At 44.5% G+C, this 95673-nt stretch carries 83 protein-coding genes, 3 tRNA genes and 1 other annotated feature (1 of these 87 cut by a window edge); of the genes, 62 read left to right on the forward strand and 24 right to left on the reverse strand.

Annotation, left to right across the window (positions count from 1 at the left end; all coding sequences use genetic code 11):
• Together FFM77_RS02390 and FFM77_RS02395 are read left to right on the forward strand one after the other, a co-directional pair.
• On the forward strand, positions 1-1546 hold the 3' portion of the coding sequence (locus FFM77_RS02390; protein ID WP_137634148.1) for a S53 family peptidase. The gene continues 350 nt to the left of window position 1, outside the view; 1546 of the gene's 1896 nt are visible here — the last part of the coding sequence; the start codon falls outside the window, past its left edge; it ends in the stop codon at positions 1544-1546.
• 441 nt (positions 1547-1987) lie between these two features.
• Positions 1988-2683, forward strand: coding sequence for a CPBP family intramembrane glutamic endopeptidase (locus FFM77_RS02395; RefSeq protein WP_137634149.1), 696 nt, complete (start codon positions 1988-1990; stop codon positions 2681-2683).
• A 42-nt stretch (positions 2684-2725) separates the two neighbouring features.
• On the opposite strand, the gene FFM77_RS02400 is transcribed toward FFM77_RS02395, so the two are convergent.
• Positions 2726-3202, reverse strand: coding sequence for a MarR family winged helix-turn-helix transcriptional regulator (locus tag FFM77_RS02400; RefSeq protein ID WP_137634150.1), 477 nt, complete (start codon positions 3200-3202; stop codon positions 2726-2728).
• Positions 3203-3318: 116 nt separating this feature from the next.
• Entirely contained in the window at positions 3319-3825 is a 507-nt protein-coding gene (locus tag FFM77_RS02405; RefSeq protein WP_137634151.1) for a hypothetical protein, read from the reverse strand.
• A 138-nt stretch (positions 3826-3963) separates the two neighbouring features.
• On the opposite strand from FFM77_RS02405, the gene FFM77_RS02410 reads away from it, so the two are divergent.
• Positions 3964-4242: a hypothetical protein gene (locus FFM77_RS02410; protein WP_137634152.1), complete on the forward strand. Its 279-nt coding sequence runs from the start codon at positions 3964-3966 to the stop codon at positions 4240-4242.
• Positions 4243-4336: 94 nt separating this feature from the next.
• Here the strand turns inward: FFM77_RS02410 and FFM77_RS02415 are convergent, their stop codons facing one another.
• Positions 4337-4858, reverse strand: coding sequence for a hypothetical protein (locus FFM77_RS02415; RefSeq protein WP_137634153.1), 522 nt, complete (start codon positions 4856-4858; stop codon positions 4337-4339).
• A 100-nt stretch (positions 4859-4958) separates the two neighbouring features.
• On the opposite strand from FFM77_RS02415, the gene FFM77_RS02420 reads away from it, so the two are divergent.
• The 3 genes from FFM77_RS02420 to FFM77_RS02430 all read left to right on the forward strand — a co-directional run bounded on the left by FFM77_RS02420 (position 4959) and on the right by FFM77_RS02430 (position 10059).
• Positions 4959-5042: transfer RNA gene (locus tag FFM77_RS02420), tRNA-Leu, on the forward strand.
• Between the two features lie 408 nt (positions 5043-5450).
• Positions 5451-9809 carry a BspA family leucine-rich repeat surface protein gene (locus FFM77_RS02425; protein ID WP_137634154.1) on the forward strand — a complete coding sequence of 1453 codons (4359 nt, stop codon included), beginning with the start codon at positions 5451-5453 and terminating at the stop codon, positions 9807-9809.
• Between the two features lie 177 nt (positions 9810-9986).
• A tRNA-His gene (locus FFM77_RS02430) sits at positions 9987-10059 on the forward strand.
• 47 nt (positions 10060-10106) lie between these two features.
• Here FFM77_RS02430 and FFM77_RS02435 read toward each other — a convergent pair.
• The 3 genes from FFM77_RS02435 to FFM77_RS02445 form a co-directional block, all read right to left on the reverse strand.
• Complete coding sequence (locus FFM77_RS02435) at positions 10107-10532, reverse strand: hypothetical protein (RefSeq protein ID WP_137634155.1); 426 nt, start codon at positions 10530-10532, stop codon at positions 10107-10109.
• 69 nt (positions 10533-10601) lie between these two features.
• Positions 10602-11033: a hypothetical protein gene (locus FFM77_RS02440; RefSeq protein WP_137634156.1), complete on the reverse strand. Its 432-nt coding sequence runs from the start codon at positions 11031-11033 to the stop codon at positions 10602-10604.
• A 132-nt stretch (positions 11034-11165) separates the two neighbouring features.
• Entirely contained in the window at positions 11166-12176 is a 1011-nt protein-coding gene (locus FFM77_RS02445; RefSeq protein ID WP_137634157.1) for a hypothetical protein, read from the reverse strand.
• Between the two features lie 136 nt (positions 12177-12312).
• Between FFM77_RS02445 and FFM77_RS02450 the strand changes: the two genes are divergently transcribed.
• Positions 12313-12765, forward strand: a complete 453-nt coding sequence (locus tag FFM77_RS02450; protein ID WP_137634225.1) for a GtrA family protein — start codon at positions 12313-12315, stop codon at positions 12763-12765.
• Between the two features lie 39 nt (positions 12766-12804).
• Here FFM77_RS02450 and FFM77_RS02455 read toward each other — a convergent pair whose 3' ends face one another.
• The 4 genes from FFM77_RS02455 to FFM77_RS02470 all read right to left on the reverse strand — a co-directional run bounded on the left by FFM77_RS02455 (position 12805) and on the right by FFM77_RS02470 (position 19182).
• Positions 12805-13164: a DUF1516 family protein gene (locus FFM77_RS02455; protein ID WP_137634158.1), complete on the reverse strand. Its 360-nt coding sequence runs from the start codon at positions 13162-13164 to the stop codon at positions 12805-12807.
• A gap of 72 nt (positions 13165-13236) precedes the next feature.
• Positions 13237-15093: a bifunctional homocysteine S-methyltransferase/methylenetetrahydrofolate reductase gene (locus FFM77_RS02460; RefSeq protein WP_137634159.1), complete on the reverse strand. Its 1857-nt coding sequence runs from the start codon at positions 15091-15093 to the stop codon at positions 13237-13239.
• 13 nt (positions 15094-15106) lie between these two features.
• Positions 15107-17413, reverse strand: a complete 2307-nt coding sequence (gene metE, locus FFM77_RS02465; protein WP_137634160.1) for a 5-methyltetrahydropteroyltriglutamate--homocysteine S-methyltransferase — start codon at positions 17411-17413, stop codon at positions 15107-15109.
• Between the two features lie 440 nt (positions 17414-17853).
• A complete protein-coding gene (locus FFM77_RS02470) occupies positions 17854-19182 on the reverse strand; it encodes a peptidoglycan recognition protein family protein (RefSeq protein WP_223876758.1) in 1329 nt (442 codons plus the stop codon).
• A 532-nt stretch (positions 19183-19714) separates the two neighbouring features.
• On the opposite strand from FFM77_RS02470, the gene FFM77_RS02475 reads away from it, so the two are divergent.
• The 11 genes from FFM77_RS02475 to FFM77_RS02520 all read left to right on the forward strand — a co-directional run bounded on the left by FFM77_RS02475 (position 19715) and on the right by FFM77_RS02520 (position 29205).
• Positions 19715-21103 (forward strand): MATE family efflux transporter, encoded by a 1389-nt coding sequence (locus FFM77_RS02475; RefSeq protein ID WP_137634161.1) that lies wholly within the window; start codon positions 19715-19717, stop codon positions 21101-21103.
• Between the two features lie 64 nt (positions 21104-21167).
• Positions 21168-21413: a DUF2187 domain-containing protein gene (locus tag FFM77_RS02480; protein WP_137634162.1), complete on the forward strand. Its 246-nt coding sequence runs from the start codon at positions 21168-21170 to the stop codon at positions 21411-21413.
• A 77-nt stretch (positions 21414-21490) separates the two neighbouring features.
• A tRNA-Gly gene (locus tag FFM77_RS02485) sits at positions 21491-21561 on the forward strand.
• A gap of 104 nt (positions 21562-21665) precedes the next feature.
• Entirely contained in the window at positions 21666-22109 is a 444-nt protein-coding gene (locus FFM77_RS02490; RefSeq protein WP_137634163.1) for a GNAT family N-acetyltransferase, read from the forward strand.
• Positions 22110-22191: 82 nt separating this feature from the next.
• Entirely contained in the window at positions 22192-23277 is a 1086-nt protein-coding gene (locus FFM77_RS02495; RefSeq protein WP_137634164.1) for a hypothetical protein, read from the forward strand.
• 401 nt (positions 23278-23678) lie between these two features.
• The gene (gene argS, locus FFM77_RS02500; protein WP_137634165.1) at positions 23679-25367 is read left to right on the forward strand and encodes an arginine--tRNA ligase; all 1689 of its coding nucleotides are present in this window, start codon (positions 23679-23681) and stop codon (positions 25365-25367) included.
• A 169-nt stretch (positions 25368-25536) separates the two neighbouring features.
• Positions 25537-26505 (forward strand): helix-turn-helix transcriptional regulator, encoded by a 969-nt coding sequence (locus FFM77_RS02505; RefSeq protein ID WP_137634166.1) that lies wholly within the window; start codon positions 25537-25539, stop codon positions 26503-26505.
• A gap of 592 nt (positions 26506-27097) precedes the next feature.
• Positions 27098-27514 carry a hypothetical protein gene (locus tag FFM77_RS14130; RefSeq protein WP_223876759.1) on the forward strand — a complete coding sequence of 139 codons (417 nt, stop codon included), beginning with the start codon at positions 27098-27100 and terminating at the stop codon, positions 27512-27514.
• A gap of 30 nt (positions 27515-27544) precedes the next feature.
• On the forward strand, positions 27545-28168 hold the full coding sequence (locus FFM77_RS14135; protein WP_223876760.1) for a hypothetical protein: 624 nt from the start codon (positions 27545-27547) through the stop codon (positions 28166-28168).
• Positions 28169-28298: 130 nt separating this feature from the next.
• Complete coding sequence (locus FFM77_RS02515; protein ID WP_137634167.1) at positions 28299-28997, forward strand: hypothetical protein; 699 nt, start codon at positions 28299-28301, stop codon at positions 28995-28997.
• A complete protein-coding gene (locus FFM77_RS02520) occupies positions 28987-29205 on the forward strand; it encodes a hypothetical protein (protein WP_137634168.1) in 219 nt (72 codons plus the stop codon). Before FFM77_RS02515 ends, FFM77_RS02520 begins: the two co-directional genes overlap by 11 nt.
• Before the next feature lie 93 nt (positions 29206-29298).
• Here the strand turns inward: FFM77_RS02520 and FFM77_RS02525 are convergent, their stop codons facing one another.
• From FFM77_RS02525 to FFM77_RS02535, 3 genes are read right to left on the reverse strand one after another with little or no spacing between them, the layout of a single operon-like run.
• The gene (locus tag FFM77_RS02525; RefSeq protein WP_137634169.1) at positions 29299-30018 is read right to left on the reverse strand and encodes a response regulator transcription factor; all 720 of its coding nucleotides are present in this window, start codon (positions 30016-30018) and stop codon (positions 29299-29301) included.
• Entirely contained in the window at positions 29996-30331 is a 336-nt protein-coding gene (locus FFM77_RS02530; RefSeq protein WP_137634170.1) for a sensor histidine kinase, read from the reverse strand. The genes FFM77_RS02525 and FFM77_RS02530 overlap by 23 nt, the downstream gene beginning before the upstream one ends.
• Entirely contained in the window at positions 30294-31601 is a 1308-nt protein-coding gene (locus FFM77_RS02535; RefSeq protein WP_137634171.1) for a sensor histidine kinase, read from the reverse strand. Before FFM77_RS02535 ends, FFM77_RS02530 begins: the two co-directional genes overlap by 38 nt.
• A 136-nt stretch (positions 31602-31737) precedes the next feature.
• On the opposite strand from FFM77_RS02535, the gene FFM77_RS02540 reads away from it, so the two are divergent.
• The 5 genes from FFM77_RS02540 to FFM77_RS02560 all read left to right on the forward strand — a co-directional run bounded on the left by FFM77_RS02540 (position 31738) and on the right by FFM77_RS02560 (position 38259).
• On the forward strand, positions 31738-33498 hold the full coding sequence (locus FFM77_RS02540; RefSeq protein ID WP_137634172.1) for a flavocytochrome c: 1761 nt from the start codon (positions 31738-31740) through the stop codon (positions 33496-33498).
• A gap of 181 nt (positions 33499-33679) precedes the next feature.
• A complete protein-coding gene (locus FFM77_RS02545) occupies positions 33680-34615 on the forward strand; it encodes a DMT family transporter (protein WP_137634173.1) in 936 nt (311 codons plus the stop codon).
• Positions 34616-34773: 158 nt separating this feature from the next.
• Complete coding sequence (locus FFM77_RS02550; protein ID WP_137634174.1) at positions 34774-35679, forward strand: ROK family protein; 906 nt, start codon at positions 34774-34776, stop codon at positions 35677-35679.
• Complete coding sequence (locus FFM77_RS02555) at positions 35672-37096, forward strand: 6-phospho-beta-glucosidase (protein WP_137634175.1); 1425 nt, start codon at positions 35672-35674, stop codon at positions 37094-37096. The genes FFM77_RS02550 and FFM77_RS02555 overlap by 8 nt, the downstream gene beginning before the upstream one ends.
• Before the next feature lie 14 nt (positions 37097-37110).
• On the forward strand, positions 37111-38259 hold the full coding sequence (locus FFM77_RS02560; protein WP_137634176.1) for an MFS transporter: 1149 nt from the start codon (positions 37111-37113) through the stop codon (positions 38257-38259).
• A gap of 57 nt (positions 38260-38316) precedes the next feature.
• On the opposite strand, the gene FFM77_RS02565 is transcribed toward FFM77_RS02560, so the two are convergent.
• Entirely contained in the window at positions 38317-39444 is a 1128-nt protein-coding gene (locus FFM77_RS02565) for a helix-turn-helix domain-containing protein (RefSeq protein WP_137634177.1), read from the reverse strand.
• A 148-nt stretch (positions 39445-39592) separates the two neighbouring features.
• Between FFM77_RS02565 and FFM77_RS02570 the strand changes: the two genes are divergently transcribed.
• The 9 genes from FFM77_RS02570 to FFM77_RS02610 all read left to right on the forward strand — a co-directional run bounded on the left by FFM77_RS02570 (position 39593) and on the right by FFM77_RS02610 (position 50202).
• Complete coding sequence (locus FFM77_RS02570; RefSeq protein WP_137634178.1) at positions 39593-42418, forward strand: family 78 glycoside hydrolase catalytic domain; 2826 nt, start codon at positions 39593-39595, stop codon at positions 42416-42418.
• Positions 42411-43622 (forward strand): MFS transporter, encoded by a 1212-nt coding sequence (locus tag FFM77_RS02575; RefSeq protein ID WP_137634179.1) that lies wholly within the window; start codon positions 42411-42413, stop codon positions 43620-43622. Before FFM77_RS02570 ends, FFM77_RS02575 begins: the two co-directional genes overlap by 8 nt.
• Complete coding sequence (locus FFM77_RS02580) at positions 43622-44512, forward strand: alpha/beta hydrolase (RefSeq protein WP_137634180.1); 891 nt, start codon at positions 43622-43624, stop codon at positions 44510-44512. Before FFM77_RS02575 ends, FFM77_RS02580 begins: the two co-directional genes overlap by 1 nt.
• A gap of 533 nt (positions 44513-45045) precedes the next feature.
• Entirely contained in the window at positions 45046-45849 is an 804-nt protein-coding gene (locus FFM77_RS02585; RefSeq protein ID WP_137634181.1) for an SDR family oxidoreductase, read from the forward strand.
• 15 nt (positions 45850-45864) lie between these two features.
• Positions 45865-47721 carry a BglG family transcription antiterminator gene (locus tag FFM77_RS02590; protein ID WP_137634182.1) on the forward strand — a complete coding sequence of 619 codons (1857 nt, stop codon included), beginning with the start codon at positions 45865-45867 and terminating at the stop codon, positions 47719-47721.
• Position 47722: 1 nt separating this feature from the next.
• Positions 47723-48226, forward strand: coding sequence for a transcriptional regulator GutM (locus FFM77_RS02595; protein WP_223876762.1), 504 nt, complete (start codon positions 47723-47725; stop codon positions 48224-48226).
• Between the two features lie 15 nt (positions 48227-48241).
• On the forward strand, positions 48242-48808 hold the full coding sequence (srlA, locus tag FFM77_RS02600; protein ID WP_137634183.1) for a PTS glucitol/sorbitol transporter subunit IIC: 567 nt from the start codon (positions 48242-48244) through the stop codon (positions 48806-48808).
• Between the two features lie 13 nt (positions 48809-48821).
• Complete coding sequence (srlE, locus tag FFM77_RS02605; RefSeq protein WP_137634184.1) at positions 48822-49805, forward strand: PTS glucitol/sorbitol transporter subunit IIB; 984 nt, start codon at positions 48822-48824, stop codon at positions 49803-49805.
• Positions 49806-49827: 22 nt separating this feature from the next.
• Positions 49828-50202 (forward strand): PTS glucitol/sorbitol transporter subunit IIA, encoded by a 375-nt coding sequence (locus FFM77_RS02610; protein ID WP_137634228.1) that lies wholly within the window; start codon positions 49828-49830, stop codon positions 50200-50202.
• 52 nt (positions 50203-50254) lie between these two features.
• On the opposite strand, the gene FFM77_RS02615 is transcribed toward FFM77_RS02610, so the two are convergent.
• The 4 genes from FFM77_RS02615 to FFM77_RS02630 all read right to left on the reverse strand — a co-directional run bounded on the left by FFM77_RS02615 (position 50255) and on the right by FFM77_RS02630 (position 54743).
• Positions 50255-50548, reverse strand: coding sequence for a hypothetical protein (locus tag FFM77_RS02615; protein WP_137634185.1), 294 nt, complete (start codon positions 50546-50548; stop codon positions 50255-50257).
• 80 nt (positions 50549-50628) lie between these two features.
• Positions 50629-51777 (reverse strand): MFS transporter, encoded by a 1149-nt coding sequence (locus FFM77_RS02620; protein WP_137634186.1) that lies wholly within the window; start codon positions 51775-51777, stop codon positions 50629-50631.
• 212 nt (positions 51778-51989) lie between these two features.
• A complete protein-coding gene (locus tag FFM77_RS02625) occupies positions 51990-53168 on the reverse strand; it encodes an MFS transporter (protein WP_137634187.1) in 1179 nt (392 codons plus the stop codon).
• Positions 53169-53297: 129 nt separating this feature from the next.
• Positions 53298-54743 (reverse strand): aminotransferase-like domain-containing protein, encoded by a 1446-nt coding sequence (locus FFM77_RS02630; protein WP_137634188.1) that lies wholly within the window; start codon positions 54741-54743, stop codon positions 53298-53300.
• Positions 54744-54895: 152 nt separating this feature from the next.
• On the opposite strand from FFM77_RS02630, the gene FFM77_RS02635 reads away from it, so the two are divergent.
• From FFM77_RS02635 to FFM77_RS02675, 9 genes are all read left to right on the forward strand, one after another.
• On the forward strand, positions 54896-55504 hold the full coding sequence (locus FFM77_RS02635; RefSeq protein ID WP_137634189.1) for a LysE/ArgO family amino acid transporter: 609 nt from the start codon (positions 54896-54898) through the stop codon (positions 55502-55504).
• A gap of 221 nt (positions 55505-55725) precedes the next feature.
• Positions 55726-56847, forward strand: a complete 1122-nt coding sequence (locus FFM77_RS02640) for an aminotransferase (RefSeq protein ID WP_137634190.1) — start codon at positions 55726-55728, stop codon at positions 56845-56847.
• 550 nt (positions 56848-57397) lie between these two features.
• Positions 57398-57865 (forward strand): arginine repressor, encoded by a 468-nt coding sequence (gene argR, locus FFM77_RS02645; protein ID WP_137634191.1) that lies wholly within the window; start codon positions 57398-57400, stop codon positions 57863-57865.
• A gap of 103 nt (positions 57866-57968) precedes the next feature.
• On the forward strand, positions 57969-58091 hold the full coding sequence (locus FFM77_RS14210; protein ID WP_137634192.1) for a hypothetical protein: 123 nt from the start codon (positions 57969-57971) through the stop codon (positions 58089-58091).
• A gap of 733 nt (positions 58092-58824) precedes the next feature.
• Positions 58825-60957: a PBP1A family penicillin-binding protein gene (locus FFM77_RS02655; RefSeq protein ID WP_137634193.1), complete on the forward strand. Its 2133-nt coding sequence runs from the start codon at positions 58825-58827 to the stop codon at positions 60955-60957.
• 73 nt (positions 60958-61030) lie between these two features.
• Positions 61031-61375 (forward strand): YlbF/YmcA family competence regulator, encoded by a 345-nt coding sequence (locus tag FFM77_RS02660; RefSeq protein WP_137634194.1) that lies wholly within the window; start codon positions 61031-61033, stop codon positions 61373-61375.
• A 482-nt stretch (positions 61376-61857) separates the two neighbouring features.
• Positions 61858-63078, forward strand: coding sequence for a metallophosphoesterase family protein (locus FFM77_RS02665; RefSeq protein WP_137634195.1), 1221 nt, complete (start codon positions 61858-61860; stop codon positions 63076-63078).
• Positions 63068-65569 (forward strand): ATP-binding protein, encoded by a 2502-nt coding sequence (locus tag FFM77_RS02670; RefSeq protein WP_137634196.1) that lies wholly within the window; start codon positions 63068-63070, stop codon positions 65567-65569. Before FFM77_RS02665 ends, FFM77_RS02670 begins: the two co-directional genes overlap by 11 nt.
• 15 nt (positions 65570-65584) lie before the next feature.
• Positions 65585-66568 carry a 3'-5' exoribonuclease YhaM family protein gene (locus tag FFM77_RS02675; RefSeq protein ID WP_137634197.1) on the forward strand — a complete coding sequence of 328 codons (984 nt, stop codon included), beginning with the start codon at positions 65585-65587 and terminating at the stop codon, positions 66566-66568.
• Positions 66569-66964: 396 nt separating this feature from the next.
• On the opposite strand, the gene FFM77_RS02680 is transcribed toward FFM77_RS02675, so the two are convergent.
• The 3 genes from FFM77_RS02680 to FFM77_RS02690 form a co-directional block, all read right to left on the reverse strand.
• Entirely contained in the window at positions 66965-67864 is a 900-nt protein-coding gene (locus FFM77_RS02680) for a peptidylprolyl isomerase PrsA (RefSeq protein WP_137634198.1), read from the reverse strand.
• 233 nt (positions 67865-68097) lie between these two features.
• On the reverse strand, positions 68098-68424 hold the full coding sequence (locus FFM77_RS02685) for a hypothetical protein (RefSeq protein ID WP_223876763.1): 327 nt from the start codon (positions 68422-68424) through the stop codon (positions 68098-68100).
• Positions 68425-68442: 18 nt separating this feature from the next.
• Positions 68443-68895 (reverse strand): HIT family protein, encoded by a 453-nt coding sequence (locus FFM77_RS02690; RefSeq protein WP_137634200.1) that lies wholly within the window; start codon positions 68893-68895, stop codon positions 68443-68445.
• Positions 68896-69601: 706 nt separating this feature from the next.
• Between FFM77_RS02690 and FFM77_RS02695 the strand changes: the two genes are divergently transcribed.
• From FFM77_RS02695 to FFM77_RS13955, 7 genes are all read left to right on the forward strand, one after another.
• Positions 69602-70339, forward strand: a complete 738-nt coding sequence (locus FFM77_RS02695) for an ABC transporter ATP-binding protein (RefSeq protein WP_137634201.1) — start codon at positions 69602-69604, stop codon at positions 70337-70339.
• Positions 70332-71537: an ABC transporter permease gene (locus tag FFM77_RS02700; protein ID WP_137634202.1), complete on the forward strand. Its 1206-nt coding sequence runs from the start codon at positions 70332-70334 to the stop codon at positions 71535-71537. The genes FFM77_RS02695 and FFM77_RS02700 overlap by 8 nt, the downstream gene beginning before the upstream one ends.
• 124 nt (positions 71538-71661) lie before the next feature.
• Positions 71662-72447, forward strand: coding sequence for a phosphotransferase family protein (locus FFM77_RS02705; protein ID WP_137634203.1), 786 nt, complete (start codon positions 71662-71664; stop codon positions 72445-72447).
• Between the two features lie 94 nt (positions 72448-72541).
• Positions 72542-73186: a tRNA (guanosine(46)-N7)-methyltransferase TrmB gene (gene trmB, locus FFM77_RS02710; protein WP_137634204.1), complete on the forward strand. Its 645-nt coding sequence runs from the start codon at positions 72542-72544 to the stop codon at positions 73184-73186.
• A gap of 340 nt (positions 73187-73526) precedes the next feature.
• On the forward strand, positions 73527-74783 hold the full coding sequence (locus FFM77_RS02715; RefSeq protein WP_137634205.1) for a GHKL domain-containing protein: 1257 nt from the start codon (positions 73527-73529) through the stop codon (positions 74781-74783).
• A complete protein-coding gene (locus tag FFM77_RS02720; RefSeq protein WP_137634206.1) occupies positions 74780-75523 on the forward strand; it encodes a LytR/AlgR family response regulator transcription factor in 744 nt (247 codons plus the stop codon). Before FFM77_RS02715 ends, FFM77_RS02720 begins: the two co-directional genes overlap by 4 nt.
• A gap of 87 nt (positions 75524-75610) precedes the next feature.
• Complete coding sequence (locus FFM77_RS13955; RefSeq protein ID WP_171001539.1) at positions 75611-75754, forward strand: hypothetical protein; 144 nt, start codon at positions 75611-75613, stop codon at positions 75752-75754.
• Between the two features lie 245 nt (positions 75755-75999).
• Here FFM77_RS13955 and FFM77_RS02725 read toward each other — a convergent pair whose 3' ends face one another.
• A complete protein-coding gene (locus FFM77_RS02725; protein WP_137629016.1) occupies positions 76000-76323 on the reverse strand; it encodes a PepSY domain-containing protein in 324 nt (107 codons plus the stop codon).
• 163 nt (positions 76324-76486) lie between these two features.
• On the opposite strand from FFM77_RS02725, the gene ytpR reads away from it, so the two are divergent.
• The 14 genes from ytpR (at position 76487) to rplT (ending at position 93676) form a co-directional block, all read left to right on the forward strand.
• Positions 76487-77128, forward strand: a complete 642-nt coding sequence (gene ytpR, locus FFM77_RS02730; RefSeq protein WP_137634207.1) for a YtpR family tRNA-binding protein — start codon at positions 76487-76489, stop codon at positions 77126-77128.
• Between the two features lie 33 nt (positions 77129-77161).
• Positions 77162-79783 (forward strand): DNA translocase FtsK, encoded by a 2622-nt coding sequence (locus FFM77_RS02735; RefSeq protein WP_137634208.1) that lies wholly within the window; start codon positions 77162-77164, stop codon positions 79781-79783.
• Positions 79784-79844: 61 nt separating this feature from the next.
• A complete protein-coding gene (murC, locus tag FFM77_RS02740) occupies positions 79845-81161 on the forward strand; it encodes a UDP-N-acetylmuramate--L-alanine ligase (RefSeq protein ID WP_137634209.1) in 1317 nt (438 codons plus the stop codon).
• Between the two features lie 507 nt (positions 81162-81668).
• Positions 81669-82388: a Bax inhibitor-1/YccA family protein gene (locus FFM77_RS02745; protein ID WP_137634210.1), complete on the forward strand. Its 720-nt coding sequence runs from the start codon at positions 81669-81671 to the stop codon at positions 82386-82388.
• A 130-nt stretch (positions 82389-82518) separates the two neighbouring features.
• Positions 82519-85167, forward strand: a complete 2649-nt coding sequence (polA, locus tag FFM77_RS02750; protein ID WP_137634211.1) for a DNA polymerase I — start codon at positions 82519-82521, stop codon at positions 85165-85167.
• Between the two features lie 11 nt (positions 85168-85178).
• On the forward strand, positions 85179-86003 hold the full coding sequence (gene mutM / locus FFM77_RS02755; protein ID WP_137634212.1) for a bifunctional DNA-formamidopyrimidine glycosylase/DNA-(apurinic or apyrimidinic site) lyase: 825 nt from the start codon (positions 85179-85181) through the stop codon (positions 86001-86003).
• A 9-nt stretch (positions 86004-86012) separates the two neighbouring features.
• Positions 86013-86606 (forward strand): dephospho-CoA kinase, encoded by a 594-nt coding sequence (coaE, locus tag FFM77_RS02760; protein WP_137634213.1) that lies wholly within the window; start codon positions 86013-86015, stop codon positions 86604-86606.
• A gap of 568 nt (positions 86607-87174) precedes the next feature.
• Positions 87175-87690, forward strand: a complete 516-nt coding sequence (gene nrdR / locus FFM77_RS02765; protein ID WP_137634214.1) for a transcriptional regulator NrdR — start codon at positions 87175-87177, stop codon at positions 87688-87690.
• Positions 87691-87712: 22 nt separating this feature from the next.
• Positions 87713-89128, forward strand: a complete 1416-nt coding sequence (locus FFM77_RS02770) for a replication initiation and membrane attachment family protein (RefSeq protein ID WP_137634215.1) — start codon at positions 87713-87715, stop codon at positions 89126-89128.
• Between the two features lie 2 nt (positions 89129-89130).
• Complete coding sequence (dnaI, locus tag FFM77_RS02775) at positions 89131-90066, forward strand: primosomal protein DnaI (protein ID WP_137634216.1); 936 nt, start codon at positions 89131-89133, stop codon at positions 90064-90066.
• 323 nt (positions 90067-90389) lie between these two features.
• Complete coding sequence (gene thrS, locus FFM77_RS02780; protein ID WP_137634217.1) at positions 90390-92354, forward strand: threonine--tRNA ligase; 1965 nt, start codon at positions 90390-90392, stop codon at positions 92352-92354.
• 43 nt (positions 92355-92397) lie between these two features.
• Positions 92398-92520 (forward strand) — a sequence feature (ribosomal protein L20 leader region).
• A 44-nt stretch (positions 92521-92564) separates the two neighbouring features.
• The gene (gene infC, locus FFM77_RS02785; protein WP_171001121.1) at positions 92565-93065 is read left to right on the forward strand and encodes a translation initiation factor IF-3; all 501 of its coding nucleotides are present in this window, start codon (positions 92565-92567) and stop codon (positions 93063-93065) included.
• 21 nt (positions 93066-93086) lie between these two features.
• Positions 93087-93281 (forward strand): 50S ribosomal protein L35, encoded by a 195-nt coding sequence (gene rpmI, locus FFM77_RS02790; RefSeq protein WP_024623797.1) that lies wholly within the window; start codon positions 93087-93089, stop codon positions 93279-93281.
• Between the two features lie 35 nt (positions 93282-93316).
• Positions 93317-93676, forward strand: a complete 360-nt coding sequence (rplT, locus tag FFM77_RS02795) for a 50S ribosomal protein L20 (protein WP_137634219.1) — start codon at positions 93317-93319, stop codon at positions 93674-93676.
• A gap of 214 nt (positions 93677-93890) precedes the next feature.
• Here rplT and FFM77_RS02800 read toward each other — a convergent pair whose 3' ends face one another.
• A complete protein-coding gene (locus FFM77_RS02800; RefSeq protein WP_137634220.1) occupies positions 93891-95201 on the reverse strand; it encodes a glycosyltransferase family 2 protein in 1311 nt (436 codons plus the stop codon).
• A gap of 3 nt (positions 95202-95204) precedes the next feature.
• A complete protein-coding gene (locus FFM77_RS02805; protein WP_137634221.1) occupies positions 95205-95621 on the reverse strand; it encodes a hypothetical protein in 417 nt (138 codons plus the stop codon).
• Positions 95622-95673 lie beyond the last annotated feature (52 nt).

Below are 95673 nucleotides of genomic sequence, written 5' to 3' on the forward strand. Positions count from 1 at the left end.
TTTGAGCTACAAAGTTTACGGTGGTAACTTAGTCATTCGTGCTACTGGGACCGTTAATAACATTAATAAAGCATTTGGTGTCACCTTAGTTAAAGTGAAAGTTAAGGGTAAGACCTACCAAACCCATACTCAAAAAGCTAAGTTGCCTAGCAGTTTTAAGAGTAAGATTAATGCGGTGCTTGGACTTTCCAGTTATGGAAAATACAAGACGAATTTGACGACGACAGCCCATGCCACAAAAGGGCAGTTAAACGTCAATCAAACCACGCAACCGCAAAAGTTTGCTAATGCCTATCATCTAGATAAATTATATGAAAAAGGGTTAACTGGTAAAGGTCAACGCATTGCCATCTTATCGTTTGCAAACTTTCATCCAGCCGATGCTGCTTACTATTGGAAGCAAGAAGGTATTCCGGCGGCCAAAAGTAATATCACGCGGTATAACATCGATGGTGGCGCTAGTTGGACTGGATACAACGAAACCACTTTAGACGTAGAGCAAGCTGGTGCGGTCGCTCCCGATGCGGCACTCGATATTTATCTAGCCCCACAGACGGACACCGGAATGATCAACGCCTTAGCCACGATCATTGGTAAGAACAATGCTTCACAATTGACTACGAGTTGGGGACAAAGTGAAGGGGCCTTGTTGTCGGCGATGAGTCAAGGTGCTGAAACGAGTGCTTATGCCAAGGCCTTCAACACCTTGTTCCAACAAGCTGCGGTCCAAGGCATTTCGACCTTTGCAGCCACCGGTGATAATGGGGCTTACGACAGTATTCTAGACAACGCTGGTAGCTATCGTACCGATAAAACGGTGGATTTTCCTGCTAACTCAGCCTATGTCACTGCGTTAGGTGGGACCACGTTGCCATTTAGTGCTAGCTATACTGATGGCGGTAGCAAGGTTAAAGTCGATGTTAAGACGGAACGAGCTTGGGGTTCAGATTACCTCTACGGTCGCTTCGATAAGAGTTACTATTCGAATTATCAAGATCGTCTCGATGACTACTTCGCAGGTGGCGGTGGTGGCTTTAGCCGTTTGAATAAGACAACACCAGCGTTCCAGCGCGCATTGATCGGTAATGGGGTCAATACTTATGCCGCAGTCAACTTGTGGAAAGTCAGCAATGGTACCTTGAATCGAACTAGTTCAACAACTTATACGACCGGGACCGGTACCGGCCGGAATGTCCCAGACTTGTCGTTTAACGCTGATCCGAACACTGGCTATGACTTATACATGAGTTCCGCCAAGACGGTCGGTAAATCACCAAAATGGTACGTTTCCGGTGGGACGAGCGTGGTATCACCACAAGTGGCCGCGGCTAATGCGGTCATGAATAGTGGTTGCAGCAGTCGAATTGGCTACTGGAACCCGCAGATTTATCGCTTAGCGCAGACGAAGCAGTCACCATTCACACCGCTAACGGCTAAGACTAATAATACGAACTTGTATTATACTGGCCAACCAGGCAAGCTGTATAACCAAGCAACCGGGCTTGGTACGGCGAACTTTGAAACACTGTTTAATCAATTGAAATAAGAATTTAGGTAAGCAGCTCGGCCAGATTGGTCGAGCTGCTTTTTGCGTATGCGAACGCGTGTAACTCGGTGAGGGCTGCGGTAAACTTAATCTAAGTAAGGTGCTAGTTGGCTTAAATTGCCACTCTGGTTAGGCCAGAATTGGCTGGAACGGTGGTGGCTGCGTTTTCGAGCCAAAGTGCGGTCTCGAAAGGCCGGGCTTTATCTAAGTCGGAAAATTACCGACCAAGATAAACGACACCATTGAGCCAATTCTGGCCCGCCCGGCGTTAATTAACGGGAATTAATGACTATTTATTGACGACCACAAATTTGGCCGAGAGGGTTGGTTCCTAAAATACTCAGCCGTGTCGTTCCAGCGTTTTAAGACTCAACCGGCAGGCGGCAATCTCAACTAGTACCAAGCGTTAAGTAAGCGGAATCTTTTTCGAGGTGAGGGTAGATGCAAGCAGTTGATCGGGGATTAAGTTGGCTTTGGCGGTTAACGATTATTTTGGGGTTGGCGATTGGGGTGATGATGCCACCACTGTTACTTCAGTTAGTGAACGAATTAACGGGTGTTAAGGCGTTGACTGGTTGGCGAGTGACTGCGGTGATTTTGTATTTTGGTCTATTCTTAGGCATTAGTGGCATTGCCTGTGCGGTCTATCGGCATTATACGGGGGAGATGACCCTTAAAAAGTTAACGTGGTCAGACTTGTGGCTCATCGGCGGCGGTTACTTAGTGATTATTGGCGGTGAAGGGCTGTTTCAATTCATAAACCAAGTCATCTATCATCAAAGTGAGACTCAAAATAATGCGGCAATTGAAGATCTAATGAGTGGTAGTTCGATGGCGCTGATCATGATGGCGGTCAGTGCCGTCTTTTTGACGCCGATTATGGAAGAGTTGGTCTTTCGAGCCGTGTTGACGAATCTTTTTTTACGACAAGAACCATTAAAAGTCTTGTTGAGTGCCATCGTTTTTGGGAGTATGCATGCCAGTACAACGCTGCCCAGCTTCTTGATCTATTTTACGATGGGCCTAATCTTAGCCAGCGTGTATCGGATTTCCGGGAAGATTCAGGATTCGATTATTTTACACTTTTTGATTAATGCCGGGGCGATGAGCTTAATGTTGTTAAGTTGGCAGGCGTGAATATGCAGACAAAAAAGGCGCTCAACGGAGAGCGTCTTATAATTAAAACTGTGGACCATCGTAATCGATTTTCTTAGGCTTCGCATTCTTAATCCGTTCCGAGGCAAAGTTGACCGTGTCACGAGTCGCGGCATAAGTCTTTTCGTCCATCCCCAGTAAGTCCATGCACGTATTAACGTGGGCAAAGATTTCTGGTTTGGCATCGAGTGCTTTTTGTGATAACGAAATGTTGACTTGGCGTTCATCATTTTCATCACGTTTGCGTTCAACCCAGCCTTGCGTCTGCATCCGTTTTAAAAGCGGGGTTAACGTGCCACTGTCTAAATTAACGTGTGAGCCGAGTTCACGAACGGTCATGGGATTATTTTCCCAAAGCGCTAACAACGTGATATATTGCGGATAGGTTAGCTTGAAAGGTGCCAACGCTTCTGCGTAAAAATGATTAAACCGTTTGCTAGCGGTGTATAAGGCGAAACACAATTGTTCGTCGAGTAAGATATTCTTGGTTGGGGTTGCCATCGAAACCAGCTCCTTTTCATATTCTAGTATATTGTACGCAATTAATTAGATATTTGCAATAATTATTATCGCTAGTTATATAAAAAGTCATCATTAATTATGAAAAAACAGAATAATTAGGCAGCTGGGCCTAAATCTGCCGCCAAAAATAGTTTAGTCAAGGCAGTTTGGTTGATTGCTAGCTGTTTGCTGTCTTTAAACGCGTAGACGGGAACTGTTGTTGGTAAAGCTGTGGCTTGATGATTCGTAACTGGAACCGCCGCCGCAGCTTGGGACCGGCGTTGCTTAGGTGCTTGGACGTCCGCCGGTGCATGCTTGATCTTTAAAGTCGTCATCACTTTAAAGTCAGCTGGCTTGGTAGGATGCTTGGCGTGACGGACCTTAACGCCATGTAGTCGTGGCTTAAGTGCTAAGCCACTGTGGTTAGTCGTTAAGGTGAGCTGCTGATGCAACGTTAAATCGTAGTAATGTTGATCGTTGATATTTTTTAAGCGAACTTTGAAGTGCCCCAGTGGAATTAACCGACTATCATTTTCAATAATCAGACTGTGATCGTCGAAGGTTTCCTTAGTGGTTACGGGTTCAAACGTATATTGTGCTAGAAATTTGTTAACTTGGTTCAAAATATCACTCCCTACTGTCTAACCTAGTCGTCTGACGACAAAAGTCAATTAATTTGCAAAGCTAAAGTGGATGATTGCGCTTCCGTGACGCTTCGATTAAACTTAGGGGTAATGAGTAAAAATGAGGGGGATTTTGAGATGTTTATGACAACGGGTGATCTTCAACGATCACATATGATTAAGACAGTCGTTTCGGCGACCGAACATAGTATGTTTCAGTCGGAAAAAATTGATCAATTTGAAGATTTTGATGGTTTGATTGAAAAGGTAAAGGCTGACCTCATGCAAAAGGCCGCTGACAATGATGGAGATGGCCTGATTTATGTCTCGTTTAATACTGAAGTCGTGCGGATGAGTGTGGCGCCACGGTTTTTAGTGGTGACGGGGTATGGGACTGTTGTGAAGTTGGCGGAATAAGAAAATCTTATTAGATGAAAATCAAATAAACGAGGGTTATCCAGCTTAAATTTAAGCGTGGATAGTCCTCGTTTATTTGAATAGTGTTGAAGAATTATTTACCGATTTTACTTGGATAATTTGATCTCGAATAAGTGTAGGAAGCCACTTTTGCAATCTTTTTATGACTAGCAATGTGAAAATAGAACATATTGAGATAACTTTTTAAGACTCTATAATTATGACCATTGATTTTGCGGTGACCGATCCACATAAACGGGATTGATTCTGCTTCATTCATACCTTGATTAAGTTGATAATAAGATCCGCCAGTTTTTGTGCCCCATACTTTTTTGCTATTTTTATTAATCTTTTCGACATGAAGTTTTAAAGAGCCCTTCTTTTTTGCAGTATAATTTCTGTAATAGCTTCTCTTACCATTATTTGAAATATTGTATGTAACGACAGCATGTCTTTTGATTTTTGTCACGCTGTATCCGGAGGAATGTCCTAGGTATTCATACCAAGTTCCTCTTAAGCTCTTTGGTGTTGTTGTAGAATTAGCCTGAACGACCAAATTTGGGAGTAAGATAATGCTGATTCCTAATGTCGTTAAAATTTTTAGTGAGCTTTTCAAAATAATCTCCTCCAAATGAATGCATGCTGTATAAATATAAAAAAAGGTTTATTTTTTGGACCTTTTTCGCTATAATTGAGTTTGTTGCTAAAGAAACAATGCCCCAGTGGCGGAACTGGCAGACGCGCAGCGTTCAGGTCGCTGTATTGGCAACAATGTACAGGTTCGAATCCTGCCTGGGGCATCATAATACGTTATAGAGTTACCTTACTAATTAAGGTGGCTCTTTTTTTTGCGATGTTTTGCTTTTGACAGTAATTATTGAGGCTGACATCGATGAATATAGTTCGTTTGATTAATATGTTGGTTGATTTTACCTCCTCCAAAATTATAAAACTAATCTAATTATAACATATCAAACTGGTCTGGTAATGCTTATTGAAAAGATTAAATATAATCTGATTTAGCCTGGATAAAATAAAACGACCCTCGTTTTAAATCGTAATGGTCATAATAAGTATTAGATGACTATTAATATAAAGTGGATTGTAAGGATTCGATATCGCTTTCATCTATACAACTAATAGCGTACACTATTAACGGGGTTATATTAAACTAAAATACTAATTATATTACTGGAGGAGTGAAGACTTTGAATGCAATCGAAACTGGTCAATTGACCAATCCTCACCCGGAAAAAATGGCTGGTCGTTTTTGGCTAATGGCGGGGGCAGCTTTACTGACCTGGCAAATTAATAACCAAGTTGTACAAGCCGACACAACTATTGTACCGACAACTAACACGACTGTTAATATTGATACATCTAAATCTAGTACAGAAATGCAGACCAAGGAACAAAAAGTGACAGTGCAATCCGGCACGTCAGCTGAAAAGGTGACACCAGGTTCAGGTGATATAGATACAAGCCATACTGAGAAATCACAACAACCAGCACCTGAAACTGCACCTGACGCGAATAGTGTAGTTGAAAGTGGTGGTCCGGAATCGCAACAATCAGCATCGGAAACACCGGTGTATCAGCCTAGTTCTGGAGAACCAGTTGCACCGACTGAAACAATACCAGCACAGTCGACAGTGCCACCAAAGAAAGTTAAGGCGGCAGCACCAGCACCGACTCAAGCTGCAAGTGGTGCTGGTCGTAGTGCTAGAGTTGCCAGACCGATGCTTAAAACTGTTGCACCAGTTAATGAACATACTTCTGGGATGTTAGGGACTAGTGCTTGGACGATTGGCCCCGGGGACTCTAATCAGCAGAAAGTGTTACATATTGGAGCAGGGACATTAGCTAATACTGACGTAAAGACCGATGCGGATGGTAAAGTCATAGATTGGGGCGCCCTTGGTTGGAATAACTATGAGATTGATGGTCAACACCCATCTTTAACTTTGAGCTTAGATGGTGATATTACTACGGGAGCAGATGCCAGTTATTTGTTTTCAGGGTTAAATTACATGAATAGTGATCTTAAAAAAGTACACACCGAAAACACGACTAATATGGCTGGAATGTTTGCTGGTGCAACTTCAACCGAGGGACGCGACGCGAATAATGTTGATGTAATTGGGTTTGATACCAGCAAAGTGACGAATATGTCACATATGTTTGATGGTTACCGTTTTAACGGCACATTTGATCTTTCCAGTTTTGATACTAGTCAAGTACAAGATATGTCTTACATGTTTACACGTTTATCTGATACACCAAGTTTGAATTTGAAAAATTTTGATACCAGTCAAGTGACAAATATGTCACATATGTTTGCATCTGATGGTAGTCTTGGAAGTTTAGATTTGTCAGGATTCAACACGAGTAAAGTCACATCGATGGCTTCAATGTTTGATATAGAACCAGACTTGCTATCACTTAATATTTCTAATTTTGATACGAGTTCCGTTACTGATATGTCACGGATGTTTGAGGGGACATCTTTGTCAGGGCTAGATATTTCTTCATTTAATACTAGCCAAGTGACAAATATGTCATATATGTTTGCTGATATCGGATATGACAAATTTATTAAGCCAATCAAGGGATTGACTAATTTGGATACTAGCAAAGTCACTGATATGTCAGGGATGTTTTATAGAATAAATTTACCGGTAAGTGCGCAACTGGATTTAAGTCACTTTAATACAAGTGCAGTTACCGACATGTCATCGATGTTTAAAAATGCTAAACACTTTGTCGATGATTATATTGCTAAGTTTGACACTAGCCATGTGACAAATATGCAATCCATGTTTGAAGGCATCAGTAGAGATGCAACGGATCCGGGTGGTGAACTGACAACATTGAAATTCGCTAACCTAGATACTAGTTCTGTGGTTAATATGTCACGGATGTTTGCTAATATTACGCAATTGACTGATTTAGACCTTTCCAAACTTTCAAATTTTGAGACGCATGATGTGGATGATATGAGTTATATGTTTTGGGGTGATACCGCATTAACTAGTCTAAAACTTGCTAATTTTGATACTCGTAACGTGACCGACATGCAGTATATGTTTTCTGGTGACGCTACATTAGCCGATTTGAAGCTCACTAATTTTGATACTCGTAATGTGACCAATATGACGGGAATGTTTGTAAATGATGGTGCCCTTCAAAATTTGGACATCTCTTCATTTGATATGCGTGACTTAGTACTGGATTATCAACCACTTGGTACTCTTAATATAAAAAACTATTCGCTTCTTAACTTACCAGCAATGTATACGGAGGGTTTTCAATATTTGAATACTAATCCACGAGTGCTAGTTTTAGGTGCACATACGAGATTGAATTTTGATTATCCGGTAGAAAAAGCTAGTGATATTATTGAACTACCATCAGGATCAGAAGGTAGTATTAGCTTGGAGGATGTTGCTCAGGTAGTAGGCTATAGTAGTATAAACGAACTAAAGCAACTGTTTTCAGCCAATTTACAACCTGCTGCCAATAGATCTACGGGATTATGGATTAACGTCGACACTGGTGAACGGTTAACCGCACCGGCATTGATGGAACGTTATAGTGGCGACCAAGCGACTGCTGGTACGTGGACTTGGCAAAGCGTGGTTGGAAAAGATGTCCAGATCATTGCCAGTCCTAAGGCAAAGTGGTCACCAGCAGATAACTACGATGGAGAATTGAGTGTTGATGAAGCGGGTAATAAATTAGCACTTGATAAGTTGACCGTCATCGTGCGCGATGCTAAAACCAACGCCATTATCCCGGTTGCTGACGTTGATCCAACCAAGGTTGGGAGTTACACCGTGACTTACAGTTATCTGGGTAAAGATAATGTTAACCAAACTTCAGGGCCAGTTAAACTAGAGATTGTTGCAACTCAAAACATGATAAATGCGCATGATTCGGTCGTTCAGTTAAATGAGCCATGGCCGGCTGATAATTTTGACACTGCCTTTAATGCTGACGGGAGTCCGGTCACGAATATCACGACTAAAGGGACGGTCAATAGCCAAGTACCCGGAGTCTATACGATTACGTATCAATTTGTCGACCAATTTGGGGTGCCAGTCACTAAAGACGTACACGTTATCGTGAATGGACTGACACTTAAGCAAACTACTGGTAATTTTTCAACCGACGATCGCTGGGATCCACTAACTAATGTTGTGACTGCCATCGATGATCATGGTCATGAAGTTGCGCCAAGTTCGTTGTCATTGCAGATGACAGATACTACGGGTCGAGCGGTGACCTCACTTAAGCGACCGGGTAGTTACCAGTTGATTTATAGCTTCAAAGATGGTCATGGCGACCATACTCAAATGGCGCTGGTGACCATCCTCACCGGTGAGAATCATGCGGACTTACAATTAAAAGCTGACGAAGTGACATTATATGAACACGACACGTGGAATCCGATGAGTAATGTCCAAAATTTGGTTGATTCGGATAGTGAACAAATTAATGTTACTGAATGGCCACAATACTTGAAAGTTGATAGCCAAGTGAATGTAGCTCAGCCAGGCGAGTATCAAGTTACGTATCAATTTACCGATACATTTGGTATCGTACATGAGAAGACAGCAGTTGTGACGGTCAAACCTAGTCAGGCACAGTTAACATTAACTCACGAGACCGTGCTACTTTACGTTGGTAGCAAATGGTCGCCAATTGACAACCTTGCGGCGGTTAAAGATGTTGATGGTCGTGATGTTACTGCTGACCGGGTGACCATTAGTAATCCAGTTGATTTAACGCAGCCGGGTCATTATTTAGTTGTCTATCGGTTTACGGATAGTCAAAATAGCTTGCATACCGCGACTAGTGTGGTACAAGTGTTAGCTAACCTTGCTAAGCTGACAGTTAAGCAGCCGGTTATTCATTTGACGGTAGGGGATCAATGGGTCGCACTTAGCAATCTAGATCAGGCAACGGATGTTGATGGAACTGATGTCGTACCCGAAAAAATACAGATTAATAATCCGGTTGAGTTGACGACGCCTGGAAGCTATACAGTCACCTATCAATTTACAGATCAGCTAGGAGTGGCTCATAAGGCTACGGTGCAAGTTATGATTGAGGCGGCATCGGTGGTCATACCTGGTGGCAATGGTAATCAGCCAACTACGGACGATAACGGGAATCATGGCACTAATGAAGCACCGGGGACACAACCAGTTAATAAGTTACCAGCAACGAAGCCGATTGTTCAGCCACAGCGGCCAGCCCAAAAGCCGATACCTAAGCAACAATCGGTCAAACAGGATCAAAAAGTCGTTAAAACGGGATCTGAGTCGATGGCGGGTGCTATGATGTTAGCTAGTTCATCAAAATCGAATCGTTCAACTGTAGCACAACCCCAGCTACAACTAGTCAAAATAACTCAGTCACAAGAGGATGGGTTAGCAGCAACAGCTAAATTACCACAAACTGATGATGTAGTGACGCAATCGACCTCAATTTGGGGTTGGGTATTATTAGCTTTGGCTGGGATTATGCGGCCATGGTTGATTAGTAAGAAGAACAAGTCGTAACAGTGGCAATGACTTGTTTATCAGTAAAAGGCATCTCGCTTAAAGTAAAAGTGGGGTGCCTTTCTTAAAAATAGGGTGAATTAAAGCCAATATCAAACTTTTTTAAATAATCCCTAACCACTTTGGCCGAACAAGTGTATACTATTACATGTTGGTTCAAACGAACTAAACGTGATGGCGGTATTGGCGAAGTGGTTAACGCACCGGATTGTGGCTCCGGCACGCGTGGGTTCGATTCCCACATACCGCCCTAAAGTAAAACGTCCTGACTAGTTATTTAGTCGGGACGTTTTTTTGTTACCGATATCGGTAAGCGACTGATTTGGTTTGATAGTAGTTAGCTTGGTAGCCGTCACTGTGAACGTCAAGTCGAGCATGACCAGCTTTGCGACCACGTGTCAATTTAATCGGTTGGCTAGCCAGTTGGTAACCACCAGTGGTTTTGTAAATATTAAGTTTATTTTTCCCATGCGACCAGACGCCAAGCTTATTCCCCTTAGCATTGGCCCAGATCTGACGGGAACCGTCTTCATAGCGCATAATGCCCTTTAGGGAATGCTTGGTTAGGGTTAACCGATCGTAAGTCCCATGATCATAAGCATACCAGGTATGGCGAAAGGTTGTCGGAATCGTGTGGCTACGTTTAGCCGCTTGAGCCGGCTGAGCGAGGCCAACTAACCCGAGACCGAGTGCAACGGTCAGAACTGATTTTGCTAGTTTCAAAATAATCTCCTCCAAATTAAGCATGGTTTAATTATACCATGCAAAAACCGGTCAGCCTGCGCTAACCGGTTAATCAGCTTGTTTAGTGGTGATGGTGCCATTAGGATAAACAAAGTAAGTCTTCAATAAATGTCCCCGTTGGCCATTCGCTTTACGTTGAAAAGCATCGACTTGATAATAATGATGACCGCGCGCATCGCTGTTAACGGTTGGAATGGGCTGAAATAGTTGTCCCGCCGGAGCTTTCAAGACTTGTTTGACCGCCGCAGCTGCCATTGTGGGACTAGTCAGGTGGTCATTAGTTGCCTGCAATTGGGTGCCAGTGGCTTTTTTGGCGCTGGCATCTTGTGCTTTGGCGGCAGCATTGGCGTTACTTTGGCGATTCGCCGCTGCAATTTCTTGCGTTTTCTTTGGGGTGATTCTAGGTTGGCTACTGGCCGCACAGCCAGCGAGTAACAAGCTCAGACTTAGTCCAACCTCAATTAGCCAGCGCGCCTTCATTGAGGTTGCTCCTGGGCTAGCGTTGGATAGGGCGCCCGATTGATAATTTGCAGATCAATGTAAGCCATCCCACCAATCGATAAGATTAATAGGGCAGCGATAATTAAATTCTTCATAAATTCAGGACCTCGTTTATTTCCAGTTTGGGACCCAGATCACTCGCGCGATGTCATTCGGTGTCACCGCAATGCGTTCACCAGTTTGGGGACCAGCTTCGACCTCAACTTGATAGGTGGTCGGTTGGGCTTCAATCGTCACGATTGACCCGCGTTGACCCGCTGTGGTATCGATTAAACTATATAGCGGAATCTGGTTGGTCGCAATTTCAAGTTCGTACAAGGTAAATTGTAGAAAATAGGATTTGCGGCCGGTTTTAATTTGTAACGGTGTATCGGTCGAACCGTAGTCTGGCAAAGCCCGTTGTTGGGCATTGGGATCGTTCATAAATTGCATATCGTTGACGGCATCGATGGCCATCTTCCATTGACCACCCGTAATCCGGGTCTTGGAGGATAAGGTCATGACGGAGTTAGCGTATATATCAATGACATTAAAGGCTTCGTTAACTTGTTTCTTTGGTAGATAGCCGATAACATAGCCATGATCGGCGACTTTCAGTTCGATTCGCACTGCTCGTTTGGCGCCATCGACTTCTTCGACTAATTGGATCTCGCCAATATTAGCATCAGCGTCGACTTGATATTTCTTTGCGTATAAGTAATCGGCTTTTAGTCCAGATTCGTTGTAATTATCGTATGGTTTAAAATAACCACGTTTAATGGCATCGGCCAGGGCAGCATCGAATTCTTTTTGATAGTAGTCTAAACCGACGACATACGAGCGAAAGATAGCGCGTGAGTTGGCGTCAATCCGGTGATGTTGCGGCGCTGTGACTGGATGGGGGACTGATTTGCGCAATTTGGTTTTAAAACTGTCATTTTGCGTTTGCAGATCCGTTAAGGTCGCAGCTTGGTCTTGATTGACTAGCGTTTGCTTAACGAGCCGGCTACGAATGGTTTTCAATAACTCCCCTTGGTCAGTCGCGGCCCGTTTTAACCGATGCACGGTCACGCGACTGACGATTAAAATGATAAACAGGATTAAACTGATGAGGGCTAATCCTAAGACGATATAAGCAGTCATAAGTATTCACTCCAAGGCTAAGACGATTAATTTATTTGATGAAACTTGTCAGGTTACCTAAAAATAAGGTATGATAAGTCGTAAATGACTTCACGTTATTAGATTATATAAGAAACGGCGGCGAACGGTAGTGCAGATGTTAAAGCGGCTTTATCGTCGGTATCAATACTTCTGGAAATATGCCATTTTTGGGTTCCTAGCAGCGGCTGTGAATGTCTTGGCTTTTTGGGTCTTACATTCGGTCATGCTGGAACATTATTTATTCTCAAATACCATTGCTTGGATCTTAGCCACGCTGTTCAGCTTCATCACGAACAAAGCGGTGGTCTTTCAATCCCGGTCTTCAAGTCTCAGTCACAGCATTCGTGAGTTTATCGGCTTCATGTTAACGCGAGGACTCTCGTACTTTTTTGATACATTTTTAATGTTCGTCGGGATTTCCGTCTTGTTCTGGATGCCACTACTAGTTAAAATTCTGGACCAAGTGTTAGTCGGCCTGTTTAACTACGGTACATCGCGACTAATCTTTATGGAACATAATCAAAAGATGCGGATGCGACGACAAATTATGAAACGATTTAGTAAATAGGCGTTGCCAGCGATTAGCTGGGCGCCTTTTTTGCGGTCTTTAAAGCCAATGACCGGTGAGCATAACATGTAAGCCAAAGCCAATGATCACGGTCAGGACGACGCCACCGATCAGTAAACTAATCAGCTTGCCAGTTAAGTGGCTTTCCTGCCAGCGGGCAAAGGCGATTTCAATCAGACCAATAGTTCCGACGCCACACACCGCTTTGACGATTGTTAACAAGGGTGCGGCCTGAAACGTTTTGGTACTGAGATACACGCCAGTGATAATCAAGGCTAAATAGCCGAGCCGACTTAAAATCAAGTAGCGATTGGCGGCTTTGATGGATTGCCGGGTCAGCCCGCAACTCACCATGATGATGAGCCAGACCCAGCTAATTAAATGAATCGTTAATAGCATAAAAAAATAACGCCTCCAAACAACCTGTCATGTCTAATTTTAGCATGAAAGTCTCGTTTGGCGACGTTATTTTTATACAGTTGGGGTTAAATTTTTCTGTTGGACATATTCGGCTAATTCAATCACGGTTTTGAAGCGATTGAATGGGGTGACAAGATGGACACCGTTAAAGTACTCGCAAATGCCATCAATCAATTCTTTGGCAATTTGGATTCCTACGGCGCGTTCATTACCATCCTGTTCAGCTTGCGCCATCCGGTCTAAAACGGCTTCTGGCAACCGAATGCCATGGACTTCATGATGTAGGAATTCAGCGTTACGCCGAGAAACGAGGGGCATCACGCCAATGAAGACCGGCACCTGTAAGTCGCTAGCTTTGAGTGCCTCCGCGAGCGCTACCACATTTTGAATGTCGAAGACTGGTTGTGTAATTAGGTAGTCACAGCCGTAACTGAGCTTGCGAGCGATTGATTTGGTCGAAACCGTTGTCCGGTAAGCATTCGGATTAAAGGCCGCGGCGACCCGAAAGTCAGTGGCTTGTTTTAATGATTTTCCAGTGGGACCGATGCCACTGTTGAATTGTTTGATTAACTTAATCAGTTCCACTGAGCGCACATCCCCTACGGAAGTTGCGCCAGGAAAGTCACCGAGCTTAGCCGGATCACCGGTGACGGCCAGAATATCTTCAATGCCGAGACTGTGTAAGCCCATGATTTCGGATTGTAGGCCAATCAGGTTGTGGTCACGGGTGGTCAGATGCACGATCGGCGTAATTCCGTAAGTGAGCTTTAGTTGGGCGGCAATCGTTGTGTTAGCGATGCGGACACTGGCTAGCGAGTTATCGGACAGCGTAATCCCATCGACGCCGGCTGCTTTTAAACGTTGGGCGCCTTTGAAAAATTTTTGCGTTTCAAAGTCTTTCGGCGGATCTAATTCGACTAACGCCGTTTTTTGGGTGGCCACTTTTTGCAAGAAAAGGTGTTGGCCTAACGTTGGCGTTAAAGTTGGTGTCTGCCGGGGCTGGGGTTGCACGGTATGCGCTACCAGTGTTCGACTGGTTAGCCCGCGCACCAGGGCGGCCGTATGCAACGGGGTCGTCCCACAACACCCGCCGATAATATTAAGGCCTAGTTGCCGAAAGCGTTCCGCGTAATCTTGAAAATAACTCGGATCGCCATCATAGACGACCCGACCGTCGCTATCAGTTCCTGGCAAGCCAGAGTTCGGATAGACGGCTAAGTTAACGTTAGCTGGAATTGCTAAGTGTTCAAAGGATTGAGCTAGATAATACGGGCCTAAGCGGCAGTTGGCGCCGATCACATCCGCGCCTGCTGCGGCTAACTGAATAATGGCATCGGCGAAGGTCGTCCCATCACGCAAGACACCGGGGGCTAACATCGAGACATTCGTGATGACGGGCAACTGGGTGTGCGCTTTAACGATTTTTAGAGCGGCTAATAATTCAGGTAACTCATAGTAAGTTTCCAACAGAATCCCGTCTAATTGAGTCGTAGCGAGCAGGGCGGTTAATTGTTCGGTCAGACTTGCTTCAATCTCAGTAGATGTTGCTTGTTGCACACTTTGTTCAGTATCACCGGCGAGCCCACCAATCGTTCCCAGTAAATAAACCGGGTGATCTGCCGTTTGTCGTGCTTTAACGGCCAAGTCGACCGCCGCTTGGTTAATCGCCGTGACTTGATCTTGTAAGTCGTAGCGGGCGAGCTTTAACCGATTGGCGGCGTAAGTATTGGTCTGAATAAGATCAGCACCGGCACTAATGTAAGCCTGATGGACCCGTTGGATTGTATCCGGATGGGTTAAGTTGAGTGCTTCAAACGCCGAGGCAATTCCATAATTACCATAAAGTAAGGTGCCCATTGCACCATCGGCGACTAAGACGCGCCGTTGTAAGGCTTGACGTAAATCCATTGGCAAGACCTCCTTACTTAGTTGGATCGCTTAATTGGGCCTGGATTGCATCACGAGCAGCCACCATGTTTGTCAAGGCCGCAATGGTTTCTGGCTTTTGCCGGGTCTTTAAGCCACAGTCCGGATTAATCCAGAATTGGTGGACGTCAATTGCCCGTAAAGCCCGTTGAATATTAGTCTTGATCTCGTCAACACTGGGGACCCGGGGACTATGGATGTCGTAAACGCCAAGGCCGATTTCTTGGTCATAACCCGTTGTTTCAAAGGCGTTAATAATGTCGCCATGGCTGCGAGAGGTCTCAATTGAAATCACGTCGGCATCTAAAGCTTTGATGGTATCGATAATATCAGCAAAGTTTGAGTAGCACATATGGGTATGAATTTGCGTGTCATTGGCTACCCCAGTGGTCGTGATCTTAAAGGAATAGACGGCTTCATCGAGATAAGCTTGCCAATGTCGTTGTTTCAAGGGAAGGCCTTCACGTAAAGCGGGTTCATCGACTTGGATGATTTTAATGCCTGCTTTTTCTAAATTTTGGACTTCTTGACGTAAGGCGAGGGCAATCTGATTTTGAACTTGTGCAGTCGGAATATCGTCACGAACAAAACTCCAGTTGATAATCGTCAGTGGCGCTGTTAACATCCCTTTGACGGGCTTGTTAGTCAGACTTTGCGCATAAACGGAGGCGGCCACGGTAATCGGTTGTGTATAAGCGACATCGCCGAAAATCACGGGTGGTCGTACGCCTCGTGAGCCATAGGATTGGACCCAACCATTTTGCGTGGCGTAAAAACCAGTTAACTTTTGACCGAAATATTCAACCATGTCCGTGCGTTCGAATTCACCATGAACTAAGACATCTAAGCCAATTTCGTTTTGGATGTCGATCCAGCGCTTGGTTTCGGCTTTTAAGAAATCCTGATAGTCGGTATCAGATAAATCACCATGACGCCAAGCGGCTCGTTTGGCCCGGACGGTGTGGCTTTGTGGAAAGCTACCAATCGTGGTCGTAGGTAATAAAGGTAAGTGTAGGCGGTCATGCTGTAATTTGATCCGAGTCGCGAATGGCGCTTGGCGTTCAAAGACCTGATCAGCTAAGTGGGCTTCGGCTTGCCGGACGGTTGGATTATTCCGATGGCTCGAGGCGTTTAAGGCGGCCAGATTAGCTTGATTTTTATCGAATTCAGCCTGAACGGCCGCCACGCCTTGATTAGCGGCTGTAGTTAAGGTGGCTAATTCTTGTAACTTTTGATCAGCAAAGGCGAGTCCACCTAATAAAATAGGATCAGCTTGCGGTTCATTTTTGGTGGTGATTGGGACATGTAATAGCGAGTTAGCCGGTTGTAACCATAATTGGTCAGCCGTGACGATGGTGCGTAATTGCTGAATTAAAGTGAATTTGTCAGTTAAATCACTGGCCCAGACATTGTGACCGTCAATGATACCGGCCGCTAGGATCTTATCAGCGGGGAAGCCAGTCGTTTGAAGATGAGCTAAGTTTTCACCATGGTCATGGACCAAGTCTAACCCGATTGCTTGCACGGGTAGTTGAATCACTTGGTCATATAAGTCCAAGCTGTCGAAGTAAGTTTGCAGTTCAATATTCAAGGTTGGCACTGCTGCATGTAGGTACGTTAGCGCTTGGCGATAGGAATCGATCTCAGCGGGGTCAGTGGTTTTGACCAGCGTAGGTTCGTCTAGTTGTACCCATTTAACGCCAGCCGCTGCTAGTTCGGTGAAGACTTGTTGGTAGAGTGGCAGCAATTGCGGTAAGAGTTCGGCGACCGCTGCCGCATCTAAATAGTGGCCGTGGCGCTTACCGAGTTTTAAGAAAGAAACGGGACCTAAAATGACCGGCTTGCCATCGATACCGAGTTCTTGTTTGGCCTCTTGGTAATAGCGTAGCCAGCGGTTATCGAGTAAGTGGAAGTGGACATCATCGAATTCAGGCACGATGTAGTGATAGTTGATGTTGAACCATTTGGTCATTTCAGCGGCGATTGCTTGGTCAGTTCCCCGAGCAATGGCATAGTAGTCGTCTAAGTCTAACGGCTGATCAAATTCGCCAAAACGCGATGGAATAGCGCCAAATGCTGCCAAAGTATCTAAGACATGGTCATAATCAGAATTATCAGCGACGGGAATTAAGTCGAGGCCTAATGCTTGCTGCTTCTTTAAGTTCGCTAACCGTAATTGTTTAGCTGCGGCATGAAAGTCAGTTGCACTGAGCTGGTGGCGCCAGTAATGTTCCAATAAATGTTTCCATTCGCGATGTTCACCTAAACGGGGATATCCTAAATTACTACTGATAATTGTCATCTTAACCACTCCTCAATTGTTTTTACTGAAACAAAAAACGGCAACCTCAATCCTAGTAAAAGGACGAAGTTGCCGTTCGCGGTACCACCTTAATTTACCAATACCTCGCGATATTGATCTTAACCCGTACATGTCATACGGTAGCTGGGTAACAGGAGCTGACTGTCATCACCTGGCAAAAGCTCAGTGGTGCCGTTTAGAGGCCATTTTCGGTTGCCGTGCGCTGGTCTGGTTTTCATTGTTCCAGACTCACTGAACAGGAGCTAACAACTTACTTTCCTCATCGAGACGTTTTCGTTTTTGTGAATGTTTAAAAAGTACCACCACAAAATGATAAAGTCAAAGATTATTTTAATGCAAATGCCACTTTTGTTATAAAATATTAATTTATTAATAAACAAAAAAGCAAGTCAACGTGGTGGTTGACCTGCTTTTGGGGGTTATTGTAAAGCTGATTGATAAACCCAATAAGTTTTATTATTATCCTTAATGCGATACCAAACGGTTGTCTTGCCAGCTTGGACTTTCACCGCTTTAGCATTAACGGTCACATTTTGACCAGCTAAGTCAGTGACGGAGCCGGTATTTTTTGACAAATAACTAGAGCTTAAGACGTGGTTACGTAATGGCGCTTTACTCGTTGATTTGACCGTGTTGGTTTGGTCTAAATCAGTCGTATAGCTGACCTTAGCGAATTGCAACGCTTTGCTGTAAACCCAGTAACGTTTGGCACTCTTAGATTTGCTGTAGCGAATCCGATACCAAGTGCTACCAGACTTTTTGACGCCACGATTATCTAGGTAAACTTTACGGCCAACGTAAGATCCGTAATTCCAACCGAGATTTTTCGCCGTATATTGACTGCCCTTAACATGATTGTAAGCCCGGTATTTCCGATATGTGCTACTTAACGTGGCCCAGTCATTACCGTTACCACCATGATAGGTCACGGCTGGTTTAACCGTCGTGGTCGCGGTTGAAGAATCTGTATCTGGTGTTGTCGTTGCTGCTGAACTACTACTGCTGACAACACTGCTAGAACTGCTGCTACTGCTATCAACGGCTGGTGTTTCGGTACTTGGCATGAGTTCGTTATAACGTTGCTTGACAAGTTGATAGAACATCGCAAATGTATAAGCTTGACCGAAGTAAGTTCGTCCGGCACTAGCATAATAAGCTTTGGGATCAGCATGATCTGTCCCGCCAAGATATTTCGAGACGGCCTCATGTGACCAGACCGTTCCTTTACCATCATAAGCGGCATCGTTGGGTTTCAAATTGTATTGCTTCAAAATCGCTGCTGTATAGTAGGCGGCATTATTGATCTCGCTAGCGAAGGCCGCTTTCGAGTGAACTTCCACTTGTTCAAATTGAACAAAGCGTTGATTGCCGTAATAACCAGACCCCCAAGCTAGATAGTTGGTATTGGCAATATTAATGATCTTGCTGGCATCCACGAAAGAATGAACGAACGCATTTTGATAGTTGTTCTTCATATAAGCAATTTCGTTATAGATGGTGGAATTCGGGTTAGCCGTTTCATGAACGACCACGCCCTCTGGTTTGCCGACCCCGTTACGGTAAGCGTTCTTCGGGAATCCGTTCCAGATACTGCTAGTAATTAGTGCATGTTGCAAGTTACTGCTGTTAATGTAATTGTTCACGACGGAATCCGCAGCTTGTGCGCTACTTCCATTGGTATTAAAGGCAACCAATCCCATGGTGGTTGCCGCCATCCCCAAAAACAAGGTGGCTTTCCAAGTCTTCATAATATAAATGTCTCCTTTTTTGTCGACCCACGCCATACTATTCCTATTGATTATAACGAGTTTTTCTGCAAAAAGGTACCACCTGGTGCCAGGTTTATCTGGCATTGTTTTCGGAGTTGCGGATAAATATCAGGTCAAACTTAATAATTGTTCGAAATCCGGCTTTAAATATTCAGTTTTGTCGGAAATAGTTGGTTAAAACCGAACTTTTGGCGTTATATTTCAAACACTTAACAATTTCATGACAGTAGGGTTCGACGAATTGAACAATCTAACTGTTGGCCTGGACCGAGGTTGCCACTCTGGTTGGACTAGAATCGGCCACCACGTTCCAGCCAATACGGACCCAATCAGAGTGGCAATTTAATACAAACTGGGCTAAACCACTGTAACAATAATTTAATTTATAATTGCGGATTAATAACTAGTATTAACGAACTAAAGCTGGTATACTACCAAAGTTTGCTTGAGGTACGGTCCCCAAATCCGCATGATAACAGGGACTAAGTCATTTAACGAAAGGAGTGCGAAAATGAACGATTTAACAAAAGGAAACCCGTTAAAGCTGATTTTTTGGTTTACGATTCCATTATTGATCGGTAATATTTTTCAGCAGTTTTACAGTTTATCGGATACGTTGATTGTCGGCCAAACGTTAGGGGTTAAAGCTTTGGCTGCCGTCGGATCAACTGGGAGTGTCCAGTTTCTAATTATTGGGTTTGCCCAAGGATTGACCGCCGGCTTAGCCATTTTGACGGCGCAACATTACGGTGCCAAGGATTTCAAGGCTGTTCGCCGTAGTTTTGCGATTAGTATCGCCGTCAGTTTGGTTGTTGGCATTATATTGACGATTTTGTCATTAATCTTTGTAGATCATATTTTAGTGTTAATGCAAACGCCAAGTGACATTATTGACGATGCCCGCACGTTCTTGCAAATTATGCTGGGCGGGATGTTAGCGCCGATCGCTTTTAACTTGTTATCGAACATTATTCGCGCGCTGGGCGATAGTCGGACACCGTTATGGTTTTTGATTATCAGTTCGTTAATTAACATTGGTTTGGAACTGCTCTTTATCCTTGGGTTTCATTGGGGGATCGCGGGCGCTGGCTGGGCGACCATTTTAGCGCAGTTGATCGCCTCATTGATGTGTGTCATTTATATTGTGGTTAAAGTTCCCGTGCTGCATATTGGTCGGCGTCACTTTAGATTCCGGCGGCCAGAAGTTACCGGTCATTTGCGGGTCGGCTTACCGATGGCCTTTCAAATGTCGATCATTGCGATTGGGACGATTGTGCTACAGTCAGCGTTGAATAGCCTCGGAACCGATTCAGTGGCCGCGACCACGGCGGCGCAAAAGATTGACCAATTGGCTACTCAACCGTTAATGTCTTTTGGAGTAACGATGGCAACTTTTGCCGCCCAAAACTTTGGTGCGCATCAGTATGATCGGATTATCAAAGGGGTCAAACAAACGATGTGGTTGTCTGGCGGCTTTAGTGTCGCTGCGGGCTTAATCGAAATTATTTGGGGTAAACAATTAGTTGGTTTATTTGTTGGTCATCAAGATATGGCCGTTTTAAACTTGTCACAAACGTACTTTAATGTGATTGGGAGCACGTATCTCTTATTGTCGATGCTGTTCATTATGCGTAATACGTTGCAAGGCTTAGGCCGGAGTGCGATTCCAACATTAGCAGGGGCTGCGGAACTATTCATGCGGGTCTTTGCCGCGTTGATCATGGTGCGCTTATTAGGTTATCCAGGTGCTTGCTCATCAGAACCCCTAGCTTGGCTGGGATCCGTCGCCGTGTTATTGCCGGCCTATATCCGGGCTGTTCGCGAATTACGGCAACGAGCGCAAGCCGAAATCGCGACCACTGAAAAAAGTCCTAATCCAATGATTAAAAATGAAATTTAAGACTTGCAAGTCTGACTAGGATTTGATAATATTTGTTATCAATTTGAATGAAGGAGTTTTCTAAATGGCGGTAGAATTAAAAATTGGCGATTACGTCCAAGGTAAAAAGTTTGCTTCACTTGAACATGATTTTAAGGGTGAAATTGAAAAGGTTTATGAAAATTCGGTTTTAATCTTAATTAAGGAATTTACAAAATCCGATAAACCAGTTGTTGATGAATATAACCATCGTGCCGTTGTTCGCAAAGGGGATGCCAAGTTAATCAAGGCAGGTCCTAAAGTTGCAACAACGCCAGAACCTGAAGCTTAAGGCTGACTGACAAAAAAATTAAAAATTTTATATGACAACATCGAAAATATATGCTATACTATTTTCTGTTGTCAATTGCGGGTGTAGTTTAGTGGTAAAATACAAGCTTCCCAAGCTTGAGTCGCGAGTCCGATTCTCGTCACCCGCTTAACTTACAAATCGGCGAACTAGTAATCTGAATCTTAGGTTGCTAGTTTTTTTATGTTGTTTTTTAAGAGCCATGCTGATGATTTAAAGAAATGAGGCTAAGAAATGAATTATGACGTGCGTGCTTTTGATGAGTTAACACCACGGCAACTCTATGCGATATACCACTTGCGGGTGGCAATCTTTGTGGTGGAACAAGCTTGTGCTTACCAAGAAGTTGATGCTACTGACTTAACCGCACAACATTTATTGGGAACCGATGCGGGCGGTCAGCTAATGGCATATGCGCGGTTGATTCCAGAAACGGTGCAGACGGCCCGAATTGGTCGCGTGATTGTAAATCCGGCGATGCGTGGCCAAGGTGCCGGTCGTGAACTGGTTCAAACTGCGATTGCACGGATTCAAAAACTATGGCCAACTACTATGACGATAAATTTACAGGCACAGGTTTATTTAGATGCTTTTTATCGTTCATTTGGGTTTGTCGCCGTCTCACCAGCTTATCTAGAAGATGGCATTCCGCATCGCGATATGGTCTTAAAACTGTAAGCCTAATCAATTGAATCCCGGCTGGACTAAGCTACACTTAACTTAGTTGGCACTAACCAGGCATGGAGAAGAGGGTTCAATGATGATAAACAAACGTGGATTGACGCAGCAGCAAGTGGCACAACTAGCTGAGTCAGGGGTGAAAATTGCCTTAGACTTGGTCACGGGACTTAAGTTAACTTTTGCCAATGGTGATCAGTTAAGTATAGCGGGTCGTTCGGTGACTGGGTTGACCATTGTCCCGGCGATGAATGCAACTGATCAGTTAGCAATAGTTGGGTTTGACTTGCGGCTGAGGGCGACCGGTTTAAGTGCAAGCACACAGCGACGCTTAATGGCGACTAACGATATCACTGGGTTAACGGTGGTCACAGTCCATCAAGTGACTCGGTGTCAAGTTTGGTGGTCACCGTTGACGACTGATTTTCGAGCCAATGCTGATCAAGTGGTTGAACAGTCAGCTGATCAATTACGATTGGTTGCTCAATTGCCACGGCAATTTGATTGGTCTGACCTGTTACCAGCGGCATTGCAAACACCACATTTAACAGTGATGGCGCGAGCACTTGCGGACGTGGCTGATGAGTCGTTGGATAATGTGGCGGCTTTGAGGCAGCAATTGACGACGATGCAACAAATGCCAACCGGTGCACCGACAACATCCAGTTTGCGGGTAACTGCGCGACTAGTGGCTGGCCAAGTTGAGTGGGATCCAATTATTTATAAACCTACTGGAGATGAGCACGTCTTTGGTGGGATTGAATATCTGTCCTATCCTGAGATCTTAGCGATGCCGGTCCAGATTGCGACTACGGGTGACTTTTGGTCCGGCATGGCTGCTCTGTTATGGGAGATCTCTTTTTATGGCATTGATCCTGCTGATCGACAAGCTGGTCGTGATGAGTTAGATGCGGCCTTGGCGGAGTCGCGGGACTTCAAGGCAGATACGGCTAAGCTGACGCAATTTCTCGCGCAATTAAAGGCTGATCCGGTGACAATTGCCAAGTACCAGCCTTTAGTAACGGGGCAAGTAGTCGATGTGGACGATTGGTTGCCAGCCGGGACCACAGTTTTAGATCAGGACCCGGTGTTAATGGCGGCCTTTCAAGCGGAATTCGGGTCGCAATATGCGGCGTTTATCCCGAAAACTGACGCCCCATCCAGTTAGCGCTAGTCAAAGCTCATAAATTCTGTTATACTTACGCATGGTAAAAATGCACAACGTCTATTGAGAAAGAATAGTAACTGACAAAACTTGCATAGCGAGTCCGGGGTGATGGGAGCCGGATCAAGTCAGGCAGCGAAGCGCGCTTTTGAAGACGACAATTCGATAATAAGTGGATGCAATATCAATTAGAGTGGTACCGCGGGAAAATCTCGTCTCTTACATGTTTAGTTTAATGTGTAAGGGGCTTTTTTTGTAGAGTGCGACGGTGGACGGGTTGGAATTGAGGATTGCCTAGCCAGTCAGTGAATGCGTTTTTTGCATTGGCTGACTGGCGTAGCAACCGGAAGTTTCAGTCCACCTGAGCACGTTTCCGCTCAAAACAAAGAAGGAGACCAAAGAAAATGGATTACAAACAACAAGTAACGGATGCCTTAGTCCCAACCTTAACGGACTTAACGCCTGACGAAATCAAGACCAAGATTGAACAACCTAAAACGTCAAAACAAGGGGACTTAGCGTTCCCAACGTTTACGTTAGCTAAAATCATGCATAAAGCGCCGCAAATGATTGCGGGCGAGATCGTTGAAAAGATTGATCAAAGTAATTTTGAAAAAGTCGTAGCGATGGGCCCATACGTGAACTTTTTCTTTAAAAAAGCTGCTTTTTCAGCTGATATTTTAGGGCAAGTCTTAACTGATGGCGCTGATTTTGGGAATGCCAAGATTGGGGAACAAGGTCAAGTGCCAATTGACATGTCGTCACCAAATATTGCCAAACCCATCTCAATGGGGCATTTACGCTCAACAGTGATTGGGAACTCCTTGGCGAATATCTTAACTAAGATTGACTACAAACCAGTTAAGATCAACCATTTAGGTGACTGGGGAACCCAATTCGGTAAGCTGATTACGGCTTATAAGATGTGGGGGAGCGAAGCTGAAGTTAAGGCTGATCCTATCAATAACTTATTAAAATATTACGTGCGTTTCCATAAAGAAGACGTCGACCATCCTGAAATGGACGATGTGGCGCGGGACTGGTTCAAGAAGCTGGAAAATGGCGATGAAGAAGCCTTAGCTTTGTGGAAATGGTTCCGTTCTGAATCTTTGAAGGCGTTCAAGAAGATCTATGAACGTCTGGACATCGACTTTGATTCTTTCAAAGGTGAAGCGTTCTACAATGACAAGATGGATGAAATTGTCGATATCTTGGAAAGCAAGGGCTTGCTGCATGAAAGCCAAGGCGCCGAAGTGGTTGACTTAAGCAAATACGACTTGAATCCGGCTTTGATTAAGAAGTCTGATGGTGCTACCCTTTACATCACGCGGGACTTAGCAGCGGCTTTATATCGGAAGCGGACTTATGATTTCGTTCAATCTTTATACGTTGTTGGGAACGAACAAACGAACCATTTCAAGCAATTAAAGGCTGTTTTAAAAGAAATGGGCTTTGACTGGTCTGATCAGATTCACCATATTCCATTTGGCTTGATTACCCAAGGTGGTAAAAAGTTGTCAACGCGGAGTGGTCGGGTGATCTTATTGGATAAGGTCTTAGACGATGCGGTAGCTTTAGCTCACAAACAAATTGAAGAAAAGAATCCAGACTTGGCGGACAAAGATGCCGTGGCAGATGCCGTTGGGATTGGTGCGGTTGTCTTCCATGATTTGAAGAATGAACGGATGAACAACTTTGATTTTAATTTGGAAGAAGTTGTGCGGTTTGAAGGCGAAACAGGGCCATACGTCCAATATGCGCATGCACGGGCTGAAAGTATCTTACGTAAAGCTGGTAGTCCAGCAATTGCGGCTGACGGTCAAGCGTTAAGTGATCCGGCTGCTTGGGATACGTTGAAGTTGTTGAGCGAATTTCCAACCATCGTGGTGCGGGCGAGTGACGAATACGAACCATCTGTCGTGGCGAAGTACGCGATTCATTTAGCAAAAGCCTTTAACAAGTATTATGGCAATACGAAGATTTTAGTTGAAGATGATGAATTGCATGCCCGCTTAGCTTTAGTTAAGAGCGTCAGCATCGTCTTGAAGGAAGCTTTGCGCCTATTAGGTGTTAAGGCCCCTGATGAAATGTAGATCGTGATTAGAAAAAGAGCCGTTGTTGCAGCAATTTTTGCTGGCAACGGCTTTTTTTTGAACTTTTTTAGTTATCACACTGTAAACGACATATGACGTCGCACCGTTATGGTAGGATGAATTTGTGGTTGAAGCACGACTAATGATGGTTTTTAAGTGAGGTTGTCCAATGACAAATACAGAACGAATTATTAATGTTTTTATTGATCTATTGCATGGTGATGAATTAACTCCGGAGGCTTTAGCAGCGAAATACCAAGTGACCACGCGAACGGCGCAGCGTGATTTGGGGAGTTTACGGGACTTACTACAGAAAAGTGAGCTGAAATATGTTTATCAGCATGATATGAAAACGAAAACGTATGCTTTACGAGCGATGAACCAGTTAACACCAGCGACAGTCCTGGCTATTCTCAAGCAACTGATTGGAACGCGGGCATTTGGCAAGCCTGAATTAGACCAAATCTCCAATGAGCTTTTGGATTTGATTGAGCCAACTGCGGCTAGTCAAGTGCGAAAGTTATGTGCGACTACCCGCGCCCAATATGTGCCCGTTAGTGCGGGTGAAAAAGCGTTATTGCCACGTCTACAGCAATTTTCAGAGTGGATTGCATCGCAGACTACCTTAACATTTACTTATGAGCATAGTGATAGGCGTCATGTTCAATCGGAAGTCGGTTTGCCGATTAGCTTGTATTTTTCAGATTTCTATTTTTACGTCATTATGTATAGTAATCAAGATCCACGTCGGGTCTATCGGTTAGACCGTTTCAAAGCGATTCAGCCAACGCAGGATGTTAAATTAAAGCTGAAATTAGCTGAGAAGACGGATGAAGGTGACTTTATGAATAAGACGTATTTATTGCATGGTGGTAATGAAACAACTTATCGGTTTCGCTACTGGGGACTGCCACAAACGGCGTTAGATCGATTGCCACATTCACATGTGGTCCCAGAAACGAAAAAGGTTGCGGCAGCCAATGGTGGCGGGGTTGTGATTGAAGCAAATGGTTTTGAACAAGGCACCTTGTTATGGGTTCTAAGTCAAGGAACCACGATTAAAGTTTTGGCGCCAGCTTCATTAGTAGCTAAAGTGAAACAGGAGCTGACGCGAACTTTAGCGCAATACCAAGAGTAATGGTGTGATACGCTTGGTGCTAGTTAAACTTGCCGCCTGCCGGTTGGTTCCTAAAATGCTGGAACGCCATGGGTCATTTTGAAGCCTAAAGCCTGGTCTTCAAAACTGACCTTGGCCTAAGTCCGAGTAGACCACTCGCACTAAGGCCAACGACACGGCTGAGCATTTTAGGAACCAACCTCTCGGCTATATTTGAGGTCAACAATAGATAGTCAGTAGCTCCCGTTAATTAACGCCGGGCGGGTCAGAATTGGCTCAGTGGTGTCGTTTATCTTGGTCGGTGATTTTCCGACTTAGATAAAGCCCGGCTTGGAAGACCGAACTTTGGCTTTCAAACGTGGCCACCACGTTCCAGCCGATTCTGGCCCAACCAGAGTGGCAATTTAATCTAACTAGCGTCAAGCCGTATGGTGTAATGGATTTTTGTTGAGATGATTAAGATTAGTAGAGTCTGGGACGAAACCTAGACTTTTTTTATTTCAAAGATGGTTGACACCCATTACTTATTCTTGAGGGTAAATTGACAAAGCGACACCGTTTTCGTATAGTGGACTAACATTGACTAAGTCATGGAAAGCGGTGCGATTGACAGATGAACGATATCTTACACCGGGTTAGGTTCGATCGGGGAATTGTGATTGCGATATTAGTTGGCTTGTACGTGTTTGCAAAGATGCCATTGATGACACTGGCTAGTGTGGGACTGGCAGGCGGCTTGGTTGTACGGACGTGGTTAACCGCGTCGCGACGGTCAGTTAAGCTAGGGTTGAGTGCGGCTTATATTGGGGTGATGGTCTTTCAACTGGTCTTTAATGCCTTGGTCTTATTCCCAATGCGGGGGTGGACGGCGTTATATTATCCAACTAAAATCGTAGCCTTAGGGTTATTGTTGTTGCCATTAGTCGTTGAGCGGTTTGTGATGGTGCAACATCAAGATGAATTTTACATGCCTTCAGCGGCCGATGTTAGTGCTGTCAGCTTTGATGAGCTCCAGCACAATTGGGCGTGAGTTCAAGCGGCGTTGCAGCAGCTCTCGCAAGTGCATCAAAGTGTGTCCGTAGATCATTTGAAAACGGTACTGACTGATCTGCCACGGCACAGTGCCACTAAGTACATCAATCATGGAACGTTGACACCGGCTTATTTTGAACAGGCCGAGGCATCGTTAACCGATTTGAAGTTGTACTTGGTAGTATCGAATACCGGGAGTCCGGCGAGTGAAATTATCTCGGCTTTTACACAAAAGCAGTATAATCATGTGTCGTTGGCTTTTGACCGGGAGCTGAAGACCATTATTTCGTATAATGGTGGTGACAACGTTTATCCACCGGGGTTAAATGCAGAGAATTTAGCATTTTTCCATCAAAAGGACGATGCTTCTGTACTGGTTTACAGTTTGCCGGTTACCCAAGCACAAAAGACCTTTGTCTTAGATAAATTAACGACGATTAACCGTGAAGGTAGTGCCTATAATTTAGTGGGATTAGTGGCTAAGCATTCGTTTCGACCGAATATTATGTTTTGCTCACAGTTTGTCTATACCATGTTGCGTTTAGCCGGCGTCGCTTATTTTGATAAGCAGCCTGGTGAAGTGCGGCCAACTGATTTTATTGAGTTGGACTACTATAAAAAGCTTTGTTTTGAATATGAGATCACATTTTAACCAGCGGCCAGTGGAGGTAATCTGCTGGCTTTTTGGTTTACACAAGCTTTACTTAAAAGCTACCTATTCTTAATAGCTTTTTGAACATGTGTTCCGGTATACTGGTTGAAAAGGTTGGGGGCGGTTGAAGATGCAACAAATCTTAAAACGATTATTTAAAAGATCACAACAAATTTCATCGCTATCATGGAGAACAATGATACTAGGAACGATTATGATTGTTTTTTTGATGTGGCTAGCAGTGACAGAATATCAGCTGATTATTCAAATCTTAAATCCGTTGGTTGCACTAGCAACCATTATGGGGATTGTAATTGCACTATTCCAGCTTCAATGGACTAACCAAAGTCGACAAGAAGATTTATCAAACAAGCGTTTTGATTATACCAAACAGGCATTAGATTATTATGTTCAAGAAATTGTACCATTGCTAGATTATGATTTAACAGGATTTGATGATAAAATGAAGCAATCTGTTGATTTGAAATTTGACAATTTAGCTGAATCAAGATTTCGGATTCTGGAATATGTGATGATTAGTGATTTTTTAGAGAATGATCATAGTGAAACTATCGCGCAGTTTCAGCAAAATCAAATTGCCTTAATTAATGGTTTGGGTCGATTATCGGGATATTTTTATTATGACAAAGTGAATACTGAACAATTATTGAGCATTATCAGTTATTCAATTAATGAGTTTTATCATCATCGTGGTATTGAAACATCACTTTCGTTATTACAGACAAAGATGCAAATGAACAATTATCAAACGGTCATTCATGAAACAGAAGCTTATCAGCAAAGGAGAAATGTGAAATATGAAAGGTGACATGATGGATGTTATCAGTGGACGTGAATTAGAGCGGTTGTTAGCTGACCAGTCGAGTGTCGATGACGCAGTTGCAATCGCGTTAGCTTCAGACAAAGTCACTGAGAAAACAAAACATTTATTACGGACAGAACCATTACGGCAGGTCTTGTTAGATAATACAACGAGATTTGCAGAGATGTATCGCCGAAGTGGTGGTTGGCGATAAGTGAGTGGCGAGTTAGGGTGAAAATATTTGTTGGTTATCTAAAAAAAGATCCGGTTGACCTCACCAAATAGGTGCAGGCAACCGGATCTTTTTTTAGTGTTGTCGATATTGTAAGGGCGATTGTCCCAGTTTCTTACGAAAGACGCGACTAAAGTAATGCGCATCTTCGTAACCAACTTTATTAGCAATATCAGTAATTGTATATCGCAATCTGGGGTTACGTAGCAGCTCTTGGGCCTTTTTCAACCGATAAGTGGTGAGATATTCCAAGAAAGTCATACCGGTCGTTTGCTTAAGTTGTTTACTCAAATGGGTCTCACTGACGAATAACGCTTGGGCACAGCGTGTCAATGATAAATTTTTGTCCGAATAATGCGCTTCGATATAGGACTGACTACTCGTTGACAAGTCATTAGTCACCGGCTCGGTTGGCGTGACTGTAGCAAGCTTTTGAGCAAAGGTAGTCATGAGCTGTTTTAAATCCGACCGTGGAATCGGCTTGAGCAGGTAATCTAGGACTTTTAATTTAATGGCGCGGCGAGCAAAATCAAAATCATCGTAGCCACTAATAATAACGACTAAGGTTTGCGGATAGCGTTGATTAATGAGACTAATTAGGTCTAGACCGTTAATATCACCGAGGTTGATATCAATTAATGCAGCGGCAAATGGTTGTCGTTCTAATTTTGCGAGCGCCGTTTGACCATTTTCAGCGGTCACGATAGTCTCAAACGGACTGTCTAAATGGGCTAGATAGTGTGCGAGCCCGTTGCGTAGTGCTTGTTCATCATCAACGATTAATAGACTTGGCATGTGATTTTGCCTCCTGGATAATGGGTAAAGTTAGGGTAACAGTTGTGACGGCCGGGTTACTGGTAAACCGTAACTGTGCTTGCCCGTTGTAAAATAAATGCAACCGATGGCGAATGTTATAAATTCCATAACCATCTTTGCCAGCAGTATAAGTGCCTTGATTCAAAGCTAACAAGGTTGCCGGTACAATTGGCACCCCGTTATTACTAATGGTGAGTTGTAAAGCGTTTGTCGATAGTTGTTGGGCACGAATCACTAAGGTACCGTCTGTCCGGTCAGCAGGTCGCAAGCCGTGGTTGATGGCATTTTTCAACTAAAGGCTGCAAGATAAAGTGCATGACGGACAAGTTTTTAAGCGCTGGCACGACCTCAACTTTAAACTGAGCCAATTGCGGATGACGGACCGCTTGAATTTTTAGATAACTTTCAACATGAGCCAATTCATCGTCCAAGGAGATCAACTCTTGACCATGATTTAAGCCTTTGCGGAAAAAGATGCTGAGGTTCTCCAACATGCTCACAGCTGCATCGGGTTTGCCACCCAGGATTTGCCATTGGATGGTATCTAGCGTGTTATATAAAAAGTGCGGTTGAATTTGGGCTTGTAACACTTGAATCGACGCTTCACGATACTTAGCTTCACTCGTATAAACATCTGCCAGCATTTGATTAAAGGTCGTTGCCAGACTGGCAATTTCTGCTGGTCCAGTTTCTGCCGCTCGAATTTGGCGATTACCTTGTTGCACTTCAGTCATGGTCTGCGTTAAGCCGAGGATTGGTTGAATGATTTGTCGGAGCAATAATAAGAGCAGTAAGCCTAATAAGCCAATCACGACTAATGCAATGACTAATAATAACCGCAATAACTGTTGCGTATTTTCACCTAGCCCTTTTTTCTGAACGACATAATTCACTTTCCACTTAGGCAGTAATTTTAAGGATGAGGTTAGTAACAGTTCCCGTTGCGGATCAATTTGTGGCGATTGATTGTTCGCTCCTAAGATGACGCCTTTGCCATCATATAACGTTAGATGACGGGCGAGGGCCTCAACTTTAGTGAGTGGAATGGCAGCGGCTAAGTAGGTCGTGCCATCCGTGAGCGGTTTCGCCAAACGATACAAAATAATCACGATGGCGCGATGATCTTCTCGCGAAGTCAAAAGGTTACTGACGGTATAGTGTCGGCGGGGATGTTGGACCATTTCACGATAATAATTTCGATTACGAACTGAAAAGTCAGGATAACTGGCTGAATGCGAAATGCCATCTTTAGAAACGAGTCGAATCGAGACGTAGTTGTGTTGATCGAAGTTTGTGACCGCCGCCGTTTCTGCAAACATCGCTCGCCGACTATAAGCATGTCGGGCTGGTAAATCTGCCAGTAGTCGCAATTCGGCCAACCGCTCCCCAAACCAACTATTCATTTGATTAGTCTGATTATCGACCGCCCGTTGGGTAATCGAGGTATTTAGCGGTAAGATGTTGCGGGCCAGTTCAATCCGCATGGCGCCATAGATTAAGCCAATCAAGCTTAATGAGGTCAGTAAAAATAAGGCCACAGTTTGTTTTTTTAGTGATCGCATCAAAATCTCCCTCCATTTTGTACATTATTTCACGAAAGTAACGGAAATGTCCACCTAATCTCAAAAAAGTCCAACGAAAGCCTTTTCATTTGTCGATATACTAATGTTGTTAATTGATATCGGAGGAGGGCTTCAGATGAAAAAAGGATTTTTAAGTCTCGTTACGACGTTATCAGCTGCCATCTTACTCACGGCTTGTTCAGCCGGTAGCAAGACGCAAACGGTGGAAGGTACTGGGACGGGGAAACACGGTGATATCAAGGTGGCCGTGACGTTTAAGGGGAATAAGATTGAAAAAATCAAAGTTTTAAAGCAACAAGAAAATTCAGTCTTGTCCAAGCCAGTCTATAGCCAATTAAAAGATACCATTGTCGCAAAGAATTCAACGGATGTTGATGTGATTAGTGGGTCCACGGCTACGAGTAAAGGGTATTTGGCCGCAATCAATGCCGCGGTTAAGAAAGCCGGCGTCACGTTGAAGTCCACTAAGCAGACCGCGACATCGGATGAACCAAAAGTGGGTAAGACCAATAACTTTGATGTTGTGGTAGTTGGTTCAGGCGGTGGCGGTTTTAGTGCGGCGATTGAAGCCAAAGAAGCTGGTAAAAAAGTTGCCATTATTGAAAAAATGCCAACAGTTGGTGGGAACACGCTAATCTCTGGTGGTGAAATGAATGCACCGGGCAACTGGGTTCAAAAGAAACTCAAAATCAAAGGTGATTCCGTCAAAAGTTATTATCAAGATACGATGAAGGACGGCGACAACCTCGGTGATCCGAAGATGGTGCATATTTTAGCGAATAATGCTCTGGGGTCAGCAAAGTGGTTGCGTGACGACATTCACGTTAACTTTATCAAAGATCAACTCTTCCAATTTGGCGGCCATAGTTACAAACGGGCGTTGATTCCAGTTGGCCATACGGGTCAAGAACTCGTGACCAAGCTGGACAAGAAGGCCACGGCCTTGAAGATTCCAATCTATACCAATACAAAAGCCAAATCATTGATTAAGCAAAATGGTCGTATCGTGGGTGTTAAGGCACGTTATCAAGATAAAAAGAACGTCACGTTCAATGCGAAGAATGCCGTTATCTTAACGACTGGTGGCTTTGGCTCAAACGTGAAGATGCGGACGAAATATAACAAAGAATATGATAAGCGCTACAAATCAACCGATACTGCTGGGACGCAAGGCGATGGGATCGTGATGGCGCAAAAGGTTGGCGCCAAATTGACGAATATGAAGTATATTCAGACGTATCCAATCGCTAATCCGAAGACTGGGATGATCTCATTACTAGCTGATACGCGTTTTGATGGGGCCATCTTAGTTAATCAAGAAGGAAACCGTTTTGTTGAAGAATTAGAACGCCGCGATGTCATTTCTAAAGCTATCTTGAAGCAAACCGGTGGCTACACGTATCAGATTTGGAATGACAAGATCGATGGCATTTCGAAGACGAAAGCGGCTCACAAAGCAGAATATAATGAACTAATCAAAGAAGGCTTGTTATACAAAGCTGATTCGATTGATGAATTGGCGAAAGATTTCAAGATTGATCCTACAACTTTGAAAGCGACGATTAAAAAGGTCAATCGCTATGCTAAGACCGGTAAGGATAAAGATTTCCATCATCGGGCCGGCCTAGTTTCCTTAGCTAAAGGCCCTTACTACATTGAAAAGGCTGTACCATCTGTACATCATACGATGGGTGGACTGGTCATCAACGAAAAGACTGAGGTTTTGAATCAGCAAGGTAAAGCGATTCCTGGCTTATACGCTGCTGGTGAATTAACGGGTGTCATCCAGGGGTCGAACCGTTTGGGTGGTAATGCGATTGCCGATATTATTACGTTTGGCCGGATTGCAGGTCAAACGACTGGTAAACTGAAATAAGCAATAATAAAACGGTGCCACGCGATCATGCTGGCATCGTTTTCATTTGGACTAGCCAACCCATGACTAATTGCGCTAAAATAGATTGGAAAAGAATTCGGAACCTTTAACTTGTCGGGACCTTTAACACAGGTTGTAAGCTGATTTCATCTTCAAATTTTGAATGTTGGGAGTTTTTGAGATGTTAGCAATTTTGATTGGTTTGACGATTGGGGTTGGCTTGCCCATTCAGACAAGTATTAATTCACGATTACGCGACTCGGTTGGGTCACCTTTTGTGGCTTCAGGAGCTTCTTTTACGGTGGGGACGCTGTTTTTAGCCGTCATGACGTTACTGCTAGAACATAGCCTGTTGTTTTCACCCCAGTTATTCAGCTCACAGCCGGTTTGGATTTGGCTAGGCGGGTTCTTTGGGGTGATCTACTTAACTGGAAATATTCTACTGTTTCCAAAACTGGGCAGTGTTCAAACGGTGATTATGCCGGTGCTCGGTCAAATCCTGATGGGCTTGTTAGTCGATGACTTTGGCTGGTTCGGGTCGCAACGCAATCCATTAACCTGGGTGCGAGGACTCGGCGCATTATTAGTCTTAGTGGGCGTGATTTGTACGGTCGCGTTGAGTACGTGGCTAGCTAATCATCATGCCAATGCTGAGGCCCCCGCTACCGCGGGCTTGTGGTTCTGGCGGCTGGCGGGAGTCTTTACTGGGATGCTTAGTGCAACGCAAACGGCGATTAATGGGCATCTGGGAACCGTGTTGCATTCGTCATTAAAAGCCGCGTTGGTGTCATTTTTCGTTGGGATGGTCGCTTTAATGCTAATCATTTTATTATCACGGACTAAGTTGCAAGTGACCACACCAACTGGTCAACATAATCCCTGGTGGATGTGGACTGGCGGGCTACTTGGTGCGCTGTACGTGTTAGGCAATGTGGTGTTAGTGCCATTAGTGGGGACCGGCTTAGCTGTGGTGATCGTGCTGGTTGGTCTGATGGCTGGCAGCTTGTTAATTGATCAGTTCGGTTGGTTAGGTGCCAAACGTCATCCAATGACATTGGTTCAGGTGGTTGGGTTGATGATTATGATTGCTGGGGTCGCGTTGATTCGGCTCTTCTAAGAGAAAGTCAATGGTCGTTACTTAAGGGTAGCGGCTTTTTTTGATCACAAAATAGTGACCTTTCAACAAGATTAGACTAATTAAAGCTAATTTAGCTAAATCACGTCACGTTAATCACGCATAATAAAACTTGTAATCAAGCAAATGAGGTGAACCAAATGCGTAAATATTTAGTTTTTGATATTGGTGGCACAGATTTAAAGTATGCCATTATTAATCGCCAAGGTACATTAATTGTTAGTGGTAAGATTCCGACGATTAAAACGTCTTTAGCAGCGTTTATTCAAAGTTTACAAGCAATTATCGATCGCTATGTCACCGTGATTAGTGGTATTGCAGTCAGTGTGCCAGGCAAAGTACAACATCCGCAAGAAGTAATTGAATTTGGTGGCATGTTACCATTTTTAGATGGGGTCCAGTTAAGTCAGTTGTTAAAGGCCCCCGTGCCGTTAATTGTTGAAAATGATGGTAAGGCGGCAACACTCGCAGAATTATGGCGCGGTAATTTGAAAGCGGTTAATAATGGTGCCGTACTCGTATTGGGAACGGCGGTTGGCGGTGGTATCGTCTTAAATCATCAGTTAGTGCGTGGCACCCATGATCAAGCTGGTGAACTTAGCTTCATGAAAGCTGGGACCACCTTTGCGCCCACCGAAATGTATGGGGCGAAGGGGTCTGCGGTTGGCATGATTAAGGCGATTGCGACGGCGATTGGGTTACCCGATATCACCGATGGCCCAGCCGTCTTTGCAGCTTTAACTGCTGGCGATGTGACGGCTTGGACCATTTTTAATCAGTATTGTGATCAGATTGCTGGCCTAATTCAAAATGTGCAAGCGGTGGTGGACGTGGACACGATTGTCATTGGCGGTGGCATTGCGGTTCAACCACTAGTGACAGCGACTATCAATGCAGCGTTTGACCGGTTGCGAGCGGCAAGCCCGATGATTCGGGATACCTTAGCGCGCCCTAAAATTATGACCAGCCATTATCACAGTATGGCGAATTTGTATGGGGCGTTATATCAATTATTACTTGAAACGGAGACTATTAAATATGCGTAAAGATTTCTTATGGGGTGGTGCGGTTGCGGCGCACCAATTAGAAGGGGCTTGGAACGTTGACGGCAAAGGGGTCAGTATTGCGGATGTGATGACGGCTGCCAAGCATGGCGTTGAACGTCAGATTACTGCAGGGGTGCAACCGGGTGCCTATTATCCAAATCATCAAGGCATCGATTTTTATCATCAATATCCAACTGATATCAAGCTGATGGCCGAGATGGGGTTTAAGACGTTTCGGACGTCGATTGCCTGGAGCCGAATCTTTCCACAAGGTGATGAAGTCGAACCGAACGAAGCCGGCTTAGCCTTTTATGATCGCTTATTTGCGACTTGTTTAAAATATGGCATTCAACCGATGATTACGTTGTCACACTTTGAGATGCCTTATCATTTAGTTGAGGCATATGGTGGTTGGCGCGACCGGCGACTCATTGACTTTTTCTTACATTTTGCTAAAACGGTCTTCAAACGGTATCAACATCAAGTGAAATACTGGATGACGTTTAATGAAATCAATAATCAAACGGACTACACGAAGGCATTCTTCATGGCGACTAATTCTGGCTTAGTCTTAAAGCCGGATGACCCGCAAGCAGAAGCCCTGATGTATCAGGCAGCACATTATGAATTGGTAGCTAGTGCTAAAGCGGTTCAGTTGGGTCATCAAATCAACTCAGCATTTCAAATCGGCAATATGATTAATATGACGCCAATCTATCCGTTGACGGCTAAACCAGCTGATCAGTTAGCAGCTCAAAAGGCGATGCAGACACGATATTGGTATACCGATGTCCAAACGTTAGGCACGTATCCGAATTATATGGAGGCGTACTTTAAGCGACAGAATTATCGGCCCGATATTACGGCGGCTGATCGAGCAGCGTTACAGGCGGGCACAGTCGATTATATTGGACTGAGCTATTACAATTCCTTTACTGTCAAAGCGCAGACCAATCAACCGGAATATCGGTTCTTGGGTGAACAAGCAACGGTAGCAAATCCATACGTTCAAGCTAGTGACTGGGGTTGGTCCGTTGATCCAGATGGGCTGCGATATGGATTGAATTGGTTGAATGATCACTATCATAAACCATTAATGATTGTTGAAAATGGTCTCGGTGCGGTCGATCAGGTGACGGCTGATCATCAGATTCATGACGATTATCGAATTGCTTATTTGAAGGCTCATATCCAAGCAATGAAGACGGCCATTGAGGTCGATGGCGTCGATGTAATGGGGTATACGCCGTGGGGATGTATTGATTTAATCTCAGCCGGGACCGGGCAGATGTCTAAACGGTATGGCATGATTTATGTGGATCAAGACGACCACGGTCATGGCAGTTTGCGACGTTTGAAAAAAGATTCATTTTATTGGTATCAACATGTGATTGCGACAAACGGGCAAGACTTATAAGGGTGGTGACGCAGATGCAAAGACGTTTAACGGCGTCATTACTAGCCATTTCATTGTTACCAATGACAACGGGAGTGGTCGCAAGTGCAACGCCTCAAGTTGCTAAAGCCTTTCCTGCCGCTAATACGACCACTCTTAACCTAGTTGTGACGATGCCGTCGTTTGCGATGGTGGTGTTGGTGATTGTCAGCGGGGGACTCGTGCGTCACTGGGGCTCTAAACGATTGGTCTTAAGTGGTCTAGGGCTCGTGGCAATGGCGTCATTACTGGCAGCTCTTGCTCCAAATCTCGGGTGGCTATTAGTAGCTCGCCTGTTATTAGGTGTTGGCCTGGGTCTGTATAATGCCCTAGCGGTTAGTCTAATTAGTCGGTTGTTTCAGGGGGCAACCCGACAACGGTTGTTAGGTTATCAAAATGCAGTGCAAGGTCTGGGCGCACTGGTAGGCGCTTTGGCGGTAGCAGGCTTGTTAATATTGAGTTGGCGGGCGGCGTTTTTGATTTATTTAGTGAGTGTGCCGATTCTATTGGCTTATGCACGCAATGTTCCGGAAGTGCGTTTTACGACGAGACAGTGGGCCGTTACCCCGATAACGGCACGACAATGGCGCCAGATTGGCTATTATACGGGGTTACTCTTTTTATTAATGACTTTTTACATGTTAGCCAACTTAAAATTACCCGCTTTATTTGTGCAACGGCATTTAGGGTCAGCTAGTTCCGGCGCCCTATTATTAGCCGTGATGGCGGGCGGGACGGTGCTAGCAGGGATCAGTTACCAATCGTTAAAGCGGCGGTGGTCAGCGGGCGTTCTAGCGGTGAGCTGTGCATTAATGCTGACAGGTTACGGGTGTTTGGCACTGCCACAGCGCTGGGGGTTACTTATTAGTGCGATAGTAGTCGGTGTCAGTTTTGGTTGGTTTGTGCCCGAAATCTTTGGTGCGGTGACGAAAATTGTCGATCAAACCCAGGCCAATTTGGTAACCACCATCTTGATGACGAGTTCTAATCTGGCTAATTTTACGGCCTCATTCGCCCTATTATTATTGGCGCCAACGGGTCATTTGAATCAACTTATCTGGCATAGTGGGTTCATCATCGTAGGACTTGGTATCCTAGAGTTAGGTCATTGGTGGCATGGGCGCACGCGATTAGTGACTGATTAAAAAAGTTGCGACTGATTTTATTCAGGCGCAACTTTTTTTGTGGTGTCATGTTTTGGATTACAAAATTTGTTGTTGTTGGCGAAACTTTGATGGTGTGACGCCGAGTTGTTTTTTGAAGGCACGCGTCAATTCACCTTGATTGGCAAAACCAAGCGTATCTGACAAATCACCGATTGATTGATCAGTAAAGACTAACTGTAAGCGGGCGTATTGAATCTTTTGCGTAATAATGAATTGCATAATTGGACTACCAGTGGTCTGTTTGAATAAATGCATCAAATACGACTCACTCGTGTGTACGTGAGCGGCGACTTCAGCGACAGTTTTAATCGTTTGAACGTTGTCATAGATATATTCTTGCGCCAAGTAAATAATGGATGGAATATTTTGGCGTTTGATTCGAGCCACGTTCTTTAGGAATAGTTCGCCGATTGCGCGAGTGTACTCATAGACGTTGGTAATGGTCGTTTGATGTTCAGCTGTCTGAATACACTGATCGCTTAAAGCATAAGCGCCTTCAGCAAACATGCCACCACGAATGGCCGCCCGGGTGAAGAGGGTCGTTGCGGCAATCGTGATATTTTTCTTGCTACGTAAATCATAATTGGCTAACTTGCCAAAGTTACCAGCGGCCATAAATGGCACGTAATATTGATTGAATTCTGTTAAATTACCGTGTTCAACACCGAGCAGCATTTGTTGTTCAGCCAAATAGCCCTGGTAATAGGCATGGCGATCGGCATCGCCATCCGTAATGCGTGGCGTTCGGGTCGGATTGGTCAGTTCATGGTCAACTTGATTGAGTTGCGCCGCTGAAAACTGTGGCCAGCGTTGGGTCAGCATAAAGTAGAGTAAGCGGAGTTGTTCTTTGAATTGACTCACACCAGTCAGCGGCATCTGATCTGAATAATTGGTGCTGCCTTGAACGGAAGCGTTATTGCTCCAAACGACGACTCGTTGCTCAGCGAGCGGGAATAGGCCGATTAACCCTAATGTTGGTGTAAAAAACAAGTTTACTTCAGTTGGTAGCTGTTGTGGTAACTTGGCCAGCCAGCCCTGTGGTATTGCGGGGGTCATTGGTCCAGTGAACGCTTGAACTAATTGCATGTTTGCCGTAAATAAGTAGGTTGGTAATCCGGTTGCCGTATGAAAACTAGCGAGAATTTTAGTCGGTTCTTCAGTCATGCCATCACCTTTTATCTAAAATTTATAAAAAATAACTGAATTAGTTAAAATAATTATTTAAATTATAGCATAATCAGTCTTGTAAGCGATTGCTGGAACCGATTTCATTTTAAGGTAATCCGCAATTGAGTTAATGAGGTGAAATTAGATGAAAATTAATCAAATTAAAATTAATCATATCACCACGCCGTTGGGCTTTCAGATGCCAACTTTGGTGATTACCGCGTTTGTGAGTGGAACGACTTACCCACAATTGCAGCGCAAACTTGAAATTAAGGCCGGATCAACTGTGGTCTATCAAACAGATTGGCAGGCGGCCCCAGATTTAACGTTCAACGTCACTGATTTAGCGTTAAGTCCGCGAACTCGTTATACAGTAACGGTTTATTTACAAACAGTTGATCAATCGGCGGCTTGGCAACACACGACTTGGTTTGAGACTGGACTTTTGGATCAACCATTACAAGGCCAGTGGATTGGTACAAGTCGGACAGATTTGCATGGTATCCAACTTAGTAAAGTCTTCAGCATACCGCAAGCGGTGCAGCAAGGGCGGCTTTATATTACCGGTCTAGGATTGTATGAAGCTTACTTGGATGGTCACAAGATTGGTCAAGAAGTCTTAGCACCAGGTTTTACAAACTATAACTATTATGTTCAAGTTGCGACTTATGAGTTAACGGATTTGTTACAGACGGCAGGTCAGCACACGCTAACGATTCGGCTAGCAGATGGCTGGTATCGCGGTAAATTAGGCTTGAGTGAGCATGGTGGTAAAGCGGCAGTTTACGGTAATACATTGATGACAAATGCTGAACTGCATTACCAGGATGCGAGTGGCGTGGATCACCAGTTGGTCACCGATACGAGTTGGCAAGCGCAGTTGTCACCAATCACACATGCCGGTATTTATTACGGTGAAGATTTCGATGCCACCCAACCGGCGACGGTTGTGCCGACGGTCAGTTTTCCGCAACCTAGTAAATATGTGGTGGATCGATTGAGTTTACCGATTACGGCACATGAACAATTGCCAGTTAAAGATGTGATTCATACGCAGCGTGGTGAAACGGTGCTTGATTTCGGTCAGAACTTTGCTGGTTGGGTCAGCTTTAAGAATCATCTACCTAAAGGTGCCAAGGTCAGCTTAGAGTTTGGCGAAATCATGCAACATGGTGAGTTCTATCGCGATAATCTACGGTCGGCTCGTGCCAGCTTTACTTATGTGAGTGATGGGTTAGGCCAAACGGTGCAGCCACACTTTACGTACTTTGGCTTTCGCTATGTGCGATTGGTTGATTTTCCGGCCATTGATCCGGCTGATTTTACTGGAGTTGCCTTATATTCGGATATGCCGGTGACCGGCCAGATTGAGACCGACCAACCCTTAGTGAATCAGTTGTTCAGTAATGTGTTGTGGGGTCAAAAGAGTAATTTTATGGATGTCCCAACGGATTGCCCACAACGTGATGAACGGCTAGGCTGGACCGGGGATGCTGCAATTTTTGCGAAGACGGCTAGTTACAATATGGATACCTATCAATTCTTTACAAAGTATAGCTTTGACATGGCGGTCGAACAAAGCTTACACCAAGGTAAGTTAACCTTGTATGCGCCTGCTGTTGATCAGCCAGATGGTGGTAAAGCCGTTTGGAGCGATGCGGCTACCATTATTCCTTGGACGATGTATCAACGAACCGGCGATGCCACGATTTTAACGCGGAGTTTTGGTGCGATGGTGTCTTGGGTCGACTGGATTCATGAACGAGCTCAGCAACATGGGCAAGCCTACTTATGGTTGGATGATGATCAATTAGGCGATTGGTTGGCTTTAGATACCGAAGATATTATGCATTTAAAGGGTCGAACACCAGATGATTTGATTGCGAGTGCCTACTATTATTATTCAGCTAAGATTGTAGCGCAAGCTGCGGCCGTCTTAGGCAAACAGTCAGAGACAGCCTATTATCATCAATTAGCGGTTCATATTAAGCAGGCTTTTTTAGCTGAATTCTTTACCGCTTCTGGTCGGTTGATTACCCAGACGCAAACTGGATTGGCGCTATGCTTGGGCTTTGATTTAGTGCCAACTGGTCAACGGTCACGCTTGACACAGCAGTTGGTAGCCGCAGTTGAACGGCAACAAAATCATTTGACGACGGGCTTTGTAGGCACACCAGCCTTGTTACCAGCCTTATCAAACAACGGTGAACACGCCTTAGCAGTCGATCTTTTCTTAAATCGTGGCTTTCCTGGTTGGCTGTATGAAGTTGACCATGGTGCGACCACTATCTGGGAACGTTGGGATTCCGTACAAGCTGATGGCACGATTAATGCCAATGGAATGAACTCGTTGAACCATTATTCAGCGGGAGCCGTTATGCAGTGGGCGTATGAAGCTTTAGTCGGTATTCAAAGCGATGCGACTAAGACCGTTACGATTCATCCAGGAATCACACCACGTTTTCGCCATGTCAGTGGTCAAACGTTGTTGGCAACCGGGATGGTTAAAGTGGCTTGGCAAATCCTAGATTTAGCTGGGACCCAAGTACAGGTTAACTTAACGGTGCCTTATGGGATGACAGCTAAGCTAGATTTGCCGCGAGCCAAAGAATGGACGAGTGGTGATCAGACATATTCAAACGGCCAGACTTTACCAGCGGGTGACTATGTCATCACGTATCAACCGACGACACCATTCTTAAATCAATTTAGCGTGCATACGCAGTTATTTAAGTATAATCAACAGCCAGCTTTAACGAAAAAGCTCAGTACGGTTGTGCCATTCTGGGGCTTTCTCAGTATGCCGGGGAATATGGCGCACTTTGAACAATATTCGTTATTACAACTGAGCGCTGAAATGCGGGGAATTGGTTTTACCCCGTTTACAACGGCTGATATTGACCAAATTAATCAGATTTTTAAGGACGCTGCTTTAGCGCAGGTCCAAGAGGAGGAAACCTATCATGCGTAAACTATTCATGCGATTATCATTATTATTACTTTCGATCTTTACAGTCAGTGCCGGTGCTACTGCCGCTACGATTCCAATGATGTTGCGAAGCTTTCCGAATATTAACCCAACACTAATTGAATTATTGATGACAGTACCGTCATTAGGCATTATTATTTTCACCCCGTTAAGCAACTTCTTTGCCGATCGTTTCGGGGTTAAAAATACCATTTTAACGGGTTTGGTGGTTATCTTGATTTCTGGGATTACGCCAGCTTTAACGTTGAACTTTGGGCTGATTTTTGCTTCCCGGATTGGTATCGGGATTGGGACAGGACTTTTAGCTTCATTTGCCCAATCATTGATTATTCAATTATTTGATGGCGACGATCAACAACACATGATGGGCTTATCCAGTGTTTTCCAAGGGCTCGGCATGTTTATTGTGACTTATGCAGCAGGGGTCTTAATGAACTTCAATTGGCAAACGGCTTATTGGGTCTATGTAATTGCGTTACCAATGGCGTTGTTAGTGGCATTCTTTATTCCTAAAGATGTGGGGCAAGTGAACGCTGGGACGACCACGGTTAATGCGGCTGATAGCAAGCATGTTGATGGCAAAGTCTGGATTCTAGCGTTATTCGCTTTCTTGTTCAATGTCACCTTTGCGTTTATTACGATTAAGTTTGCGACTTTAGTCGTTTCACGGCATTATGGGACCGTGATGGATGCTAGTACGTTACTTGGGATGATGTCCTTTGCCATGGCTGCAGGTGGCTTCCTCTTCATGACGATTCAAAAGCATTGGAAGGCTTATTCAATGGCGATTGCTTTAGGTTTTGCCACGTTAGCGTTCTTAATCTTAACGATTTCACATTCATTGATTTTAAGTGGCGTAGGGGTCATTTTCGTCGGGATTGCAGTTGCTGTCTTTATGGCTTCGATGGTCACATCAGTAGGATACTTGACATCTGGTCAACAAGTGCCATTTTCAACGTCAGTCGCGATTACTTTTGCAAACGTTGGGACTTTAGTTTCACCCTATGTGGCGCAAATGATCAGTCAAATTGCTGGTAATACCGCACCTGGGTTTACGTTCTTAATTGGGACGTTTATCTTTGCAATCCTCTTCATCTTAGCAATCTTGGCTGGCTTGAACTATGGTAAGTTAGCTTATGGTGTTGGTAAGACGGCGGTGAAATCAACGATTGGAGATGCTAAATAATGTTAAGTACGCAAGCAAAGCAGGCGATTGCTATTGCGAAGACAATCAAAGCGCAACAAGATATGCCATTGACTACTACAAATATTCTACAAGCCCGGGCAGGCGCTGACCAAGGCAATCCATTTGAGTTTCCTGCCAATGTAACATTATTACCGGTGGCGACTGATCACGTAAACGGTGAATTCTATTTACTAAACGGGCAAGTCAAAGCAACTGGTAAGACAGTCTTAATGTTCTTGCACGGTGGTGCATATATGACGGGAACCGTTAAATCACGACGTTGGTTAGCAGTTAATTTAGCGTTAAATTGTGGATACGATACTTTTTCAGTCGATTATCGGCAGTATCCAGAAGCGCAACATCCCGCTGCTCAAAATGATGTTGAAGCGGCCTATGCTTATTTACAGCAACGTTATGAACAAGTCGTGGTCTTCGGTGAATCGGCTGGGGCTTGTTTGGCGTTAACACTAACGTTGAGTTTGAAAAAGCAGGGTAAGTCTTTGCCAGCCAGAGTGAGTGTCTTTTCGCCGGTCATCTCACAATTGAATCTATTGACTTCAGAATTTACGAATCAGGAACGAGACCCCATGTTACTTGGAGCGGGGGCCCCAGTGCTGTACTTTAAGGAACCCGCTAGCTTGGATCCCTTAGTCTCACCAATCTATGGGGACTATACCGGTTTCCCACCGCTGATGATCAATTGTGGTACTGAAGAAGTGAAGTATGACGATGCTGTGATTTTAAATCAGCTTTGTCAGGCTAAAGGGGTACCCGTAATTTTTAAGGCCTGGCAAGATTTATTTCATGTATTTGTGTTGTTTGATATGCCAGAAACCCAGGTAGCGCTACGCCAGATTGGTGACTTTTTAAAAATGAACTGCAATGATTAATCAATGTATCCACTACAAATATAGTTAGAAACGCTTGGTGCTAGTTGGATTAAGTTGGCACTCTGGTTGGCCAGAATCAGCTGGAACGTGGTGGCCACGGTCTCATAAGCCGGGCTTTGACTACGCTGAGAAGGGCACTCAACTAAGTCAAACGATACCTCTGAGCCAATGCTGACCCGCCCGGCGTTAACTAATGGGTATTAAAAAATTACCGATTGATTATTTTTAGTCCAGTCACTTAGCTGTGTCGTTGGCGTTCCAATAGTTTAGAAACCAACTGGCAGGCGGCAATTGCAATTAGCACTAAGCGTGTTGGTTAATCTTAATTGAATCGCACCATGCCAGCAGTCGTTACGGATGATAACGGCTGCTTTTTTGACCAAAATTCTCCTATCATCGATACAGCCATCAAAATTAACCAAGGTCTTTGCAATGAATGGTGAAATTATCTTTCTTAATTGTTGTAAGCGCTTGCTGTACGATGTAATTGTTGAAAAGGAAAAAACAAAAAATTTGATAGGAGTGCATAAATTATGTCAGAAGATTGGTTAGGATTAACAGACCGGGTCGTCATTGTTACTGGAGGGTCATCAGGGATTGGTGCAGCAATTGTCCAAGAATTAGTTGGTCATGGGGCTAATGTTATCAACGCTGATTTGAAGTCTGGCGAATTTGAAGCTGATCAGTTAAGCTTTATTAAGACAGATGTCACCGATAAAGCGGCCGTTGATCAGTTGGTGCAACAAGTTGGTGATGAATTTGGTCATATTGATGGTTTAGTCAATAATGCCGGGATTAATTTGCCACGCTTGTTAGTTGATAATCAGCAACCGGCTGGCAAGTATGAATTGAGTGAAGCGGCCTTTAATAAGATGTTCGCGGTTAATGTGAAGAGCGTGTTCTTAATGGCGCAAGCTGTTGGTCATTACATGGCACAGCAACGACATGGCGTGATCATCAACATGTCCTCTGAGGCCGGGCTAGAAGGGTCACAAGGTCAGAGTGTTTATTCGGGGACCAAAGGCGCGATTAATGGCTTGACGCGGTCATGGGCTAAAGAGCTCGGTGAATTTAACATTCGCGTTGTCGGGGTCGCACCTGGTATTATGGAAGCTACAGGTCTACGGACACCAGCATATGAAGAAGCTTTAGCTTACACGCGGCACAAGACCGTGGCTGATTTACGGGCCGGTTACAAGAGCACCACGACCACGCCATTAGGTCGCAGTGGTCACTTATACGAAGTCGCCGATCTAGTTAGTTACTTCTTATCAGATCGGGCCAGTTACATTACTGGTGTCACAACAAACGTGGCTGGTGGCAAGTCACGCGGATGAAAGGAATTGGTTTGATTGGACAATCAAGATTTTCGTTTACTAAATGACTTGATTGCTAACGATTCGGTCATGATTGACGAGTTGGCAGCAAACGAGCATGTCTCTAAGCGAACCCTGCTTAAATACATTCAAAATTTAAATGATGATCTTGATGAAGTTGCGATTGTGCAACAAAAGCAGCAACGACTCTTTTTGCAAGTCAATGATTATCAAAAATTGGCAAAACTGCAAACGGGTCAGCTCAAACGAGAATTAGATTTTAATGATCCTGACAAACGTCAGTCATTCATCATCATGCAGTTATTACAAGCGGCTGATTTTGTGACCTTGGATGATCTGGCAGAACAGTTATTGATTAGCAAACCGACGTTAGCACGGGATATGACGAGTTTACGGCACAAGTTAATGCCGTATCATGCCGAGATTGTCTCGATGACGAATAACGGCATTCGATTGGTGACGGCGGTTGATTATGACGTACCCATCATGATTGAGAATCTTGTTTATGATTATTATCCAGTTCAGACCTTGCCAATCAAGGGACGAATGACTGAACTGACTAATAGTTGTCAGGAATTGCATCTGAGTAGTCATCTAATTGCGCAAATTGAGCGTAAAGTGATTTCGTTATATTTAGCACTGACGGCTGGGTATCATATTCAACAGTCGATTCCACACTTTTATCCGCTCTGGGAATCGAGTGAAGCTGTTCGAGAATTAACGGAAACGATTGAATTTGTTTTAGATACGGCGGTGACGCCAGCTGAAGAGACCTACTTATTGTCACCGTTAACTTTTCAGATGAACGATTTATTATCAACTGACGCTATCGATGAGCGGGTTAAGGCTAATCAGCCATTGTTTGCGAAGGTGGCTAAGTCAGCAAGGTTAACTATTCAATTTGACTTTGATCATTTCTACCAACAGATTAAGACGCACTTGTTGTTCTTGATCAATCGGGCGATCTTTCATGTAAGCTCAACAGCGCTGTTACCAGAAAACGTGGCTGAACAATATCCGGTTGCCAATGATTTAGCGGTTTTGACGGTTAAAACGTTGGAACACGCCTTATCAACAACGATTAGTGACATTGAGGTCAGTTATCTGACGATTTACTTTGAGACGGAGTTGGAAGAAAAGCAGAGTCATGAGACGAATACGGTTGAAGTCGCGATGGTCGGTGCAATTGGTGAAAATGTGACGCGTTTTATTGATCGCCGGTTAAAAGAGATTTTTAATGGCTCGATTACGATTACGTCATTTAAAGATGTTAACGCTTTAAAAGCCCAATCACGCCACTTCTTATTGATCTTTACTAATGGCCCAATTAATTACAATGATGGGGTCTCGTCAATTGTCAGAATTAGTACCGTCTTTCGCGAGAATGAATTGCAGAGTAAGTTGCAAGTCTCATTAGTGGAAGATGCCATTAAGAAGCAACAGTGTCACTTCACGTATCAAACTTTAGACAGTCAGGATGGGTATTTGAAGGCAACGCAACAAATGATTGAACAAAAGATTGCCGTTAGTGAACTGAACCAAGACTTCTTACGCGATTGGCAGTTACGTGAACAAAAGTCGTCGTGTGTGTTTGAAGGCGGGGTGGCGATTCCACATGTGATTGATCATTCTGACCATAATCGGATTTTGATCAGTGTAGGAGCCTTTGATCGCGAAATTAAATATCAAGATCGCAAGGTACGCCTAGTCTTCCTAGTGGGGATTCCAGCGACCGTTGATAATCAGCTGAGTCGGGTATTGTCGGAAGTGTACGACTTTATCTTCTCAGTAGCGAAGAATCAAGGTATTTATAATAACTTGTTGAACTTTGACCCCCAGCGGTCGTTAATCCAAATTACGGAGGGAATCTAAAATGTCACCGATGCTATTAATTGGGATCGTCTTGGTCTCAGCGTTCTTATTACAAGGATTATTGGGATTCTTTCAAATTCGGAGCTTTTCGAAGCACTTTCAACAGATGCGTCGACAGGGTAAAGTTTTGATTGGGAAAAATCCGCGAAAAATTCAGTCTGGCAGTTTAATGCTAATGGCAATTGATACAGATGGGAATATTAAAGCCGCACAATTATTACAAGGCGTGACGGTGTTTGCTCATTTTAAACCGGTTAAGCCACTGGTTGGACAAAATATTGCGGTTTTAGGGGCTGATTACGATCAGTTACGTCACTTTAACCGCTTGACCCGCCAATGTATTTTAAATGCTTATCAGAATTTTATTAATTATCGGACCGGACATTTAACCGCCGAAGCTTTCGATACGAAAGTTAACGTCTTTGCTTTGCCGCTGGTTGATCAGATTAAAAATCAGAGCGGCCGGTTATTGGGCACTTTAAAGCAACATTTTGCACGTGGATAGGGAGGATCAGCAACGATGAAGTTAATTACGGACTTTGCTTCAGGATTTATGGGCTTATTTCAAAGTGGGGGTAAGACGTTTATTAGTTGGATGACAACGATCATTCCAGTCGTCTTACTACTGTTAGTTTTAATGAATACGATTATTGCCTTTTTAGGTGAGAAACGAATGACGCGCCTGGCGCAGGCGTCATCTAAAAATGTGGTGACCCGTTATATGATTTTGCCATTTTTAGCCGCATTTATGTTAGGTAATCCGATGGCGTTCTCGTTAGGCCGTTTTTTACCGGAATATTACAAACCAAGTTACTATGCGTCCCAAGCCCAGTTTTGCCACACTAGTAACGGTGTGTTTCCCCATATTAATCCGGGTGAATTATTCATTTGGATGGGGATTGCGCAAGGGGTTCAAAAGTTAGGCTTGGATACGATGGATTTGGCGGTACGCTATTTATTGGTCGGCTTAGTGATGAACTTTGTTGGTGGCTGGGTTACAGATTTTACCACGGCTTATGTTTGTCGCACATCCGGTGTGAAATTATCTAAGACCGTCGATTTAACTGCTCGTCAAAAGACGGTGTAAGGAGGAGTTTACCATGGCATGGAAAAGTATTCGGATTGAAAAAGGCACCGGGGGCTTTGGGGGACCACTCATTGTGACCCCAACCGAACAAAAACATAAATTTATATATGTCACCGGGGGTAATCGTCCCGCCATCGTGGACAAAATTGCTAAATTAACCGGGATGGAAGCTGTTGATGGGTTTAAAACATCTATTCCCGATGATGAAACCGCTTTAGCCGTGATTGATTGCGGTGGGACGTTACGTTGTGGGATTTACCCGAAAAAAGGCATTTTAACCGTGAATGTGTTGCCAACCGGGAAGAGCGGGCCACTTGCCCAATTCATCACACCTGAACTGTATGTGTCAAATGTTGACGTCGATCAAATTATGGCTAGTGATGGCAGTACCACACCAGCGACTGATAAAGTGGCGCCTGAAGCTAGTGAATCAACGCCAGCCACCCCACCGACACCGCATAAAACCGGGTTTATCGCTAAGATTGGGGTTGGGGTTGGTCGCATTGTGGCAACCTTTAATCAGGCGGCCAAGGATTCCGTACAAACCGTGATTAATACCATTATTCCGTTTATGGCCTTTGTTTCCTTGTTAATCGGGATTATCAATGGTTCTGGTCTAGGTAAAGCCTTTGCTAAGTTGATGTCACCGTTAGCAGGTAATATCTGGGGCTTAATGATTCTTGGTTTTATCTGCTCATTGCCATTCTTATCACCATTGCTGGGACCTGGTGGGGTGATTGGTCAAGTGATTGGGACGTTAATTGGGGTCGAAATTGGTAAAGGTAATATTTCACCACAATTTGCCTTGCCAGCGTTGTTTGCGATTAATACGCAAAATGGTTGTGACTTTATTCCAGTTGGTTTAGGACTAGAAGAAGCCGATGCTAAAACAGTTGAAGTTGGGGTGCCGTCCGTCTTATATTCTCGGTTTATTAACGGGGTTCCCCGGGTCTTTGTCGCTTGGATTGCCAGCTTTGGGCTGTATCCAGGCAAGTAAAAAAGTGAGGTAAAGTGAAATGATGAGTCAAACTGGACAAGCAATTTTTGAAACCCAAGTCGTTGAAGTGGGCCAAGAAGCCCAAGATTTTAGTGCGATTGATATGTTAATTTTATTCGGTCAAGAAGCGCCAGATGCGCTTCGGTCATCGTGTTACATTATTAATGTGCAGCCAGTTGCAGCCCCAATTACCACGGCGCTGCAACTTAAGATTGATGATCAAACGTTCCAAATTACGGCGGTTGGTGATGAAGTGCAACGTAATCTGACGAATTTGGGTCACATTGCGGTTAGCTTTACGGGTAAAACAACTGCTGAGTTACCAGGAACCTTGTATGTAGCCGCTGGTCATTATCCGTCGATGACGGTTGGATCAACGATTCAAATCATAGCTTAGCGTCTAATCAAAAATGGCCATCCGCGGATGACCATTTTTGATTTTAAATATTTTAGTTTTGATTATCTTTTGCTTTCATGTGATCCGACTCGTTATTTATTTTCTTAGCATGTCTGTTCTTTCCGAATGTGTAATACGCATAAAACCAGATATTACCGAGTACAAGCACTAATAGTGTTGGGAAGACTGTCATATTTTTACCATTAAAGTATAACCATAAAATAGATAGACTATACATTATTGGTAAAACTAAACTAAACTTTTTCTGATAATAATAGCCTTCAATATATTGTAAAATAGTGCCAAGTATCACGATAGTCCACAAAATTATTGTTGTCATATCCATGCCTTCATCCTCATATATATCTAATACTTTATTTGCATCCTGTAAACTTTATCAAAATTAATTTTAACATATACTTCAGTTTATTCACGAAAAATGGCAATAAGTAACAACAAACCACCTAACCAACTAAATGTAGACGCAAAGCCCATCAGTTCAATCAGCCAGCCAATTGCCGGAAACATCACGATCATGACGAGGCTAAAAATCATACTGCTGATACTCAATAACGTTGCGCGTTGTGCGCTTGGCATCAGAGTATTGTAATAAGTTGACATTAAAGGTTCTAACATCGCATTCAGCATGTTGATTAGTAGATAACCGATGACTAGCAAGGTAAGCTGGCCCCAACCCATTAATAAGAGCGTGATCAATAAACAGCCGGTTAGTCCCAATAATAAATGAGTTGGGGACCACCGGCGCTGCAGATAGGGTGTGAGTTGGACGCCCAAGACATTGAGACCAGCCACCGTGATTAAGATACCGGCAATTAGTGTCCCGTTAAAGCCGTGGTCAGTCATCACGGCCTGAAAATAGTAATAATAAGTGGTCCCGATGGCGCTAAATACCGCATGAAAACTCATCAAATAAGTGAGTTTGGGCAATCGCCGTAACCAAGTTAGTGCGGCCATCAAGAGTTGCCATAAGTTTAAGCGATTAGCACTAGTGTCACGATGCTGTGGTTCTGGCAGCCGCCAAATGATGACAATCGTGACAATGGCAATCACTAAGTCACCCCAATAAGTGGCGGCTAGATAACCATGAATCAGCCAACCAGCAATCAAAATGCCAAGCGCATTGGCGAGTTCAATCAGGGTATTCATATTACTAGTAACTTGCGGATAACAATCAGTCGCTTGATGATCGACAAGTGTTTCGTAGAACCAAGCTTCTAGCGTGCCGGATTGTAAGTTATAAGCCCAGGCTTGCAGGACGAAGCCAAAGGCAAACCACCAGAAGTTTGTTGCTGTGAGCATGATGATGGCATGTAGCGCCGCGGCCACACGACTACTAATCAGGTTAGTGCGGTAGCTAAAATGGTCGGCTAAGATACCAGACGGAACTTCCGATAAGAGACTAGTGAGATGGAAAATACTTTCACATAGTCCAATTTGAACCAGTGAAAGGCCGTGTTGTTGCAGGAAAATGACCCAAAGACTATCGATGCCGAAATAAGATAGGGCGGTGTAGGCATAGCCCCGTGGTAAGGACTGAATTTTATTTTTGAGCATGGTATAAAACCCTCCGTTAAGGTTAAACGGTCGCAAAAAAAGACGCCTCTAATGAGTCGCCTAATTACGGTGCCATTATGAGTGCAGTTAATCTTCAACTTAGAAAAAAGGGCAGACTGTCCCCTTAACGGACTAAAACGGCAATAATTGCCTGTTTAAGACTCATCCAAGTTAAAAGATCAAGTTGCACAAGGGTCACCACTTTCTAAGAATTAATGTTTGAATTTTTTAATCAGGCCTAAGCTCAGTAATCCCAAAATTAAAAGGCCACTGCCGATCCAAGTAAAGCTGAGCGCAAAACCGAAATGTTCAATTAACCACCCAATCAATGGGAAGGAAAGACTGGTCATAATACTATAGAGCATACTACTGACACTCAAAAGGGTTGCTCGTTGACTGCTAGGGATTAGGGCATTGTAGTAACTGGACATAATTGGGGCAATCCCCGCCATTAACATATTGACGAAGAAATAGCCACCTAACATCACGCTCAGCTGGTTAACACCGGTGATTAGTAATGTTAAAATCAATAATCCGGTTAAGCCACTCAATAATTTGATTGGGGACCAGTGTTGCTGTAGTCGTGGTGTCAATTGGACACTTAAGACATTTAGCGCGGTCACAATGACCAGTACCCCTGACAATAAGCCGCCTTTAAACCCATGAGCCGTTAATACGGCTTGGAAATAGTTATAATAAGCCGCCCCAATGACCGAGAAAATCGCATTAAAAATCATAAAATAACTAAGTTTGGGTAATTGACGTAAACAAGTCGCAGTGGCGCGAAAGATTTGCCAAATTGTTAGTAATTGACCACTTCGAGCATGGCGAGCGGGTTCATGTAAGACGATCGCCGTAATTAAAGCGCCGACTGCTCCTAATAGGTAAAGTTGGTAAGTGACGAGTGTGTAATCATGAATCAGCCAACCGGCAATAATCAAGCCAATCATCCCAGCCACTTTTAGAATTGTGTTCATCGTACTGGTAACTTGTGGATATTGTTTGGTTTGGTGACTGTCTACCAGTGTCTCGTAGAGCAAGGCTTCTAGCGTGCCAGACTGCAAATTATAGGCCCAGCCAAGTAAGATGAACGCACTCGCGAACCACCAGAAACTGTGGACCGGTGCCAGCAACATAATCAACGCGTGACCAATGGCTGCAATCCGGCCGGTAATTAGCATCGTTCGGTAGCTAAACCGGTCAGCTAGCGCCCCAGCGGGAACTTGAAATAAGAAACTTGTTAAATGATAAATACTTTCACATAACCCGATTTGAACGAGTGATAAGCCACGTTGTTGTAAGAACATGACCCAGAGACCAGCGATACCAAAGTACGCAAATGCAGTGTATACATAGCCAAGGTGGAGATTGCGATGCATGGCGGTTAACATTTTTATGAACTCCCTTTGAATTGGGATACCTATCGACGTGTTGACCCCCCACTGGCCGGCACTAGATATCATCAATTTCTCATAATTTACTAGTAATTATACCAAAATAACTAGGGATAACCAATGCTATTAGAAGTTTTCTTTAATTAAGCTAGTCAAAATTCGGATGCCTTGTTCAAAGCGTTCAGTAGATTCATACGAGAAACTCAAGCGAATATATTGGTTCGGTTGAAAGTCATAGATGCTGCCAGGATTAAAGAGGACGTTTTGCGCCGTTGCTAAGTCAAATAACTTTTGAATATTGATCCGATCAGCCAATCGCACCCATAAGTAGAAGCCACCTTGAGGCGCGTCCCAAGTGGCAAAATCATCCCAATAACGATGCAGAATGACTTGTGCTGCTTCGGCCTTGTGGGACAAGACTTCACGGAAATGGGCTTGATAAGTATCGTATTCCGGGTCAGCTAAAATTTTGGCGAGGACGAGTTGCGAGAGCGAACTGGCGCCGTAATCGGTCTGCATCCGTACATCCGTCAAGCGGTCAATAACTGGCTTCGTTGCGACTGTCCAGCCGATTCGTAGACCAGGGGCGAGGGACTTCGAGATACTGCCAAAGTAGATGACGTTACCAGTCTCATCAAGGGCTTTTAACGGCTGGGGTGGTTGCTGGTCGAACCAAACATCTTGATAGGCCGCATCTTCTAGAATTGGAATTCGATGATCTTGCGCATAGGCCAAGACTTGTTGGCGGCGTTCCGCACTCATCACGATGCCGGTGGGATTATTGAAGGTCGGAATCGTATACATAATGGCATGACTATCTTTGGCTGGCGGTGTTAATTGCCAATAAGCCATCCCTTGATTATCCATCGGGACGCCTGCGAGATGGGTGTGTGCCGACTGAAAGACATGTAAGGATTTAACGTAGGTCGGGGCCTCAGTGTAGATCGTCGCGTCTTTCGGGAATAATGACATTGAAACCAGTTGTAAAGCCTGTAGCGAGCCAGACGTAATTAAAATATTATCGGCACTCGTGTGAATCCCGACCTTGGCTAAATGACGGGCAATCTGTTGCCGTAACGCTAAGATACCCGCGGGTTCCGTGTAGTTTAAGCTGGTCAGATTCTGGCCTAAATGGTCAAAGGCTTTTTGAAAGAGTGCCCGTGGAAACTGATCCGGCGCTGGTTCACCAGTGCTCAAGCGAATGACATCGTCAGTTTCAAATTGATTGATCTTTTGAATGGCGTGACTGTTGGGTTTGAATTGCCCCGCTTGAACATACTGCGCCCAGTTAACGTGTTCAGCTAGTAAGCTTGACCAATGGTTCCCGGAAACGGTCATGCCGGAACCAGGTGTACTCGTAATGAGACCGACCGCCACCAATTCGTCTAAGGCAGTGATGAGGGTACTACGATTAACGCCAAATTGAGCAGCGAGTTTGCGTTGCGAGGGAATCTTAGCGCCCATTGGCCAGTCGCCACTGGCAATAGCTCGTTGGAAATAATCGGTAATTTGTTGGTAGACTGGTAGCGCCAGCGTTTTATCTGGTTGCCAGTCGATATGTAATGCGTTCATTGAAAAGTCTCCTTAGTGGTTGGGTATAAAGCTAACGATTGGTTGGTTACAAGCCTAACCCTTTTTATTATAATCAGTTCATGAATTAAAGCCAGCTAAGCTTACAACGGAATTTACAGTAGCTAACTGGTTGGATAGGAGTCGTGAAATTGATGCAAGTCTTTTTACAAGGATTATTATTTGGTTTTGCCTACATCGCACCGATTGGCATGCAGAATTTGTTCGTCGTATCAACCGCCATTGAGCAACCAATCAAACGGGCCTTTCAAGTCGCCCTAATCGTGATTTTCTTTGATACATCGCTATCATTAGCTTGTTTTTATGGGGTTGGCAAGCTTTTACAGAGCACCCCGTGGTTAGAATTGGCCGTGTTGCTTGTTGGCAGTTTACTCGTCTTTTATATCGGTTGGGGATTAGTGAAACAAAAATCCGCCGAGATGGGGACGATGGCTACTAGTTTTTCGTATAAGGCAGCGATTGTGACGGCCTTTTCGGTGGCATGGTTGAACCCGCAAGCGATTATTGATGGGTCCGTGTTGTTAGCGGCCTTTCGCGTGTCGATTCCAGATGAACTCGCGCATTTCTTCATGATTGGCGTCATCTTGTCGTCGATCGTCTGGTTCTTCGGCTTGACCGGTTTAATTAGTAAATTCAAACATTTAATGCAGCCACGCGTGTTACTTTGGATTAATCGGGTTTGTGGCGTGGTGATTATCTTGTACGGCGTCAAACTTTTGGCGACGTTTATCACGAAGATTTAGTACTGAGCTCACTGATAACGGTGGGCTTTTTTACTGTCATTAGAACAGTAATTTTAGAATAACGTCATTTTTATGATAAATCAATTAAAAATTTAATTTTAATCCCATTTATTAAAGAAAGAAAAATCAGAGTCATGGTGTGACAATAAGCTTGCGGAAGCCCGCAATCATCGGTATGCTAAACGTATTGGACTTTTTTAGAGAGAGGAACGATTTGCATTATGAAAATTGCCGGTTTTGGGGTGGAAGCATGGTTGAATCAGTACGAGACTATTGCAACGACCGATATTAGCCAGAGCTCGATTGCCGCTTTGACGATTGGCGATGTTGCGGCTTTAGATGGTCATGACGGCCAACAATTCTATCAACAATTAAGCGCATCGCGATTGAATTATGGTTGGATTGAAGGGTCACCGGAATTTAAACGGTTAGTCAGTGGGTTGTATACGCAAGTCCCCGCTGAAAATGTGCTGCAAACAAATGGGGCGACTGGTGCGAATCAGTTGGCGATTTATAGCTTAATTGAGCCCAATGACCATGTGATTGCATTATATCCCAGTTATCAGCAACTTTACGATATTCCCAAGTCGTTAGGTGCGACTGTCGATTACTGGCATATCAAGGAAGATCAAGGTTGGTTACCTACGATTGAAGAATTGAAAACCTTGATTCGACCAGAGACTAAAATGATTCTATTGAATAATGCGGTCAATCCGACTGGTAGTTTGTTAGATGAAACGATGTTACGTGAAGTCGTGGCTTTAGCCCGGTCCGTGGGTGCTTATGTATTAGCGGATGAAGTTTATGAACCATTGGATGGGACACCATTCACGTCAATTGCCGATCTATATGAATTAGGGATTGCCGTGAATAGTTTGTCGAAAACTTACTCGGTACCAGGGGCTCGGATTGGCTGGACAGCGACGCAATCAAGTGAGTTGGCGGATATTTTTCGGAAGTATCGCGATTACACGATGATTTGTGGTGGGGTCTTTAACGACCAGTTAGCGGTACAAATCTTGCAGCATCGTGACAAAGTCTTAGCTCGTAATCGAGCATTGGTCGACCGTAATCTGGCTATCTATACGGCGTGGGTCGCCCAAGAACCACGGGCTAGTCTGATTACGCCGCATGGAATTTCTGTATCGTGTTTGAAATTAGACTTACCGGTTGATGACGAGACTTTCTGTAAAGCCTTGCTTGATGAGACTGGTGTGTTGCTAGTTCCTGGGTCGCGGTTTGATATTCCGGGTCACGTCCGCTTAGGTTATTGTACCGATACGGAAACGTTAAAACGGGGCTTGAAACTATTGGGACAATTTTTACGCCGTTACGATGATTAATCATTAACTGAACACACTTGGTGCTAGTTGAAATTGCCGCCTGCCGGTTGGTTCCTAAAACGCTGGAACGCCATGGGCCATTTTGAAGCCAAAGCCCGGTCTTCAAAACTGACCTTGGCCTAAGTCCGAGCAGACCACTCGCACTAAGGCCAACGACACGGCTGAGCATTTTAGGAACCAACCTCTCGGCTAAATTCGTGGTCGAGAATAAATAATAATGAATTCACGTTAATTAATGGCGGGCGGGCCAGAATTGGCTCAGTGGTGTCGTTTATCTTGGTCGGTGATTTGCCGACTTAGATAAAGCCCGGCTTGGAAGACCGCACTTTGGCTTCCAAACGCGGCCACCACGTTCCAGCCGATTCTGGACCAACCAGAGTGACAATTTAAACCAACTAGCACCAAGCGTACTGAACGGATAGTTATGCATTTGTTAGCTTGTTTTCCGGACTTAAAACCGCGAAAACAGGCTTTTTTTGTTGGTAAAGTAGTTTGCAAGGTGAATATTTGCTATAATGTATTCATAATTTATCAGGGGAGGTCCCGCAGAATGAAGAAGACTGATCGGCAAGCTGCCATTGAACAGTTGATTACTGAATACCCGATTGCCACCCAAGAAGATTTGATGGCCCGTTTAAAGGCGGAAGGGATTGCCGCAACGCAAGCCACCATTTCGCGGGATATCCGAGAGATGCAAATTGTGAAGTCGCCCGATGACAGTGGGCGCGCGCGTTATACGATTTTTAAAGAGAGCAGTAAGAATGAAACTGATCGCTTATTTGATAGTTTACACGAAGTCGTGACGGGGATTGACCGTGTGGAATTCATGAACATCATTCATACCTTGCCAAGTAATGGGAATTTATTGGCGGCGATTATTGATGATCTGAATCTCCCAGAAGTTAGTGGGACTTTGGCTGGCCATGATACGATCTTTATTATTAGTCCCAGCACCAAGGTGGCGACTGAGCTGCATGATTTATTTGTCAGTCACATTCGTGATGATGATGAGCTTTAGTAATTATGAAAGTCCTGGCACTTTGGGGGACTTTTTTGCATTCTGCGGTTATTCACGGTATAGTTGAGCTATCTAATTAAGGCTAACAAAGGCGGTGAATCAATTGAAATATACTAAAAAACGTAGTCCGCGCAAGAATCAAGATAAGCGCGATGCGACTTTCGAAAAGTTCCGCAAGCAACAAAATGAATTAAATGCTAACCGCCGCGGTGTGCGTCGGAAATAAAAGCTTGGGACAAACAAGGTCTCAAGCCTTTTTTGTTCTATATAACTTTCAAGGATAAGTCCAGTCTGGATGAAACTTGCCACTCTGGTTGGTCCAGAATCGGCTGGAACGTGGTGGCCGCGTTTTTGAGCCATAGGTCGGTCTCAAAAGCCGGGCTTTATCTAAGTCGGAAAATCACCGACTAAGATAAACGACACCACTGAGCCAATTCTGGCCCGCCCGCCGTTAACTATTGGGAATAAAAAATTATTGATTGATTATTTTCAGTCCGGTCACTTAGCAGAGAGGTTGGTTCCTAAAACGCTCAGCCGTGTCGTTGGCCTTAGTGCGAGTGGTCTGCTCGGACTTAGGCCAAGGCCAGTTTTGAAGACCGTACTTTTGGCTTCAAAATGGCCCATGGCGTTCCAGCGTTTTAGAAACCAACCGGCAGGCAGCAAATTTAACTAGCACCAAGCATGATGGTGTGATTAAAATAACTGAATTCAATAGTTAAAGCGTAAATTTATAAGTAGTGGATTAATTAATGTCGAGTGGTCAGAGTGACAATTATTATCCAGTTAGTTCACAAAGAATTAAGTTTTTGAAGATTTGGTCAAGCTTTGCCCCCGATGCCAAGGAAAATCGGATTTATGATACAATTATCGGAGTTTAAAAAAGTATCGAGTGCCGTTAGTTAGTTGGAACGGCGGGTTTCAACTAATGATTTAATGGCCTTTTGAACAAGGGGAAGATTATGCAAAATAATGGTTTTTGGTCCACCATCAAAGATGGATTACGGGTCATAGGCCACTGGTTAAAACCATACTGGCAACGTTTCTGGGCAATCGTCGGCTACCAATGGCACCGACGGCAATTGACCCGTTGGCTGATTGTCTTGATTTTAACGATGATTTTAGTGGTCAGCACTTATTTAACTTTTGAAGCCAAAACGGCGAAGATCGGTAATTTACAAGCGGAGTTAGAGAAGACGACCGTTATTTATGATGCCAGCAAGCAAAAAGCGGGTTCGCTCTATTCCCAAAAGGGGACTTATGTCCATTTGGATAAGATTTCGTTGAATCTGCAAAATGCCGTTATTTCGACTGAAGATCGAAACTTTTACAAGGAACATGGGTTTTCAGTGAAAGGGATCGGCCGAGCTTTTATGTTGCTAGTCGCGAATAAATTGCTTGGACGTAATTACATCAGTGGTGGTGGGAGTACGTTGACGCAACAGTTGGTCAAAAATGCCTACTTAACACAACAACAGACCTTTTCACGGAAGCTTCGCGAAATCTTCTTATCGATTGAAACGGAAAATGTTTATTCGAAGCACCAGATTTTAGCCATGTATCTGAATAATGCCTACTTTGGCCATGGGGTTTGGGGTGCCGAGGATGCCGCTGAAAAGTATTTTGGCGTCCATGCTTCCGAACTCAGCGTGGATCAAGCGGCTGTCTTGGCCGGAATGTTAAGTTCACCGAGTGGCTATAATCCGATTGATCATCCAAGTGCGGCTAAAAAACGCCGTAATGTCGTTTTAAATAATATGGTTAATAATGATAAGTTAACTAAAAATCAGTATACGTTCTATTCACAGAAGACGATTACGCTGAATGATAACTATCATTATTATAGTGGCTATAAATATCCTTATTATTTTGATGCGGTGGTTGATGAAGCGATTAATAAGTATGGCTTAAGCGAATCCGATATTATGAATCGCGGTTATAAGATTTATACGTCCTTGAATCAAAAGGATCAAAGCTCGATGCAGACATCCTTTAAGAATAGTACCTTATTCCCAGAAAATGCGGCGGATGGGACGAAGGTTCAAGGGGCGTCGATTGCGGTTGATCCGTCCACTGGAGGCGTGATGGCCGTGGTTGGTGGTCGTGGTAAACACGTCTTTCGGGGCTTTAATCGGGCGACTCAGATTAAACGCCAACCAGGGTCGACGATTAAGCCGTTAGCGGTTTACACGCCCGCACTTGAAAATGGCTATACGTATGATTCTGATCTTTCTAATAAGAAGCAAACGTTTGGTGCCAATAAATACGCACCGAAAAACTATGATAATGTTTATGCCAAATCGGTGCCAATGTATGAAGCTTTAGCTCAAAGTATTAATATTCCGGCCGTTTGGTTATTGAATAAAGTCGGCGTCAATAAAGGCTATGCGTCAGTTAAGAAATTTGGCTTACCAGTCACCAAAGACGATGATAACCTAGCGTTGGCCTTAGGTGGCTTAACGACCGGGGTCTCGCCGCAACAGATGGCCAGTGCCTATACGGCGTTTGCCAATAACGGGAATAAGACCACCGCGCACTATATCACGAAGATTGTTGATGCGAGTGGCAAGACTATTGTTGATAATACAGCAACTAAGAGCAAAAAGCTGATGTCGGCCAGTGTCGCTAAAGAGATGACCAGTATGATGCTGGGCGTCTACAATAGTGGGACAGGGGCCGCTGCGAAGCCTTATGGGTATTCAATCGCTGGGAAAACTGGGAGTACACAAGCTGATTACAAGACTGGTTCTGGAACGAAAGATCAGTGGATGATTGGGTATACGCCAGATGTTGTGGTAACGACTTGGATTGGCTTTGATTCAACGAATAGTACCCATTATTTGAAGAGTTTATCTGAAAACCAATTATCAGCATTGTATAAGAACGAGATGGAAAATATCTTGCCAAATACGAAACAAACTAGCTTTGGGACCAAAGATGCGGCCACGTTGGCTAATCAGAGTTCGACGGATAATTCGGCCAGTGGTAGCTCGGTTTGGGACGATGTTCAAAAGGGTGCTAACAAGGTTGGCAAGACCGTTTCTGATACGGCTAAGAACTGGTTCTCGTCGGCAAAAAAATTAATTGGGAACTAGTGGTAACAGCTATTCAAGCCCTTTCAAAAATGATAAACTATATTTGACACATATTTTGAGGAGGAACGCGACGATGGCTGTAAACATTTACGATACTGCAAACCAATTAGAACAAGAATTACGCGGCACTAAGGAATTTAAAGAATTGCAAGCTGCTTATCAAGCAATGCATGCGAATGAGAGTGCTTTTAGCTTATTCAAAGACTTCCAAGAAATTCAAATGCAATTGTCACAAAAGCAAATGAATGGCGAAGAATTAGGCGACGATGAAGTTCAAAAAGCCCATGAATTAGCTGATAAAGTTGGCAATGTCGATGAAATTAAAGCCTTAATGACCAAGGAACGTGGCTTGAACCAATTAATGAATGATTTAAACCAAATCATCACTAAACCCGTTCAAGAATTATACCAAGACTAAAGTTTAAGGTAACTAAGAGGCAATGACGATACTTTTCGTGATTGCCTCTTTTTTTGAGAGCAAGTAGGTAGGCGATACCCGTCTCCGGTGGCCGATGATTCCGGTGGCTGTGGGGACCGGTCTCAGCCTGAGGTGCGGTCTGAGACCTCGACTTGCCCCTTTGCCCAAAACGCAAATGGGCAAGATCGTCCGTGGTGTAAGAACGGAAAAATCACCGTTTCAACGCCACTTTCACAGCCATCTCCATCACCAGCAACCTGCGACTGGTTAACGGGTTAATAGCAGTTATCAACGAAATATTAATAAAATAAGTTTCAAGAATGAGCTTTACTAGCGCAGGGCGGACTGCGCTCAGTGGTGTCGTTTGACTTAGCCGAGTGATTTTGCTCGGGTTAGTCAAAGCCCGGCTTACGAGCCAATCCAGGCCAACCGGAGCAATAAGTACAACTAATTAAATTTCAAGACAAGGAGTGACAACCAGCATGAAATTTTTGCATGCGGCTGATTTACATTTAGATACGCCGTTTCAAGGCTTGACAGGAGTACCGGCAGCATTGCGGTCACAGTTGATTGCAGCCCCGTTAGCTGCGTTGACGCGGTTAGTGGATTTAGCAATCGCTGAGCAAGTTGATTTTGTTTTGTTAGTGGGCGACTTATTTGATCAACAAGCGCAGAGTGTCGCTGCTCAAGCTGGTCTGATGGCGGCGCTTGAACGGTTGAATACCGCGCAGATTCCGGTCGTTTTGTCGTTTGGTAATCATGATTATCAACCAGCAGGTAGTCAGTGGCATTTTCCAGCGAATGTGCATGCATTTGGACCATCTGTTAAAACCGTGACGTTAACGACGGCGGATCAGACACAAGTGGCCATTAGTGGGTTTAGCTATGACCAACGCTGGGTGACAACGCCGAAAATCGCCGACTATCCTGCCAAACTGCCAACGGTCGACTATCATATTGGTATGTTGCACGGACAATTAGGGACTGCGGGCGACCACTATGCGCCGTTTAGTGTGGGCGAGTTATTGGCGAAACATTATGATTACTGGGCACTTGGCCATATCCATCAACGGCAAACGTTGAATGCCATGCCACCCGTTGTTTATCCTGGGAACCTGCAAGGTCGATATCGCGATGAAACGGGTCAAAAAGGCTGCTTGATTGTTGAAAGCCAAGCTGACCAGACGTTACGGCCTGTTTTCCACGCATTAGCGCCGATTACCTGGACGACCTGGACGCCGGAATTACAGGGAACGTTGGATCGGCCAACGTTATTGAAACAACTTGTTGATCAGTTTCCAACGACTTCTGAAAATGGAACTGAATTAGTACTCATTACCTTACCGGCGACAGTCGAATTAAGCGCTACTGCTATGTTAGCCTTGACTCAAGGGGCACTACTGACCCAATTACAAGGTCAATTGACCACCACCGCCTGTTGGCCGGTTGATTTGCAACTGGCCGCTGATAAGTCGCAACCAGCACTCGGTGGCCTCGACCAAGCAGTGTGGCAACAAGCGGGTCAACAGGTAGTCACTACTGAGCAGATTGCGGCGCTAGCTGATCATTTGTTAGCGGAACCTTTTTTGAATCAAGCTTTATTGGAGGATTTAACCCCAGCACAATGGCAACAACGCGTGCTGGGATTATTACAAGAGCAATACCATTTAACAACGGAAGGTGGGTCGGCCGATGGAGATTAAACGTATTGAGATCGCTGGCTTTGGGAAGTTTAATCAACAAGTCTTTGAGTTGTCGTCCGGGCTACAAGTGATTTACGGAGACAATGAAAGCGGTAAGTCAACGTTGCGTGCGTTTATCCTAGGCATGCTATTCGGTTTTCCAACCCGGCGTCATTTGATCGACCGCTATGAACCTAAGGCGACCAGTCAATACGGTGGTTCATTGGATTTATTAGTTGGCGGGCAGACCTATCGTTTAACGCGACTGGGCGACCAGCCAGCATCCTTAATTAATGTGGCCACGGGTGATCTCCAGCCGCTAGCGCTACTGGAACGTTGGTTATCACCATATGATGAGGATCGCTACAAGCAATTATTTACCTTTAATCAGGCGGAATTGACTGCCTTGAAAACGCTGAGTGCTACTGACTTGAATACCCAATTGCAACAAATCGGTACCCTCGACAGCAGTCAATGGCGGGCCACGGCGGCTGATTTACGGGCTAGTGCTGATGAGCTATATAAACCGCGTGGCCGTAAACCGGCTTTAAATCAGGCCTTACAGCAATATCAAAGCTTAAAACAAACGCTTCAAACGGCGCGCGACCATTATGCCACGTATGAACAGCTGCAGGCGACCGTTCAACAGTTACGAACACAACAAACGCAATTGCGACAGCAACTGAATCAAGCAAACGACGCGCAACAAAAGTTAGCCAATCTACGGAATCAATGGCCAGTCTATCAACAATTGCAGCAGCTGCAAGCGCAATTGGCGACCGCTACAAATGAGTTACCGGCAGCGGTTAGTCAACAATATGCGCAATTAACCACGACACAAACCGAGTTACGGCATACGTTGGCTAGTGCGCGTGAACAACTGACGCAACAACCAGTTGATGCTAATTCCACATCGTTAGTCGGTTTCTACGTTGCGCACCAAGCGCAGTTTGATGCTTTAGAACCCAAGTTGCCAGAGCTACAGCAGGCGTTGGGCCAGTATCAAGCTTTAACGAGTCAGACAACGGCAGCACAACGGACTTATCAGCAGCAACAAACTGATCAGCCGGAGCTAATGGCGGCGTTATCACCCGCGAAACAATCAGCGGTGGCTAGTTTAAAAGCGGCGGTATTAACCACGGCGACGACTGGGTCACGGCAAGCGCGGCAGTCACAGTCGACACCAGCGTTCAAGGCCGATTGGCGTTTGGTGGCGGGGGGGATTGGTTTAGTTGCTGGGGTAATTTTGCCACTAGGCGGGGTTAAATGGGTCCTAATACTAATGGGATTAGGGTTGTTAGGCTGGTTTGGTTGGGAACAACTCGCTCCAGCCGCACCAACCACAGCTGACCGGACTTTAGCGCCGTTACTAACTGCGGTAGGCTGGTCACCGGACTTGGATTCAGCGGCGATTTTAACTAAGCTGGATCAGTTAGCGGCCTTACAACGCAGTCAAGCACAAGTGACGACGTTATCACAACAGACGGCTGCACAAGCGGCGACTGTCTGGCAAGCATTACAGGCTTATCATTTTGCGAGTGACTGGCTAGTGTTAGATGAACAACAGTTGGTTGTCAGTGTTCAAAAAGTGACAGGCTTTTATGACCAGGTTCATCAAGCCATGCAACATCAAAGCTTAGCATCGACGGACTTTGCCTATGTCCAGCGCCAAGTTAAACAATTGACGACGCAGCTGCAAACGACATCGGACCAGCTCCAAGCACTTGCCACGCAAAATGGCTTGGCGGATGCTGATGCCTTGGCCGAGGCATTAGCGGCTCAGAGTCAGCAAGTGGCAACGCAAACGAGTGTTGATCAATTGACGGCGCGGTTAACCCCAACGGAACAAACGGCATTACGGGCTTATCCAACATTAGCGGCATTACAGGCAGCGATTCAAACGAATCGATCGACCATTCAAACGGCTCAACAGCAACTTACCGAACAAGCCCAACAATTAGCAACCGCCCAAACGCAGCTACAGGCATTAGTGGCAGATGGTCGTTATGCTGATCTGCGTCAACAACAGGCCGATGCGCAGACTAAGCTAACGGTCATGGCGCGGCAATGGGTGACGCGCCAATTAGGGGCGGCTTGGATTGATACGGCCTTACAACAGTTGACGAATCAGCAGTTACCGGCCATTTTAACGGCGGCTGGAACGACTTTCGCACAACTGACCGGGTCGCGGTATAATGAGATTAAGTTAAACGGCGATGCGCTGGTCGTGCAAGCGGTTAACGGACCACAATTTAGTGTCGCCGAATTATCAACTGCCACTAAAGAGCAATTGTATCTAGCGTTGCGGCTGACTTTAATTACCCAACTCGGGACGCAAGCGCAACTTCCGTTAATGATCGATGATGGCTTCGTTAATTTCGATGCACATCGTCGTCAACGGGCCTGGCAATTGCTGGCGACCGTCGCTGCACAGCATCAAATTTTATACTTTACGAATGAACCCGCTGCACTGACCGAGATGCCAGCGACCGCGGTTAACCACTTAACCTAATTTGGGGGTAACAACATGGCAAAAAAATTATTTGACTATCAAGTCGATGAACCCGTTGACGGGTACTTTCTATTAAAGGATTCTGAAGTTCGCATTGCTAAAAACGGTAAGAAATTTTTAGCAATTAACTTTCAAGATACATCTGGTGAGATTTCAGGGAAGTTCTGGGATGCGAGTGACCAAGACGTAGACCATTTTCAAGCTGGTCGGGTCATTCATTTAAAGGGTAAACGTGAGAATTACCAAGGTAATCCGCAGATTAAAATTTTGCAAATGCGGTTGACTCATCAAGGGGAACCTCAAGATGTGCAACAATTTGTTGAACATGCCCCGATGAACACGGGGGCTATGGAAGAAGCACTCAATACGTTTGTTTTTGAGATTACAGAACCGAATTGGAACCGAATCGTGCGGCATTTACTCACGCAATTTCATGATGATTTCTTCAGTTATCCAGCTGCGAAAAAGAATCACCATGCTTTTGCTGGTGGGTTAGCGTTTCACACGTTATCCATTTTACGCTTAGCGAAAGCGGTCGCTGACGAATATCCACACGTTAATCGCGCGTTATTATATGCAGGGGCTATTTTGCATGATATGGGGAAGACGATTGAAATGTCGGGTCCCGTTTCCACAACGTATACGTTAGCCGGTAATTTAGTCGGGCATATTGTCTTGATCGATGAACAAATCGTAAAAGCTTGCCAACAATTAAAGATTGATGACCAATCTGAAGCGGTCTTAGTGTTGCGGCACATGATTTTAGCCCATCACGGCTTATTAGAATATGGCTCACCAGTGCGACCACATATCATGGAAGCTGAGATCTTGCATGACTTAGACGAGTTGGACGCGTCGATCCAAATGATGCAGACAGCAATTGGCCATGCAGAACCAGGAACTTATACCGAACGAATCTTTGCGATGGATGGCCGTAACTTCTATCGACCAGAACATGATGGGACTAAGGCTGATGTGAAGCCAACTGATAATCAGTAGGGGATATACGTTTGGTGCTAGTTGCCGCCTGCCGGTTGGTTCCTAAAACGCTGGCCTTGGCCTAAGTCCGAGCAGATTACTCGCACTAAGGCCAACGACACGGTGAGTATTTTAGAAACCCAAACGGCTCGGCTTAATGACTGAACTGAAAATAAGCAATCGTTATTTTTTCAATGTCCGTTAGTTAACATCGGGCGGGCCAGAATTGGCTCAGTGGTGTCGTTTATCTTGGTCGGTGATTTTTCGACTTAGATAAAGCCCGGCTTGGAAGACCGCTCTCTGGCTTCCAAACGTGGCCACCACGTTCCAGCCGATTTTGGACCAACCAGAGCGGCATTCTAAAATCCAACAAAAAAGGACGACCAAATTGCTGGTCGTCCTTTTGAATAACTTAATTTATTTTGAGCTAGATGATGAAGATGAAGTAGTCATGTATGAAGATAAGATGTTCTTCAAATCATTATCCTTAATCTTAACATTCCCAGCCTTTAAGACTTTGGCAACCACGTTATGCAAGACGGTTGAGTCGCTCATATCGTTGTCCCAAATTTGTTTCTTCAAATCAGCGGTGTGATCAGACATGTTCCCTTTACCAGGGTTCTTGACCATCCGGATGATTTCGTAACCGTTAGAGGTCTTCACAGCGGTCGTGGTGTAAGCGCCATTCTTCAATGCGAAAGCGGCCTTCAAGAATTTAGATGAATAGCTCGTGTTCGTGTTGTCGAAAGCAGCTAACTTACCACCGTTGCTCTTAGAAGTCGTATCAGTTGAGTATTTCTTGGCTAACTTGGAGAAGTTTGATTCGCTAGAATCCTTCTTCAAAGCTTTCAATACTGTATCTGAAGTTGATGACTTCGCAACTAAGATATGTTGAACGGTAACTTTAGGTTCGTATGATTTCCATTGCTTCTTCAAATCAGCGTTGGTAATCTTAGCCTTGTCTTTGACCGCTTCTTTTAGTAATAAGTTCGAACGGATTTGTTCCTTGAATGTTCCCGTAGTCAACCCATTTTGTGACAATACAGTTGAGAATGAAGTCCCGTATTGTTGCTTGTAGGTGTTATATTGCTTCGTAACGGCTTTCTTTGAGACTTTTGAACCGTAGTCCTTTTCAAGCACTTTGTTCAAAATCATCTGTTGTAAAACTTGTTTCCCAGATGAAGTGCCCTTCATACTACTGTAATACTGACTTTCGGTGATCTTACCACCGTTAGTCGATGCAACTGTCTTGCTACCGCAACCGGCAAGCGTAAACGTTAATAAAATACCGGCAAGTGCAATAAGCCATTTTTTCATTCTTGTAACACATCCTATTCCTAAAATAGTTCTGCTCTAGCAGACTTACCAGATAACTATAACATAAGTTAGCAGGGTTCTGCATCGTGACTGGAATCTTTACAAAATTTTCAGATAATTCACACGGTCTTCACAAAGTCTAGCGCCAAACTAATGCCTTAATAAACGAAACGTGTTCGTTTATTAACTAACAAAAAAATCATCGAGCCGCAATTAGCCCGACGATAAGGTGCTTAATCTTTAGGTGCAAGATCATCTAACGTTTTTTGTAAATGTTCAGCGCGTGCTTGCATAATCTTAACGTGCGGTTCAATTTTAAACTGAAACTTATCAACTTCGGTTTGAATCTCATCGATGACTTTGGCAGCGTTACTGAATTGGACGCTCAAGTTACTCTGTGCATCACTAAAGTCTTCGCGCGCCGTTTGTAAGTCGTCGGCCGCATCTAACACGTCTTGTACATAACTTTTGGCATCATGGTACATGGCTTGTGGGGTCTTACGATTGATAATCATATATGCTGCGGCACTCAAACCTAAGCCAATCAGCGTTTTACGCATGAATTTCATCGGGACCTCCTAATCCGTTAAATGGGTTTTGATGGCATTTTGCAACTTAGTGTAGTCGGTTTCGTCGTAATTCTTAGAGTTGTCTTTAAAAATCATCCGGAAATCATCTTTGTCGCTGTAACGTGGAATTAAATGGAAATGTGAATGGAACACGGATTGATAAGCTACCGAGCCGTTGTTATTCACGATGTTCATCCCGATAATCTTGTCATCAGCGGCCTTAACTGCGCGCGCAATCTTAGGGATGCGTGCAAAAACGGCACTGGCTAAGTCGGTGTCATAGGCGAAAATGTCTGGCACATGAGTCTTAGGAATGACTAAGGTATGGCCAGGAGTGCCTTGCGAAATATCTAAAAAGGCTTTAACCATATCGTCTTCGTAAACGGTGTAGCTCGGAATATCACCTTTGATAATCTTGCAAAAAATACAATCATCGTCGAGTTTAGGTTCAAAAGCTGTCATGTGATAACCTTCTTTTCTAAAATTTAGTTCTATTATACACTACTCAAATTGGAAATGAGGGCGCTTTATCAGATGATGGTCGCAAGCTACTTTAGTTAGTTGAACGTTTTTGCATGCCCAGAAGTCACGCCCGATAATGCGCTATGCTATAATTAATTTTAATCGTGTGATCGATTTATAGTTAAAAAATAAGTTAATACGCTTAGTACTAGTTGGATTAACTTGCCACTCTGGTTGGCCCAGAATCGGCTGGAACGTGGTGGCCACGTTTTCGAGCCACAGTGCGGTCTCGAAAGCCGGGCTTTATCTAAGTCGCAAAAGCACGACTAAGATAAACGACACCACTGAGCCAATTCTGGGCCGCCCGTCGTTAACTAACGGGAATTAAAAAATTAACGATTGATTATTTTAAGCTCAGTTGTTTAGCCGAGAGGTTGGATTCTAAAATGCTCAGCCGTGTCGTTGGCCTTAGTGCGAGTGTTTTTCTCGGACTAGTTTTGAAGACCGATTTTTGGCTTCAAAATGGCCCATGGCGTTCCAGCGTTTTAGGATCCAACCGGCAGGCGGCAATTCCAACTAGTACCCAAGCGTCAGTTAATAGGTTGAAGATTAGTTATTTTTGTTGTCTACCGGTTGGTTGCTAAAATATTGGACCAACCAGAGTGACAAGGAACCATTTATTTAGAAACAGAAAGAGGTTAGCACTATGGCATTGGCAGTTAGCCATTTAGTTGGGGGTTATTCCCAAATTCCCGTTTTAAAGGATATTAGTTTTGACGTACAACCAGGTGAATTAGTTGGGTTGATCGGTCTAAACGGTGCCGGTAAGTCAACGACGATTAACCATATTATTGGATTATTGACGCCGATGAAAGGGTCTATTAAGTTGAACGGGGTGACGTTAGCTAGTGACCCGCAACAATATAAGCAACAGTTGGCTTATATTCCAGAGACCCCGATTCTATATGAAGAATTAACCTTAAAAGAACATTTAGAGATGACGATGTTAGCATATGGCTTGGATCAGACTGCAGCGTGGAAACGAGCCCATGACTTACTAAAAATTTTCCGCTTGGATAACAAGCTAGATTGGTTCCCGGCGAACTTCTCTAAAGGGATGAAACAAAAAGTCATGATCGTTTGTGCCTTTTTAACCAACGCTAAGTTATTCATTATTGATGAACCATTTCTAGGTTTGGACCCCTTAGCGGTACATGATTTATTGCACTTGATTGAAACGGTCAAAAAGCAAGGGGCGTCCGTCTTGATGTCGACTCATGTGTTGGATACAGCGGAAAAGTTCTGTGATCGCTTTGTCTTATTACATGCCGGTGAGATTCAGACCCAAGGGACGTTTGACGAGATTAAAGCTCATTATCCGGATGCGGGGGACTCCTTGAACGATATTTACCTCACTTTGACTGGGGTGACCCGTGATGAATGAGTTATATCGACAACGGCGGCAACGCCATTTGCGGCAAATGTTGCATTATTTGCGCTTAGTCTTTAACGATCATTTCGTGATTGCCCTGATGTTTTTTGTCGGTGGCTTGGGCTTAGCCTATTCTAATTGGTTGAAAACAGTGAGTCCGCGGGATACTTGGATTGTCTTAGCGGTGGGATTGATTTTGTGGCTCGGGTTAGCGGTTGGTCGGATTGCGACGTTACTGGAACCAGCGGATACGGTCTTTTTGTTGCCACGGGAGCATGACTTGCACGCGTATCTAGTGCATGCTTGGCATTATAGCTGGTGGTTGGCGCAAGCCGTGCAAGTAATTATTGTTGGCTTAACGGTGCCCATCTTAATGTTAGTCGATCAGTTGTCAGGGGTGAGCTTGTTGGCGTTATTAGTTACCCAGCTGGCCTTAAAAGATAGCGAACTGACTGTCCGGGTAACCCGGCTTTATCGGTTGCCGCAAGCGCCAGCCCGCTGGTTAGGCGTGGCGAACGCCGGTTTAGCACTGGTCATCTTGGCGCTTAGCTTATTAGTATCACCGTGGTTGGGCGTCGTATTAGCCTTAATCTTAGCCGGTGGTCAACGTTGGTGGCACAATCAAGTTTGGCCCCACACTGTCGTAGCTTGGCAGGCGGATATCAAAGGTGAAGCGAACCGGATGTTGGGTATTTATCGCTTCTTTAACTTATTTACCGATGTGCCAATGGTGCAAGGTAGCGTTAAGCGACGTAAATATTTGGATTGGTTATTGCGGTGGTTACCACGCGATCAAACCCATGCTTTCGGATATTTATTTACCCGTGGCATGTTGCGAGGCACGGAGTTCAGTGGTTTAGTGACGCGGTTGACCGTGATTGGTGCCATCTTGCTATACTTTATCGGTCATGGCTGGTTGGCGATTGGTCTAGATGTGATTTTTATCTATCTGATTGGCTTCCAATTGTTGCCGTTTTATAAGCGATACGATAATATAGTTTTTACGCACATTTATCCGTTGGCCGCGCCATTGAAGTTTAAAAACTTCCAGCGCTTGTTGACAGTGATTTTAAGTACGACCGGAATTATCTTTTTAATTGCCGTTTGGTTAAGTAACGCCCCGTTAGCGCAAGTCGGGATTTTGCTGGTTATTAATGCTATTGAAATCTATCTCTTAGTTGCATGGTATGCCAAAATGAGATTAGCCTGAAACGCTTGTGGCACAACGGATAAAAAGGACTTGACGGGACGCAGTTTGGTCTTTAGAATGTGTTTGTTAGGTCAATAATAATTAAGCCAATAAAATGATTAATATTTTGAGAGGAGTGGGGCTGATGGATTTCGAACTTGATGACGGCTGGCATGTCTATCCGATTTATGGCAATACCGATAAAGCTTTCATGGGCAAAAAAAATCAACAGCGATTGTTTTTAAAACGGAACGCATCGCCGTTTCTAGCGGCGCTCTCAATGGAAGAAATTACCCCGCGGTTAATCTGGACAAAACGAATATCGAGCGGTGATACGTTAACTGCTCAAGAGTGGCTGAATGGTCAAACTTTAACGAAGCAACAAATGCGCACGCCTGAAGTGGCGCATTTATTGGCACGGGTGCACAATTCCAAGTTGCTTCATCGCATGTTAACTAAGGTCGGCGGCCAAACTGTCCGACCATACGAGTTTATTCAGCAATATTTGAGTGACTTACCAGATGATTTACGGCAGCATCCATTGATGGCGAGGGTCTTAACAGACTTGCAAGGCACGTTACCCACGTTGCCAACTGCCGATTACCGCGTTTGTCATGGCGATTTGAACCATAAGAACTGGTTACTATCTGACCAACACCAACTATACTTGGTGGACTGGGATTCAGCGCGGTTTGCTGATCCGGCTTCAGATATTAGCATGTTACTCTGCGAGTACGTGCCGTTACCAGATTGGCAAGGCTGGTTTAGCGAATATGGTGAGACGATGACGCCTGATATGCAGCGGCGGGTCGTCTGGTATGCCAAGATTAACTTATTACTAAATATTAAAGATAACTATTATCGTAATCAGTACCACAATATGAATGACGAAATTATTTTCTTAGAAGAGTTGAGTCAATATCAGCTCTAAACCGATAGCCTTGAGTTCCGGTTGGAATTCGAGGCTGTTTTTGTAAGATTGAATCAGGTTAACTTTAAAAAATGAAGAGGAGTACCCTTTACTTATGCGTGTTAGAAATAAACCCTGGGCACCAAAATTAATTAATGCTCATCCGGAATTGATTACCGAGACCCCTACTGATTTTCGAGGAAAGTGGCAGAGTCGTTTTAAGACCCCTCAGCCGCTACAGATTGAAGTCGGGAGTGGTAAGGGCCAATTCATCATCGAGATGGCCAAACGGCACCCAGAGATTAATTATATTGCGATTGAGATTCAAACTTCCGTGATTGCGATCATTTTACGGAAGTTAGTCGAAGAACCTTTACCGAACCTGCAGCTGGCCCATGCGGATGGTCAAGCGGTGACGGCGTTCTTTGAACCTAATGAAGTTGATCGTTTGTATTTAAACTTTTCCGATCCTTGGCCGAAGACCCGGCATGCCAAACGCCGCTTAACGTATAAGTCGTTTTTAGCCGGTTATCAGGAAGTCCTGAAGCCCAATGGTCAGATTGAATTTAAGACGGATAACCGCGGTTTGTTTGAATTCTCATTAACGAGCATGAATAACTTTGGCATGACGTTTGAGCAAGTCTGGTTAGACTTACATGCAGTCGCCACACCAGAAGATAATGTTGAGACGGAATATGAACAGAAGTTTAGTCAATTTGGGCCGATTTATAAGATTATTGCGACATTTAAAGCTGAATAGTGACTCTTGTTAAGCATCTTAAATTAGGTTGGGCCTAATTTTAAGATGCTTTTTAATTAGATTATGCTGAAAAACAATACGTTTACGAAAATTGACCACAAAGACGGTAATCTTCGTTAGAATAATGTTATGGAAAATAACTATCTGTTTTCAAAGCTAGGTAATTGGACTTTTGAAGTTTTGACGCGTCATGCGCAAATTGCTCATCGCGATAAATTGTTGGTTCAATTGGGGATTACGACATTTTATATTTTGATTCCCAAATTGTTCTTTTTTACGATAAAGTTTCCAATTTTAAGCTCTTTTCCGGTATGCTTAATGTAATATCGGGGGGACGACCATGTTATTTACTTTGTTTGGTGTTTGTTTTGAATTTTGGATCACTCGGATTCGGTTACCACAATATCAATTAAAAGGAGTGGATTATGGCTTAGGTGTGTTGATATGGATCATTACCCAATGGGGAACACCAGTCATTGGCGATTGGATGATGATACTAGTGTTGTTATTATTAGGTTATTCAATCTATACCCGGGCACATGATTGGCGAGCCGCGGTCGTAGTTAGCATCGAGAGTCTCTTGATAGTAACCATTGTGACGCAATTGACCCAATTAATAGCGCCGTTGATTGCTATTGCTGATGCAATTCCGTTGATATTTTTCTTGTTTAGCTTAGTTATCGGAGGATTATTGCATTGGTCCACCCGCCAGTCCATTTTACCAACGGGACAAATTAATACTATGATGGCTGGTTTAGTCAGTCTGGCATTTTTATTGATTATTGCCTATTTAAAGTTTATTAGTGGCAATCAGCCGACACCGACAATGACGTTGGTTGGTTTAGGACTAGTCCTAATTTTGTGTGTAATTTTACTGGTTGGGCAGCGGGAACATCAACGGTTGCTTAAAAAGCAGGCCTTGATAGCGTTACAGCAACAAACTTTGACTAGTAATCAGCGTTATACACGTGCCATGGAACAGCACTATGATGAGTTACGTCGATTTCGACATGATTATCAAAATGTGATGTTATCGTTGTCTGAATATTTGGCAACTGATGATCTAGCGGGACTAAAACATTATTATCAAACAAACCTAGTTGCTAAGACTGCGCAATTAAAAGCGTCTAAGTATGAATTAGAGGATTTGGCAAAAGTCCCGGACAAGGCCATTAAAAGTATTCTGTTTAATAAATTAAATAGTGCCCAGCAAAGCGGTGTTGCTGTGCGATTTGAATCGCAGCAAGTGGCACAGTTAACGGCTGTACCGTCAGTTGATTTGGCCGTCATGCTTGGAATTATTTTAGATAATGCTGTTGAAGCTACCGTGAACCAATCTGAAGGTTGGGTACATGTTGTCATGATAGCGGTTCCAACAGCACAAACAATTCTGGTCAAGAATTCTTTGGCAGCTAAGGTTCCCGCGTTATGGCAGCTAGAACGGTCTGGCTTTTCAACTAAAGGTTCGGATCGAGGATTAGGGCTGACAAACTTAAAAAGTATGCTCGCAATTTACCCGCAAGTTGAGCTGGCGACAACGATTACTGAGCAGTGTTTTAGTCAGCAACTAACGATTAGATTGGATGGTCAGTCATGATTGAAGTTTATATATGTGAAGATGATGCCAAACAATTGGTGAGTTTGACGCAGCTAATTGAGAATTATATCATGATTGAAAATTTGGACATGCAAGTTGTTCAAGCTGAGACTACCCCTGGACCATTATTGACACGACTTAATAATGATCAGCAACGGCTATACTTTTTAGATATTGATTTAGGCGATGAGATGAGTGGTATTGAGTTAGCCCAACGGATTCGATCTGTGGCAGTGGATTGTAAACTGATCTTTGTGACAACTCACGCTGAACTCGCATTAGAAACGTTGCAACATCAATTGGAACCGCTGGCGTTTATTTTAAAAGACGATCCGGAATCTTTAAAAGCACAAGTTATCCAAGCAATCAATTTGGCACGCAACCGTTGGCAAAAGTCTAGACCCCAACAACAGCAATTTTTGACATTTAAAACAGCAGATCAATTGCGTTCAGTGCGGGTCGCAGACATTTTATATTTCGAGACGGCACCGGCACCACATAAATTAATCGTTCATTTGGCAAATGCTCATTTTGAAATTTACAGTACAGTGAAGCAGGCTGTGGAAATGCACGACAACTTTTATCGGTGTCATAAGTCGATTGTAGTCAATTGCCAACAAGTTCGAGCTATTAATCGGCATACTCAGTTGGTGACGTTGACTAATGAGGAACAAATACCTTGTTCCTTGATGGGGGGCCGGGGCTTAGCACATTATCTGAAAATGCGAGTTAATGACTAATTTTAGGCTGATTATGACCGTTTTAACCAAATCAAGCTAGTTTCGCTATACTAAATGTAATTAGCAATGTTGAGGAGGGGTTGATCAATGGTGTGGATGTCAATAGTCGTACTGCTAGTCTATATCGCCATCTTCGGAGGTGTCGGCTGGTTATTGTGGAAATTATTTAGCATGTTAGGAAAAATCATCAACACATTGCAACAGATTTTAGCGGAGTTACAACGCAAGTAAGCCTAAAAAGTAGACTAATCATTTTCGTATAAGGGGACGATCAAATGAGTGCTAACATGATGGATATTACATTTATTGTGATCAATTTAGTGGTTGTTGGATTCTTTGGTTATTTAATTTGGAAGCTTTTTAAACTATTAACAGATATTAATAAAAAGTTGTGATGATACTGTTTTCAGTACACTATTAAAAATAGACACGCTGTTTAAAATGATTTTTTCATTTTAAGCAACGTGTCTATTTGATTAGAGTCGGTAAATATCTAAGATACTGCCGGTATTGGCATCCGCAAGGAACTCATATTGCACCAATTGACCGTCTTCATAACGGGTGATCCCGCCATAGTAGACATCAGTCCGTAGTGCGAATTTTTGAAGCGGAGCTTTTTTCATTTCAATCCATGAGCCTTCAATGGGCGCTTCTTTTAAGAAGGCGCGTTTGACTTGATTTAAGATTTGATTGGGGGTTGGTCGGCGCAACCGTTTGAGGAGGCCGCCGATTGAAAAGCCGCCTGCGACTCCGGCCATTCCAACTGCCAATAAACCGCCGTATTGAATTTGTTTATGCATGTTGCGTACTCCTTTCGACCAACTCGGATGTTTTTTGTTCAAAAATAGTATACCAATGATTGACGCGAATACCAAGAAAAGTCATAATTAATCAGTATGATTCTATTGAAATAAGTTATAATAATAAAATGAACGCATAAGCTAAGAAATAAAGGGGATACCAATGTTAATTACAAGTTATAATCCAACGCAACTAGGCGATACGTTAATCGCTATCTTACGCCCAGATACGGCTGAACAAAAAATTGAAACCCATGCCAACGTCACCCGAATTAGTGACGTTGCTACCGGTGAAACGTTAGGTTACAACTTTTTCGACGTTTCTAAAACATTGGGCACCTTAGACGTTAATGGTCAGATCAAATTGACGGCTGACCAAGTGGCCAAGTTAAACGACTTGTTAACGGCCAATGATTTTGATGCTGATTTAGTGGTTGATTTGACGCCTAAATTTGTCGTCGGTCATGTGGATTCAGCGGAAGCCCATCCCAAGTCAGATCATTTACAAATTACTAAGACTAATGTTGGGACAGATACTGATTTACAAATTGTCAGTGGCTCGCCAAACATGCAAGCCGACATTTTAGTCGTTGTCGCCAAGGTCGGGGCAATGATGCCCGATGGCTTGATTATTTGGCCCGGCGAATTACGCGGTGTTGAAAGTGACGGCATGATCGTTTCTGGTCGTGAATTACAGTTACCACATGCACCGCAACACCCTGGTGCCATGATCTTACCAGCTGACTATCAAGCAGTTGGCGAACCATTTGACTTTGATCGGGCGCAAACTTTATTTACTGCTTAAGTCGCGTTAACACTGAAATTAGGATGATTGAAAATGAACCATTATGATGGCCCGGCTTTTTTCCGGAAATATGCACGACCTCAAAAAAAGAATCGTTCCGCGGCGGCCAGTCAATCAACTCCTGCTGCGGCCCAACCAACGCGATCAGCGCCAAAAGCTGCTGCTGCGCCCACACCACCAGTCCGCCCTAAAAAGGTTGTTCCGGCAACGAGTGCGGCACCGTTTAGTGGCGGCACGCATGGGGTGTTTCATCCGTCCAAAGTTCCGGCACAATTAGCGAGTGCCAAGCAGGTCCGTCGACCATTGGCACCAACGGATATGACGGATTATTTGGCGATTGAAACATTATTGCACAAGTCACGCGACAGTTATTTATTGTTTGCAACGGCGGGTGATGAAACTTTCCCAGTAGTTGAGCTACAAGCAGCGCAACCGATGTCAGCGGGGATTACCGCTGACGTGACCAGTCAAGCTGATGTTGAGACGGCGGTTCCTAGTCAAGCCGTTGCGGCGGTCAGTCAGGCAGCAACGGAAGTCTTTCAACCGACCAGGACGCCAGCTTTACCAACCGTGGTATTTGAGCCGACTGAACCTAGCTTGGCAGCCAGTGTGGTTGCAGCTGAACAATCAGTAGCAACCAGTACGCTGCCGACCGTGGTATTTGAGCCAACTGATCCAAGCTTAGCGGCTAGCGTTGCAGCGATGGCACCATTATCCGCTGATACTGCTGAACCAACCGTGGTGTTTGAACCTACGCAACCGATTGAGTCCGCTGCACCAGCGCCCGTTAGTACCGAGCCAACGGTGGTGTTTGAACCGACAGCGCCAATTACGGTAGCTAATGATAACGATGCTAGCCAAGCTGAACCGGTAGCTAGTGTGGCACCGATTAGTGCGGCTGCATCTAGTGAAGCACCAAGCGCGGCCGCTAAGCCAACTCATGGACTGGGTTTGTCATTAGATGCAATTATGAATGAAGAAGATCAGGCACAAGCTGATTTGGCCTTATTCAAAGACGCGCCAATGGCTGACAGCGCTGAAAATGATGATGACGCCGATTTGTATCAACCAGTCGGGGTGCATCGTTCGGCACCTCAGTCAACGGCACCGCGTGTCCAGTCGGCGGCGCCACGCTCAACTGAACCAGCGCCAGTAACGAGTGCGGCCAGTGAACCAGTGTCAGCGGTTCACTCAGGTGATTCTGCCGCACCAGTTCTAGCCGATAAAGAATTAGCAGCGTATCATTTTCCACCGTTAGCCTTACTAAAAGATCCCGTGATTCCAGATGAAAGCGAAATGGATGATTGGATTGAAAGTAAGGCCAGTGCGCTCGATGAGTCATTAGACGCCTTTGGAGTTGATGCTAATGTTGTTGATTGGACGGTTGGCCCAACGGTCACTCAGTTCCAAGTAAAATTGGCCCGCGGGGTTAAAGTCAGCAAAATTACCAATCTAAATGATGATCTGAAGCTGGCGTTAGCGGCCAAAGACATTCGGATTGAAGCACCGATTCCTGGTCGCAATACAGTCGGCATTGAAATTCCCAATAAGAAATCACGCCCGGTCATGTTATCTGAAGTCTTAAATTCAACGAAATTTAAGGAAAGTAAGTCGCCACTGACCGTTGCGTTAGGGGTCGATTTGTTTGGGCAACCGCAAGTGACTGATCTGCGGAAGATGCCGCATGGCTTGATTGCTGGGGCTACTGGTTCCGGGAAGTCAGTCTTTATTAACAGTATCTTGGTGTCGATTCTCTATAAAGCGAATCCCCAAGAAGTTAAGCTATTATTGATTGATCCGAAGGCGGTTGAACTAGCGCCATACGATAAAGTCCCACATCTGTTGGCACCGGTAATCTCTGAACCCAAGGCCGCTTCGGCTGCGTTGAAGTGGGTTGTTGATGAGATGGATCATCGCTACGAAAAGCTCGCTGCGGGTGGGGCGCGTAACATTGAACAGTTCAACCAATTGGCCGTTGAGCATCATGAGGATGGCTTAAAAATGCCATATATCGTGATTGTGATTGACGAATTGGCCGACTTAATGATGGTGGCCTCTAGTGAGGTGCAAGATTACATTGCCCGCATTACCCAAAAGGCGCGGGCTGCCGGGATTCACTTGCTAGTTGCCACTCAGCGGCCAAGTGTCGATGTGGTGACTGGGCTGATTAAGAATAATATTCCAACACGAATTGCCTTTATGGTGGCGAGTCAGATTGATTCGCGGACTATCTTAGACGCGAGTGGGGCGGAACGGTTGCTGGGCCGCGGGGATATGTTGTATCTCGGCAATGGTCAAAGTACGCCGATTCGGATTCAAGGGACTTATGTGGATAGTGAGATTGATGACATTGCGCAATTTGTGCGTGATCAAGCCGCGCCACATTATGAGTTCCAGCCAGATAACTTAATGAAGCATGAGGAAGCTGCTAAGAATCAAGACGAACTCATGCCAGAGATCTTGGCTTACTTGGCTGATGAAGAGACCATTTCTACCTCTAAGCTGCAACGGACGTTCTCAGTCGGCTACAATCGCGCGGCTAATATTATTGATGACCTCGAAAGTCGCAACTATGTGTCACCAGCTAAAGGATCAAAACCGCGTGATGTGTATTTCACGGCGGACGATTTAACTAAATTACAAGCTAACTCATAACAAAAAATCAAGGATTCACCAGTCAAATGATGAATTGTCAATATGGGAGATTATAAGAACAATGGATAAAGCAACGGTTTATTATTTTGTAGGGATTAAGGGCTCTGGGATGAGCTCATTAGCTTTGATTTTGCACGATAAAGGGTTTAAAGTCGAAGGTTCCGATATCGAACAATATACCTTTACTCAGAAAGGCTTAGCTGCCGCTGGGATTAAAATGTTGCCTTTTGATGCAGCCAATATTCATGATGGCTTAACGGTGATTGCTGGGAATTCCTTTACCGATGAACACCCTGAAATCAAAAAAGCGCGTGAAATGGGCTTACCAGTGTACCGTTACCATGAATTTTTAGGTAAATTAATGGAAGGCTACACGAGTATCGGGGTTGCTGGGACGCATGGTAAGACTTCAACGACGGGGTTGTTGTCACATGTATTGAGTAACATTGCCCCAACGAGTTATTTAATTGGTGATGGGACTGGGAAAGGGACGCCAGACGCCCGTTTCTTCGTCTTTGAAGCCGATGAATACCGTCGCCATTTCGTTGCTTATCATCCTGATTATGCCATCATGACCAATGTTGACTTTGATCATCCTGATTATTACAAGGATCTAAATGATGTACAGTCAGCCTTCAAGCAATTCGGTAGCCAAGTTAAAAAGGGCATCTTTGCTTGGGGTGACGATGAAAGTTTACGTCATCTCGATGTTGATACGCCAATCTATTATTACGGAACGAAAGATCGTGATGATTTCCAAGCTGTCAATATCAATCGGACAACCAAAGGCTCTTCATTTGAAGTCACTTATCAAGGGAAATCTTTAGGTGAATTCGAAATTCCATTGTTCGGTGAACATAATGTCTTGAACAGTACAGCTGTCATTGCCGTGGCTTACTTTGAAAAAGTTGACTTAGACGAAATTCGGCGTGAATTATTGAGCTTCAGTGGTGTTAAACGGCGCTTCTCTGAAACCAAGGTCGGCGATATGATGTTGATTGATGACTATGCGCATCATCCATCAGAAATCAAAGCGACGTTGGATGCTGCCCGTCAAAAGTATCCTGATAAGGAAATCTTGGCAGTCTTCCAACCACATACGTATTCCCGGACGAAGGCGTTGATGGATGGCTTTGCCACCAGCTTAAGCAAAGCTGACCATGTCTTCTTGACCAACATCTTCAGTTCAGCACGTGAAAAGAGTGGCGATGTGTCATCGAAAGATTTAGCAGCTAAGTTACCAAATGGCGGTGAAATTATTACGATGGACAACATGGCGGCACTAACGGCTTACCATGATGCCGTAGTTGTTTTCATGGGTGCTGGTGACATTCAAAAATATGAAAAAGTTTACGAAGACGCAGTTAACGCGCGTTAAGCGAACTTAAAACTAGCGACTCAATGTTGAATTGGGTCGCTTTTTTGTCGGCAGGTTGTCACTCTGGTTGGGTCAGCCTTGGCTGGAATGTGATGGCTATGTTTCTGAGCCATAGCGCAGTCTCAAAAGCCGGGCTCTAAGTCGGAACCCCATCGACTAAGTCAACCAACACTACTGAGCCAATGCTGACCCGCCCGGCGGAATGATGGTTCAAAGCTATCGTGCCAGGACAGGCTGTTTGTCACTAAGTTTACCCAAAAATCGTTATAAAATCTTATAGTCATCACAGATACAAACTGTTTTACCTTCTTTGACTAATCTGATACACTAGATATCAAGAAAGTTGAGGTGACTGATTGAGATGGTTGATCGAATCTGGCGAAGTCATGCAATTGACAAATTGGCCACTGACCGTCACTAACGTACAGTTAGTGACGTCTCAATTAGCACTACAACTCGGATTTTGAAAAGTATAACTAGTTAAATTTTAGGTGAAAGAGGGATTATATGAACAACTTTCAACAAGAACCACAAAACCCCCGCACAATTAATACGCAAGTGGGGTTACGGAGCTTTTTAGCTAAGATGTATGGATACATGTCATTGGCAGTGTTGGTTTCGGCGGTTGTCGCGTTCTTATCGATGACGGTTTGGAAACCAGTTATTTTCGGCGCCTTTGCCTCACATCCGCTCATGTTTTTGATGATTTTCATCATTAGTATGTTTGCGATGATTGGTGGGATTCAAGTTAATGCCACCCGTAATCCAGCAATGAGTTTTACCTTGTTAATGCTCTTTGCCGTGGTTTTTGGTGCTGAAATGTCGATCACGTTGTCCTTGTATACGACGGCTTCGATTGTTGGAGCGTTCTTTGCGGCCACAGCGGTCTTTGGCACAATGGCGGTGATTGGGACGACAACTAAGCGCGACATGTCACGTTTAGGCACGCATTTATTTGCGGCCTTAATCGGGCTGTTAGTAGCAACGGTCGTAAACATGTTCCTAAAAAGTGTCATGATTAGCTACGTCTTCTCATATATTGGCGTGTTGATCTTCGCTGGGTTATCCATGTGGGATGCCAACCGGATGCGTGATATGTATTTGAAGTACGGTGACCAAGTGTCTTCAACTGGGTTAGCCGTTACGGGAGCCTTACAACTTTACTTGGACTTCGTTAACTTGTTCTTATACTTTGTCCAAATCTTCGGTGGTTCTAGCCGCGATTAATTAAATGATTGCATAAAACGAGTGCTGACTTGGTCAGTAACTCGTTTTTTCTTACCATGATTGCCCGTAAACCGCCATTTTTTGGTACAATTAAGACTATAAATAGTCCGACTAAAAGGAGCGTAATCTAATGGCAAAAAAATTATTATTGATTGATGGCAACAGCGTCGCGTTTCGGGCGTTCTTCGCGCTGCATAATCAGCTCGATCGTTTTGTGAACGCTGACGGGTTGCACACGAATGCCATTTATGGCTTCAATACCATGCTGGATCATATGATCAAAGCCGTTAATCCGACTGATATGCTTGTGGCATTTGATGCCGGTAAAACGACTTTTCGGACGGCGATGTTTGATAATTACAAGGGTGGTCGTGCCAAGACCCCGGGCGAATTCTCAGAACAAATGCCGTATATTAAACAATTACTCGATGCTTATGGCATCCAACATTACGAATTAAAAGATTATGAAGCCGATGATATTATCGGGACGTTAGCCGGTCAAGCCGATGCAGCTGGCTATACCACCACGGTTGTGACTGGTGATCGGGATTTGACACAATTGACCACGGATCACACGACCATTGCGGTGACGGTCAAAGGGGTCTCTGAAGTTGAACGCTATACGCCCGCGCATGTGCAAGAAAAGCTAGGCATTACGCCATTACAGATTATTGATATGAAGGGCCTGACCGGCGATACCTCGGATAATTATCCAGGTGTCACTAAGGTCGGTGAAAAGACGGCGCTCAAACTTTTGAAGCAATATGGGTCAATTGAAGGGGTCTACGAAAACATCGATGACATGAAGAAGTCAAAGATGAAGGAACATTTGATTGAAGATCATGATTTAGCCACGCGAGCAAAAGTTTTGGCGACAATTAAACGTGATGCGCCAATTACGGTTGGTATTGCTGACTTAACTTACGACGGTCCGGATGTCGAAAAGTTAGCGGAATTCTATCAAACGATGGACTTTCAATCATTTTTAAAGAAATTAAACGTTGGTCCCGCTGAACCGGCCAAGCCAATTGATTACACTGTATTGACTAAGGATAATCTTGGTGAATTAGCGCAATTTACGGATCATGTTGAGTTTTACTTAGAAATGCCCACCCCTAATTATCACACCTCAGCCTTTGCTGGGTTTGCGATTGGTCATGCGGATCATTGGTATGTCAGTCGCGACGTGGAATTATTGTTGCAGCCGGCAGTTAAAGACTTATTAGCCAGCGAAACGGTCCAAAAAAACGTGTTCGATATGAAGCGGACGATTGTCGGCTTGCACCGTTTAGGGTTAACGCTTAAGTCAGTCGATTTCGACTTATTGTTAGTGTCATACTTGCTCGATACTAATGACAACAGTAATGACCTTGGTAGTTTGGCTGAACAACATGGCTATACGGACTTGCCAACGGATGAAACGGTTTATGGCAAAGGGGTTAAACGCGCGATTCCTGATGATGATACCGTGTTCTTTAGCCATTTGGCGCGCAAGTTAGCGGCAATTGCGGCTTTGAAGACGGAATTATTAAAGAAACTCGATGAAAATGAACAAACGCCGTTATATCACGATATTGAAAAGCCGATTGCCTTAGTTTTAGCGCAGATGGAAATGGCTGGTATCACGGTTGACAGTAGTCGGTTGCAAGCGATGGGGAGTCAATTCAAAGAGCGCCTTAGTGAAATCGAACAGACGATTTATCAAGAAGCAGGTCATGAATTTAACATTAACTCGCCTAAGCAGCTCGGGGTTATTTTGTTTGAAGAAATGAAATTACCAGTGATTAAAAAGACGAAGACGGGTTATTCAACGGCCGTTGATGTGCTAGAAAAGCTAGCTCCAGAAGCGCCAATCGTCGCTAATATCTTACAGTATCGGCAAATCTCAAAGATTCAGTCGACATACGTGGAAGGCTTATTAGACGCGGTGCATTCGACAGATCAAAAGGTGCACACCCGTTATTTGCAGACCTTGACGCAAACGGGACGCTTATCATCAGTGGATCCGAACTTGCAAAACATTCCAGTGCGTTTGGAAGAAGGCCGTAAGATTCGTCAAGCCTTTGTGCCTAGTCATCCAGACTGGCAGATCTTCTCATCCGATTATTCACAGATTGAATTGCGTGTTTTGGCCCATATTACGCATGATGAAAATATGCAAGCCGCCTTTAAAGAAGGCGACGATATTCATGCGGCAACCGCGATGCGGATCTTTAATTTGAAGTCGCCGGCAGACGTCACACCAAATATTCGGCGGCAAGCAAAGGCCGTTAACTTTGGGATTGTCTATGGTATTAGTGATTATGGGTTGTCCCAAAATATCGGGATTACGCGCAAGCAAGCTAAGCAGTTTATCGACGCATACTTCACGGAATATCCGGGTGTTAAAGCTTACATGGATAATATTGTCAAAACGGCGCACGAACAAGGCTACGTTGAAACGATTGCCCATCGGCGGCGCTACTTGCCAGATATTAACGCGCGGGGCTTTAATCAACGGTCATTTGCCGAACGGACGGCGATGAATACGCCTATCCAAGGGAGTGCCGCGGATATTATCAAAATCGCGATGATCAAGATGCAAGCTAAGCTTAAAGAAGCCGGTTTGCAAGCAACGATGCTTTTACAAGTCCATGATGAATTGATTTTTGAAGCCCCAGCTAGTGAAATCCCAACTTTGGAAAAATTAGTGCCAAGTGTGATGGATTCAGCGGTCAAGTTGGATGTGCCATTGAAAGTTGAAAGTCATTTTGGCAATACTTGGTACGATGCAAAATAGGAAGTGAGTCCATGCCAGAATTACCTGAAGTTGAAACGGTTCGTCGCGGCTTAAATCGCTTAGTTAAAGGCGCGACGATTGCCAGTATCGATGTTTACTGGCCTAAAATTATTAATAATGATCTTGACAGTTTTAAAAGCCGGTTAGCCGGCCAAACGATTGAAAAAATCGATCGGCGGGGTAAGTATTTGTTATTCCGATTTACCGGTGGCTTGACGATGGTGTCACATTTACGGATGGAAGGTAAATACAACGTCGTCCCAGCCAATACCAGTCGTACCAAGCACACGCATGTTGTCTTTCACCTAACGGATGACCGAGATCTCTGGTACAACGATACCCGTAAGTTCGGTCGGATGACCTTAGTACCAACGGGTGAAGAATCAACAGTCGGCGGGTTGAATAAGATTGGTCCCGAACCAGTCGCTGACCAACTGACGGTCGCTTATATGACGGCAATTTTTGCGAAGTCTAAGAAGATGATCAAACCGTTGTTGTTAGATCAAAGTAAGATTGCCGGTATTGGTAATATTTACGCTGATGAAGTGTTGTGGATGAGTAAGATTCATCCGATGCGACCCGCTAATCTCCTAACAGCTGATGAGATTGCAACGTTGCATCAAAATATCATCGATGAAATGGCTATGGCGATCAAAGGTCATGGGACCACGGTGCATTCATTCTCAACCGCCTTTGGTGAAGCCGGACAATTTCAAAATCAGTTACACGTTTACGGTCGTGAAGGTGAGCCTTGTGAACGTTGTGGGACCCTGATTGAAAAGATTAAAGTTGCACAACGGGGGACACATTTTTGCCCGCACGAGCAACGTTTGTAGGTGACAATCATGACTAAAATTATTGGATTAACCGGCGGGATTGCAACGGGTAAGTCGACGGTTTCGAAGATGTTAGCCGAAGCGGGTTTACCGATTGTCGATGCGGATAAAATTGCGTGGCAAGTAGAGGGTCCGGGGACCCCAACCTTGGCGAAGATTGCAGCTCATTTTGGCCCGGATGCAATCTTACCTGATGGTGGATTAAATCGCCGTTGGTTAGGTCATCGTGTGTTTAACGATGCGGAGGATCTAGCTGCGTTAAACGCCATCACGAGTGGTCCAATTCAACACGCCATGCTGACCGCAATTGTGGCCGCCGGGCAATCAAAACCAGCCGCCATTATTCTCGATGTGCCCTTATTATTTGAAAGTGGTTGGCAGCATGTCTGTGACCAAGTGATTGTGGTCAGTGCGCCAACTAATGTGGTCTTGCCACGGTTAATGGCACGTAACCACTTAACGGCGGCGGCTGCGCAAGCTAGAATCGACAGTCAAATGCCGTTAGCTGAGAAGTGCCAACGTGCCGATATCGTGATCGATAACGGACAAAACGTTGATAAAACAAGAACCGCCGTGTTAAAATGGCTGAAAACTATTAAATGAAACCATTAGTCTGACAGTTTTTAGTTATAGTTATGTGTAAGTGTTTGTTCCGCCAAGTAAGCACGGCATCCGGTGGGAACCGGTCATAGCCGGAGAGCGGTCTATGACCTCGCCTTGAAGCCGAAAATCACGTCTTCAAGGTCGTTCCATGCCCTAAGCCAGCCGAAACCGCTAGCTAAGGGCATCAACACGGGATACCATGCTTACATGGCTACACTCAGATGGGGTTGTATTAAGAATGATAGGTTGATGTAAGAACAATAACTATCTTATAGATTACTGTTTTATTGATTAGTGTCATTAGGTTTATGTTAAGCAATATTTTTCAACTGAATTCTTATTATCAACCACCCGACAAATTAACGTCGGACGGGCCAGAATTGGCTCAGTGGTGTCGTTTATCTTAGTCGGTGATTTTCCGACTTAGATAAAGCCCGGCTTTCGAGACCGCACTATGGCTCGAAAACGTGGCCACCACGTTCCAGCCGATTCTGGCCCAACCAGAGTGGCAAATTAGTGAACTAAAAAAGATAAAAAGATAAAAAACATCAAACGAGGTGAGAAGTCCATGCAATGTCCACACTGTCATCATAATGGCTCGCGGGTCGTCGATAGTCGACCGACTGACGATGGTCGGGTAATCCGACGGCGGCGCGAATGCGAGAACTGCGGTTTTCGCTTCACGACTTTTGAACGAGTCGAAGCGACCCCATTATTAGTCATTAAAAAGAATGGTGCGCGCGAAGAATTTAATCGCGAAAAGATTTTGCGCGGGATTATTCGTTCCGCCGAAAAACGCCCAGTTAGTATGGAAACCATGACCGGTATCGTTGATGACGTGGAAAATAAAGTCCGCTCATTAGGTGAAAACGAAATTTCCAGTCAAGTCATTGGCGAATATGTCATGGAAAAATTAGCCGATATCGATGAAATTTCGTATATTCGGTTTGCCAGTGTTTACCGGCAATTTAAAGATATGCATGTCTTCTTGAATGAACTTCAAGACATGATGGAACGCGATAAAGTTAAATTAGCTAAGACACCAACTAAGCCTCACAAGGCGTCTAAGCCAAAGTCAGAATAACCAGAGAAAATGGTGAGTAAACATGCCGAAAGAAGAACCGGCACTGACCCCGAAGACTGGTTTGTTGGTCCCGAATGCACCGGTATTATCTGCAACCCAACAAACTGTTTTAGCTGAACTGTATCTGCCATTAACGGGGGCACTGGCGTATGGCCTGTATGCTGCGTTATTGAGCTTGCAGTCGACGACAACCCAAGTCAGTGGTCGGCATAGTCATGCAGAAGTGTTAGGCATTTTAAATGCTGATCTACCGACCGTGTTAGCGGCCCGCACGAAGCTTGAAGGTACGGGGTTATTACGGACGTATTATCAGCCGGATGAGCTTGGCGATTATTATATTTACCAACTGCAACCGCCAATGACGGCGCAGCAGTTTTTTGCGGACGATCTATTAAGTGTGCTTTTGTTGGATACAGTCGGTGAGACCCGCTATCAACAAACGGCTGCGAATTTCAAACCGGTAACGGTGGATCTGTCACAGGCACAAGAAGTGACGGCTGGTTTACTGGATGTCTTCCATTTGGATGGACAAAAAGTGACCACACCGCCTGCTACGGTTCAAGAAGTCCGTCAGACACTACCAGCTAGTAGTGTCGCCACCACTGGTCCAGATTTGACCAAGACAGATTTTGATTGGCAAGTTTTGGGGCAGATTTTGCAACAAAACTATGTTGATCTCAATCAAGTCTCGGCGTCGCGCGAACTGATTGTGACGGAAAGCCGGGTCTATGGCATCAGTGAAGTTGAGATGGGGAAGCTCATTAGTGAAGTGGCCAGCTTAACTACCGGTAAGTTTGATGAGAATCAGTTGAAATTACTGATTGCGCGCCGTTACCAGCGAACGACCACCCCAGTTGCCACACCCGCCGCCGCTTCAGCCGCCGCGGCACCAACGAGTACGGCTGCGGTGGCGACAAGTCAGTTTTCAGCGTCTGAACAACAATTGTTGTCGGTCGTGAAAACGACGGCTCCAAGTGATTTTCTTACCGCTTTGAAGCAAGAAAAACACGGCATTGTGACTGCGGGTGAGCAACGATTACTTTATGATTTGGTCCAACGTCGGATATTCAGTAATGGCGTTATCAATATGTTGACCTATTGTATTCTCCAATTACAAAAGCGCGAAGTCAGCACTTTAAATAAGAACTTGATGGAAACAATCGCTGATAATTGGGCCCAGCACGAGATTACGACCCCTGAAGCGGCGTTAACCTATTTAAAGCAACGGGAGCAAGCCCAGAACCAGCCGACCCGTAAACGGGCACCACGGCGCCAAAATGGCCGGCCAGTGCGTAAAGAAGTTGTTCCAAAATGGATGCAAGCGTCGTCGGCTGCTAGTAAACCTAAACCAGCAAGCAGTCAGACTTCAATCTCAGCGGCCGACCGTCAGAAGTTAGCGGATCGGGTGGCCAAATTAAAATCAGATAAGGAGGGTTAATCATGGAAAATATTTCTGAAACGCTTAAGATTCTCATGAACAAACGGCACTTGAATCAACAGTATCAGCAGTTGATGACAACGGTCTATCAAGATCCGGATGTGCGTGAATTCTTGAAGACGCATGAACAGGAACTTTCGCAGGATGCCCTCGAACGTAGTGCAACGAAACTCTATGAATTTTGCGAAGAAAAACGTAAGGTGGCTCGCCATGAGCCCACCCAAGCACCGGGGTATCAGCCAGAACTCGTGATGAGCAATCATTTAATCGATATTGCTTATCAACCAACGGTCCAGCTACAAGAAGCGCAGGCGGAACGAGCGTTAAAACAACGGGTGCGCTCAATCAGTATGCCGAAGAATATTCAAAATGCTGATCTGAAAGCTTATGATCAAGATGGTGATCGTGCCGCGGCGTTGATGTCCGCGTTAGATTTTATTGATGCGTACACTCAAGCGCCGAAACGTTTTCATCGTGGCCTCTATCTATATGGGTCGTTTGGCGTCGGCAAGACTTACTTGCTAGGCGCGATGGCCAATGAACTAGCCGCGCGCGGCTTTCAAACGACGCTGATTCATTTTCCAAGTTTCGCAGTTGAAATGAAACGTTCGATTAGCAATAATACGTCCGGTGATAAAGTCGACGCGATTAAACGCGCGCCAATCCTAATGATCGATGATATTGGGGCAGATGCGTCCTCAACCTGGATTCGTGATGATGTCTTAGGCGTTATCTTAGAATTTCGGATGCAAGAAGAACTCCCGACGTGTTTCTCGTCAAACTTTTCCATGCAGGAATTACAAGACGGTTACCTAACCATCTCGCAAAAGGGCGACGAAGAACCGATCAAAGCTCAACGGATCATGCAGCGGGTGCGGTATTTGTCGACTGAGATCGAAATGATTGGTCAAAATCGTCGGTTAAATCCGACTGATTAGTGTTGACATTTAAATCAAAAGTGGTTTAATGAAAACAGATGCAAAAGACATGCTCAATTAATCATGGATCGCAGAGATCAGACCATTAGCTGGAAGGTTTGGACCGGATTAGTCGAGATACCACTTTTGTGAACATGCTCAAACGAGCCGGAACGCTTCCGTTATTAGCGCTAATGAGTCAGTGACTTTAAGTTACTGAAAAATCGGGTGGAACCACGTCAATCACGTCCCTATTACTAGCTATGGCTAGTAGTAGGGACTTTTTTGTCGTCCCAGCGCGGCGTTTTGGTGAAGGAGTAATTTTTTAAGGAGTGTGTCAATTTATGGCAAGTATTAACGTTAAATTTCCAGATGGCGCTGAAAAGCAATTCGATGCCGGCGTCACGACGGAAGACATTGCAAAGTCAATCAGTCCTTCACTCGCAAAACGGTCAGTTGCCGGTAAGTTCAACGGTCAAGTCGTTGATTATCGCCAACCTTTAACCACAGATGGATCAATTGAAATCGTGGCGGCTGATAGTGAAGACGGAATGGCTGTTTTACGGCAAACGGCAGCGCAAGTTTTAGCTAACGCTGTTAAGCAACTCTTCCCAAAGGTTCATTTTGGGAGTGGTGAAGGTAACGAAAACGGGTTCTTCTTCGATACTGATAACCCTGACGCCGATGGCAAACAAGTGAGTGAAGACGACTTGGAAGCAATCAGCATTAAGATGCAAGCCATCGTTAAGGAAAACTTGCCAATCGTACGCGAAGTCTTATCAAAAGACGATGCGTTAGCTTTAGTTGGCGACGATCCTTACCAACAAGACTTGGTTAACGACCGCGCTGCTGAAAATGACGGCCAAGTCGTGGTTTACAAGCAAGGCGATTTCGTTGATTTATCTGATGGGGCGCAATTAGCTTCAACTGGTAAAGTCAAGATCTTCAAGCTATTGTCTGTTGCCGGTGCTTACTGGCAAGGCAAGTCCAGCAATCCAATGTTACAACGGATTTACGGGACGGCGTTCTTAAAGCAAAAAGACTTAGATGCAGATTTGAAGAAGCGCCAAGAAGCCCGCGAACGTGATCACCGGGTTATCGGGAATGAATTGGACTTATTCTTCGTTGATCCTAAAGTTGGGAACGGCTTACCATACTGGATGCCTAATGGTGCCACGATTCGTCGCCAAATCGAACGTTACATCATCGATAAAGAAGTTGCGAATGGTTACCAACATGTTTATACCCCAGTTTTAGCTAACTTGGATGTTTACAAGCAATCTGGTCACTGGGATCACTACCGTGAAGACATGTTCCCACCAATGGACATGGGTGACGGCGAACAATTGGAATTACGGCCAATGAACTGCCCATCACATATCCAGATTTACAACCATCACATTCGCTCATACCGTGAATTACCATTGCGGATCGCTGAACTTGGGATGATGCACCGTTATGAAAAATCTGGTGCCTTGACTGGGTTATCACGGGTTCGTGAAATGACTTTGAACGATGGTCATACGTTCGTTGCTTTGGATCAGATTGAAGAAGAATTCAAGAAGATCTTGGGCTTGATGGTTCAAGTCTACGAAGACTTCGATATTTCTGACTATCGTTTCCGTTTGAGTTACCGCGACCCTGAAAACAAGGCCAAGTACTTTGACGATGATGCGATGTGGGAACGGAGCCAAAAGATGTTGAAGTCCGCCATGGATGACATGGGCTTGGATTACTTCGAAGCTGAAGGGGAAGCTGCTTTCTACGGTCCTAAGTTGGATGTTCAGACTAAGACGGCCCTTGGTGGTGAAGAAACCTTGTCGACCATTCAATTGGACTTCTTATTACCAGAACGCTTTGATTTGAAGTACGTTGGTTCTGATGGTGAAGAACATCGTCCAGTGATGATTCACCGTGGCCTTGTGTCAACGATGGAACGTTTCGTGGCTTACTTGACTGAAATCTACAAGGGTGCTTTCCCAACTTGGTTGGCACCTAAGCAAGTCACGGTTATCCCAGTTAATAACGGTGCCCATGGTGCTTACGCTGAGACGGTTCGTCGTCGTTTGGCTGAAGCCAACATTCGGGTCAGTGTTGATGATCGGAATGAAAAGATGGGTTACAAGATTCGTGAAGCCCAAACTAAGAAAGTGCCATATATCTTAGTTGTTGGGGATCAAGAAATCTCAACTGGTAATGTTTCTGTCCGTAAGTATGGTGAAGAACGGACTGAATCAGAATCAATCGACATGTTCATTGGGGCTATCAGTGAAGAAATTCGGAACTATAGTCGTGGCGCCAGCAAATAACTGTTGACACTCAATCACAATTCTGATACTATATTGGAGTTGAGAAAAAAAGCAGAAGCACCCGCTTCTCGCCTTGGTAACAAAAGTTATCGGGCAGATGAACGATGAATTTATTCCCATTAACGGGAGTGAGCGGGCGTGTATGCGCCCGCTCTTTTTTGTGGATTTCTCGAAATTTTACGGAGGTGAATTACCATAGCTAAAGATTCGATGGTTAATGACGGCATCCGTGCTCGCGAAGTACGTTTGATTGCCAGTGATGGTGAACAATTAGGTGTCAAGTCACGACAAGAAGCAATGCAGATTGCTGAAGATGCAAGCTTAGATCTTGTTTTAGTTGCACCGAAAGCGAAACCACCCGTAGCCAGAATTATGGATTATGGGAAGTATCGTTTCGAGCAACAAAAGAAACAACGGGAAGCTCGTAAGAAGCAAAAAGTTGTTAGCATTAAAGAAGTGCGCTTGAGCCCAGTTATTGACACCAATGACTTTAACACGAAGCTGAAACATGCTGAAAAGTTCTTGTCAAAAGGTGACAAAGTTCGGGTTTCCATCCGATTCAAAGGTCGGGCTATTACCCATAAGGATATTGGTCGTCAAGTCTTGAATCGAATGATTGAAGCCACGAAAGAATATTCAACGGTTGAAGCCTATCCTAAGATGGATGGTCGTAGTATGTTCTTAGTGTTAGCACCAAAAACTGAGAATTAATTTCTAGGAGGATTATTGATTATGCCAAAACAAAAGACAAACCGCGCTGCAGCTAAGCGTTTCAAAGTAACCGCTAAAGGTAACATTAAGAGCGCCAACGCTTTCACAAGTCATCGTTTCCATGGTAAGACTAAGAAACAACGTCGCCAATTACGTGGTACGGCTGTGATCGAAAAGCCAATGGTCAAAACATATCACAAGTTATTACAAAAATAATTAACACGTTTTAGTTAAATCTAGGAGGAAATAAGATGGCTCGAGTAAAAGGTGGAACTGTAACACGCAAACGTCGTAAACGCATTTTAAAATTAGCTAAAGGTTACCGTGGTGCTAAGCATATCCAATTTAAGGTTGCTAAGGACCAAGTAATGAAGTCATACGAATACGCCTTCCGCGATCGGAAGAAGCGTAAGAGTGACTTCCGTCGTCTTTGGATTGCCCGGATCAACGCGGCAGCCCGGATGAGCGACATTAGCTACAGTCAATTAATGCATGGCTTGAAATTAGCTAACATCGACATGAACCGTAAGATGTTGGCTGACTTAGCTGTTAACGATGCTGACGCATTCAAGGCGTTGGTTGAAGAAGCTAAGAAAGCTCTTGCAGCTTAATTAAAAAATTCCAAGCCGTTTTGGCAAGGTTGATTAGGGATCTCATCTTTTGGATGAGGTCTCTTTTTTACAATCTTTTAAGTTGGTTATACTATACTGACTGAACAAATGTATAGAAGCTTTAGAGTGGTTTTTGGAAATCGTTGTTATCTGGGAAACTGAGTCAAAATTTAAGCCCTGCAGACCACCATCTGCAGGGCTTTTTAGTGTTATATTAAGATTTAACAGCGTCACTTTTACGAACTGGACTGACCCAAGTGCCACTACCGTAACCGAGAATGGTTTTAACGGCTGGAATCAAAGTCGTTACCAATGCTAGCGCGTTAACTTGCCAATAGACGACCATGTACAGTGGCATAAAGAGCAAGTATTTCAGCTTTTTACCTCGGTCATCGACAATTAACGCCGATAGTAGTTGGAGGATGCCGGCGAACATTTCGAAGGTGACAAAGATAAAGGCCATACAGAACATGTGGTAGACCCGTTCGAAGTTTCCAGTGAAAGCGAACGTCCCCAGTGAGTAAATAAAGAGGATCGTTGAGATACAGAAGAACAGTGACCAGATGATACTTAACGTTTGGTCAGCGAGAAAGGCGATTTGTTTGAAGTAACGCTTCGGATGGCTCAATACGCGGTGGAAGTTTGTCAATAAGACTTCCGTGCCACCTTTGGCCCAGCGCTTACGTTGCTTATAAAGCGCAGATAAGGATTCTGGGACGTTCATATAGAAGAGAATGTCTGGTGAAAAGGCGGTTGTCCAACCACTTAATTGATGATCCCAGGCGATACTAATATCTTCAGTTGCGCGGTCTTGACGGAATAAGCCAACATCAATCAAGGCATCGCGGCGATACATCGTGTTGGCACCGCTGTACGCATACATATTCCCTAACGCACTCACTTGACTCCGTTTGATGACCCCAACGATACTCGAGAATTCGACCGTTTGGGACTTGGCAATCAGCTTACTCCGATTTTGAACGTCCATGTTGGCGGTGACCGCGGCCACGTTCATGTGTTCTTCACCTAGGAAGTAGTTCATGTATTTACTTAAGGCATCGGGTTCTGGAATGGAATCGGCGTCATTACTTAAAATAAATTCGCCTTTTGCAAAGCCAACCCCAACGTTAAACGCATGCGCTTTACCTTGATTTTTTTCGATCGTGACAACCCGTAAGTTTGGATATTGGGTTTGGAGTTCCGCCAAAATTTTAGGTGTGTCGTCAGTTGAACCATCGTCAGTAACTAAGACTTCGTAGTTCTCATAAGTTAAATTATTCACCAGATAGTCAATGGTGTGGGCAATCATGACTTCTTCGTTATGTGCCGGAATCATAATCGTGACCATCGGCTGATCAACGGGTGCAATGTCATGGAATTTCTTATGACGATGGCGGTACACCGTTTGGTAACAAATAACGCCGATGAACCAGGCGAAGGCCCCCAAGATTGGGTAGGAAACAAGAATTAGTAAGATAAAGTTCCAAATACTTTCAAATGGGTTTAACGTTGATAAAATTTCCATCTATTAGGCGTCCTCCGTTTTGTATAAGTCGTGAATTTCGTTAACCGTTAAGTTTTGTTCAGGGGTGACCGTGTAATGGCGGATATTCGTCCGCATGGCGGCCATCCCGAAGCGTTCAGCGTACAATGCTTCCATCTTCAATTTACGTTCTGCTAGTCGTTCAGGATCGTACTGGACGTCTTTTTCAACGTGTTGCTTAACGCGATGATTATTATGCAGTGTCGAGATGACGACCACCAGCGCGATGATGATAAAGGCGATGATGAAGAACCGGTCAAAAAAGTAAAATAAGGTCCGGCCTTCTTGATAGCGCCAAGCGTGTAGAAAGTGTGTATTATTGATCAGCAGGGTGGATGAGACTGTCCAGTAAATGGGAATGGCAACACCCAGCCAAAACAAAAATACTAAGCTTAGAGGCATAGAAGTTACCCGACGGGGTGCTCCTATGCCTCTATTACTTTATAGTGGTAGT

Source organism: Lactiplantibacillus songbeiensis, assembly GCF_005405125.1.
Classification (GTDB): domain Bacteria; phylum Bacillota; class Bacilli; order Lactobacillales; family Lactobacillaceae; genus Lactiplantibacillus; species Lactiplantibacillus songbeiensis.

Coding starts and splice junctions, on each gene's coding strand:
- FFM77_RS02595 (WP_223876762.1), top strand. CDS start 47,723: ATGTCACCGATGCTATTAATTGGGATCGTCTTGGTCTCAGCGTTCTTA.
- FFM77_RS02685 (WP_223876763.1), bottom strand. CDS start 68,424: ATGCGTAAAACGCTGATTGGCTTAGGTTTGAGTGCCGCAGCATATATG.
- coaE (WP_137634213.1), top strand. CDS start 86,013: ATGACTAAAATTATTGGATTAACCGGCGGGATTGCAACGGGTAAGTCG.
- FFM77_RS02520 (WP_137634168.1), top strand. CDS start 28,987: ATGAAAGGTGACATGATGGATGTTATCAGTGGACGTGAATTAGAGCGG.
- FFM77_RS02610 (WP_137634228.1), top strand. CDS start 49,828: ATGAGTCAAACTGGACAAGCAATTTTTGAAACCCAAGTCGTTGAAGTG.
- FFM77_RS02480 (WP_137634162.1), top strand. CDS start 21,168: ATGGCGGTAGAATTAAAAATTGGCGATTACGTCCAAGGTAAAAAGTTT.
- FFM77_RS02585 (WP_137634181.1), top strand. CDS start 45,046: ATGTCAGAAGATTGGTTAGGATTAACAGACCGGGTCGTCATTGTTACT.
- FFM77_RS02555 (WP_137634175.1), top strand. CDS start 35,672: ATGCGTAAAGATTTCTTATGGGGTGGTGCGGTTGCGGCGCACCAATTA.
- FFM77_RS02745 (WP_137634210.1), top strand. CDS start 81,669: ATGAACAACTTTCAACAAGAACCACAAAACCCCCGCACAATTAATACG.
- srlA (WP_137634183.1), top strand. CDS start 48,242: ATGAAGTTAATTACGGACTTTGCTTCAGGATTTATGGGCTTATTTCAA.
- FFM77_RS02720 (WP_137634206.1), top strand. CDS start 74,780: ATGATTGAAGTTTATATATGTGAAGATGATGCCAAACAATTGGTGAGT.
- FFM77_RS02565 (WP_137634177.1), bottom strand. CDS start 39,444: ATGACTGAAGAACCGACTAAAATTCTCGCTAGTTTTCATACGGCAACC.
- FFM77_RS02615 (WP_137634185.1), bottom strand. CDS start 50,548: ATGGATATGACAACAATAATTTTGTGGACTATCGTGATACTTGGCACT.
- FFM77_RS02690 (WP_137634200.1), bottom strand. CDS start 68,895: ATGACAGCTTTTGAACCTAAACTCGACGATGATTGTATTTTTTGCAAG.
- polA (WP_137634211.1), top strand. CDS start 82,519: ATGGCAAAAAAATTATTATTGATTGATGGCAACAGCGTCGCGTTTCGG.
- FFM77_RS02715 (WP_137634205.1), top strand. CDS start 73,527: ATGTTATTTACTTTGTTTGGTGTTTGTTTTGAATTTTGGATCACTCGG.
- FFM77_RS02630 (WP_137634188.1), bottom strand. CDS start 54,743: ATGAACGCATTACATATCGACTGGCAACCAGATAAAACGCTGGCGCTA.
- FFM77_RS02540 (WP_137634172.1), top strand. CDS start 31,738: ATGAAAAAAGGATTTTTAAGTCTCGTTACGACGTTATCAGCTGCCATC.
- FFM77_RS02675 (WP_137634197.1), top strand. CDS start 65,585: ATGGCAAAAAAATTATTTGACTATCAAGTCGATGAACCCGTTGACGGG.
- FFM77_RS02725 (WP_137629016.1), bottom strand. CDS start 76,323: ATGCATAAACAAATTCAATACGGCGGTTTATTGGCAGTTGGAATGGCC.
- FFM77_RS02665 (WP_137634195.1), top strand. CDS start 61,858: ATGAAATTTTTGCATGCGGCTGATTTACATTTAGATACGCCGTTTCAA.
- infC (WP_171001121.1), top strand. CDS start 92,565: ATGGTTAATGACGGCATCCGTGCTCGCGAAGTACGTTTGATTGCCAGT.
- FFM77_RS02660 (WP_137634194.1), top strand. CDS start 61,031: ATGGCTGTAAACATTTACGATACTGCAAACCAATTAGAACAAGAATTA.
- FFM77_RS02490 (WP_137634163.1), top strand. CDS start 21,666: ATGAATTATGACGTGCGTGCTTTTGATGAGTTAACACCACGGCAACTC.
- FFM77_RS02505 (WP_137634166.1), top strand. CDS start 25,537: ATGACAAATACAGAACGAATTATTAATGTTTTTATTGATCTATTGCAT.
- FFM77_RS14130 (WP_223876759.1), top strand. CDS start 27,098: ATGAACGATATCTTACACCGGGTTAGGTTCGATCGGGGAATTGTGATT.
- FFM77_RS13955 (WP_171001539.1), top strand. CDS start 75,611: ATGGTGTGGATGTCAATAGTCGTACTGCTAGTCTATATCGCCATCTTC.
- murC (WP_137634209.1), top strand. CDS start 79,845: ATGGATAAAGCAACGGTTTATTATTTTGTAGGGATTAAGGGCTCTGGG.
- FFM77_RS02535 (WP_137634171.1), bottom strand. CDS start 31,601: ATGCGATCACTAAAAAAACAAACTGTGGCCTTATTTTTACTGACCTCA.
- FFM77_RS02550 (WP_137634174.1), top strand. CDS start 34,774: ATGCGTAAATATTTAGTTTTTGATATTGGTGGCACAGATTTAAAGTAT.
- FFM77_RS02395 (WP_137634149.1), top strand. CDS start 1,988: ATGCAAGCAGTTGATCGGGGATTAAGTTGGCTTTGGCGGTTAACGATT.
- FFM77_RS02445 (WP_137634157.1), bottom strand. CDS start 12,176: ATGACTGCTTATATCGTCTTAGGATTAGCCCTCATCAGTTTAATCCTG.
- trmB (WP_137634204.1), top strand. CDS start 72,542: ATGCGTGTTAGAAATAAACCCTGGGCACCAAAATTAATTAATGCTCAT.
- FFM77_RS02670 (WP_137634196.1), top strand. CDS start 63,068: ATGGAGATTAAACGTATTGAGATCGCTGGCTTTGGGAAGTTTAATCAA.
- FFM77_RS02400 (WP_137634150.1), bottom strand. CDS start 3,202: ATGGCAACCCCAACCAAGAATATCTTACTCGACGAACAATTGTGTTTC.
- FFM77_RS02570 (WP_137634178.1), top strand. CDS start 39,593: ATGAAAATTAATCAAATTAAAATTAATCATATCACCACGCCGTTGGGC.
- FFM77_RS02545 (WP_137634173.1), top strand. CDS start 33,680: ATGTTAGCAATTTTGATTGGTTTGACGATTGGGGTTGGCTTGCCCATT.
- FFM77_RS02440 (WP_137634156.1), bottom strand. CDS start 11,033: ATGAAGGCGCGCTGGCTAATTGAGGTTGGACTAAGTCTGAGCTTGTTA.
- FFM77_RS02620 (WP_137634186.1), bottom strand. CDS start 51,777: ATGCTCAAAAATAAAATTCAGTCCTTACCACGGGGCTATGCCTACACC.
- metE (WP_137634160.1), bottom strand. CDS start 17,413: ATGACAATTATCAGTAGTAATTTAGGATATCCCCGTTTAGGTGAACAT.
- FFM77_RS02640 (WP_137634190.1), top strand. CDS start 55,726: ATGAAAATTGCCGGTTTTGGGGTGGAAGCATGGTTGAATCAGTACGAG.
- FFM77_RS02450 (WP_137634225.1), top strand. CDS start 12,313: ATGTTAAAGCGGCTTTATCGTCGGTATCAATACTTCTGGAAATATGCC.
- FFM77_RS02695 (WP_137634201.1), top strand. CDS start 69,602: ATGGCATTGGCAGTTAGCCATTTAGTTGGGGGTTATTCCCAAATTCCC.
- FFM77_RS02680 (WP_137634198.1), bottom strand. CDS start 67,864: ATGAAAAAATGGCTTATTGCACTTGCCGGTATTTTATTAACGTTTACG.
- FFM77_RS02470 (WP_223876758.1), bottom strand. CDS start 19,182: ATGAAGACTTGGAAAGCCACCTTGTTTTTGGGGATGGCGGCAACCACC.
- argR (WP_137634191.1), top strand. CDS start 57,398: ATGAAGAAGACTGATCGGCAAGCTGCCATTGAACAGTTGATTACTGAA.
- FFM77_RS02515 (WP_137634167.1), top strand. CDS start 28,299: ATGCAACAAATCTTAAAACGATTATTTAAAAGATCACAACAAATTTCA.
- nrdR (WP_137634214.1), top strand. CDS start 87,175: ATGCAATGTCCACACTGTCATCATAATGGCTCGCGGGTCGTCGATAGT.
- FFM77_RS02800 (WP_137634220.1), bottom strand. CDS start 95,201: ATGGAAATTTTATCAACGTTAAACCCATTTGAAAGTATTTGGAACTTT.
- FFM77_RS02625 (WP_137634187.1), bottom strand. CDS start 53,168: ATGTTAACCGCCATGCATCGCAATCTCCACCTTGGCTATGTATACACT.
- FFM77_RS02475 (WP_137634161.1), top strand. CDS start 19,715: ATGAACGATTTAACAAAAGGAAACCCGTTAAAGCTGATTTTTTGGTTT.
- FFM77_RS02770 (WP_137634215.1), top strand. CDS start 87,713: ATGCCGAAAGAAGAACCGGCACTGACCCCGAAGACTGGTTTGTTGGTC.
- argS (WP_137634165.1), top strand. CDS start 23,679: ATGGATTACAAACAACAAGTAACGGATGCCTTAGTCCCAACCTTAACG.
- FFM77_RS02805 (WP_137634221.1), bottom strand. CDS start 95,621: ATGCCTCTAAGCTTAGTATTTTTGTTTTGGCTGGGTGTTGCCATTCCC.
- thrS (WP_137634217.1), top strand. CDS start 90,390: ATGGCAAGTATTAACGTTAAATTTCCAGATGGCGCTGAAAAGCAATTC.
- FFM77_RS02455 (WP_137634158.1), bottom strand. CDS start 13,164: ATGCTATTAACGATTCATTTAATTAGCTGGGTCTGGCTCATCATCATG.
- FFM77_RS02460 (WP_137634159.1), bottom strand. CDS start 15,093: ATGGATTTACGTCAAGCCTTACAACGGCGCGTCTTAGTCGCCGATGGT.
- FFM77_RS02635 (WP_137634189.1), top strand. CDS start 54,896: ATGCAAGTCTTTTTACAAGGATTATTATTTGGTTTTGCCTACATCGCA.
- rplT (WP_137634219.1), top strand. CDS start 93,317: ATGGCTCGAGTAAAAGGTGGAACTGTAACACGCAAACGTCGTAAACGC.
- rpmI (WP_024623797.1), top strand. CDS start 93,087: ATGCCAAAACAAAAGACAAACCGCGCTGCAGCTAAGCGTTTCAAAGTA.
- FFM77_RS02705 (WP_137634203.1), top strand. CDS start 71,662: ATGGATTTCGAACTTGATGACGGCTGGCATGTCTATCCGATTTATGGC.
- FFM77_RS02575 (WP_137634179.1), top strand. CDS start 42,411: ATGCGTAAACTATTCATGCGATTATCATTATTATTACTTTCGATCTTT.
- FFM77_RS02735 (WP_137634208.1), top strand. CDS start 77,162: ATGAACCATTATGATGGCCCGGCTTTTTTCCGGAAATATGCACGACCT.
- FFM77_RS02410 (WP_137634152.1), top strand. CDS start 3,964: ATGTTTATGACAACGGGTGATCTTCAACGATCACATATGATTAAGACA.
- dnaI (WP_137634216.1), top strand. CDS start 89,131: ATGGAAAATATTTCTGAAACGCTTAAGATTCTCATGAACAAACGGCAC.
- FFM77_RS02580 (WP_137634180.1), top strand. CDS start 43,622: ATGTTAAGTACGCAAGCAAAGCAGGCGATTGCTATTGCGAAGACAATC.
- FFM77_RS02560 (WP_137634176.1), top strand. CDS start 37,111: ATGCAAAGACGTTTAACGGCGTCATTACTAGCCATTTCATTGTTACCA.
- ytpR (WP_137634207.1), top strand. CDS start 76,487: ATGTTAATTACAAGTTATAATCCAACGCAACTAGGCGATACGTTAATC.
- FFM77_RS02655 (WP_137634193.1), top strand. CDS start 58,825: ATGCAAAATAATGGTTTTTGGTCCACCATCAAAGATGGATTACGGGTC.
- FFM77_RS02495 (WP_137634164.1), top strand. CDS start 22,192: ATGATAAACAAACGTGGATTGACGCAGCAGCAAGTGGCACAACTAGCT.
- FFM77_RS02525 (WP_137634169.1), bottom strand. CDS start 30,018: ATGCCAAGTCTATTAATCGTTGATGATGAACAAGCACTACGCAACGGG.
- srlE (WP_137634184.1), top strand. CDS start 48,822: ATGGCATGGAAAAGTATTCGGATTGAAAAAGGCACCGGGGGCTTTGGG.
- FFM77_RS02700 (WP_137634202.1), top strand. CDS start 70,332: ATGAATGAGTTATATCGACAACGGCGGCAACGCCATTTGCGGCAAATG.
- mutM (WP_137634212.1), top strand. CDS start 85,179: ATGCCAGAATTACCTGAAGTTGAAACGGTTCGTCGCGGCTTAAATCGC.